The sequence below is a fragment of the Kitasatospora sp. Ki12 genome, from assembly GCF_054601375.1.
Genome location: NZ_BAAIHT010000001.1, coordinates 2,285,096 through 2,399,300, shown reverse-complemented (window position 1 = coordinate 2,399,300; position 114,205 = coordinate 2,285,096). Strand labels below are relative to the sequence as shown.

Below are 114,205 nucleotides of genomic sequence, written 5' to 3'. Positions count from 1 at the left end.
CAGGTCGGTGAGCCACTGCTCCCCCTCACCCACCACCGTCTCGGCCAACGAGCGCTTTGCGGCGAGGAGTTCGTCGATCCGCTCCTCCACGGTGCCGACGCAGACCAGGCGGCGGACCTGGACGTCCCGGCGCTGGCCGATCCGGAAGGCGCGGTCGGTGGCCTGTTCCTCGACCGCCGGGTTCCACCACCGGTCCAGGTGGATCACCTGGTTGGCGGCGGTCAGGTTGAGGCCGGTGCCGCCGGCCCGCAGCGAGAGCAGGAACACCCCCGGCCCGTCCGGGGATTGGAAGCGCTCGACCAGCTCCTCGCGCCGCGCCCGGGCCAGGCCGCCGTGCAGGTAGAGCACCTCCTCACCGAGCCGGCGCTCCAGGTACGGGCGGAGCATCGCGCCGAACTCGGCGTACTGGGTGAAGACCAGGGTCCGGTCACCCTCGGCCAGCGCCTCCTCCAGCAGCTCGGCCAGTCGGGCGACCTTGCCCGAGCGGTCGCCCAACGCCGAGCCGTCGTGCAGCAGTTGGGCCGGGTGGTTGCAGACCTGTTTGAGCTTGCCGATCGCCGCCAGCACCGTGCCGCGCCGCTCCACGCCCCGGATCCCCTCGACCCGCCGCAGCAGGTCGGCGACCACGGCCTGGTAGAGGCCCGCCTGTTCGGCGGTGAGGTTGCACCAGACGGTCATCTCCTGCTTGGCGGGCAGCTCGGCGGCCACCGCCGGGTCGGTCTTGAGCCGGCGGAGGACGAACGGGGCGGTGCGGCGCCTGAGTTCGGCGGTGCGCTCGGGGCTGCGGTGCAGTTCGACCGGGATCGCGTAGCGCTCCTTGAAGCGCTCGGCGGGGCCGAGCAGGCCTGGGTTGGCGAAGTCCAGGACGGCGTGCAGTTCGGAGAGCCGGTTCTCCACCGGGGTGCCGGTGAGCGCGATCCGGTGGCCGGTGACGGGCAGCGCGCGGATCGCCCTGGACTGCGCGGTGCCGGTGTTCTTGATGTGCTGGGCCTCGTCGGCGACCACCCGGCGCCAGCGGATCGCGCGCAGGGCGGCGAAGTCGCGCTGGACCAGCCCGTAGGTGGTGATGACGAGGTCCGCGGACCGTACGGCTTCGGCGAGCCGGTCGGCGTCCAGCCGGCCGGAGCCGTGGTGGACGTACCGCCGCAGGGCGGGGGCGAAGCGTTCGGCCTCGCGCTGCCAGTTGCCGACCAGGGACATCGGGCAGACCAGCAGGGTCGGGCCCGCCTCTCCCGCCTCCCCCTGCTCGGCCCGCTCGGCCCGCTCGACGGCCAGCAGGGCCAGGGTCTGGACGGTCTTGCCGAGGCCCATGTCGTCGGCCAGCACGGCACCGAGGCCGAGCCCGGACATCGTCCGCAGCCAGGCCAGCCCGCGCTCCTGGTACGGGCGCAGCACGGCCCGGAAGTCCGCCGGCAGCACCGGGGCGGGGGCGGCGTCGGCGGGGGCGGCGTCGGCGCGCCCGGCGAGCAGGTCGCCGAGCGGGCCGTCCGCCCGGACGGACGTGACGGGCAGCCCGGCGACGGTGGCCTGCGGGTCGAGGGCGAGCCGCAGCAGGTCGGCGGTGGCGAGCACGCCGTCGCGCCGGTCGGCGAGGAAGGCGAGCGCGGCGGCGATCTGGGCCGGGTCGGCCTCCAGCCAAGTGCCGCGCACCCGGACCAGGCCCTGCTTGGCGGCGGCCAGTTCGGCCAGCTCCCGCTCGGTGAGCGGGGTGCCGTCCGGGCCGAGCGCGGCCTGCCAGCGGAAGGCGACCACGGTGTCCCGGTCCACTTGGCTGCCGACCGCGAGCGTGCCGGGCGCGGGCGGGGTGGTGACGCGCAGGGCGAGCCCGAGCCGGGGGCGGCGGCGCCACCAGGCGGGCAGCAGGACGCCGAAGCCGCCCTCGGCGAGCGCGGGCGCGGCGGTGCGCAGGAAGTCCAGGGCGCCGGCCCGGTCGAGCGGCAGGGCGGACGGGCGGGAGTGGTGGCGCAGCCCGTCCAGGGCGGGCCAGCGGTGGGCGGCACGGGCGAGTTCGGCGACCAGGACGTCGTGGGGGTCGGCGGCCTGGCGGGCGAGGGCGGCGTGCGCGGCCCCACCCTCGTGCAGGTCGGCGGCGCGGATCAGCAGGGACGGCTCGGCCACGGCCTGGAGCAGGAACTCCAGCCGCCAGGCGTCGTCGGAGGGCCGGCCTTCGGGGTCGTCGGCGTCGGGGCCGAGCGGCTCGACCAGGCGGAAGCAGAGCCGCAGCGCGGGGTCGGTGGGCTCGGCCGCCGCGTACCAGGCGGCGATCCGGCGGCGCAGTTCGGCGAAGCCGTCCGCCGGGACCTCGCCGAGGAGGCCGTCGGGGGTGGTGAGGGCGTGCAGCCAGCGCTCGGCCACGGTCGCCCCGGGGGCGGCCCCACTCCCGGCCGGAGAAGCCGGAGATGCGGGAGGTGCGGGAGGTGCGAGCGGGGTGTCGGCCAGGGCGGCCCGGACCTCGGCGTCCGTCAGTGCGCCCAGCGCGGCGTCCAGCAGCTCCTCCCCGGTGCCGCCGCCGTGCGGCCACTCCCCCAGTAGGACGGGTGGGCAGCCCGCCGCCAGCGCGGCGGCCTCGCGGCGCCCGGCCGGGGTGGGGTCCGGCCGCCAGCGGGCCTGCGGGCGGCCGTCGGCCGACACCGGCCGCGGCAGTACCCGGCCGCGGCCGACCGTGCGCCAGGCGAGGTCGTGCACCCCGGTCAGCCAGCGCAGTGAGGGGCCGTGGACGACCTCGACGCGCCCGGTGCCGGGCAGGTCGGCGTCGGCGACGGCCCAGTGCGGGTCGAAGACCTCGCCGAGCAGCTGGGCGGCGGCACCCGCGTCGAAGAGCAGGGCCGGCACCCGCCAGGGGGTGAGCACCGCGCCGCCGCGCGGCGGGGTGACCGGCAGGTCGGGCGAGGGCGCGGGGACGGCTCCGACGGTGGGCAGCAGCAGGGTGGCCCAGCGCTCCGGGGCCTGCCCGGCGAGCCAGCCGAGGCCCGGGCCGATGCCGCCGAGCAGCGCGGCCAGCTCACCGGCCGGGCAGGCGTAGGGGTGGGCGCGCGGGGCGGGCCGGTCGGGCTGCGGCTCGGCGGTGCCGGGGTGGGCGCGGGCGTCCTCGGCCCAGAGCGCCAGCTGCCCGTCCGTCCGCCAGAGCGCGTGCAGGACGAACATCGGGGGCCTTCCGGGCGGGTGGGACCGTCCTTCGCAGCCTAACCGGGAGGGCTGACAGCGGCGGTCGGGCCGGGCATGCCGGACCGGAGCCGCCGGACCGATCGGACGAATCCGGAAGAAACGCCCGAAAGTCGTGGTTGAAAATTGAACGACAGCGACGTACGCTGGAGCCAAGAAGTTGAAGCCTAAACAAATGGCTTCGAACCCGAGGAGGAGCCATGGGCCTGTTCAACCGCACCAAGACCGCCGCCACCCCCGCCGTCGCCGTCGCGACCACCGCCGGCCCGGACCTGTCCCACCTGACCGGCGACTGGACGATCGACGCCACGCACAGCGAGATCGGCTTCTCGGTCCGCCACGCGATGGTCACCAACGTCAAGGGCCGCTTCACCGAGTACGACGGCAAGCTGCACCTGGACGGCGCCACGCCGCACAACTCCTCGGCCGACCTGGTGATCAAGGTCGCCAGCATCGACACCAACCAGGCCCAGCGCGACGAGCACCTGCGCACCGGCGACTTCTTCGCCGCCGACACCTTCCCGGAGATCCGCTTCCGCAGCACCTCCACCGAGCGGATCGACGACGACACCTACCGGATGACCGGCGAGCTCACCATCAAGGACACCACCCGCCCGGTGGTCCTGGACCTGGAGTACACCGGCAGCGCCACCGACGCCTACGGCGCCGACCGGATCGGCTTCGAGGGCCGGACGGTCGTGGACCGCACCGCCTTCGGCCTGACCTACAACGCGGCCCTGGAGACCGGCGGCGTGCTGATCGGCGAGAAGGTCAAGCTCAGCTTCGACATCTCCGCCGTCAAGGCCGCCTGACCCGGTCACCTCGCGCGGCGGGCCCGAGCCCGCCCCCACGAGCACCGCCCCTGCCCATCCCCCCTGGGCAGGGGCGGCCTCCTTTTCCGGGCGCCCCGGGCCGTCCTTCCTTCACCCGACGCGCCGGCGGTCCGTCCGCCCTCAGCGCGCCGGCAGCAGCGCCGCGTCCGCGTCCGGCAGCCAGCTGCCCGGCGGGCGGCGCAGCCAGCCCCCGGCCGCGCCCAGTGCGCCCGCCGCGTCGGCCAGCGCGCGCAGCCCCGGGTGGTGCTCGCCGGGCCGGTGCACCAGGCTGACCAGGCTCAGCGGCACCGGGTCCACCAGCGGCACGTTCACCGTCCCGGGGATCCTCGGCCCGCCGACCGTGGTCAGCATCGGATCGCCGTGCCGGGCGAGGTAGCGGGCGGTCTCGTCCACGCCCACCGGTGGGACGTACGGGTCGGCCGCGGTCAGGCCGTGCTCGCGCAGCAGCCGGGCGCCGAGGTCGGCCCACTCGGTGGTGGCCGGGTTGCCCGCGCAGATGTCGACGGGGTGTCCGGCCAGCTCGGCGAGGCGCAGCGCCGGGCGGCCCGCCAGCGGGTGGGTGTCCGCCATCATCACCGAGACCCGTTCCAACCGGACCGGCCGCTGGACGAGTCGGCCGCGCACCGGGGCGGGCAGTCCGGCGAACCGGCCGAAGGACGCGTCCAGCCGGTGGGCCAGCAGTTCGGCGGCGGCCGCCGCCAGGCCGCCGTGGAAGCGGGCCAGCAGCTCGCCTTCGGGCCAGGCCGCGCGGGCCCGTTCGAGGACCCGGTCGGCGGTGAGGTCCGGGCCGGTGACGTCGCTGTTGAGGTCCAGCAGCAGCGGACGGGCGGCGGCCCCGGCGCCGGCCTCGGCGAGGATCTCGTCGTGCAGGGCGAGGAGCCGGCGGACCCCGGGCAGCAGCCGCCGTCCGGCCGGGGTGAGCTCGACGCTGCGGGTGGTGCGGGTGAACAGCTCCGTGCCGAGCAGCCCCTCCAGGGTGCGGACGTCCCGGCTGAGCGCCTGCTGGGCGATGTGCAGCCGCTCGGCGGCCCGGCCGAAGTGCAGGGTCTCGGCGGTCGCGACAAAGCCGCGGAGCAAGCGGGGGTGCAGGTCACGGGGCATGGGCGGCAGATTAACAACACCGTGTTGTCAGTGCGGCGGAACAGGTGTTGGACGGCGGCCCGCGAGCGCGGCCAGGCTGTGGGGCATCCCCCTTCGTCCTGTTCAGGAGCCCGCTTGCCCCCGCGCGCCGTCCTCGCCTCCTACCGCCGCCTGTTCGCCGCCCCCGGCGCCGCCGCCTTCACCCTGGCCGGGCTGCTCGGCCGGCTCGCGCTGTCGATGACCGGCGTCTCGCTGGTGGTGCTGCTCTCCGAGCGGCGCGGCTCGTACGGGCTGGCCGGGACGGTCTCGGCGGCCGGCCTGGCCACCGGCGCGATCGGGATGCCGCTGATCGGACGGCTGGTGGACCGGTACGGGCAGTCGCGGGTGACGGTGCCGGCCGCGCTGTACAACGCCGTCCCGCTCACCGGCCTGCTGCTCTGCGTCCGGTTCGGCGCGCCGGACTGGACGCTGTACCTGTGCGCCGCGGCCGGCGCCGCCGCACCCAACCTCGGCGGCATGGCCCGGTCCCGCTGGGCGCACCTCTACCGGGACGACCCGGGCGCCCGCCACCTGGCCAACTCCTTCGAGCAGGCGCTGGACGAACTCTGCTTCATGGCCGGGCCGGTGCTCGCGATGCTGCTCTGCACCACGCTCGCCCCGGAGGCCGGCCTGGCCACCGCCACCGCCGTCGGCACCGCCGGCGCCCTGCTGTTCGCCGCCCAGCGGCGCACCGAACCGCCGCTGCCGCCCGCGCCCCCAGCTGCGGAGCGGCACGGGTCGCCGCTGCGGGTGCCCGGGCTGCGGGTACTGGTGCTGACCTTCCTGGCGACCGGCGTGGTCTTCGGTACGACCGAGATCACCACCGTGGCGTACGCCGACGCGCTCGGGCACAAGGCGGCGGCCGGGCTGCTGCTGGCCCTGTTCGCGGCCGGATCCTGCGTGGCCGGGCTGCTGTTCGGACTGCTGACGCCGCGCCGGGCACCGGGCACGCGGTTCCTGCTCGGCGCGTCGGCGATGGCCGGGGTGCTGCTGCTGCCGCTCGCTGCCGGACTGGGCGGGGCCGGGCTCGGGGTGCTCGGGGCGCTGCTGTTCGCGGCCGGCACCGCCACCGCGCCGACCATGGTGACCGGCATGACGCTCGTCCAGGAGCTCCTGCCGCAGCGGCAGTTCAACGAGGGGATGGCGATGGCGGTGTCCGGCATCGTGGTCGGCATCTCGGCCGGTGCGGCGCTCGCCGGGACGGTCGCCGAGCGCACCGCGCCCGGCACCGGCTACGCGCTGCCCGCCTCGGCGGCCGCGCTGGCGCTGCTGATGGCGCTGGCCGGACGGCGGCACCTGCGGACGGCCGGGCCGCGCGCCACGGCGGGTGCCGCGGCCGCCTCCGGTGCGGCGGAAAATGCCGAGCGGGTTGTCAGTGCCTCCGTCTAACGTCGAGTCATGGCAGAAATCACCTACGTCCGAGGCGATGCCACCGCGCCCCGCGGCAAGGGCGTGAAGGTGATCGCGCACGTCTGCAACGATCTCGGCGGCTGGGGCAAGGGCTTCGTGCTCGCGCTCTCCAGACGCTGGCCCGAGCCCGAGGCCGCGTACCGACGCTGGCACCGGGAGCGGGCGAAGAACGACTTCGGGCTCGGCGCCCTGCAGCTGGTGCAGGTCGAGCAGTACGTCTGGGTGGCCAACCTGGTCGGCCAGCGCGGCATCCGGACGGGTCGCTCCAGCGGGGTGCCGGTCCGGTACGAGGCGATCGACGCCGGGCTGGCCGCACTGGGCGGCCGGGCACTCGAACTCGGCGCCTCCGTCCACATGCCGCGGATCGGCTGCGGACTGGCGGGCGGGCGCTGGGAGAGGGTCGAGCCGCTGGTCACCGACCGGCTGACGGCACACGAGGTGCCGGTGACGGTCTACGACGTCGACTGACCCGCCCCGGCTCCCCGGCCACCACCGCGCCCGGAGCCAGCACCACTCGGCCTACCACCACTCGGCCCACCCGTGCCCGGGCCGCCCCTACTCGGACCCACCCTCCACCGACCCGACGACGCCGGCCGGCCCGGCCAGGCGTACACGTACTCGGGCAGCAGGAACCCGCCCGGGAAGACACCCTCCTGCGCCCGGACCCGCACAGCGCCCTCACGCTCGTAGAAGGCGATAGCCCGGGTGTTGTCGCGCAGCACCTCCAGGAAGAGCTCGGCCCCGGAGTGCTGCTCGGCGACGTGGGCGCGGGCCGCGGTCAGCAGCGCGCGGCCGATGCCGCCGCCGGTCAGGCCGGGGCGTACGTGCAGGTTGTCGATCAGCACCCGGCCGTCCGGCTGCGGGACGAGGTAGACGAAACCGGCCGTCCGCCCGTCCAGTTCGGCGACCAGCAGCTCGGGCGTGTTCCCCGGCTCGCCGTAGTCCGCGTCCAGGCGCAGCTCCCACAGCTCGCGCCGCTGGGCGGCCATCCCGTCACCGAGCCCCTCCTCCGGGACGATCCCCCGGTAGGTGGTGCGCCAGCTGAGCGCGTGCAGCTCGGCGATGGCCCCGGCATCCCGTACATCGCCGCGCCGGATCGTGACCTGCCCTGAACCGATCATGTGACCAGCCTCCCACAGAGATGGAGTTGAACATGTTCAACCGAAGCGTCTACAGTTCTGCCAGGATTTTGAACGTGTTCGAATCACGGGGGGTGGTGTTCGTGGCACCGGGCGTGGAGGGGGCATCCGGTGCCACGAACACCGACACCGGATGGAACCTCGTCTCCGGCTAGGCTCGTGGCGTGGACGACCTGGCAGCGACGAACCGAACGGACCGCGAGAACGGTACGGCCGAGGACCCGGCCGCACCCGGCACGGAGGGCGGGCCCATGCCCGGCGGCCGGGCGCAGCCGAAGACCGACAAGAGTGAGGCGACCCGGGCCCTGATCCTGGAGACGGCCATGCGGCTGTTCCAGGAACGAGGCTACGAGAAGACCACCATGCGCGCGATCGCCACCGAGGCGGGCGTCTCGGTGGGCAACGCCTACTACTACTTCTCGGCGAAGGAATTCCTGATCCAGGGGTTCTACGACCGGATGACCTACGACCACGCGGCCGACGCCAAACGCCGCATGGCCGGCACCCGGGACTTCTCGGAGCGGCTGCAGATCGCGCTGGAGTCCTGGCTCGACACCGCCGCGCCGTACCACGAGTTCGCCGCGCAGTTCTTCCGGACGGCCGCCGACCCGACCAGCTCGCTGAGCCCGTTCTCCAACGAGTCGCACCCGGCGCGGGCGACCGCCGTGGAGCTGTTCCGCGAGGTCCTGCAGGGCTCGGAGCTGGCGCCCAAGCTGGACGCCGAGCTGGTCGAGCTGCTGCCCGACGTGCTCTGGCTGCACCTGATGGTCGTGGTCCTCTACTGGGTCTTCGACCGGACCGAGGACACCGAGCGGACCCGGGAGTTCGTCCGCCGGTCCACCCCGATGGCGGCCCGGGTGATCAACCTGTCGCGCTACCGGGTGTTCCGGCCGATCGTCCGGGACGCCAAGGGCCTCATCCAGGACTTCATCCTGCCCACCATCGGCAAGACGGCGATCAAGTAGCGCCCGCCGACGACGAATCGGAGACGGGAGGCCGGCCCCTTCGCGGGGCCGGCCTCCCGTCGTGCCGGGCGGATGCGGGCGGCTCAGAACATGTCCGGGTTCCAGGCCTGCAGCGGCGTGCGCAGCAGCAGGTCGACAGCGGCCGCCGCCCCCGGGCGCAGCTCGGTGACCAGTGCGGCCGCGGCCAGCCTCGGGGCCGTCTCCGCGCCGAGGTAGAGCGAGCCCAACTCCGAGGCGCCGAGGGCGAGGTCGGCGTCGTCCGTGGTGCGGGTGCAGCGGCCGGTGCCGTCCGCGGCGACCTCCAGCGCCCAACGCCCGGACGCGAAGCCGAGCTTGTCGTCCACCTCCAGCACCACCCGGCCGGCGGTGCCGTACGTCCGGGCGCCGAACGCGGCCTCGACGTCCAGCACGCGCAGCCACATGAAGTCGGAGCTGTCCTCGTGCGGGGTGGCCGCGCGCCGGTCCTGGAGCAGCAGCGGCAGCGGGTCGTCCGGGGAGGCGTTGTCGATCGCGACCCGGGCCACCCAGTCGACGGACAGCAGGAAGCGCCAGAGCTCGACCGTGGTCGGCAGGTCGAGGGCGGTGAACTCCTCGACGGTGAGCGTGCAGTCGGGGTAGGCGCCGTCCCACTTGTCGTCGATCCGGTAGGCCACCAGACCGGTGACCGTGCCGTCGGCGTCCCGGTGGACGGCCGCGAAGGGCTCCTTGAAGTCGGAGCCCGGCATCCGGACCTCGCCGGTGGCGCGCTGCCACCACAGTTCGTCGCGGTCGATCGCGCCCGGCCGGGTGCGCCGCCAGCGCTCGTGCAGGCCGGGCCCCAGCTCGCGCACCTCGGCCATCGTCACGAAGTCGATCCGGCCGCCGGGCACGCCCGGCAGGCCCTCGCGCAGGCCCCGGGTGCGGCGCAGGTCGACGCGCCAGCCGGCGCCCCGGGTGGCCGGGCCGAAGCCGAACCGGCCGTAGATGTTGTACTCGGCGGCGATCAGGATGGCGACCGCCGTACCGCGCTCGGCGGCGGCCGCGAGGTCCTGGCGCATCATCGTGCTGAGCACGCCCCGGCGGCGGTGGGTGGCGCTGACCGTGACGTTGGTGACGGCGTCGGCCGTGATGACGGCCCCGCCGGGGACGGTCAGTTCGGCGTCGTAGCTGCGGAAGGTGGCGATCTGGCGGCCGCCGTCGAAGCCGGCCAGCATCCGGCCGGACTCCCACTGCCGACGGCGCACGTCCTCAGCGGAGCCCACGTGCGGGCGCAGGAAGCCGAGGGCCAGGGCGCGGTCCCAGGCCGCCACCTCGTCCTCGGTGACCGCCCGCACCACGAGCCCGTTCACGGTGTCGACGGACGTGTGATCGCTGCTGTTGCCCATGGGGCCACGGTACGGCGGCCCCCCGGCGGCGGCACCTGATTTATTCCGTGCCCGACCCGATGTGCTCGCCCGGCACCACCACCCAGTGGTTGGTGCGCAGGACCCGGTCCGCGAAGTCCACGTCCCGCTCGCCGAGCAGCCGGAAGCCGAGCGCCCGGCAGATCCCGTTGGACGGACCGTTGGTCACACCCGGGTTGGCGTGCACCTCGCCCCAGCGGCCGTCGGCGGCGGCGAGGTCCAGCACCCGGCGGACGGCCGCCTTGGCCAGGCCGCGGCCCTGGTACCCGGGCAGCACCATCCAGCCGATCTCGGAGACCCGCTCGCCGTCCTCCTCGTCGGACCAGAGGTTGACCGAGCCCGCGACCGCGCCGTCCTCGGTGCCGTCCGGGACGATCAGCTTGACCCAGAAGCGGTCCTCCGCCACCGCGGCGACGTCCTTGCGCAGCCTGGCCTCCACCAGCTCCCGGGGCAGCGGACCGCCCAGCTCGGTCATCATCACCGGGTCGCAGCGCATCCGCACGTACGCCTCGACATCCCCCACCCGCACATCCCGCAGCAGCACGACGCCTCCTCAGTTCCTCGGAACGGTCCGCGCGGCCACGCTAGCGCCGACCCCTGACAACCGGCCCCTGACAACCGGCCCCCGACAGTCGACCCCGACCGCCGCCCCCGGCAGCCGACCCCCGGCATCGGCGTGCGGGTGCCCTGCTGGCATCCTCGGTGCCGGTTCAGGTACGGACGATCTCCCGGGGGCACGATGGACGACGAATACCTGCGCAAGCTGAAGGAGTACGAGGGTCGGAGCGGCCTCGTGAAGGCGCTGGGCGCGCTGACCGTGCTCGGCTGGGCCTGGGCGGCCTGGCTGGTCCTCTCCCCGGTCGGCGGGGACTGCGGCTCGCCGGCCTTCTACGAACCGCTCGGCTTCCACCTGCGGGAGCTGTGCGACGCCCAGGTGATCGGCCGGATCGGCGGGGCGGTCGCGGTGGCCCTGCCGACGCTCCCGCTCGGCGCCGCCTGGGTCTGGACCGGCCTGGGCCTGCGCGCCCGCCGGGAGGAACTGGGCGCCCTGCTCGGCCGGTAGCCCGGGCGGCGCTGCCACTGGGGCCCGGCCCCGGCGGCCGTCCCCGGGTCAGGGCCGGGCGTAGAAGTCCGGGGTACCCATGATCCAGAGGCTGGCCTGCTTGATCGGCATGCCCGCGCGCGGGGCCTCGATCATCTGGTCGTCGCCGATGTAGAGCCCCACGTGGAAGATGTCCGCGGCGCGGCCGGTGTCCGTCCAGAACACCAGGTCCCCGGGGCGCAGCTGGCGGTAGCCGATCCGGGTGCTCTGCGCGTACTGGTCGGCGGCGAAGTGGTTGAGCTGCCGGCCGCCCTCGCGCCAGGCCATCATCGTCAGCCCCGAGCAGTCGTAGCCGGCCGGGCCCTCGCCGCCCCAGACGTAGGGCAGGCCGATCTTGGACTTGGCGAAGGCGACCGCGGCGGCCGCGCCCTCGGCGGACCACGGACGCTCGGCGGGTGGCACGGCGGGCGGGGCGGCGGCGGCCTTGGCGGCGGCCGCCGCGGCTTCGGCGGCCTCGGCCTCCCGCGCGGCCTGCTCGGCGGCGGCCCGGGCGGCGGCCTCGGCCTCGCGGGCGGCGATCGCCTCCAGGGCCTCGCGGCGCTCGCGCTCCAGCGCGACGGTGGTGTTCCGGGCCGCGGCCAGCTCGGTGAGCAGCTGCTCGCGGCGCCGGCCGACGGCCGCCAGCTCGCCCTGCTGGGCGGCCAGCCGCTGCTCCGCCCGCGCCCTGGCCGTGCCGACCTCGACGGCGGCCTTCTCGGCGGCCTCGGTGGCGGTCCGGGCGGCGGCGGAGGCGCTCCTGGCGGTGGCGGCCGTGGAGGTGGCGGCGTCCAGGATCTGCCGGGTGCGTTGGCTGACCACGCCGACCACGGCGGCGCGGTCGCCCGCCTCGCGCGGGCCGTGGGCGCCGAGCAGCGCGTTGAAGGCGGACAGTTCGGCGCCCGCGCCCTGCCGGTACGTCTCGGCGGCGAGCCGGGCCGCGTCCTCGGCCGCGGCCGACCGCTCGGCCTCGGCGGCGGCGGCCCGCTGCGCGGCGGCGCTCTCCTCGGCGCGGGCCCGGGTGAGGGCGAGCCGGGCGCCGTTGTAGGCCTCGACGGCCTGTTCGGCTCCGCGCCCGGCCCGGTCCAGCTCGGTCCGGGCGGCGGTGAGGGCGGTTTCCAGGGCGGCGGCCGAGGCGGCCTTGCCCTCGGCCGCGGCCCGGGCGCGGTCGATCTCCTCGGTGCTCGGGTAGGGCTCCTCGCCCCGGGCCGGCCCGACCACCGGGCCGCCGGTGGCCGGATCGCCGACCGTCGGTCCGCCGGACGCCTGATCACCCGCCGCCGGATCGCCGGCCACCGGTTCGCCGGTCGCCGGGGCCAACGGGGCGGCCTGGGCGGCGGGGAGCAGCCCGAGCAGGGCGGTGAGCGTCAACAGGAGGGTCGGCAGGAGCCTGCGCGCCACGCGACATCCCTTCGAACGGGTCCGGAGGGGACGGCGGCGGACGGTGCGCGGCGCACGGGCGGACGGCGGCCGGGCGACAGGGAATCCGACGAATCATCCCATCACGTGACAGAGCGGTCACATGACGCTCATGTTCTCAATTCCGGCGGCCTTCACACCCGGAAAAGCCTCCGCCGATCGAGTGACCATCGGATGATCTGACCAGGGCTCAACTCCAGGCGGACGCCCAGGGTATACGAACTACCGGCGGATCCGGCGGGTGTGCGTCCGCAGCCGGGGGTGTCGCTCGGGCCGGCGCTCCAGCCCGGTCGGGCCGACCGCGTAGGTCCGGCTCCGCCCGGCCCGGACCGCACGGCGACGCTGCTGCGCCCGGTGGGTGCGGACCGGACCCGCCGCACCTGCCCCGTACGCCTGGCCGTCCCCGGCCGGGGCCTTCGCCGTCGCCCCGGCGGCGGCCGCCGAGCGCCGGTCGGTCAGCCGGGCCTGGCGGCGGGCCAGCGCCCGGGCGGCGTGCGCGTCGAGGTGGGCGCTGGCCCGGGCCGCCATCCGCTCGGCCACCCGGTGGGCGGCGGGATGGCTGGCGGGCACCTTGTCGGGAGCGCCGGCGATCAGGTCGAAGAGCCAGGTGCGGGCCCGGTCCGCACGCCGGTGCAGCAGGCGCTCACGCCGCAGCGCACGCGCCCGGCGCCGGGGGCGCGTGGTGTACAGCCAGCGGGCCCAGGGGCTGCTCGGCCGGGCCAGCCGGATCGCGCCGATCCAGGACAGGCCGGGCACCATGATCCCGAGCAGGCCGGTCCACACCTTGCCCTTGAGCAGGGTGATCACCGAGGCCAGCGCGTTCACCGAGATCACCGTGATCACGCCCCACTTGGTGTCCTCCCCGGGCAGCGCGCCGAACGGCACGTACCCGATCAGCAGCAGGGCGGTGAACAGGATCCCGAAGATCACCGCGTCCACCGACTTGCGGCCCTGCTCGCTCCAATACACATCGTCCAGGTGCAGGATCAGCGCGAACTCGTCCAGCACCAGGCCGCAGCCGATGCCGAAGGCCAGCCCGAACCAGTCCATCCAGGGCTGCCCGCCGTAGGTGGCGAACACCCCGATGCCGCCGAGCAGCAGGAAGCCCAGACCGAACACCATGTGGTGGATGTGCAGGCCGCCGGGGGTCACGTTGCCGGGCCACCAGCGCACCTTCGCCCGGATCATCCGGACGCTGAACCGGATGAAGACGAAGGACGTGATGAAGCCGACCAGCAGCAGGAACAGCGGTTGCTTGTGCGCGTTGACGATGTGCTCGCGGTAGCCGTCCAGCAGTGTGGTCATGGGTCTTACCTTCGTTCCTGGTCCTGCGTCCTGCCTGCGGTGACATGGCCCGGGGCCCGACGGGGCCCCGACACCGGTCAACGCGCGGTCAGAACCCTCGGGTGCGCTTGGCCGCGCGGCGCGGCACCGCCGGGTAGAGCGACGGGAGCTCGGCGCCGACCGGCAGCTTCAGGAAGAGCCGGGCGATCTCCCCGCCCAGGTTCACCCCGACGGCCAGCGCCATCGCGATCGCCGCCGCCCGGAAGACCGACACCAGACCGGCGCTGGAGTGCCCCTGGGCGAAGGCGAGCATGCCGAGGTACAGCGCCGAACCCGGCATCAGCGGGCCGATCGCGGCGGTCACGTACGGCAGCGCCGAGTCGTTGCGGTAGCGGGCCATCAGCTGCCCGAAGAGGCCGACCAGGCCGGCCGCCACCCCGGTCGCCGCGATCGGGTTGACGCCCGCGTTGTAGACCAGCGCGCCGTAGCTGGCCCAGCCGATGCCGCTGTTGACCGTGACCAGCGCGAGCGTACGGCGGTCGGTCTGCAGCAGCGTCGCGAAGGCCAGGGTCAGCAGCATCGCGGCGACCATCTGGACCGGCGGGTAGTTGATGCCCACCAGGCTCTCGTCCGGCCTCAGCTTCGCCTCGAAGCCGACGCCCAGGTAGAGGATCACCATGACGCCTATCACGATGCCCGCGACCAGGTAGATCACTTCCAGCAGCCGGGCCGCGGCGGTGATGTAGAAGCCGGTCAGGCCGTCCTGCACGGCGGCCACCAGGGCGCGCCCGGGCAGCAGGGCGAACAGGCCACCGGTGATCACGACCGAACCGCGCAGGCCCCAGTCGTTGAAGGACAGGATGATCCCGGAGGCGGCCGCCGGCATCGCCGCCGCCACGAACTGGTAGAACTCCGGCAGCCGGCGCCGGGCCAGCGCGGACGCCAGCCGGTCGCCGAGGACGGCCGCCACGAAGGCGCTGGCGAAGACCAGCCAGGCCTTGTCGTCGATCCGCCCGCCGACCAGGAAGGTCGCCGCGCCGGCCAGCAGACCGGTGGTCAGGGCGAGGAACCAGGCCGGGTACGGGTGCCGGTTGCGGCGGATCAGGGCGAGCCGGCGGTAGGCGTCGTTGACCGTCACCTTCTCCGCGGTGATGTCCGCGACCAGCACGTACACCGCGTTCAGCCGGGTGTAGTCGGAGGTGCGTCGGCGCACCACCCGGTCGGCGGTGACCGGCGGCTCGACCAGCGACGGCTGGTGCGAGATGCCGATCAGGGTGAAGGTCACCTGCGGCTCGCAGCGGTCCAGCCGGTAGGCGTGGGCGATGCCGAGCATCGCCGCCTCGACGTCCTCGGCGGCCTCGCCGCTGGCCAGCAGCAGCTCGCCGATGCGCAGGGTCAGGTCGAGGATGCGGGGGACGTTGCGGGCCGCGGCGGCGGAGGGGTGCATCTCCCGGGCGGTCCGCTCGAAGGCCGGGCGCTCGGACATCGGGGTGCGCAGCAGCGTGCGCATCCGGTCCGGCCACGGCGCCTCGCCCGGGCCGCCGGCGGTCAGCTCGGGGATCGGGATGCCGGTGGGCGGGGTGTAGCCGGCCGCCCGCCACTCCTCGGGGGTGAGGGTGTCCTCGGCGACCGAGCGGCGGCGGGCCGGGCGGGCGTTCCCGGGGTGCGCGCCCTCGGGGCGGGTGTCCCCGGGTCCGGCGTCCTCCGGGCGGGCGTCCCGGGGACGCAGGTCGATGGTGAGCTCGGGGTGCGGCTCGACGGGCGCGACCGGCTCCGGCGCGACCGACTCCGGCGCGACGGGGTCGGGCTCGGGCGTCAGCAGGCCCCTGGTCTCCGGGACGGCCGGGGCGTACGGGACGACGGTGCTCGGCTCGACGGGCGGGGCGGGGTGACCGAGCAGGCCCTCGGTGGGCGGGGCGTCGGCGGGGTGCACCGGCGTCGGGGGTGTCTGCCGTGTCCCGCGGACCGCCCGGCCTCCCCTCGCCCGCTTGCCCGCACCCGGTCGGCCCCGCTTAGGCACTTCCGCTCCTCGCCGCCCCTGGTGGCCGTCGGCCACCGCTCGATCTCGGGTTACACCATGCCTGATCGAACAGCCGGACGCACATGTACGCGACGTCCCGGGCCGAGGGCGGCGGGCGCCTACCCGGCGCGGTGGCGGTCGGCGGTCGCCGCGCCGGACCGGCGGGCCCGGAGCAGTTCGACCGCCACCGGGACCACCGAGACCAGCACGATGCCGACCAGGATGGCCTCGATGTTGTCCCGGACGAACGGGATCTGCCCCAGGAAGTAGCCGAGCACGGTGACCCCGCCGCCCCACAGGACGCCGCCGACCAGGTTGAACACCACGAAGGAGCGGTAGTTCATCCTGCTCACCCCGGCGACGATCGGGGTGAAGGTGCGCACGATCGGCACGAAGCGGGCGAGCACGATCGCCTTGGGCCCGTGCCGGTCGAAGAAGGCGGCGGCCTTCTCGACGTTCTCCTGCTTGAAGACCCGGGAGTCTGGGCGCCGGAAGAGGCCCGGCCCGACCTTGCGGCCGAAGAGGTAGCCGACCTGGTCCCCCGCCACCGCGGCGGCCACGATCAGCGCGCAGACCAGCCAGAGCGGCTGGTGCAGGTAGGTGCCGCCGGCCACCAGCAGGCCGGTGGTGAACAGCAGCGAGTCGCCGGGCAGGAAGAAGCCGATCAGCAGACCGGACTCGGCGAAGACGATGGCCAGGATGCCGACCAGGCCGAAGGTGGAGATCAGGGTGGTCGGATCGAGCCAGGACGGGCCGAGGGCGAGGCTGGTCACGGTGCGGGCACTCCGGGAGGTCGGGTCTTGGCAATGAAATGGTAAAGCATTGACAAAGACTCGACCTTTCCCCGAATGGTTCCCGGACGGTGACGTGCGCGAACGCGAGCGCACCGGGACTGCGGACGCACCGGAACGGAGCTCACCGGGAACGCGCCCGGCCCCGGCGGGGGCCCGGGAGGGGCCGGCCCGCCGGGGCCGGAAGGGGTGGGAGCGGGAGGGTCAGAGGCCGTAGCGCTCGACGATCTCCTCGTGCCGCGCGAGGTCCGCGCCGGCCGCCTCGGCCAGGGCCGGCCAGGCGAGCGGGTGCGGCCAGTCACCGGTCAGCCGGTGCAGCAGCGCGTCGGCCTCGGCGGCCGAGGCGGTCGGCGGCACCCCGAAGGCCGCGTAGATCCCGGGCAGCGACTCGTCGTCGTCCGCCGGGTCGGTGATCCGGTAGTGGTCCCCGCTGTACGCCCAGACCGCGAACCCGGCCTCCTGCAGCCGCTCGCGCAGGGTGGCCCACGGTTCGTCGCCGGGCCAGCCGCCGTCGATCCAGTAGGTGGTGTACCCCGCCGGGTCGAGCAGGGTGAGCAGCTCGAACACCGGCCGCCAGCGCCGCCGCTCCTCCTCGGGGGCGTCCTCGGCCGGCGGCTGCTCCAGCAGCGCGGGGGCGAAGACCACCACGTCGCCGTGGTTGAGCGTCAGGTCGTCGCCGAGCACCGGCAGGATGCGGGCGGTGGCCGGGCCCGTCCGGACGGCCGGCAGGTCGGCCGTCGCGCCGTTGGTCCGGGTGGCCCGGACGGTGACCAGCTGCCACTCCTCCTCCACCGGACCCTCGGGCTCGTCGAACTCGATGCCGAGCAGGCCGCCGGCGGAGCGGACCGCGGCCCAGTCCCGGTTGGCGCTGGCCGCGGTCATCAGGTGCCAGAGGTCGCCCTCCTGGACCCGCCGGTGGCCCTCCTCCTCCGGGGCGTCGTCGTCGGAGGGCAGGGCGCGCTCCAGCAGCTCCTGGTAGAACCGCTGCGCGGCGGCGTGGTCGCCCAGTTCGGTGGCGGCGCGGGCGGCGAGGCGGCGGGTGTTGAGCACCGCGTCGTCCAGCGCGAGGATCGCCCCGCACTGCTCCAGCACCTCCGTCCAGCGGCTCTCGACGGCGGCCCAGCGGGCGCGTATCCAGTGGGCGTCGGCCGGGGCCGTGGCGGCGAGGCGGTCGGCGAGGCGGCGGACGCCCTCGGCGTCCCGGGCCTCGATCAGCATCTCGCCGAGCGTGGCGGTCAGCTCCCGGTCGCCCGGGTCGGCCTCCAGCCGCTGCCACAGCAGGTCGGCGCCGGCCCGGGCGTGGCCGAGGCCGCCCAGCACGGTGGCCAGGAGCACCGCCAGACCGGTGGCGCCGGCCGGCTCGCCCCGGTACCGGTCCAGCGCGACGGAGAGCAGGTCCGCGCCGGTCTCGAAGGGCACCTCGGCCTCGGCCAGGTACGCCGTCAGCTCGCCCGGCGGGACGGGCAGCTCGGGCTGCGGCAGCGCCTCGGCGGCCGCGCGCAGGGCGGCGACCTCCTCCGACACGCCGTCGGTGCGGCGCAGCCTGGTGAGCTTGCGCTCCCCGGTCGCGGCGAGCGTCAGCGCCACGGTGCGGGCGCCGCGGGCGAGGGCGAGCCGGCCCGCCGCCAGCAGCAGGTCCACGCACGGGCGGTGCGCGCCGACGCCGTCCAGGTAGCCGACCCAGCCGGCCAGTACGGCGCCCAGTTCGGCGTCGTTCTCCCAGGCTCCGGCCGCGACCAGCAGCTCGACGGTCTGCGTCCAGGCCGGCCGCAGGTCGGCGTGGGCCTCGGCCTCGGCGCGGTCGGGGAGCAGGGCGAGCGCCTCGTCCGTCCGGCCGAGCGCGGCGAGCGCGCGGGCCCGCAGCAGGGCGCCCCAGCGCTGGTCGCGCTCGTCCAGCTGACGGTCCTGGGCCTGCTCGGCCCGTTCGGCGGTGTCCAGCAGCTCCAGCACCTCCTCGTACCGGCCCAGCAGGTGCAGGGTGCCGGCCCTGGCCTGGTGGAAGCGGAGTGAGACCCGCTGGCCGGCCGCCCGCATCCGGTTGGCGGCGGTGTCCAGGTGGTCGAGCGCCTCGGCCGCGCGGCCGTCGTCCTCCAGGGCGTCGGAGTACTCGCGGGAGAGGCAGTCGTAGCAGGCCCGGCCGGGCTCGATCCGGTCGAGCGTCTCACCGACCACCTCGAGCCGCTCGGCCACGTACCCGGGCCCGTCGACCCGGGCGTGGCAGATGGCGAAGTCCTGCACCACGCAGACGGACTGCGGGCAGCCGGCGGTCTCCTCCCGGTGGGCGAAGTCCAGCAGGTCGATCACCTCGGGCATGACCGTCTCGCCCTGCTGGCGCTTGTTCAGCAGGTTCTGCATCCGCCAGTGGCGCAGGTAGACCTCGACCCAGGGCAGGTCGAGCGCGCGCGCGGCGGCGACCGCCTCGGGGTAGAGGGCGTCCAGCTGGTCGTTGTGGCCCTCGGTGGCGTGCTCGGGCAGCTCGACGATGGCGTCGGCCAGCCGGTGGTGGCCGGCCTCGGCCAACTGCCGGTGGGCGTCGCGCACCCAGGACCAGATGTCGGTGGTCATGCTTCTTCCCCCTGCGTCGTGCTGATGACTGGTCTACCGCGGGCCACTGACAAGCGGGTCGCCGACCAGTGGGTTACTGACGAGCAAGTCACTGACAAGCGAGTCACCGGAAAGCGAGCCACCGGCAAGCGAGTCACTGACAATCCGGCGGTCACGCTTCCCCCGACAGGGCGCCCGGGCTGTCCGGGACGTCCGGCAGGCCGGCCGGGACGGCCGCGGTCAGGGCGGAGACCGCGGTGCCGACGCCGGTCAGCGCCGCGGTGAGGTCGCCCTCGGCGGGGCCGGAGGAGGCCGCGGCCATGATCACCTTGAGCGAGCGGAGCAGCCCGGCCGCGGTGGCGCTGCCGGTGTGCCCGGTGCGGTAGGCGGCGAGCAGGTCCTGGACCGCCGGGCAGGCCAGGTTGAGGTAGAGCCGGGCCCTGACCTCGCCGTCGGTGCGGGCGGTGAAGGCCCGGGCCAGCCGCAGCGCGGCGGACGGGATCCGGGCGTCCGCCTGGTCGTCCTCGATCCGGGCCTTGAGCTCGGCCTCGCGGTCCGGCACCAGCACCAGCGGCAGGCCGGGCGGGTCGAAGCGGGCCGGGACGAGCTGCTCGCCGCGGTCGGCGAGGGCGCCGGCCAGCCAGGCCGCCTCGCCGTCGGGCAGCGGCCGCTCCGGGTCCCGGAACAGCTCGCGGTTGCCCTGCTCGCTGCCCAGTTCGACCAGCCGGCAGCCGCGCAGCTGGGCGTAGCGGCGCAGGAAGGGCAGGACGGCGTAGCGGTCGCCGCGCGCGATCGGCACCCGCATGGCCCGGTACAGCATCTCCTCGAAGCCGCCGCCGCTGCCGAGCGCGACGTGCACGGCTCCCCCGCCGGCGGCGCGCAGCGCCCCGGCGGTGAGGTCGCCCTGCGAGGTGGGCACCGGGACGTCGTCGGCGAGCAGGGTGAACAGCCGCTCGTCGCAGAGCGCGGCGCCGAGCAGGTCCTGGCCGTGCCGGGTGAGGATGCGTCGCCAGGCGGCGGGCCGCAGCCGGGCGGTCTCGTACAGGCCGTCCACGATGGCGTCGGTGAGGGCCTTCTGGAGGGCCCGGTAGTGCTCGTCGCGCTGGAGGTCCTCGCGGCTGGCGGTGGGGGTGAGCCGGCTGGACTCGACCACGCCGCCGATGAACCCGGCCCAGCCGGGCAGCAGGTCGCGGGCGTCGTCGGCGAGCAGCATGCCGCGCAGGTAGACGGCGAGGTCGCGGTTGTCGCTGCTGCCGTAGGTGCCGCCGTCCTGGACCCAGAGCAGGCCGATCGCGTCGGTGGCGTCGCCGGCCGGGTGGACCGGGAAGGCGGTGAGCGGCTCGAAGCGGCGGCCGAAGGCGGTGGCGAAGCGCATCCGGGCGGCGTGCTGGTCGCCCTCCACTCGCTGCCGCCAGGGCACCTCGACGGAGTTGACGGGCTGCTCGTCCTCGCCGACGTAGACCGGGATCGGCAGCAGCACGCAGTAGCGGCCGAGGACTTCGCGCAGGGTGTCCTCGTCGGCGAGGTGCGAGTGCTCGGCCTTGACCGCCAGTTCGACCACGGTGCCGGGGCGGGGCCGGGCGGGCACCGGCTCGACCCGGTACTGCTCGCCGCCGCGGCTGCGGTAGCGGTGGCCGAGCCCCGGTTCGCGGTGGGAGGTGGTGGTGACGGTGACCTCGTCGGCGATCGAGAAGGCCGACAGGAAGCCCAGCCCGAAGGCGCCGATCAGCTCCTGGTTCCCGGTGAGTTCGCGCAGCATCCGGGTGTAGCCGGTGCCGACGGTGGCGAGGTAGGAGTGGATCTCGGGTTCGGTGAGTCCGGCCCCGGTGTCCTCGATGGCGACGGTCCGCCGGGCGGCGTCGGCGCGCACCCGGATCAGCGGACGGTGCTCGCCCTCCGGGTCCTCCAGGAGCCGGCGGGTGTGCGAGTCGTGCGCGTTCTGGACGAGTTCGCGCAGGGCGACCAGCGGGGTGGAGTAGAGGTGGGTGGCGAGGACGTTCACCAGGCCGCCGAGGTCGACCTCGGTCGTCCGCAGCTCCTCGGCGGGGGTGGGCTGGGGCGGGGCACCTTCAGACATGGGTCCTCAGTGTGCCAGTGCGACAATCTGCCGACCATTTCTTTCTTCCCGACGGAATGACGGTCTCCGGTCAACCCCGAATTGACCGGGGCGCCACCATCGGAGGAATTGCCACCCATTCGGTGGAGTCCGTCCCCACCGCTGGTGAATGCTGAGCGGGCGACGTCAGGCAACGGCGCTCCGGAGCGGCCACTCCGACCGCGCCACCATTCGCACTTCAGTCCAGGGAGACCAGCGTGTCCCGTATCCGCGCAGCCGCAGCCGTCACCGCCCTCGGGGCGTTCCTCCTCGTCGGCCTCGGCGCCGCCACCGCGCACGCCGACAACGGCGCCGGCGCGATCGACCACTCCAACGGGAGCGTCGTGAGCAACGTCGGCTCCGGCAACATCATCGGCAACGTCCACGGAAACGTGGTCAACACCCAGCAGACGGCCACCGGTTCGGGCGCGAGCAACCAGAACAACGGCCTCGCCGTGACCGGCAACGGCGGGAACGTCGGCGCCCTGCAGGGCAACGGCAACGTCGACGCCCGGGTGTACTACCCGCACGTCCTGTACTAGGTCTCTCGCCGCGGCCACCGGGCCGGGTGCCCGTCCCGTCACCACGGGGCGGGCACCCGGCCCGCGCCGTACGCCCGGCTCCGCTCAGGAGACCCCGAGCACGGCCCGGCCGAGCCGGAGCAGGCAGTCCCCGAGGTCCGGCCGGGCGCTGTGCGGGCGGTTCCGCACCCCGTCGTTGACCAGCGCGAACAGCGCGTGCACCCGGATCCGGGCGGTCGCCGCGTCGTACTCCGGACGCACCTGCCGCAGCAGGACGACCCAGGTGCGCAGGAAGTCCCGCCGGAAGTCCACCGCGGCCCGGCGGTCCGGCGGGGCCAGCCGCTCCGTCTCGCTGAGCATCGCGCCCAGGTAGTCGCCGTTGCGCAGCGCGAAGCCGACGTAGGCGCCCAGCCCGGCCGCCAGCGCCGCCCCGGGCCCGTCGGCGGCCGCGATCGCGCCGTCCACCTCGTGCCACAGCCGCTCGCGGCTGCGCACCAGCGAGGCGGCGAGCAGGTGGGCCTTGCTGTCGAAGTGCCGGTACACGCTGGGGCCGGAGATGCCGACGGCGGCGCCGAGTTGGTCGGTGCTGACGTTGTCGAAGCCGCGCTGGTGGAACAGCCGGACGGCCGCCGCGAGCAGCTCCTCCCGGCGCGCCTGCGGCCGCGCCTCGGTCGGCGGCCCGGCCGGGGGTGCCGCCGCGGGCCCGGCCGCCGCCGCACCGTCCAGCGGGACCGCGAGAACGGCCGCGACCAGCTCGCGCAGCAGCGCCTCGGCCCGGCGCGGCTGCGGCGCGGCCGACTGGTAGGACAGCCCCGCGCAGACCGAGAGCGCCGACCAGCAGAGCAACTCGGCGTCGGGGGCGGCCAGTCCGGGACGCTCGGCCCGCAGCACGGCGGTCATCAGGGCGACGTCCGCGCGCAGTTCGCGGCGCAGCGCGGCCCGCCGGGCCGGCGGCAGCAGCCGGGCGTCGCGCTGCACCAGGGTGCCGAGCGGGCGGTGGCCGACCGCGACGGCGGCCAGGGCGGCACCGACCTCCCCGGTGGTGCCGGCCGCGCGCAGGGCGTCGGCGAGGGCGTCCAGGCCCAGGCGGACGGCGCGGTCGAGCAGTTCGGGCTTGCCGCGGAAGTGCCGGTAGAGCGCGGGCGCGGTGATGCCGACCCCGGCGGCGACCTCGGTCATCGAGACCTGGTGGTAGCCGCTGCGGTGGAAGCGGTCGGCGGCCACGGCGAGGATCTGGGCACGCCGCCCGGGCGGCCGTCGGACCACCATGACGCGTCTCCCTCCCGTCCGGCCGGGCACCCGCCCCGGTCACGTCCGGTCCTGTCCCGTCCGGTCCCGTCCAGGCCCGTCCAGGCCCGTCCAGGCCCGTCCAGGCCCGTCCAGGCTTCGACCGAAGGCTAGCAAGGATTCACTTGAGACTCCCGCCGGCCTCGTTCTCCGGGCCGGACGACGCTGGACAGCCGAAGCTACCCGGGATTAACTTGTGAGGCCATCACCTGGTACGTTCCGCCCCGCCGGCAGCTCCGGCCGGCACCGTCGAAGGGAGCGCCGCCGTGCGCCGCACCGTGTTCAACGAGGACCACGAGGCCTTCCGGGAGACCATCCGGGACTTCATCGCCAACGAGGTCGTCCCGGTCTACGAGAGCTGGGAGGCCGAGGGCCACCCGCCGCGCGACTTCTACCGGCAGCTGGGCGAACTCGGCGTCTACGGCATCGAGGTGCCCGAGGAGTACGGCGGCGCGGGCGAGAGCGGCTTCAAGTACCAGGCGGTGGTCGCCGAGGAGGTCGCCCGGGCGGGTGTGAGCTTCGGCTCCTCCGGCGTGCACACCGGCCTGGTGCTGCCGTACCTGCTGGAGTACGCGAACGAGGAACAGAAGCGGCGCTGGCTGCCCGGCTTCGTCTCCGGCGACATCATGACCGCGATCGCGATGACCGAGCCGGGCGCCGGCTCCGACCTGGCGGGCATCACCACCACCGCGCGGCTCTCCGAGGACGGCACCCACTATGTCCTGAACGGCGCCAAGACCTTCATCACCGGCGGCGTCCTGGCCGACCTCGTCCTGGTGGTCTGCCGCACCGCGCCGTACGACCCGGACAACCGCCGGGCCGGCCTCTCCATCCTGTGTGTGGACACCACCTCGCCCGGCTACACCGTCGGCCGCAAGCTGCAGAAGATCGGCCTGCGCACCTCGGACACCGCCGAGCTGGCGTTCAGCGACGTCCGGGTGCCGGTGGAGAACCTGCTCGGTGAGGAGGGCAGGGCCTTCTCCTACCTCACCCACAACCTGGTGCAGGAGCGGCTGGCGATCGCCGTCGGCGCGTACGCGGCGTCCGCGGCGGCGGTGCGGTTCGCGGTGCAGTACGTCAAGGACCGCAAGGTGTTCGGCAAGGCCGTCGCCGAGTTCCAGAACACCAAGTTCACCCTGGCCGACTGCGAGTCCCAGGTGGTGGCGCAGCAGTCCATGGTGGACCGCGCGCTGGAGCTGTACCAGAACGGCGAGCTGACCGTGGCCGACGCGGCCGCGGCGAAGCTGTTCTGCACCGAGTCCGCCTCCACCGTGATCGACAAGTGCCTTCAGCTGCACGGCGGTTACGGCTACATCCTGGAGTACCCGATCGCCCGGCTCTACACCGACAACCGGGTGTTCCGGATCTATGGCGGCACCAGCGAGGTCATGCGCAGCATCGTCGCCAAGTCGCTGGGCCTGTAGGGCCGTTCAGTCCGACGGCGCGTCGGGCCGCACCCCCATGGCGGCCCGCCGCGCCGTTGCCCGACGCGCCGTTGCCCGACGCGCCGGTCGCTCGGCGACGCTGCCGCCCAGCGCACCGCGGACCGCCGTGGGTTCAGTTGGGCGAGCTGTGCTCGGAACGCCAGGCCTGCCAGCCGGCCGTGGACGCCACCCGCGCCTCGTGCAGGGCCCGGTGGGCCATCGCGGTCGGCGGGGTCTCCCGGCTGCGCAGCCAGTCGCGGCAGGCCACGGCCAGCGCCGAGCACATCAGGACCGCGCCGGTCGCGCCGAGCACCGCGCCGATGCCGCCGAGCACCGCGCCGCCGACCAGCTGCGCGCGGTTGACCTGGAATCCGTCGAGGGGTCTCTCGTTGATCGCCATGCCTCCACGATGCGGGCAGTCGGCGGGGCCTGCACCTCGGACCGCCCGGCCGCTCCGGGTGCGGGACGCCGGGGCGTCCGCGACCCTGGGCAGACGGAGTGAGGAGGCGGCGCGATGCCCGATCTCGAACAGCTCGCCGTGGAGCACGCCGCTCTGGCGGCCGAGAGCCCGCACGGGCGCAGCGCCCATCTGGTGCTGCACGACGGCCTCCTACGGCAGACCGTGATCGCGCTGACCGCCGGGACGGCGCTGGACGAGCACAACCCGCCCACCGCGGGGAGCGTCCAGGTGCTGCGCGGCCGGGTGTCGCTGACCATCGCCGGCCGGCGGCTGGAACTGCCGGCCGGTCGACTGGAGCCCGTCCCGCAGGAGCGGCACGGGCTGCTGGCGCACGTCGACTCGGTGGTGCTGCTGACTGCCGTCACCACCTGACGCCCTGGCCAGGGCTGACGCCCGGGCCAGGGCGTCAGGCCGAACCCGGGTCGCTCAGCCGGAGTTCAACACGCTGCCGCTGACCAGCCGCAGTCCGCGCAGGAAGTCCGCCCCGCTGGGGGCGAGTTCGGGTGCGGCCAGCCACTGGGCGGCGTAACCGGCCAGCAGGGTCTGGTAGAAGGCGCCGCGGGCGAGCTCCTCCTCGGTCTCCACCACCTCGGGCAGCCCCTGGAACAGCGCGGCGAGCCCCAGCCGGCCTTCCTTCTGCGCCCCCGCGAAGGCCTGCGCCAGTTCGGGGGCGTGCGCGGCCTGCGCGAGCGCCTCGAACTGGGCCGCCCAGAGTCCGCGGTGCTCGACGAAGACGTCCCGGAGGCCGTCCCAGACGGCGGCGAAGCGCTCCTCCGGATCGTCCGACACCTGGTTGGCGGCGACCACGACCGCGCCCAGGGCCGTCCCCATATCGCCGATCGCCTCGATCATCGCCGCGTTGAGCAGCGCGTCCTTGGAGCCGAAGTGGTAGCCGATCGCGGCCAGGCTGACTCCGGAGGCGGTGGCGATGTCACGGGCGGTGGTGCGCCCGTAGCCCTTCTCGTACAGGCAGCGCTTGGCACCGGCCATCAGGTCTTCGCGGTTTCCCATGCCCTCGATCCTACGGAACGGCTGCACAAATGTCTTGCACGGATGTCTCGCACGATCGATTTAGACATACGTACTAGACAAGCGTCTGACACGTCCGTACTGTCTTCCCCATGACCGCAACCACCGGCCGCGCAGGCCGTCGCGAATGGATCGGCCTGGCCGTCCTCCTCCTCCCGACCCTCGTCCTCTCCATGGACATGGGCGTGCTCTTCTTCGCCGTCCCGTTCATCTCCACCACGCTGGCGCCCAGCGGCACCCAGCAGCTGTGGATCATGGACATGTACTCGTTCCTGCTGGCCGGACTGCTCATCACGATGGGTGCGCTCGGCGACCGGATCGGCCGCCGCCGGCTGCTGACGATCGGCGCCGCAGGCTTCATCGGCGCCTCGCTGCTGGCCGCCTGGTCGCACGACGCGAACCAGCTGATCGCGGCCCGCGCCCTGCTCGGCACCGCCGGGGCCACCGTGATGCCCTCGACCCTCGCGCTGATCCGCAACATGTTCCACGACCCCAAGCAGCGGCAGGTCGCCCTCGGCGCCTGGGGCGGCGTGCTCACCGCCGGTGCCACCCTCGGCCCGGTCGCCGGCGGCCTGCTGCTCGACCACTTCTGGTGGGGCTCGGCCTTCCTGCCCGCCGTCCCGGTGATGGCCCTGGTGCTGCTGGCCGCGCCCGCCCTGCTCCCCGAGTACCGCTCCCCCGCCCGCGTCGGCCGCTTCGACCTGCTCGGCGCCGCACTCTCGCTCACCGCGATCCTGCCGCTGGTCTACGGCGTCAAGACCGTCGCCGTCGAGGGCTGGAGCCCGCTGCCCGCGCTCGCCCTCGCGGCCGGTCTGCTGCTCGCCGCCGCCTTCGTGTGGCGCCAGCGCACCGCCGCGAACCCGCTGCTCGACCTCAGCCTGTTCCGGATCCGCACCTTCAGCGGTGCGATCAGCGTCAACACCATCGCGATGTTCGCGATGATGGGCTTCTCCCTCTTCACCTCGCAGTACCTCCAGCTGGTCAAGGGCATGAGCCCGCTGACCGCCTCGCTCTGGTCGCTGGTGCCGAGTGTGGGCGTCGGCGCGGCGGTCGGGATCAGCTCGGCGCTGGCCGGCAAGGTCCGCCCGGCAGTGCTGATGGGCGGCGGCTTCCTGATCGGTGCGGCGGGCTTCGCGATGATGACGCAGGTCGGCGCGCACTCCCCGCTGGCGCTCATCCTCACCGCGGCGGGCGTGCTCGCCGCCGGCACCGTCGGCACCATGACGATGACCGCCGAGATGGTCGTCTCCGCCGCCCCGGTCGAGCAGGCCGGCGCCGCCTCCGCCATCTCCGAGACCGCGGTCGAGCTCGGCAGCTCGCTCGGCATCGCCCTGCTCGGCGCGGCCGGCGCCGCGGTCTACCGCCACCAGCTGGACGGCGCCCTCCCGGCGGGCGTCGGCGGCGAGGCCGCCCGGACCGCCCAGGACACCCTCGGCGGCGCGGCCACCGTCGCCGCCCAGCTGCCCGGCCGGATCGGCGCCGACCTGCTGGAGACCGCCCGGACCGCCTTCACCGACGGCCTGCACGTCGCCGCCGGCGTCGGCGGGGTCCTCGCCCTCGGCGCCGCGCTGCTGGCCTACCGCCTGATGCGCCACCTCCCGGCCGCCGCCCCGGCCGAGGCCACCGAGCCCGAGCCCGCCACGGTCTGACCGACCCCGGCCCGATCCACAGGGCCCGATCCACCCGGCCCGATCCACGCGAGTCATCGAGAGCCCCCGCCCATCCCAGGGCGGGGGCTCTCCGCCGTCTTCAGGCAGCCGTGCGTCGGCCGGACGGCGGCCGGACCGCGGCCGGACCCGGCCTGGCCCCGGAAATCGGCCACGCCCGGGCGAACCGCCGTGCCAGGGTGGGGTCATGGGTGCTGATCGGACGCGGGTGCGCGGCAGTTACGACACGGTGGCGGAGGAGTACCTGGGGCGGATCGGCGGCGAGCTGGCGCACAAGGCGGTCGACCGGGCCCTGCTGGGGGTGGTCGTGGAGGAGGCCGCCGGCGGGGTGGTGGCCGACCTCGGCTGCGGCCCCGGGCACGTGGCGGGCTGGCTCGCCGGGCACGGGGCCGAGGTGGTGGGGGTGGACCTCTCGCCGCGGATGGTCGAACTGGCCCGGCGCGAGCAGCCGGAGGCCACCTTCCGCACCGGCGACCTGCTGGCGCTGCCCGCCGCCGACGGCGAGTTCGCGGCCGCCGTGGCGCTGTACTCGGTGATCCACCTGGAGCCGGACGAGCTGGCGCCGGCCTTCGCCGAGGTACGGCGGGTGCTGCGGCCCGGCGGGGTGCTGCTGGTCTCCTTCCACCTGGGCGACGAGGTGCGGCGGATGGAGGAGTGGTGGGGCCACCGGGTGGACGTCGACTTCCACTTCCTGGCGACCGACACCGTCGCCGGGCACCTCGCCGGGGCCGGGTTCACCGTCGAGGTGCGGATGGAGCGGGCGGGCCTGCCCGAGGAGGCCCCCACCCGCCGCGGCTACCTGCTGGCCCGGCGCGCGGGCTGACCGTCCACCCGCGCCCAGGGCCCCGCGGCCGCCCCCGATTCTCGCGATCCGCTCGAACGGCACCTGGTTTTTGGCCAGCGTTTCCCGGGCGGTGTATCCGTTCGCCGTGAGGGCCAGGCATACTGGCCAGCACGGGCGATAGCGCTCGCCATGACTCCTGACAAGAAGGGACCGGTGGCCAGGGATGCTGCGGAACGGTCTTGAGCCCTGGCACATCTTCGTGGTGCTGGCGGTCGTAATCCTGCTGTTCGGTTCGAAGAAGCTGCCGGAGATGGCCCGTGGCCTGGGCAAGTCGATGCGCATCCTGAAGGCCGAGACGAAGGCCATGCGCGAGGACGAGACCCCGGCGGACGCCGGCACGGCGCAGAGCACCGCCGCTCCCCAGCAGAGCGCGGACCGTCCGGCCGTCACGCCGACCAACGTGACCAAGGCCACCGAGACGGCGCGGCCCGAGACGACCGCCTGAGTCTCCCCCTTTCTCCGGAAAGCCCCTGGTGATCCCACCGGGGGCTTTCCGCTGTTCCGGGGTTCGCTCCACCGGAACCTCCGGCTGGCCGTCCGATCTGATCCGGTATCTCCTGGTACGCACCCACCGGAGGAACGGAGTCGCGGCATGCCGACCGACGAGCCCCGCGACGGACCGGCCGGCGACCGCGCCGTCGGACCGGTCGGCGAACAGGCCGACGGACGTCTCGACGGTCCGGCCGACGAACTGGCCGAGCTGCGGGCCCGGCTGGGTGCCGTCGAGGCCCAGGAGGCGCGGCTCGCCGAACAGTTGGCGGCCGCCCCGCCGGTCCGGCCGCCGCGGCACCGGGTGCGCTCCGCCTTCGCCGTCCTGCTGATCCTGCTGGCCTGCGTGCTGACCCCGCTGAGCGCCCTGGCCCTCTGGGCGAGGTCCGAGATCAGCGACACCGACCGCTACCTCGCCACGATGGCCCCGCTCGCCCGGGACCCGCGGATCAAGGCGGCCGTCAGCGCCCGGGTGACCGACGAGATCATGAAGCGGATCTCCGTCGACTCGCTGCTCGACGGCGTCGCCCCGGACGACCGCCCCAAGCTCGGCGCCCTGCTGAACGGCATCGGCCAGGCCCTGGACAACGGGCTCGCCGGCTTCGTCCGCACCGAGGTCGAGCGGGTGGTGGACAGCGACGCCTTCGTCACCCTCTGGACCGACGTCAACCGGGACGCGCACGCCGCCGTCGAGAAGCTGGTGACCGGGCAGGGAGGCGGCGCGGTCGAGGTCCACGACGACACCGTGGTGCTCGACCTCGCCCCGGTGATCGCCCGGGTGAAATCCTCCCTGGCGGACCGGCTCCCGTTCGTCGAGCACCTCCCGGAGATCCACACCGCGTACCCGCTGGTGCGCTCCGACGCCGTCCCCAAGGTCCGCACCGCACTGCGCGTCCTGGACCTGGCCGGTTTCTGGGTCCCGGTGCTGGCCGGGGCGTGCGCGCTCGGCGGGGTGCTGCTCGCGGTGCGGCGGCGCCGGGCGGTGGTGGCGGCCGCGCTGGGCATGGCGGGCGGGGCGCTGCTGCTGGGCATCGGGCTGAGCGCGTTCCGGGCGCTCTACCTGGACCGGCTCCCCGCCGACCTGGACCAGGCGGCCGCCCAGGCGGTGTACGACACGCTGGTGCGGTACCTGCGCTCGGCCGTCCGGGTCGTGGTCACGCTCGGCCTGCTGGTGGCGCTCGGCGCCTGGATCGGCGGCGGCGGTCGGGGGGCGCGCACCGTCCGGGGCGGCTGGCGCGCCGGGCTGGGCGCGGTCCGGCGGGTGGCCGCCCGGGCCGGGCTGCGGCTCGGGCCGGTCGGCCGGTTCGTCCACCGGTGGAAGGCCGCGCTGGGCTGGACGGCGGTCGCGGGCGCGGCCCTGGCCTTCGTGCTGTGGAGCCACCCGACGGTGCTGGTGACGCTCTGTCTGGCGTTGGCGCTGGTCGGCGTGCTGGCCGTGCTGGAGCTGCTGGACGAGCCCGGGCGGCCGGCCCGGTCCGGCTGAGGGACGGTCCGGCTGAGGGACGGTCCGGCTGAGGGACGGTCCGGCTGAGCGGCGGGGCGGCGGCGCCCGGCTCCGGTCCGGTTCGTCCGGGCGGCGCAGTCCGACGGGCGTCCGGGGCGGGCCCGGCCGAGGCTGGGCGGGATGTCCGAGAATCCGCCGCCGCCCGCCGACCTGAGGGCCTGGTGCTGGCTGCTGGGAGCGTTCGCGCTGCTGATGGTCGCGTACTTCACGCTGCCGCTGGGGTGGTTCGGCGACCGGCGGCCGCTCCTGAGCTGGTCGGCCTTCGTGGGAGCGCTGGTCGCGCTGAGCTGGCTGATGCTGGCCAAGATCGTCGGGGTGCTGCGGGGGACGGCGAAGCGGCCGGTGGTCTGGCTGGTGTTCCTGATCGCCCTGGCGATGACCATCTTCGCCGCGACCTACTACGCGCTGGGCGCCCACAAGCCGGAGTTCGCCGGGCTGGAGACGCGGCTGGACGCGCTGTACTTCACGGTCGTGACGATGGCGACGGTCGGGTACGGGGACATCACCCCGACCGGGCAGGCGGCACGGCTCGTGGTGGTCCTGCAGATCGGGTACAACTTCGTGTTCCTCGCGGCGGCCGCCGGGACGGCCTCCCAGGCGGTCCGCAGCACCGTGGCGCAGCGCGTCCGGCACCGGGACTGAACCCTCGCCCGGCCCCCGGCGTCATCCACAGCCTGTGGACGACGACGCCGTCGGCCAGCGACGGCGGGTGCCGACGGCGGCCGTCGTGGCCCGCGCCGGCGCCTCAGCCGTCGTGTCAGTCGTCCTGGAGGTCGGCGGCGGTGTGCAGGGTGGAGAACAGCGCCGAGAGGCGGGCGTTCCAGTTGGCGTTGGTCAGCGGATCGATGGCGTGCTTCTTCGCCATGTCGCGGACCACCTTCTGGGCCCCCTTGAGGTCCTGCGCGGCGGCGTCCGGATCGCCCCCGTTGAGCTGTGCGGCGGCGGTGTCGAGGATCTTCAGCAGCTCCAGCTGCTTGTCCCGGTCCTTGCCGACCTGGGCCTGGGCCACCGCCTGGCGGAAGGACTGGAGCTGCAGCGCGGCCGGCTGGTTGCGCGGGACGGCCTGGGTCGGCGCGGCGGTGGTCGGGGCGGGCGCCGGGGTGGTGGGGGCGGCGGAGGCGGGGGGCCGGGTGGGCGTCGCGGCCGGGGTGGTGGGCGCGGTGGCCGCGGTGGGCTTCGCGGCGGCGTTGCCGGCCGGCTCGTCGAAGGCGGTCAGGGCCAGGGCGGTGACGCCGGCCAGGCCCGCCACGCCCAGCGCGCCGAGCACCAGCGGCTTGCGGCGGCGGCCGGCGCGGGCCGGGGCGGCCGGGGTGGGGCCGGGGGCCGGTGGGCCGACCGGGACCGGCGCCATCACCGAGGTGGCGGCTGCCGGGAGCTGCGGCGGGAGGAGGGTGGTGTGCTGCTGGTTCGGCGGAACGGACACCGGCGGGAGCAGCTGGGTGGCGGCCCCGGTGGGCGCGCCGGTCGCCGCCATCGCGTTGGGAGCGTTGGTCGCGAGCAGCTCGGCGGTCGGATCGCCGACGACCAGGCCCGGCACGGTGGCCAGCAGTTCGGCCCGGGCGGCGGAGGCGTCGGCCGGGCGGCCGGCCGGGTCCTTGGCGAGCAGGCGCAGCGCCGCCGCGTCCAGCGCGGGCGGCAGGCCGGGACGCCGCGCGGACGGCGGCAGCGGCTGCTCGCTGACGTGCTTGAAGGCGATCGCCACCGGGGTCTCCGCGGTGAACGGGGTCGCGCCGGTGAGCATCTCGGTCAGTACGCAGCCGACCGCGTACAGGTCGGTCCGGCCGTCCAGCGCGGAGGCGGTGGCCTGCTCGGGCGAGAGGTAGGCGGCCGTGCCGAGCACGCTCGCGGTCTGGGTCAGGTTGCTGGAGGAGCCGGCCCTGGCGATGCCGAAGTCGACGACCTTCACCCCGCCGTCGTCGGTGATCATGATGTTTCCGGGCTTGATGTCCCGGTGCACCAGCCCGGCCGCGTGCGCGACCGCCAGCGCCTCGCAGACCGCCGCCGCGATGCCGACCGCGCGTTCCACCGGCAGGTTCGGCTGCTGGGCCAGCACGGCGGCCAGCGAACGGCCGTTGATCAGCTCCATGACGATGAACGGGGTGCCCTGGTCCACGCCCGAGTCGAAGACCATGGCGATCCTCGGGTGCACCAGCATGGCCGCGTGCTGGGCCTCCCGGCTGAAGCGCTCGGCGAAGCGGGGGTCGTCGGCGAGGCCGCCGTTGAGGACCTTCACCGCCACCTGACGACCCAGGACCCGGTCCACGCCGCGCCAGACGGTGGCCATGCCGCCGACGCCGAGCATCTCGACGAGTTCGTAACGCCCGTTCAGCGCCCGTCCGATCACCTGGAGCTCCCCTCACGTGCCGTGCCCGGGGTCCCGGGCCGCCTCGTGCACCCGTGCACGATAGCCGTACGGCCGTGCGCCCCGGCCGGGGGCGGAGGGTGGCGGTCGGGGGACCGGGCAGCGGTCCCCCGGCCGCCGGCGCGGGGGTGCGGCCCGCCCTGACTGCGGGAGGGCGGGCCGCACGTTTCCGGGCCGGCCGGGCCGGCGGCGCTTCCGGGGTGGCGCCTGCCGGTCCGGCCGGGGCCGGCCGGGTGGACGGCCGGCACGGGGGAGCCGACCGGCCACCCGGGGTCTTCGGGTGGTACTGCTGCCGCACCTTCCCGCGATACCGCGGGTGGTGCGGGTACTACCGGTGGTGCGGGTGGTGCTGTTCCGGGTGGGCGGTGAGCCCGGGGGGAGTCGCTCGCCGCCCACCCGGAGTCCTGGGGGTCACCTCACGGATGACTGTTCGTTCCCGGAGCGGTCGGGTTTGCTCGGCCGGACCTCCGGCACGGTGGGCGCCGCGGGCAGGGTCGGCACCGTCGTTCCGGTCTTGCCGGGCCGGGTGCCGCTGCCGCCGATGTCCTCGCCGCCGCCGTTGCCGCCGCCGCTCTTGCCGCCGTCGGTGTTCCCCTTGCCGGACCCGGTGCCGGAAGAGGTGCCGGACGTGGCGCCGGTGTGGGCGGGGTCGCGCGGCTTGGCGGTGGTGCCCTGGTGGTCGTCGTCCGCCTCGCCGATGGCCTCGGCGCAGTAGTCCGCCACCCGGTCCGCGCCCTCGGCCGCCGTCACCAGCGGGCCGTAGAGCGGTTCGGTGACCAGTCGGCCCGGGCGCTCGCCCTTGGCCGTACGGTCGGCGAAGCCGCGGCAGAGGCCGAGCAACGCGGGCGGGACGGTCGAGCGGTCGCCGCGACCCTCGGCCGACGGGGTGCCGGGGGTCGCGGTGCCGGTCGGGGGAGCCGTCCGCGGACCGGTGGAGGCACCGTCGGACGGCCGGGCGGAGCCGGACGCCGGGGCGAACGGGACGCCGGCCGCGGCCGAGCCGTGGCCCGGCGCGCCCGGCGAGGTGCCGATGGCGCCGCCCTGGGCCGCGAGCGGGCGCTCGGGCTCGGAGGGGCCGCCGCCCAGCGACGACAGGTTCCCGGTGCCGGCCGCGACCGCGACCCCGCACAGCGCGGTGGCTCCGAGCACGGCGGCAGCGGCCTTCGTGCTGAAGGCCCTGGCCAGCGCGGCGGTTGCCATCGATCGTCTCCGGATTGGGGTCACTACGGGGTCGGGCGTGAGACTCGCCTCCCGGAACGCGGCCAGGGCGGCCTCCTCCCCGGCCAGTTCGCCGGCCGTCGCGGGAGCGGCGGCCGCGGCGAGCACCCGGGCGAGCTGCCCGGGACCACCGTCCGGTCCGGTGAGCGAGGCGTCCTGCCCGGCCGACGGGGCGGCCACGGCACCGCCGAGCAGCTGCTCGGCGGCATCACGGTCGATCCGACGGGATCGGTTGGTGCTCATCTCATGTCCTTCAGCGTCGCGGCCCGGTGTTCTGTCACACCCTGCGGAGAACTTTTTTTCGCGGGTTTCCCCGCGGGTTGCCCGGAGGCCTTGCCCGCGCTCCCTCCGGCGGCGGTCGGACCGCTCGCAGCCCCGGCCGGTGCGCTGCCCGGTGCACCGCCCGTCGCGCCGTTCCGGGGTCCGCCCGAAGCGTCGGCCGGACGCGCGGCCGGGATCCCGACGCCCGCGGCGAAGGGCTGCTCCAGCAGCTTGGCCAGCCGCCGCAGCCCCCGGTGGGCGGCCATCCGGACGCTGCCGGCCCGCTTGCCCAGCACCTGGGCGGCGCTCTCCGCGTCCAGCTCCATGACCACCCGCAGCAGCACCGCCTCGGCCTGGTCGCGCGGCAGTCTGGAGATCAGTGCCAGCGCGTCGGCGGTGCCGACCGTGGTCAGCGCGGCGCGGGCGGTGTCGTCCCCGGCCGCCAGTTCGACGAGGTACTCGAAGGGCAGGTCCGCGACCGGACGGCGGCGGCGGGACCGCAGGTGGTCCAGCGCCCGGTGGCGGGCGATGGTGGCGGCCCAGCCGCGGAAGCCGTCCCCGTCGCCGGAGAAGCCGCGCAGGTCGCGGGCGATCTGCAACCAGGTCTCCGAGGCGATGTCCTCTGCGTCCTGCATGTCCTCCGGCCGGCCGCCGACCAGCACCCGCAGGTACCGCAGCAGGCCCGGCTGGACGGTCCGGAACAGCAGCCGGAACGCCTCCTCGTCCCCGCCCTGCGCGGCGAGCACCGCCTCGCTCAGATCGGCGGGAGCGGCGGCCGGCCCCGGTGGTGGGCCGGTGGTCGGTACTGGTCCGGACCGGCCGACGTGGCTGCCGGTGCCCGCTCCGGGGCGCTCTGCACTCTGCACCCGCCACATGATGCGCCATTCGGGGGACCAGGTCGGATCCGGCCGAAGGGACCGGCCCACCCGGGGCCAAGGTCCCGCGCATTGCTGTCGTTCGCCCGCAGCCCCGAGCGGCCTGCCCCGCCTACGTTGTCCGTAGACGAATCAGTCGGGGCCGCCGCCGCGCGCCCGGAGACCGGGGCGGCACCGGCCCGCCCGGCCGCCCGACCGCGCACCTCGCCGTCGGCCCCACGCCCCCGCCGACCCCGCCCGCACCACCGAGCCGACCGTGCCGACGTGCCGGGCTGCGCCGCGGCCACCGGCGGGCCACCGAGAACGCGCCCGACCCCACCGGGCGGCACGACCGACGAGGACCAGCGATGACGACCGCCCACGAGCTCCACGCCAGGGGGCTGCGCGAACACCTCGCCCCCGCGCTGCGCGCCCTGGGCCTCACCGGGTGGCGCCGGACCTTCAGCCTGCCGGACGACACCCACTGGGTGCTGGTCGGCCTGGTCGAGCGCCCGGCCGCCGACCGGGTGCCGTTCACCTTCGGCCTCAGCCTGGTCCGCCGCACCGACTGGGCCGTCGCCGGGCTGCCCGGCCACCGGCCCGACCCGCGGGTCCGCCACGACGTCGAGATCTGGCGGGCCCGGATCGGCGAGGTGCTGCCGGTCGGCGAGGACGTCTGGTGGGAGGTGCTGCCCGGGCGGCGCTGGCAGCTCCCGCTGGACGACGCCGTCGCCGCCGTCCGCCACTACGGCCTGCCGGAGCTGCGGCGCCGGGCCGAGTCCGACCGTGCGCCCACCGGCGAGACCTACCTCTCCCCCGCCGAGCTGGCGGACGTCAACGCCGCGCTGCTGACCGCCGCGGTGGCCCGGGTGCAGCGCGCCGAGCTGGCCGACAAGGCGCTGGAGCTGACCGGCGCCTGGACCCGGGGCGACGCCGTCGCCCGGATCGTCCTGGTCGGGGTCGCGGACGGCTTCCTGTCCGCCGGCGACGAGCGCTTCGGCACCGTCCGCTGCCTCGACACCCTGGGACGTGCACTGTGGACCTTCCCCGACGGGGACTAGGGAATTCGCAGGTCGGAGGCGGTGTCACGGTGCGCACCATGACAACTGTCACGCGGATCCCGCAACGGACGGCACTGCTCTGACGGAGGGTCGGACGGAAAGACTGGAGGCACGACGCGGGCAGCAGCCCGCGGCCACCAGCCGGGGAGGAACCCACCGTGAGCCAGACCGTCAGCGCCGCCGCCGTCACCGCCACCGTCGCCGCGCCCGTCACCGCGCCCGTCACCGTTCCCGCGCCGGCCGCCGCCGACGGCGCCGCGCACGCCGAGGCCCCCAACCCGCTGGTCTCCGGCCTCCGCCCGCTCGCCCTCGACGTGGCCGCCCCGCTGGCCGGCTACTACCTGCTGCACTCGGCCTGCGGTCTGAGCGAGTTCGCCGCACTGGCCTGGTCCAGCGCCTTCCCGGCCGCCCGGACCGTCCTCGGCCTGCTGCGCGAGCGCCGGCTCAACCTGTGGGCCGCGCTGATGCTGACCGTCAACCTGGCAGGCCTGGCGCTGACCTTCGTCACCGGCGACGCCCGGATGATGATCGCCAAGGACGGCGGCCTGAGCGGCACCGTGGCCCTCGCGATCCTGGTCTCCGCGCTGATCGGCCGGCCGGTGATGAGCCCGATGCTGATGCCCTTCCTCACCAAGGGCAAGCGGGACCGCGCCGCCGCCTGGGAGCGGCTGGCCGGGGGCCTGGCGGCCGGGTCGCGCTCCTTCCGCCGCCACGAGCGGGTGTTCTCGGGCATCTGGGGCACCGCGCTGCTGACCGAGTGCGCGGCCCGGGTGGTCGGCGCCTTCACCCTGCCGGTGTCGACCATGGCCTGGCTGTCCACCGTGTTCCTGATCGCCGCGATCGTGGCCGGCTCGGTGCTCGGCCACATCGCCGCCGACCCGATGGAGAAGCTGGTCACCGTCGAGGCCGGGGCCCCGACCGCCGCCTGAGCACCGCCCGGCCGCACCGCCCCGCACCACCCCGCACCACCCGCGCACCGCCCCGCACCACCCCGGATGAGCCCGGACGGCATCTGAACGCCCGGTTCCCGGCACTCGAACGGCCAGGAACCATACGGATCTCCCGGGAGTCCTTACATAACGAGGGGGTAACGGGACCCCCGACGAGGAAACGGGGAGCCCCATGAACGGGACCACGGACGCGCCGACCACCACCGAGGACCGCACCCTCGTCTGGGACGGCTGCCTGAACGTCCGCGACCTGGGCGGGCTGCCCACCGCCTCCGGCCGGCTCACCGCCCGCGGCGCGATAGTCCGGGCGGACAACCTGGACCGCCTCACCGCCGAGGGCTGGGACGCCCTCCTCGACCACGGTGTCCGCACCGTGGTCGACCTGCGCGACGTCGAGGAGTACAAGCCGCTCCTCCCGCTCCCCGACGGCATCGACCTGATCCGGGTCCCGCTGGACGAACTCGCCGGCCCGGCCTGGTGGGAGGCCCACGGCCGACTGGACGGCACCCCGCTCGCGCTCCGCCCGTACCTGGACCACTGCCCGCACGCCGCCGCCGCGCTGATCGCCGCGATCGCCGGCGCCCGCCCCGGCGGCGTGGTCGTGCACTGCGGCGCCGGCCGTGACCGCACCGGCCTCGCCGCCCTGCTGCTGGTCGCCCTGGCCGGGGTCGACCGGGCCGCGATCGCCGAGGACTACCTGCTGAGCGGCCCCAACGTCCGCCCGCTGTACGGAATGCTGGGCCTGCCGGACCCGTACCGCCGGATCGACGCGGTGCTCGCCGAGGCCGGGACCACCGCCGAGGCCGCCCTTGCGACCGCGCTCGACGGGCTCGACCCGGCCGGCTACCTGCTCGCGGCGGGCGTCACCCCCGACCTGATCGCCGCCGTCCGCGGCCGGCTGCTGCCCGCCGGGTAGGGCGGCCCTCCCGGCGGGGACGGAACACCCCCTCCGACTCCCCACGACAATCGTCAACCGATGGTTGACGGCCCTCGGGTCGACAACCTACGGTTGACGCATGGAGAATCCCGTTGTTCCCAACACCACTCCGCTGCGCCTCGACGACCTGATCGCCGCGATCAAGAAGGTCCACCCCGACGCGCTCGACCAGCTCTCCGACGCGGTCATTGCCGCCGACCACCTCGGAGACCTCGCCGACCACCTGATCGGCCACTTCGTCGACCAGGCCCGCCGCTCCGGCGCCTCCTGGACCGACATCGGCCGCAGCATGGGCGTCAGCAAGCAGGCCGCCCAGAAGCGCTTCGTCCCCAAGGACCCGGCCACCCCGAACGACCTCGACCCCAGCCAGGGTTTCAGCCGGTTCACCCCGCGCGCCCGGAAGGTCATGGTGGCCTCCCAGGAGGAGGCCCGGAAGGCCGGCAACGCCGAGATCACCACCGAGCACCTGCTGCTCGGCCTGCTCGCCCAGCCCGGGGGCATCGGGGTGAAGGCACTCGCCGCCCAGGGCGTCGCCCCGGAGGCCCTGCGCGCGGCGGCCACCGCCGTACTGCCGGACTCCGTCGACGAGCTGCCCGCGCTGATCCCGTACGACGCCCGGTGCAAGAAGGTGGTGGAGCTGACCTTCCGCGAGGCGCTCAAGCTCGGGCACAACTACGTCGGCACCGAGCACATCCTGCTCGCCCTGCTGGAGCAGGAGAACGGCCAGGGCATCCTCACCGGCCTGAAGGTGGACAAGGCCGAGGCGGAGACCTTCGTCTCGGAGGCCATCGCCGCCATCATCGCCGCCCGGAACGCCGAGTCCGAGCAGCAGGGTTGAGGACCCGACGCCGCGCTCCGGGCGGAACCACCGTCCGGGGCGCGGCACTCGTCGCTGAGGCGCGTCTGACAGGCGCGCCCTAAAAGCCGGAGATGTGGGTGGTGACGATCCGCACCCGGCCGTCCTCGGCCGCCTCCAGCGCCGCCCGCAGCCGGGCCGAACGGGCCGGGCCGAGGAGTTCGAGCGCCTCCTCGACGGGCGCCCAGCGGTGGTCGTCGAGCTCACCGGCCGGGACGGTCACGGGGGTGCCGTCCGGGACGGTGCCGAAGTCGAACATCAGGTGCTCGGCGGGGTGGTCGAGTTCGCCCGAGGGGTGGGTCCAGGAGATGGCCAGCAGCGCACCGGTCTCCCGGACGATGCCGGTCTCCTCCTCCAACTCCCGCTTCGCGCACTCGACCGGGCCCTCACCGAGGTCGATCGTGCCGCCGGGGAACTGCCAGTGCTCGCGGTACCCGGCCTTCACGATCAGGATCCGGCCGGACTCGTCCCGCAGCAGGCCGCCCGCCGCCGCGTAGATCCGGGGCAGCGAGGCCAGCCATTCCTCGCGGGGCTTCAAGGGCTCAGCCGTCATGGTGCTCCTCCTGGGTCGGGTGGGTGCGACGGGCCCACTCTGCCACCGCGATCCACGCCGGACCGATGAGTCGGTGCCGCCGCGACGGTCCAACCCGCATGGAGAGCACCGCGAACACCACCGCGAACACCACCAACGGGGCCACCCCGCGAAGCCTTTCGGGCGCGCCCGTCCTGAGCTGCGACCTGGGCGCACTGACCGCGCCCGACCTGACCGTCGTCGACGCGCTCGCCCGGCTGCGGCTCGCCGCCGCCCGGCACGGGGTGGGCGTGGTCCTGCTGAACGCGAGCGGCCCGCTGCGCGAACTGCTCGCGTTCAGCGGGCTCGCGGCACTGCTGCCGGGCCCACCCGAACCGCCCGAACTCCTCGAACTCGCCGAACTCCCCGAAGTCGCCGAACCTCCACGCCTACTCGGGCTGCCCGGCGTCCAGCCGGGGCGGCAGGCCGAACAGCGGGAAGAGCACATCGGTGTCGAGGAAGTTGGTGAACCCGGTGATCCGGCCCGCTGACACCTCCGGCACGATCAGCGCCCACGGCTCGTGCCCGCCCTCCGGGCTCGGCCGGTACTGGGCGAAGGCCGGCCCGCCGTTGGCCGTCACCGGGAGCAGCCGCGAGCCGCGGCAGCCGTGGCCCGGGCCCAGCATCCAGGCCCGGATCTCCTCCTGCCCCTGCAGCCACATCGAGAACGGCGGCATGTTGAGGGTGACGTCCTCGTGCAGCAGCGCGGCGAGGCCGTCCATGTCGTACGCCTCGAAGGCGCGGACGTAGCGGTCCAGCAGCGCGCGGTGGTCCTCGTCCAGGGCGGGGGCCGGCCGGGCGGCCGACGCGTCCGCGGCCAGCACCGCGCGGGCCCGCTGCAGCGCGCTGTTGACCGAGGCCACCGTGACGCCGAGGAGTTCGGCGGCCTCGGCGGCCTTCCAGCCGAGCACCTCGCGCAGGATCAGCACCGCCCGCTGCCGGGGCGCGAGCCGCTGGAGCACGGCGACGAAGGCGAGTTTCACCGACTCGCGCTGGGCAGCCACCTCGGCCGGGTCCCCCGTCTCGGGCAGCACCCGGCCGTCCGGGGCGGGGCCGATCCACGTGACCTCGGGCAGTTGGGTGCCGTGCGCCGTGGCCACCGTGACCGGACCTGCCAGGTCCATCGGACGGGCCCGGCCGTTGCGGCCGTTCAGCGCGTCCAGGCAGACGTTGGTGGCGATCCGGTACAGCCAGGAGCGCAGCGCGGACCGGCCCTCGAAGCCCCGGTGTCCGCGCCAGGCGCGGACCATCGTCTCCTGCACCGCGTCCTCGGCCTCGAAGACCGAGCCGAGCATCCGGTAGCAGTAGCCGGTGAGTTCGGTCCGGTACCGCTCCAGCTGGAGCTCGACCGGCTCCTCCGTGATCGCGTCGGTCATGGTGCGCCCCCGTCGTTCCGCCGTGCCCTGTCCTGCGTCGTGCTGTCCTGCGCCGTCCTGTCCTGCGCAGGCCTGCACTGTCCCGGCCTGCGCCGGCCCGTCCTGCGCTGCCGGACGGGACGAACCTAGCGCAGGGCACCGACAACCGCCCGCCCGCGGGACGTCACCGCTGCCCGTACACCTGACCGGAGCCGAAGCCGGTGGTCACCAGCTTCCACAGGGTGGGGAACTCCTCGCCCGAGATGCCGGTCGGGTTGAGCCCGACGACCACGGTGCGGGAGAGGTCGCGGGTGGCGAACACCCCGCTGCTGTAGCCGGGGCGGGCGCCGTTCTTGCCCCAGACCTCGGTGCCGTTCGGCAGGACGGTGCGCAGCAGGCCGGCGGTGCTGTAGCAGGCGTGGCCGGCGGTCGGGCCGATCTCGCAGTTCTTGTTGTGGCTGTTCGGCAGGTCCGGGACGGTGAACACCTCGGCCTGCTGGGCGGGCGGCAGCAGCCGGCCGCGGTAGAGCGCGTCGAAGAAGCGCTCCAGGTCGGCGGCGGAGGAGATCATGCCGCCCTCGGCCCACGGGTACGGGCTCTGCTCGGTGACGTCCACCCGGTCGGTGCTGCCGTCGGCGGCGCGGACGTCCACGTAGCCGGAGGCGTGCGGGCCGCGGATGGTCAGGTCGTCGGCGTCCGGGACGTAGGTGGTGTGCAGGCCGAGCGGGCCGGTGATGCGCTTGCGCACCTGGTCGGTGAAGGTGTCGCCGCTGACCTTCTCGATCACCATCGCGGCGACGAAGTAGTTGTTGCCGTTGTACTGCTGGGCGGTGCCGGGCGCGAAGTTCATCGGCTGGGTGAGCATGTCGGCGACGACCTGCTCGGGGCTGAAGTACTGCGTCCGGTGCGCGGCGAACCACGCCGTGCTGCCGTCCCCGGCGGTCATCCCGCCGCCCCCGGGCAGACCGCTGGTGTGATTGAGCAACTGGCGTACGGTGACCGGCGGGTAGCCGGCCGGCAGCAGCCCGGGCAGGTAGTGCTGGACGGTGCCGTCCAGGTCGGCCCGGCCCTCGGCGACGAGCTGGAGCATCACCGTCGACGTGAACACCTTGGAGATGCTGCCGATCCGGAACCGGGCGTTCGCCGGGACGTCCTCGCCCGAGGTGCCGCGCCACCGCGCACCCGGGCCGCCGACCCGGACCAGCGCACCGGTGACGTCGGCGGGCAGGGCGTCGAGCGTCTTCGCGAGCGCCTCCCGGTCCAGCGGCCCGGGCCGGACCGCCGCGCCGGCCGGGGAGGCCGACACGGCCGGGGAAGCGTCGGCGGCCAGGGCCGGGGCCGCGGCACCGACCGTGACGGCGGCGAGCAGCGCACCGGCCGCCACGAGGGTGGACCAACGGCTGGTGCGCGTACGGGTGTTCATGCGACTTCTCTCCAACGACGGATCGGCGACGGCCCGGCGACGGCTCGGACGGGAGAGAGTCTTCGGGAGGACGACCGGCCGCGGCATCCGGGAAGTCCCCCGCGGCGCCCCGGAGAACGCCCCGAGAGCGACCCTGATCATGCGTCAGGGGCGGGCCCCGTCGGTCCGGTGCCCGCCCCCGGCGCGACCGCGCGCAGGACGCGGCTCAGTGGGCGGAGTGCTTCTCCGCGCCGCGGTGCCGGTGGCCCTTGAGCTCGGCGTGCATCGCCGGAGCGGCGGGCGCGGAGGCGGTCGGCGCGTCGCGTCCGCCGTGCCGGAACGCCTCGCCGCCGTACCCGGCGCCGGAGGAGGACGTCGCGCCGGTGCGCACCTTCGGCGCGATCCGGCTGGGCGGGCTCGCCATGCCGCGGCGTTCCAGCAGTTCCTGGGTGCCCTGACGGAGCTGGGCGGTGCTGCCCGGTGTTCGCTTGGTCATCGTCGGCCTCCCTTCGGCGGTCACCGACCGGACGACTGTCGGCCGGAGGGGCCGCACGAACGTTATGTCCGGATTTTATCCGGGTTGGACTCCCCTGCCACCGGGGAGAGCGGGTGCCGGCGTCCACCTCGGCCCGTACCGCCCGCTTCGGCCCGTGACCGTCCGCCCCGGTCCGTGACCGCCCTCAGCCCATGACCTCGTGGACGAAGCACCAGCGCCAGTCCTCCCCCGGCTCGTACGAGCGGATCACCGGGTGCGAGGAGTTGTGGAAGTGCGCGGTCGCGTGCCGCTGCGGCGAGAAGTCGCAGCATCCGACGTGGCCGCAGTCCAGGCAGATCCGCAGGTGCACCCAGTCCCGACGGCCCTGCGCGAGGCAGTCGGCGCAACCGTCGGCGGGCGGGCGGGGCTCGATGTCCTGAGGGGCCAGAGCGAGGTCTTCGCAGGCACTCATGAGTGCAGGCTATGCCGCCCCGGGCCGTCCCGCCCGCTCACGCCGGGCTGCCCGGAGCCCCTCCGGCGGCTCTCCCGGCGGTTCGTTCCGCAGCCCATCCGCAGCCCATCCGCAGCTCGTCCGCGGCTCAGGAGACCCCGGACGCCTCGGACGCCGCCCCCGGGGCCGTCCAACTCGCGAGCAGAGCCAGCTTCTGCGCCGTCGGCGAGCCCACCGGGGCGGTGTAGACGACCAGCAGCTGGTCCGGCGAGCCGTTGACGCCGAGGGTCTCGTAGCCGAAGTCGAGGTCGCCGACCAGCGGGTGCCGGACCAGCTTGACGCCGTGGGTCTTCTCCCGGACGCAGTGGTCCGCCCAGAGCCGGCGGAACTCCTCGCTGCGCACCGACAGTTCGCCCACCAGGGTGCTCAGCGCCGGGTCCTCCGGGTGCAGCCCGGCGTCCCGCCGCAGGTAGGAGACGGTCTCCGCGGCGACGGCGTCCCACTGCCGGTAGTGGTCCCGGGCCGCCGGGTCGAGGAAGGCGTGCCGGGCCTGGTTGGGCGGGCCGTCCGGGCCGCCGGCCCCGCCGCCGGCCGCTGATCCCCCACCCGTACGCGTGGAGAAACCGTTCACCGCGTCGCCCAGCGCGTTCCAGGCCAGGACGTCCATCCGGCGTCCCAGCACGAAGGCCGGCACCCCGGTCATCAGGTCCAGCAGCAGCCGCGTCCCCGGCCGGACCTGCTGCCGAGCCCGGCCCCGGCCGGTGGTCCCGGCGGCCGGGGCCCTGGACGGACGCACCAGCGAGCGCAGGTGCGCCGCCTCCACCGCGTCCAGCCGCAGCACCCGGGCCACCGCGTCCAGCACCGCGTCCGAGGCGCTGCCGCCCCGGCCCTGCTCCAGCCGGACGTAGTAGTCCACGCTGACGCCCGCGAGCTGCGCCACCTCCTCCCGGCGCAGGCCCTGCACCCGGCGGCGGCCGTGCGAGGGCAGGCCCACCTCCTCCGGCAGGATCCGGGCCCGGCGCGAGCGGAGGAAGTCCCCCAGGGTGTTCTCCATGCCCGGCAGGTTAACCGGGGCCGGGCGGACCGAGGGTGGTACTGCCGTTCCCAGGAAAGGCCGTCCCGGGAAAGGCGTTCCCAGGACGGGCGTTCCGGGGAAAAGCACAGCCCTGGGTCGGTCGTCGCGGCCCGCGCAGAGTGGTCGACGTCAGCCCGACCACCCACCGCAACCCGGAGCACCCGATGAGCCTCGCCTCCCTCGCCACCCGCACCGCCGTCGTCACCGGAGCCGCCAGCGGCATGGGCGCCGCCACCGCCCGGGCCCTCGCCGCCCAGGGCACCCGGGTCGCCCTGCTCGCCCGCCGCACCGAGCGGCTGGACGCGCTCGCCGCCGAGATCGCCGCCGCGGGCGGCCGGGCGCTCGCCGTCACCACCGACATCACCGACCAGGCCTCCGTGGACGCCGCCGCCGAGGCCGTCCACGACGCGTACGGGCCGGTCGACCTGGTGGTCAACAACGCCGGGGTGATGTTCCCCAACCCGCTCGCCGACGGCCGGATCGACCAGTGGACCCGCATGGTCGACACCAACCTCACCGGCGCCCTGCGGATCGTCCGCGCCTTCACCGCCGACCTCACCGCGGCCGCCGCCGAGGGCCGCACCGCCGACCTGGTCAACGTCTCCTCGATCGCCTCGCACGTGGTCTTCCCCGACTACGCCGTGTACGGCGCCACCAAGGCCGCGCTCACCCAGCTGTCCGCCGCCCTGCGCAGCGAGCTCGGCCCGCGCGACGTCCGGGTCAGCGCGATCGAGCCCGGCCTGACCGGCACCGAGCTCAGCGGGCACGTCGACAACCCGGTGCTCCGCGAGCAGCTCGGCGACATGTTCGCCGCCATCCCGGCCCTCACCGCCGAGGACGTCGCCGACCTCGTCGCCTACACCGTCAGCCGCCCCCGGCACGTCAACCTGCGCCACCTGGTCATCCTGCCGACCCGGCAGGCGTAGGGCCCGGGGGCGCTGAGGCCCGGCGTCCCGGCTCCGCGTCCGGGGGCGGCATGGGAGCATGCCATCCGTGGCGATCGTGACGGGGAGTACGAACGGCGACACCGTCGGGGGCGACCCGGGCGGTGTGCCCGCGCGACGGAACGGCGGCGCGGGGGCGCCGGACAACGGGGTGGGGATGGCGGACAACGGCCCGGCGGGCAGTAGCGGTACGAACGGCGGCTCTGCGGGCAGCAGGGTGGCGGAGACCGGCAGCAGCACCAGCGGTAGCACCGGCATACCCGGGCAGGCCGGCCTCGGCCGGTTCCGGGCCCGCCCGCTGCCCGCCACCGGGCGGCTCCGGCAGCCCGTCGCACTGATCCGGCTGCTCGGCGGCCTGTTCGCCATCGCGCTCACCCTGCTGCTCGCCGACTACGCCCGCGCCACCACCGGCGGCATCGCCGCCGACGTCGCCGAGGCCGCCGGCCTGGTGCCGCGGCCGCTGGCGAGCCTGGCCGGCGGCCTGACCACCGCCGCGGTCCTGCTGCTGCCGGTGGGCCTCGCCGTCCGCCGCCTGCTCGGCCCCGACCGGCGGCGCGCCCTCCAACAGGTGTCCGACGGGCTGCTCGCCGCCGTCCTCGCGTACGGCGCCACCCTCGGCGTGGACCTGTGGGGCGACGGCCTCGCCCCGCACTCGCTGATCACCGCACTCACCCAGCCGCTGCCCGGCGACGTCCTCGGACGCACCGAACCGGTCTACGGCTACCTCGCCCCGGTCCTCGCCTTCATGACCGCCTCCGGCAGCCGCGAACGCCGGCTGCCCTGGACCGTCCTCGCCCTCTCCGGCCTCGCCGGACTCGCCGGCGGCTTCGCCACCCCCACCGCCCTGCTGCTCGGCCTGCTGATCGGCTGGACCGGCGCCCACGGCACCCTGTACGCGGTCGGCACCCCCGACCCCTGCCCGCGCGCCGGCGAGATCCTGCGCGCCCTGCGCGACAGCGGCCTGCGCCCGGTCGACGCCCACCCGGCCGGGCCCGACCGCTACCTGGTCCGGCAGGCCGACGGCCTGCCCGAACTCGACGTCCAGCTCCTCGACCGGCAGGCCGTCACCGCCGCCGCCGTCCAGCGGGCCTGGCGCCGGCTGCGCCTGCGCACCGCCCCCGACCCGCGCGTCCTGCGCTCCCCGCACACCGGGCTGGAGCACGAGGCCCTGGTCACGTACGCGGCCCTGGCCGCCGGTGTCCGTACCCGCGCCATCGCCGCCACCGTCGGCCTCGGCCACGACACCGCCCTCATCGCGTACGAGCGGCTGCCGGGCCGCACCCTGGACCAGCTCGCCGACGAGGAGATCACCGACGAGCTGCTCACCGGCGTCTGGGGCCAGCTCGCGCTCCTCCAGCGCCGCGAGATCGCCCACCGCGCCCTCGTCCCCTCCTCCCTCCTGGTGGACGACTCGGGCGCGGTCCACCTGGTCGACTTCGCCGACGGCGACATCGCCGCCACCGAACTCGTGCTGCGCTGCGACATCGCCCAGCTCCTCACCACCCTCGCGCTGCGCACCGGCGCCGCCCGCTCCGTCCGCACCGCCACGGCCGTCCTCGGCCCCGACCCGGTGGGTGCCGCCCTCCCGCTCCTCCAGCCCATCGCCCTCACCCACACCACCCGTCGCGCCCTCAAGCTCCACGCGAAAACGGCCCCCCGCCCCGCCACGGCCGACCCGGCGGCCGCCACCGTCCCCGCGCCCCGCACCGACACCGTCCCCGCGCCCGGCACCAGCACCCGCGAACGCCCCCGGTCCGGGAGCACCGCCGAACCCCCCACCGCCCCCGTCGGCCTCCTGGAGGAGATCCGGGCCGAGGTGCTGCGGGCGCGGCCGCAGGTGGTGGGGCGGCCGGTGCGGCTGGAGCGGTTGCGGCCGCGGACGCTGCTGGCCGTCGTGGGCGGGGTGGTGGCCGGGTGGCTGCTGATCCCGCAGCTGTTCGCGGCGGAGGACAACCCGGTCTCCGCCCTGGCGGACGCCGACCCCTGGTGGCTGCTGCTGGCGCTGTTCGCGGCGGCGACGAGCCACGTGACGGCCGCGATGGGGTTCGTCGGCTTCGTGCCGGAGCGGCTGGACTTCCGCAACGCGGTGCTGGCGCAGGTGGCCGGGGCGTTCGTGAAGCTGGTGTCGCCCGGCGGGGTCGGCGGCGTGGCGCTGAACACCCGGCTGTTGCAGCGGGCCGGGATCCCGACGGCGCAGGCGCTGTCCAGCGTGGGCGTGGGGACGCTGATCGGGCTGGTGCTGCACCTGCTGCAGCTGGGGGCGTTCGTCTACCTGCTGGACCTGCAGCCGGGCGGCTCCGAGCTGGACGCGCTGCCCGCGGTGGTGGGCGGGCTGGCGGGGGCGGCGGCGCTGCTGGCGGTGGTCTCGGCGATCCCGGTGGCGCGGCGGTGGCTGGCGGCGCGGCTGCGGCCGTTGACGACCGAGGTGCTGCCGCGGCTGCTGGACCTGCTGCGCAGTCCGACCCGGCTGGCGGTCGGGGTGACCGGGCAGCTGCTGGTGTCGATCTGCCTGATCTCGTGCCTGTACTGCTGTGCCCGGGCGATCGGCCGGGAGCCGTCCTTCGCCTCGGTGGCGGTGGTGTTCCTGGTGGGCAACGCGGCGGGCAGCGCGGCGCCGACCCCGGGCGGGGCCGGCGCGGTGGACGGGGCGCTGATCGCGCTGCTGCAGCAGACCGCGTCGATGGAGAAGGGCGGGGCGCTGGCGGCGGTGGCGCTGTACCGGCTGCTGACGCTGATCCTGCCGGTGCTGCCGGGCTGGGCGGCGATGGCCTGGCTGCAGCGCCGCCGGGCGCTCTAGGAACCGGCCCACGGCACGGCGGGCGGCTGGCTACTCCCGGTACTCGTCCTCGTCCAGCTGGACCACCCGGGCCTGTTCCGCCGCGTCCGCGACGTCGGTGGCCGGGTCGGCGCCGAGGGCCCGGCGTTCGGCGACCTCGTCGTACTCGTCGGACTGGGGCGTCTCCTCGCCCGACTCCCCGGACTCGACGGCTTCGGCGGCCTCGTCGATCAGGTAGTCCTCGTGATCCTGCGGCATGGCATCCGTCCTCACTCTTGTTCGGAGGCTCCCACGGGCCCGGTTGGCGGTACTCGCAGTATCCGCCGCGCGGCGCCCGGACGCGACGTGCCGAGCCCGCCCGGGCGTGTTGCCGGGGGCCCCGCTCCGACCGGCCGAGCCCCTTGATTGACCCACGGAACCCGCTCCCGAATGGCCCCTGAGAGGGGTGCACCGCGCCCCTAGGGTCGAAGTCATGACGACGACGAACGAGATCACCGAAGCCCCCGCCCGTCTCGACTACGCCCGCACCGTCCCGAAGGTGTTCCGCGCGATGATCGCCCTGGACGCGGCCGCCCGCGAGGGCGTGGACCCGTCGCTGGTCGAGCTCGTGCAGATGCGCACCTCCCAGCTGAACGGCTGCGCGTACTGCCTGGACATGCACACCAAGGACGCCCGCAAGGCCGGCGAGACCGACGAGCGGATCTACCTGCTGCCGGTCTGGCAGGAGGCCCCGGCCGGGGTGTACAGCGCGCGGGAGCGGGCCGCCCTGGCGCTCGCGGAGGAGATCGCCCGGATCGGCGGCGGGGTCTCGGACGCGGTGTACGCCCGGGCCGCCGTCCACTTCGAGGAGACCGAGCTGGCGCAGCTGATCTCGGTCTGCTTCACCATCAACGCCTGGAACCGGATCAACGTGGCCACCCGCAAGTCCCCCGGCACCGTCTGACCGGAACGTCGGCCCGGCCACCGGGGGTACGATCGGTGCCGTACGAAAGGGCTAACCCACACCCACCCGGTGGCCCCGAAGCCCGAACGAACGACGGGGAACGCATGTCCGGCTCGCACTACTTCACCGGTGCACCCGAGGTCGCCAGCGACCGCCGGCCGATCACGGTCTCCCTGCCGGACCTCACCCTGGAACTGACCACCGACACCGGGGTGTTCTCCCGGGAGCGGCTCGATCCGGGCACCCGGATCCTGCTGGAGCACGCCCCGCCGCCGCGGGTGCGCGGCCCGATCCTGGACGTCGGCTGCGGCTACGGCCCGATCGCGCTGACCTGGGCGAGCCGGCGCAAGCGGCTCCCGGTCTGGGCGGTGGACGTCAACGAGCGCGCCCTGGAGCTGGTGCGGCTGAACGCCGAGGCGCTGCGGCTGGGCAACGTCCAGGCCGCGCTGCCCGACGACGTCCCGGCGGACCTCCGGTTCGCGACGATCTACTCCAACCCGCCGATCCGGATCGGCAAGGCGGCGCTGCGCCGGCTGCTGACGCACTGGCTCGGCCGGCTGACCCCGGACGGCTCGGCGTTCCTCGTGGTGCAGAAGCACCTGGGCTCGGACTCGCTGCAGAAGTGGCTGAACGACCAGGGCTACCCGACGACCCGGGTCGCCTCGGTCAACGGGTTCCGGATTCTGGAAGCGCGGCCCCGCCCCGAGACGGGCGAGGGCTCGGAGAATGGACGAGGTACGACGTCGTGAAGCAGCTGCGCGGGACCGAACTGAAGCGTCTGCACCGCTCCTGGCGGCGCAGCAACGAGTTCCGGCTCGCGATGATCCTGGAGAACCTGCAGTCGCCGTTCAACGTCGGCTCGGTGGTCCGGACCGGTGCGGCGATGGGCGCCGAGAAGCTGTACCTGGCCGGGGACACCCCGTCGGTGCGCTCCTCGGGCGCGCAGAAGGCCGCGATGGGCACCGACAAGTACCTGAAGGTTGAGCACTTCCCGACCATCGCCGAGGCGGTGGCGGCGGCGAAGGCGGACGGCTTCAAGGTGGTCGGCCTGGAGCTGGCGGACGAGGCGGTGCCGATGTTCGCGGCCGCGCTGACCCCGGCGGTGGCCTTCGTGCTCGGGCACGAGGACCGCGGGATCACGCCGGATGCGCTGGCGCTCTGCGACCAGGTGGTGTTCGTGCCGCAGCTGGGCCGGGTCGGCTCGCTGAACGTGTCGGCGGCCGCGACGGTGGCCTGCTACGAGGCGCGCCGCCAGGGGTACGCGATCAGCGGCACCCCGGACGGCGCCCTGGCCGACGACCTGGCCGGGGATCTCGGCGACGACCTCGGGGGCGACGAGGACTGACGAGGGTCGATCACAGGAGGGGTGTGCCGAAAGGCCCACCCCTCCCGCCGTTTCCGCCCGGAAACCCCGCGCATCTCTGCCGAACGGCAGATGTGCGGACGGCCCCCGCCCGGAAGCATTCCGGTCGTGACCGAACTCCGGATCCTCGACCTGACCAAGGAGTACCGCGGCGGCAAGCGCGCGGTGGACTCCTTCTCGCTGACGCTGCGGCCCGGCGTGCTCGGCCTGCTCGGTGCCAACGGCGCCGGCAAGTCGAGCCTGATGCGCGTCCTGGCCACGGTCACCCGGCCCACCTCCGGCCGGGTGCTGTGGGAGGGCGTCGACACCGCCCGTGACCCCGGGCCGCTGCGCCGTGCCGTCGGCTACCTCCCGCAGGACTTCGGCGTCTACCCGCAGCTCACGGCGCGCGAGTTCCTCGACTACCTGGCCGCCGCCAAGGGGATGCGGCGGCGCTCCGCGAAGGCCCGGATCGACGAACTGCTCGACCTGGTCAACCTGTCGGGCGCGGCCGGGCAGCGGCTCGGGGCGATGTCCGGCGGGATGCGCCAGCGGGTCGGCATCGCCCAGGCGCTGCTCAACGACCCGGCGCTGCTGATCGTCGACGAGCCGACGGTCGGGCTGGACCCGGAGGAGCGGCTGCGCTTCGGCAGCCTGCTGAGCGGGCTCGGCGCCGACCGGATCGTGGTGCTGTCCACCCACATCGTCCCGGACGTGGCCGCCACCGCCGACCGGATCGCCGTCATGGGGCACGGCCGGCTGCTGCACCACGGCACCCCGGAGGAGCTGCTGCGGCACGCCGAGGGCTCGGTCTGGGAGCTGACCGTCGGGGCCGACCGGCTCCCCGCGCTGCGCTCGCGGTTCCTGCTCGGCGGCACCACCCGCACCCCGCAGGGGGTCCGGGCCCGAGTGCTGTCCCGGGCCCGGCCCGCACCGGAGGCCCGGCCCGTCCCGCCCCGGCTGGACGACGCGTACCTGCTGCTCACCGCCGCGCCGGCGGCGGCCGAGGAGGTGGCGGCATGGTGACGCGCATCGGGGCGCTCGCCCTGGCCGACTTCCGGGAGCGCCGGCGGCGGCCCGGCTACCTGGTCGTGCTGCTCGGCACGCTCGCCCTCGGGCTGCTGGCCGCGCCGATCGGCGAATCCCGCTGGCAGGTCTTCCAGGTGACGGACCTGCACGGCCGCTACACCAGCGGCTACGTGGGGACGGTGACGGCGCTCGGCGGCGCGGTCTGGCTCTCGCTGGCCGGCTTCGGCGTCGCGCGCGGGGCGATCCCCCGGGACGAGCGGAGCGGCGTCGGCCAGGTGCTCGCCGCCACCCCGATGAGCCGGATCGCCTACCTGGCGGGCAAGTTCGGCAGCAACCTGCTGCTGTTCGGCTCGATGCTGCTCGCCCTGGCCGGCACGGCGCTCGCGGTGCAGCTGCTCAAGGGCGACTCGGGCCACGTGGACGCGGTGCGGCTGCTGCTGCCGTACGTCCTGATCACCCTGCCGCTGCTGGCGGTGGTGGCCGGGTGCGCGGTGCTCTTCGACACCCTGCCCGGGCTGCGCGGCGGGCTGGGGGCCACCGTCTGGTTCGCGGTCTGGCTGGTCCTCGTCCTGGGGGCGCAGACGAGCGACGGCCTGGACGTGCTGGGCATGCGCCGGATCACCGCGTCGATCCGGGAGGTGCTCGCGGCGGGCGGCCGGCCCACGGACGGCGTGGAGTTCGGGGTCGGGCTGACGGCGGACGACCGGGTGCTCGGCACCTTCGACTGGCCCGGTCTCGGGCCGGGCGAGGCGGGCGGTCCGGCCGCGACGGGGGCGCTGCTGACGGCCGTCGCGGTCGGGCTCGCCCTGCTCGGGGCGCTGTGGTTCCGGCGCTTCGACGGGGCGTCCACGCGCCCGGGTACGACGAGGCTCCGCCCTGGTACGACAAGGCTCCGCCCGGGCGGAACGGGGGTACGCCCGGGCGGACGGACCGAAGGGGCCGACCGGGAGGAGGCCGGGGCGGGCGCGGCACCGGAGAGCGGCCCCGCCGCCTTCGCCGCGGCCCCGGCCCGGCTGACCTCGGCCCAGGCGACCTCGGCCCGGCTGGCCCCGGCCCACCGGGGCGGCACGGTGCTCGCCGCGCTCGCCGGTGAGCTACGGATCCTGGTCCAGGGGTGGTGGTTGTGGTGGGCCGGGGCCGCGGCGATCTCGGCGGTGGCACTGAGCGTGGCACCGGCCGGGCCGAGCCACGCGGTACTGCCGTTCGCGATGCTCTGGCCGATGCTGCTCTGGTCCCGGATGGGCCACCGGGCGGGCGGCGGCAGCATCGAGGAGCTGCTCGGCGCCTGCCCCTCCCCGCTCCGCCGCGGGCTGGCCGCGCTGCTCGCCGGGATCGTCCCGGCACTGGCGGTGGTGGCCGGGTCCGTGGTCCGGCTGCTCGGCGCCGGGGAGCACCGGGCCGCCGCGGGCGCCCTGGCCGGGGCCCTGCTGATCCCCGCCCTGGCCCTGCTCTGCGGCACCGTCACCCGCGGGCCCCGGCTGTTCCAGACCCTCTACCCGCTGCTCTGGTACGGGATGATCAACCACGTCGGCGGCCTGGACTTCCTCGGTGTCACCGGGCAGCGCGCCCCGGCCCCGGCAGCGGTCGCCGGCCTCGCCGCCGCCCTGGCCCTGGCCTCGCTCGCCCTGGGGGCGATACGCCACGCCACCCGCTGAGCCGGCAGGCCGAGCGGCCGCCGTGGTCGGCGCCGCCCGGCCACCCGGTGCCGACCACCCGTCACCGGCCAGGGCCGGCCTCAGCCCGGCTTCCCGGCCATCGGCAACATCGTCGGCAAGCTCGGCCCCGCCCCCACCGACACCGACGGACCGTCGCGCGCCGGCCGTCCTCGCCCACCTCGGCGAGTAGCCGGCGACGGGCCCCCGAGCCCCCCGCCCCGGAGCACAAAGCTGCCGGTCAACCGGCAGATCGGGCCCGGCCGGAGCCCGGAGCCCCGGAGTACGATGGCCCGGTCCCGGAGGCGCCGAAGGTACGAGAGCGCGCGGGCCCGACCCTTGCCGAAGCCGAAGCGATCCTCTCGGCGCGAGGGCGGGCAGGGCCGCGCGCACCCCGGGACCGTCAACCGCACCACAGCACCAGGCAAGGCCCAGAACGACGGCCCTCGTGCTGCGCAGGCAGGGCGGGGGGCCGTTCCACGCCCCGATGCCCGTCTGTGAGGACGCACCCATGACCCCTGCCCTGTCCACCACGAGCCCGGCCACCGGCGGACGCCCGACCGGGATCGCCGACTCCTCCGACCACGTCCGCTCCTCCGACTCCTCCCGTCCCTCCCGTCCCTCCGGCGCCGAATTCACCGAACTCTCCACCTACAGCCGCCTGTTGGACCTGCTGGCGACGACTCCCGCCGCCTACCGGACGATCTGCCACGTGCCGGAGGGGAACACCGCCCTCGCCAGCGAACTGCGCGGCCACCCGCTGGAGCAGGCCGCCAAGTCCATCGTGATCCGGGCCAAACGCACCAAGCAGGACGGCGGCGGCCGGTACGCGCTCGCCGTGGTGCCGGGTGACCGCCGGGTCGACCTCGACGCCGTCGGCCGGGCCCTCGGGTCCAACCGGGTCGGCTTCGCCGACCGCACCACCGCCGAGCGGCTGAGCGGCTGCGTGAGCGGCTCGATCATCCCGTTCTCATTCCACCCCGATCTCGAACTCCTCGTCGACCACGACCTGTTGGCGCATAGCCATCTCTATTTCAACGCGGCGAGACTCGATCGCTCCATCGAGCTGTGCACGGCCGTCTACCGGACGCTGGCACAGCCGCAGGTGCTCGCCATCGCCACCTAGCCCTCCCCTCCGCCCTCTCCCCTTCTCCTCCGCCCCGGCCCGGGAACCGCCCTGGGCCGGGGCACGGCCCAGCCCCGCCGGGTCGTCATTCCGCTGCCGCCGAAACCGGATTCCGCGACCGTGGGCGACCTGGTAGGAAGTGGATCATCATGAACGACAACGATGTAGTAAGACTGGAACAGGTCACCCGCACCTACGGGACCGGCCAGAACACCGTCACCGCCCTCGCCGGAGTCACCCTCGGATTCGCCCGCGGCAGCTTCACCGCCGTCATGGGCCCGTCCGGCTCGGGCAAGAGCACCCTGCTCCAGTGCGCCGCCGGACTCGACCGCCCGGACTCCGGCACCGTCGTCGTCAACGGCGTCGACCTCGGCGGGCTCGACGAGAACGCCCTGACCGAACTGCGCCGCGAGCGCCTGGGCTTCGTCTTCCAGGCCTTCAACCTGCTCGGCGCCCTGACCGCCGAGCAGAACGTCGGCCTGCCGCTGCGTCTGGCCGGCCGCAGGCCCGACCCCGCGCGGGTCCGGGAGGCCCTGGCCCAGGTGGGCCTCGGCGAGCGGACCGGCCACCTGCCCTCCCAGCTGTCCGGCGGCCAGCAGCAGCGGGTGGCGATCGCCCGGGCCCTGATCGCCGCCCCCGAGGTGCTCTTCGCCGACGAGCCCACCGGCGCCCTGGACAGTTCCAGCAGCCGCGAGGTGCTCACCCTGCTCCGCTCCCTCGTCGACCGGCAGGGCCAGAGCACCATCATGGTCACCCACGACCCGGTCGCCGCCTCCTACGCCGACACCGTGCTCTTCCTCGCCGACGGCCGGGTCGTCGACCGACTGGCCGACCCGGACCCGCAGACCGTCGCCGCCCGGATGACCGCCCTGGAGGCCGCCCGCGACGAAGCCGCTCGCGAAGAAGCCGTCGGCGAAGAAGGCCCCGACCGGGTCGTGGGTGACCCCAGATGACCGTCTACCGTCTGCTCCTCCCGATCGCCGCCGCCTCGATGCGCCGCCGCTGGCCGGCCTTCGTCGGCTCCTTCGTCGCCCTCGCCCTCGGCGTCGCGGTGATGTCCGCCGCCGGGGTGCTGCTCAACACCACGATGGGCGAGGACTCACTGCCCGGTGCGCCCTCGCTGCACAAGCTGGTGAGCTTCATGGCCGCCATGGCCGGGTTCGTCTCGGTCTTCGTGGTCTCCTCGACCTTCGCCTTCGCCGTCGCCCAGCGCCGCCAGGAGACGGCGATGCTGCGCGCGGTCGGCGCGACCCCGCGTCAGGTCCGGGCGCTGGTCCTCGGCGAGGCCCTGGTGGTGGCGCTGGTCGCCGCCGTGGCGGGCTGCGTGATCGGCCTGGCCGTCGCCCCGGCGATCGCCGCCTGGCTGGTCGACCGGGGCGCCGCGCCGGCCGGCTTCCACTCCGAGCCTGCCGTGGTGCCGCTGCTGCTCGCCGCCTCGGGCGGCCTCCTCGTCTCCCTGCTCGGCGCCTACGCGGCCTCCCGCCGGGCCGGCCGGGTGCGTCCGGTGGAGGCGCTCGACGAGGTCGCGGTCGACAGGAAGGTGATGCCGGTCTCCCGCTGGGTGGCGGCGGTGCTGTTCCTCGGCGTCTTCGGCTACACCCTGTCGACCTTCATCTCGATGCCCGCCTCGATGATGGCCGACCCGCAGTCCCGCGATCCGGAGACCACCCCGCAGTGGGCCCTGCTCTTCGATGTGATGGCGGTGCTCGCCGTCGGGCTGATCGCCCCGGTGCTGGTGCCCCCATTGGTGCGCCTGTTCACCTCGGTCGTCCCGCTGCTGCCCGGCGCGGCCGGGCTGATCGCCCGGCAGAACGCCCTCGCCGCGATCCGCCGCACCGTCTCCACCGCGACGCCGGTCTTCCTGGTGATCGGCCTGGCCGGCTCGGTGGTCGGCGGCACGGCGGTCTTCAGCGACGCGATGGCCGCCCAGGGCCGCGCCGCCCTGAAGGCCGGCTACGTGGTCGAACCGTCCGACGGCCGTGCCGTGCCCGCCGACGCCCTCCGGAGCCTCGCCGCCCTGCCGGGCGCCCGGCTGACCACCGCGTCGACCGTACGCTTCGACGGCCTGGCGACCCCCGACCAGCAGCCCGCACCCGGCCGCCCCACCGACCTGCCGATCCCGGAGGACGGCCTCGCCGTCGACGGCGACCTGCGCGAGGCCTGGAACCTGACCGCCGACTCCGGCTCGCTCGCGGACCTGCACGGCAGGACGGTCGCGGTCTCCACCGACCTGGCCCGGGTCTTCGGCTGGCACGTCGGCGACACCCTGACCGCCCGCCTGCCGGACGGCACCCGGGAACCGCTGCGCCTGGTCGCCCAGGTCGGCCACCTGCTGCCGCACCTCCCGGAGATCGTCGTCCCCCGCGAGGCGCTCCCCGGCCCGAGCACCGTCTCGATCGCCTACCTGTCCACCGGCGCGGACCCCGCGCAGGTCACGGCCGCCCTGAACGGCACCACGGCCCGCGCCACCACGGGCACCGCCTGGATCGGCGCGCGCAACGACCGGTCCACCGACAACGGCTGGATCGCGATGCTGGCGATCCTCGGCCCGGCCCTGCTCTACGCGCTGCTCGCGATCGTCAACACGATGATGATGTCCACCGGAGACCGCCTGCGGGACTTCGCCACCCTCCGCCTCACCGGCGGCACCCGCCGCCAGGTCCTCCGCGTGGTCGCCGTCGAAACCCTGCTGGTCGTCGCCACCGCGGCCGCCCTCGGACTGCTCGTCACCCTGGTCACCCAGTACGCGACGGTCCTACTGATCGAGAACCGCATCCTCGACGCCACCCGCTCGGCGGCCCTCGACCTGCCCTGGACCACCCTCGCCGGCACCACCGCGATCTGCCTGCTCCTCGCCCTCCTCTCCAGCCTCCTCCCCGCCCGCCTCGCCCTCCGCACCCGCCCCCTCGACCTCGCCACCACCCGCCCCTGACCCCACCACCCCACCCGGCCCCGCTCCCCCACCCGGCAGCGGGGCCGGCCTCGTCTCCCCCAGCCGAAAACACCAAAAAGCCCAGGTCAGAAACAATCTGACCTGGGCTTTCAAACTGAGCCGCCTGCGGGATTCGAACCCGCGACCTACGCATTACGAGTGCGTTGCTCTGGCCAACTGAGCTAAGGCGGCACCGTTGTCACCTGTGGTGGCAACGCGGGTTAGTTTACACAGGTTCGACGGTGATCCGTACTCGGATACCCGGGGGGTGGGTCAGGCGGAGGAGACGGCGAGCTTGGCGGCGAAGCCGGCGAAGAGGACGGCTACGCCGCTGGTGAGGGTGGCGGAGAGGCGCTTGCGGCGGCGGAAGGCGGTGGCGAGGGTGGTGCCCGCGAAGATCAGCAGGGAGAGGTAGAGCAGGCTGAAGGTCTGCAGGACGCCGCCGAGGAGGGCGAAGGACAGGGCGGGCTGCCCGTAGGACGGGTCGACGAACTGGGTGAAGAAGGAGAGCAGGAAGAGGATGGCCTTGGGGTTGAGGAGGCTGATCACCAGGGCGCGGCGGAAGGGGTTCTCGGCGGACTCGGGGGCCTCGTCGGTGGCGGGGTCCGCTGCCTGGCGTTCGAGCCAGAGCTGGCGGGCGGCGCGGAGCATGCCGTAGCCGATCCAGAGCAGGTAGGCGGCGCCGCCGAACTTGACCACGGCGAAGACGGCGGGGTTGGCCTTCAGCAGGGAGGCGGCGCCGAGCGAGGTGAGGCTGATCAGGGTGAAGTCCCCGACGAAGACGCCGGCGGCGGCCCGGTAGCCGGTCCGGATGCCCTTGCGGGCCGCGACGGAGAGTACGTACAGGGAGTTGGGGCCGGGCAGCAGGACGATGACGAGGGCGCCGAGGACGTAGGTCGCCAGGTCGTTGACTCCGAGCACGATGCGCTCCGGTGCGGGGAAGGGGGCAGGGGGCGCTCATCGTAACGTCGTACAGATGGTCGATTGAAGCGAAAGCCACCGGCCCGCCCGCCCGGCCCTCGCGCTACCGGTCGCAGCGCTTGCCCTGCTCCGGGGCCTCCCCCGTCAGCAGGTAGTGGTTCACCGCGCCGTCCACGCAGGCGCTGTGCCGGCCGTACGCGGTGTGGCCGTCCCCGTCGAAGGTGAGCAGCCGGCCGGACTCCAGCTGTCCGGCCAGGGACCGGGCCCAGGCGTACGGGGTGGCCGGGTCACGGGTGGTGCCGACCACGACGATCGGGGCGGCGCCGGCCGCCCGGACGGTGTGTGCCGCCCCGGTGGCCCGCACCGGCCAGTAGGCGCAGGTCAGCGCCATCCAGGCCATGTCGCGCCCGAAGTGCGGCGAGACCCGCTCGAAGTCCGGCACCGCCCGCTGGACGTCCTCCGGCCCGTGGAAGGGGGCGGGCAGGTCGAGGCAGTTCACCGCCGTGTTGGCGAACATCAGGTTGGGGTACGTGCCGTCCGCCTCGCGCCCGTAGTAGGCGTCGGAGAGCTTCAGCAGTCCGGTGCCGTCGCCGGCCTTGGCGTCGGAGAGCGCGGTGCGCAGCTTGGGCCAGAGGAAGTCGGCGTACATGGCCTCGATGACGCCGGTGGTCGCCTGGGACTCGGTGAGCCGGCGCCCGTTGTCGCCGGTGGGCAGCGAGGCGGTCTGGACGGCCGCGAACAGGGCGGTGAGCTGCTCGCCGACCTGCTGCTCGGTCCGGCCGAGCGGGCAGTCCTCGCGCTTGGCGCAGTCCTTGGCGAAGGCGGCCCAGGCGGTCTCGAAGCCGCCGGCCTGGGTGCGGTTGCCGGTGACCGAGTCGAGCGCCGGGTCCATCGCGCCGTCCAGCACCAGTCGGCCGACCCGGTTCGGGAAGAGCCCGGCGTAGGTGGCGCCGAGGAAGGTGCCGTAGGACTTGCCGACGAAGTTCAGCCGCTCGTCGCCCAGCAGGGCGCGCAGCACGTCCATGTCGCGGGCGGCCTCGACGGTGCTGAGGTGGCCGAGCGCGGCCCCGGCCTGCTTCCGGCAGCCCTCGGCGAACTCCTTGTCGGCGGCGATCAGCGCGTCGATCCCGCGCTGGTCGCCGGGGGTCAGGTCGACGGCGGTGTAGGCGTCCATCCGGTCGCCGCTCAGGCAGGTGACCGGGTTGCTGCGGCCGACCCCGCGCGGGTCCAGGCCGACCAGGTCGTACTGGGCGCGCACCCCGCGGTCGTACGTCCGGGCGGCGGACTCCAGGTACTCGATCGCCGAGCCGCCGGGACCGCCCGGGTTGAGCAGCAGCGAGCCGAGCCGCGGCTCGTGGGAGCCGGCACCGGCACCGGCGCTGGCCACATCGGTCGCGGCGGATTCGGCGGAACCGGCGGGCTCCGCAGCCGCGCGGGCAGCCGCCAGCGTGACGTCGCCGTCGCCCGGGTGGTCGTAGTCCAGCGGCACCCGGAACGTCGTGCACTCGAACCCCCCGTCGCACGGCTGCCAGGCCGGCCGCTGCGCGTAGTACGGCGCGAGCGCGGCCGGGACGGCGGCGGGCAGCGGCTCCAGCGGGGTGACCCCCGGTGCGGCGGCCGCGGCCACGGGCGCGGCGGTGCCGGCCGAATCGGACGAGGCCGCCCCCGGCTCGCCGGACGGGCCCGCACCGCACCCGCCCGCCAGCAGCCCGACGACCAGTGCCGCGGCGGACACCCGCACCGCGGCGGCCGGCACCCGCACCCGTCCGAAGGTCCTCATCCGGTTGCTCTCCTCGAAGGTCGGAAGGAACGAAGACAGGAAGACAGAAGGAAGAGGAAGCGGCGGGAACGCCGCTGCCCGGTACCCGCACCTCGGGGCACCGGGCAGCGTAGCGCCCGCTCGGCCGGCGCTCAGGACGCCTTGGCCAGCGCCTCGGCCAGGAACTGCGCCGCCTGCCGGACCAGCCGCAGCCGCTCCCGGTCGGGGGTGAAGTCCTGCACGTTGTCCGAGATCCGCACCTCGGCCTTGGCCGCCGGGCCCGGGCCCGCCTTCAGCGAGGCCTGGAGCTTGCGGGCCGCGTCCAGCCCGGCGGCGTCGGCCTTGGCGGCGGCCAGCAGCAGCTTGGCCGCGCTCCCGGTCGGGGCCTCGGCGCCGGTCTGGGTGAGCGCGGCGGCGTCGTACCGGCCGGAGACCGCCGCGGCCGCGCCGTACAGGTCGGGGCGGGCCAGCCCGGCGGCGGCCGCGCACGGCGCGCCGCCGTCGACGCCGAGGGTGCCCCAGGAGGCCGGGCCCGGCGGCAGGGTGCGGAAGGAGGCCGCGATGGTGGTGCGCAGCGTCGCGTCGTCGGCGACGGCGGCCGGGGCGGCGGCGACCAGCTCGCAGGGGTGCGCGGTGCCGTTCGGCGCCTCGGGGGCGACCAGGATGAACGGACGGGTCTTGCCGCTCTGCAGCGCCGAGCCGATGCCCTCGAAGACGTCCGGGACCTCGGCGTCGGCGGTCTTGCTCGGCGCGGCCGCGTGCATCACCACGACCGGGAAGCGCGTGTTGGGCTCCTTGGCGTACTGCGGGGGGAGCCAGACCCTGACGTTGCGCGGGCGCCCGTCGGGGCCCAGCACGGCGGACTGCAGCAGCTCGCCGCCGCCCGGGCGGCCGACGCTGTCGAAGCGGCTCACCACGGCGGGGGGCGTGGTGGCGGCAGCGGCGGCCGGCTCGGCGGCCACCGGCGGCGCCGCCTGCTGACGGGCCGCCGCGCCGGCCGCAGGCCCCCCGGCCGCCCCGCCGCCCGGACCCGCCGTGTCCACGGCCGGCTCCGCCCGCTCCGGCCGCTGGTCGCCGTGGCCGAGACCGCCGAAGGCCCCGAGGGCGGTGAGCAGCGTCAACCCGCTGACGCACACCCCGCAGACCATCGCCCCGGCCGCCCGCAGCAGCATCGGCCACCGGTCCCCGGCCAGCTCGTAGGTCTCGGCGGCACGCAGGTCGCGCCAGCGCTGGAGGGCACCGCGGGCCAGCCAGATCCCGCCGAGGGCGGCGGCCAGTAGGGGGATGACGAGGAGCGAACGAACCATGCGACGCACCGCCTCGGAGAGAGGGCCGGCGCCGGACCGGACCCGGCGCGTACGGGAGGCGACCGGCCCGGCACCGGGCGCAGTCGGCCCCCAGCGTGCACAACCGGCGGACCGTCACACGCGGGTGTGCCCGGCGCGTATCGCTCGTTCACTCGAAGGTGGGACAGCGCACCGGCTCCGGGAGGCGTACGGCCGTCGGCCGGTGGAGCGCGTCCGGCGCCGGGGGAGGTGACGGACGAGTGACGGACGAGGTGGGGTCGTCAGATCACCCGAAGGCCCGCCGCGCGCCTCGACGCGGCACCCGCCCCCGGAGGCCTGCTCAGCCCGCGCGCAGCGCCACCGCCATCGCCTCGACCGCGAGCAGCGGGTCCACGTTGCGGTCGAGCGCCCGGCGGCAGGCCAGCACCGCCTCGATCCGGCGCAGCGTGCCCTCCGCGGGACCGGCCTGGGCGACCCGGTTCAGTGCCTGCCGCTGGTCCTCGTTGGCGAGCGCGCCGGTGGAGCCGAGCTGGATCGCGAGCACGTCCCGGTAGAAGCCGAGCAGGTCGAGCAGGGCGACGCCGAGGGTCTCCCGGCGGGTGCGGGTGGCGCGGCTCTTCTGCCGCTTCTCCAGCTCCTTGACCGCCCCGGCCATGCCGCGCGGCGCCTTGCTGCCCTCGGCGGCGCCGTAGGCGGCCTTGAGGTCGTCGGTCTCCTTGGCGTCCTGGGTCTCGGCGAGCGCCTCGGCGTCGGCCTTGGCGGTGTCGACCAGGCGCTGGGCGGCGGCCAGGCAGCCGCCGATGTCGCCGACCTCCAGCGGGATCCGCAGCACCTCCGTCCGGCGGGTGCGGGCCTGCTCGTCGACGGCGAGGCGGCGCGAGCGTTCGATGTCGCCCTGTCCGGCGAGCGCGGCGAGCCGGGCCGTCTCCGGGTCGACGCCGTCGCGGCGGACCAGGGTGTCGGCGACCGCCTCGGCGGCGGGGGTACGCAGCACCAGCAGCCGGCAGCGGGAGCGGATGGTCGGCAGCACGTCCTGGACGGAGGGGGCGCAGAGCAGCCAGACGGTGCGCGGGGAGGGCTCCTCCACGCCCTTGAGCAGCGCGTTCGCGGCGGCCTCGGTGAGCCGGTGGGCGGCGTCCACCAGGATCACCGACCAGCGGCCGCCGGTCGGGTAGCTGGAGGCGCGCAGCACCAGTTCGCGCATGTCGCCGACGCCGATGGACAGGCCGTCCGTGCGGACGTACTTCACGTCGGCGTGGCTGCCGGCCAGCACGGTGTGGCAGCCGTCGCAGAACCCGCAGCCGGGCGTGCCGCCGAGCGCGAGATCGGGGCTGGTGCACTGGAGGGCGGCGGCGAAGGAACGCGCGGCGGTGACCTGACCGGCACCGGGCGGGCCGGTGAACAGCCAGGCGTGCGTCATCAGGGAGGCGTTCGTGCCCTCGGCCGGCGCGGCCCCGCGACCGGCCTCGACCGCCGCCCCGGCCGCCCGGGCCGCGGCGGTCAGCTGCTCGACCACCCGCTCCTGGCCCACCAGGTCGTCCCAGACGGCCACTGCTGCTCCCAAGCTCCGTACGGCAGCGCCCGAGGCGCCTCTTCCCCGCCGTCGAGCATACGTCTCCGCCCCGACACCCACTGCTCCGTCCGGGCCACGGCGGACGGGGAGTGGAACGGCGGGGCGTACGGCGGAGCGGCGGGGCGTACGGCAAGAGGTGGGCAGCGGAGCCGTCGAGCCCCCGGGAACGCGGCGGCGCCGCCGGGGACCCGCCCCGACGGCGCCGCGAGACCGTGTCAGGTCAGCTCCGGCGGCCCCAGCGACGGCCCTTGCCCTTGCCGTCGTCCTTGCCGTCGTCCCTGCCGTCGCCCTCGCCCTGAGCGGCGTCGCCGCCGTGGCGCGGGTCGGTGCCGCTCCGCGGGCCGCCGTGCTCCCAGCGCGACCACTCGTCGTGCGACCCGAGCAGGGTGTCGGTGAGGCTCGGCAGATCGTCCATCGGCGTCTCCTCGGCCCACTCCGGCCGGGGCCGCTCGGCGCCCGACGGCTGCTGGGCCGCCGGCTGCGCCGCCGGGGCCTGCGGCGGCATCGGCGCCTGCGGCCGGCCCTGGCCCTGGCCCTGGCCCTGCGGCCGGGGCTGCGCGGCCGGCGCCCCACCGACCACCGGCAGCTCCCGCGTGCTGTCCACCGGGCGACCCGGCTCGACCCGCGGCAGCACCTCGGTCCGGTCGGCCTCCGCCGGGACCTTCGGCAGCACGGCCGTCGCGTCCACCGCCGAGGCGGGGACCACCGGCAGCTTGGCGGTCGCGTCGACCGCCCCGGCGGCTCCGGCCGCTTTGCGGGCCTCCGCGGCCTCCGCCGCCCGGACCGCGGCCTGCCGGTCCCGCAGCGACAGCTCGCGCGTCCGCTCGTCCCCGACCCCGTCCTCGAACCCGCCCGCGGAGCCCCGCGGCGCGTCCTGGACGACCGAGTCCCGCGGCGCGTCCTGGACCGGCGCGTCCTGAACCGACGGGCTCTGCCCCGGGGCGCCGCCCTTCGGCGTCTCCCGGACCACCCGAAGTTCCGTGGTCACGTCCCCGGCCACCGGACCCGCCGGCGGACCAGCCGGCGGACCAGCCGCCGACCCGGCCACCGGACCGGCAGGCCGCCCGGCCGCCCGGTCCTCCGCCGTCTCGGCGGCCGCGGCCGCGGCGGCGAGCGCGGCGGCCTGCGTCAGCCGGGCCTCCTCGGCCCGCTGGAGCGCCTCCTCCGCCCGGCGGCGCTGCTCCTCGCGGGCGAGCTCCCGCTGCCGCTGCAGCTCCGCCTGGGCGGCCGCCTCGTCGGCGATCCGCTGGCGTTCGGCGGCCTCGGCGGCCAGCCGCGCCTCCTCGGCGGCGCGCAGCTTGGCCTCCTCCTCGGCGCGGCGCGCGGCCGCTTCCTCGGCCCGGCGGCGGGCTTCCTCCTCGGCCTTGCGGCGGGCCTCGGCGGCGGCCCGCTCGGCCTCCTCCTTGGCCAGCCGCTCCTTCTCCGCCTGCTCGGCGCGCAGCTGGGCCAGCACTTCCTGCCGCTTGCGCTCGGCGGCCTCCTCCTCGGCCTTCTTGCGGGCCTCCTCGGCGGCGCGGCGCTCGGCCTCCTCGCGGGCGAGGCGCTCCTGCTCGGCGCGGGCGGCCTTCTCCTGCTCGGAGAGCGGCAGCTCGCGGTCGAGCCGGTGCCGGATGGCGGTGGTGACGAAGCCGGGGGCCTGGCTGCCGTCGACGACCAGGTAGCGCGCCGGGTCGGCGGCCGCGAGGGCGAGGAAGCCGGCCCGGACCCGCTGGTGGAACTCGGTCGGCTCGGACTCCAGCCGGTCCAGAGCCTCGGTGAAGCGCTCCCGGGCCCGGGTCGGGTCGACGTCCAGGACGACGGTCAGGTCGGGCAGCAGCCCGCCGGTGGCCCAGCGGGAGATCCGGGCGACCTCGGTCGCGGCCAGGTCGCGCCCGGCGCCCTGGTAGGCGATGGAGGAGTCCATGTACCGGTCGGTGATCACCACGGCGCCACGGGCGAGGGCCGGCCGGATGACGTTCTCGACGTGCTCGGCCCGGTCGGCGGCGTAGATCAGCGCTTCGGCGCGGTGCGACAGGCCGGTGTTGCCGACGTCCAGGACGAGGCCGCGCAGCCGCTGGCCGACCGGGCTGCCGCCGGGCTCGCGGGTGAGCACGACCTCGTGCCCCTTGCCGCGGATCCACTCGGCGAGCGCCTGGGCCTGGGTGGACTTGCCGGCGCCGTCGCCGCCCTCCAGGGCGATGAAGAAGCCGGTGCCCGCGCCCCGGTGCGGGACGGGGCCGGCGGCGCCGCGCACCGCGTCCACCAGGTCCCGGCCGAACGGCACGGTGCCGCGCCGGTCGTCGGTGCGCAGCAGCACGACGGCGGCCAGCACCAGCGTGAGCAGCCCAGCGGTGGCGACGGCCAGGGCGGCGCCGCCGTGGATGAAGGTGAAGGAGCCGGGCTCGACGGTGCCGTAGTCGACGTCCCCGTAGGCGGCGGCGATCAGCGGGACGGCGATCAGCGCGGCGGCGACCACGGTCCGCAGCACCGCGTACAGGTGCTCGGTGACCTTCGGCAGCCGGGCCTCCTCGACCTCCTGGGCGAGCAGGGTGCGGCCGGCCGAGACGACGATCCCGGCGGCCAGGGCGGCCAGCACGGTGAGCAGCAGGACGAGCACGAAGTCCAGCACCAGCCCGGCCAGGATCAGCGCGACGCCCTGGGTGAGCAGGGCCAGCGCGAGCAGCCGGCGGCGGGAGAGCGAGGGCAGGACGGCCCGGGTGAGCCGGGCGCCGAGGGCGGGCGCGCCGGCGGCGGCGAGCACCACCAGGCCGTAGCCGATCGGTCCGGCCCGGTGCTCTGCGGCGGTCAGCAGTGCGAGCGCGGCGACGCCCGCCATCGAGGCGAAGCCGGCCGCGACGGCGAAGGTGAAGTACGGGGCGCCGCCGGTGCGGCCCTTGCTCAGCGCGGGACCGGGGACGGCGTCGGTCGGGGCCCGCAGGCCCCGCAGCGGGGAGACCGGGGCGACGGAGACCGGGCCGCCGGGCAGCTGCTGGAGGTAGCCGCGGGTCGCGGCGGCGGCGAACAGCCCGGCCGCACCGAGGGCGGCGAAGGTCAGCTGGTGGGCCCGGAGCCAGTCCGAGCCGGCCGCCGCGCCGATGTTGTTGAGCAGGGTGAAGCCGACCAGACCGACGGCCGCCAGCGGCACGGTGACCCACTCGGCGAAGCGGTCGATGACCCGGACGGTCTCCAGGTTGGCGGCGGCGGGCCGCTGCTCGGCGGCCGGCGCGTACGGGTCGGCCGGCGGCAGCAGGCCGGGTACGGCGGCGGCCTTGGCGGTCTCCCGGACCCGCTCGGCGGCACCGGCGACGAACACGGTGGCGAGCAGGACGTAGGTGGCGGCCCCGGAGGGCTTGGAGCCGGAGCCCAGCCAGACGCTCCACCAGGGGGCGAGGCCGATCAGCAGGACGCGCAGCGCGTCCGCGCCGACCAGTGTCCAGCGCCGGTCGAGCGTGCCCGCGACCAGCCGGTGCACCGGACCGAGCAGCGCCACGCCGACCAGGCCGGTGGCGGCCACCCGGACGGCGAGGACCGCGGCGAGGGCGAAGGCGAGGCTGCGCGGCAGGTCACCGAACTGGTGGCCCTGGGCGGCGGCGATCACGGTGAGCGCGAGCAGCACCAGCAGGCCGAGCCGGTCGGCGGTGCCGCCGATCAGCTGGGTGGTCCACAGACGCCGGTAGGCCCGGGTCCGCAGCAGCGCCCGGGCCCGCTCCACCGGAGTCCCGGCGGGCGCGACCTCGGGCAGGTCTGGCGTTGCGGCCCTGGCGGCCGGGGCGGCGCTGGGGGCCGGGGCGGCGCTGGGGGTGGGCTGCTCCTCGCTCGTCATACGGTCAGCGTAGCGGTCGGGGCTTGGCCGGATTGTGGCGAACGGGCTTCCGGATCCCGCTCATCACCGGGTTGTGACGTTCCCCGCACACATCCCCACGCGAAGCCCGGCCCGCATCCCCGCGCCGAGCCGGCCACCCTCACCCGGACGCACCGCGGGCCCGCGCCCCCGGGTGGGGGTGCGGGCCCGCTGCCGCCGTCGGAGGATCAGCCTTCGTCGGTGGCCGTGGTCTTGCTCGCGGCGGTCTTCTTGGCCGCCGTCTTCTTCGCCGCCGCCGTCTTGGTGGTGGTGGTCTTCTTGGCGGCGGTCTTCTTCGCGGCCGCCGTCTTCGTGGTGGTGGTCTTCTTGGCCGCCGTCTTCTTCGCCGGGGCCTTCTTCGCCACCTTCTTCACCGGCCCGCGGGCCCGCTTCTCGGCGAGCAGCTCGTAGCCGCGCTCCGGCGTGATGGTCTCGACCTCGTCGTCCTTGCGGAGCGTGGCGTTGGTCTCGCCGTCGGTCACGTACGGGCCGAAGCGGCCGTCCTTGACCACCACCGGGCGCTCGCTGACCGGGTCGTTGCCCAGCTCCTTGAGCGGCGGGGCGGCGGCGGCCCGGCCGCGCTGCTTGGGCTGGGCGTAGATCGCCAGCGCCTCGTCGAGGGTGATCGTGAAGAGCTGGTCCTCGCTGGTGAGCGAGCGGGAGTCGGTGCCGCGCTTGAGGTACGGGCCGTAGCGGCCGTTCTGCGCGGTGATCTCGGCGCCCTCGGCGTCGGTGCCGACCACGCGCGGCAGCGAGAGCAGCCGCAGCGCGTCCTCCAGGGTGACGGTGTCCAGCGACATCGTCTTGAACAGCGAGGCGGTGCGCGGCTTGACCGCGTTCTTGCCGGTCTTGGGCGTGCCCTCGGGCAGGATCTCGGTCACGTACGGGCCGTAGCGGCCGTCCTTGGCGACCAGCATGTTGCCGCTGACCGGGTCCGGGCCGAGCTCGAAGTCGCCGCTGGGCTTGGCCAGCAGCTCCTCGGCCAGCTCGATGGTGAGCTCGTCCGGCGGCAGCTCGTCCGGGATGTCGGCGCGCTGGCCGGGCTCGCCCTCGACGGTGGAGGCGCGCTCGACGTACGGACCGTAGCGGCCGACCCGCAGGGTGAGGTCGTCGCTGATCCGGAACGAGCTGATCTCCCGGGCGTCGATCGCGCCGAGGTCGGTGACCAGTTCCTTCAGGCCGCCCAGGTGGTCGCCGTCGCCGTTGCCGGCCTCGGCGGCCGCGCCGGCCGGGCCCTCGCCCTCGCCGAAGTAGAAGCGCTTGAGCCACGGCACGGACTGCGCCTCACCGGCGGCGATCCGGTCGAGGTCGTCCTCCATCCGCGCGGTGAAGTCGTAGTCGACCAGTCGGCCGAAGTGCTTCTCCAGCAGGTTGACCACGGCGAAGGAGAGGAAGGACGGGACGAGCGCCGTCCCCTTCTTGAACACGTACCGGCGCTGGATGATCGTGTCGATGATCGACGCGTAGGTGGAGGGGCGGCCGATCTCCCGGTCCTCCAGCTCCTTGACCAGCGAGGCCTCGGTGTAGCGGGCCGGCGGCTTGGTCGCGTGGCCCTCCGGGGTGATCCGCTCGGCGCCCAGCGGGTCGCCCTGGGCGACCTGCGGCAGCCGGCGCTCGCGGTCGTCGAGCTCGGCGTTCGGGTCGTCGGCGCCCTCGACGTAGGCCTTGAGGAAGCCGTGGAAGGTGATGATCTTGCCGGAGGCGGAGAACTCGACGTCCCGGCCGTCGGCGGAGGTGCCGGCCACCCGGACGGTGACGGACTGGCCGACCGCGTCCTTCATCTGGGAGGCGACGGTGCGCATCCAGATCAGCTCGTACAGCCGGAAGTCGTCGCCGGTCAGGCCGGTCTCGGCGGGGGTGCGGAAGCGGTCGCCGGAGGGGCGGACGGCCTCGTGCGCCTCCTGCGCGTTCTTGACCTTGCTGGCGTAGGTGCGCGGGGCGTCCGGCAGGTAGTCGGCGCCGTACAGCTGGGTGACCTGGGCGCGGGCGGCGGAGACCGCGGTGTCCGACAGCGTGGTGGAGTCGGTACGCATATAGGTGATGAAGCCGTTCTCGTACAGCTTCTGGGCCACCTGCATGGTCCGCTTGGCGCCGAAGCCCAGCTTGCGGCTGGCCTCCTGCTGGAGCGTGGTGGTGCGGAACGGCGCGTACGGCGAGCGGCGGTAGGGCTTGGACTCGACGCTGCGGACGCTGAACGCGGTCTGCTCCAGGGCGGCGGCCAGCTGCCGGGCGGCCTGCTCGTCCAGGTGCAGGGTGTTGGCGCTGCCGGCCTTCAGCCGCCCGTCGGAGCCGAAGTCACGGCCGCTGGCGATCCGCTTGCCGTCGACGGCGGCGAGCCGGGCGCCGAAGGTCTCCGGGTTGGCGGCGTCGGCCGCGGTGCGACCGGTGCCGAAGGTGCCGACCAGGTCCCAGTACGAGGCAGTGCGGAAGGCGATCCGCTCGCGCTCGCGCTCGACCACCAGCCGGGTGGCGACGGACTGCACGCGGCCCGCCGACAGCTTCGGCATGACCTTCTTCCACAGCACCGGCGAGACCTCGAAGCCGTAGAGGCGGTCGAGGATGCGGCGGGTCTCCTGGGCGTCGACCAGGCGCTGGTTGAGCTCGCGCGGGTTGGCCACGGCCTCCTGGATCGCCGACTTGGTGATCTCGTGGAACACCATCCGGTGCACCGGCACCTTGGGCTTGAGCACCTGCTGCAGGTGCCACGCGATGGCCTCGCCCTCGCGGTCCTCATCGGTGGCGAGGAAGAGCTCGTCGGACTCCGCGAGCAGCGACTTCAACTTGCTGACCTGGGACTTCTTGTCCGCGTTGACCACGTAGATGGGCGCGAAGTCGTGATCGACGTCCACTCCGAGGCGGCGCACCTCGCCGGTGTACTTGTCCGGCACCTCGGCCGCGGTGCTCGGGAGGTCGCGGATGTGCCCGACGCTCGCCTCGACGATGTAGCCGGGGCCCAGGTAGCCCTTGATCGTCTTCGCCTTGGCCGGCGACTCGACAATGACGAGTCGCTGTCCGTGCGCGGTCTCGCTGCTCGGGGACACCTTCGCTCTTCTCTCCCGGTCCTTATGTGGCTGGTCGGCGCTGGCAGCACGGGCTGCGCTCCGCCCGACCCCTCCACCGTCCCGGGGTCGCCGCTGCACGACACCCCACCAGCGGAGTGTGACCGTACCCCGGCCACCCTTGTCAAACGGAAGGATCCCGCTTTTTCACTTGCCGGGCTCACCGACGCCACTCGAACGGTAACCCGATGACGGAGGTTCGCGCCCCGTGGAGGGGGGCCTTGAGCGGCCTTCGGCAGGTTCCGGAGGATGGAATGACGGATTTCAAGATCTGTCAACGGAAAATCGCCGGACGGACGGGATCCCGCCGAATCGCGACCCGAACCCAGCCGGATCCCGTTCGGTTCCCAGTCGGACCACGGCCCGACCACGGCCGGAGCACGGCCCGGCCCGGGACGGGCTGCCCGACGGGCGGACCGCTCAGCCGCCGACTGCGGCCAGGAGCCCGGCGCCCGCCGCCAGACAGGCCACCCCGAGGGCGCTCCACAGCAGGTCGGCGACGGCCACCCGGCTGATCTCGCCGGGCGCCAGCACCACCCGGCCGGGGTCCCGCGGGTCGTAGCAGATCCGTACGGACGCCCCGGGGGCGAAGCGGTCCGGACGGCGCAGCGGGGTGTGGCCGCGCGGACGGGCCAGCACCAGCCCGGCGATCCCGCACCCACCCGGGCCACCGGGTCCGCCGGGTCCTCCGACCGAGGGCGGCACCGAGAAGGAGAGCAGCGGCGCGCTGTCCAGCTGACCGTGCCCGTTCTCCTCGGCGAGCACGGTGGCCACCGCCGGCATCCCCCGACGGCGCACCCGGAGGCGAAGGCGCACTTCGGCGGCGCACCAGAGCAGCAGCACGCCACCGAAGAGGGCGAGCACCAGCCCGCCGACCGTCGCGGTCGTCGTGTCCACCCCTGCCCCCGGCTCCCCAGCTCTGTCCACAGCCTGTGGACAGAGCCTCACAGCGGAGGGCCAACGGGGGGCAGCCGTTCGGCAGCCACCGGACGAACCAGGGGATACGGGCGGGTGAACCGGCACCGGTACGGCACCGGCACGGCACGGCACGGCGGCCGGAACGGCAGTCGGCGCGGGGCGGTCCGGCAGGGTTCGGGGACCCGCGCGTCAGCGGACCGGGTCGATGAACCCCTGCTCGGTCAGCAGCCGCAACGACTCCGGCACCCGGTCCCGCAGAACCACCCGGTCCTCGCCGAGCAGCTGCGCGATGGCGTCCACGATCTCGCCCGCCGACAGCGTCCCGTCGCAGACGCCGACGAAGCCGGCGCCCACCGTGTCCACCTTGGTGGCCCGCCGCATGCCGCGGTTGTGACGAAGGATCACGTGCTCCGGGTCCTCCGCGCCGGGCGCGCCCACCTGCTCCTGGACCACCTCGTCGGCCAGCACGTACCGGGCCGCGAGCAGGCCAGCGTCGTCGTGCGAGCGGAGGAAGTCCTGCCGGCCGAACCAGGCCTCGATGTGCGGGCCGAGCGGCTGCTCCACCGGGTGCGGCCACTCCTCGACCCGGACGGTCGGACGCGCGGCGCCGCTCGCCCGCAGGGTGATCCACCCCATGCCGATGCCCTCGACCCGGCCCGCCTCGAAGGCGTCCAGCCACTCGCCGTAACGGGCCTGGTAGTCGCCGCCGGGGCCGCGGTGGTCGCCGCCGTCGCGCAGCCACAACTCGGCGTACTGGGCCACGTCCTGGACCTCGCGCTGGACGACCCAGGCGTCCAGGCCGGTGCCCGCGACCCAGCCGGCCAGCCGCTCGTGCCAGTCCTCGCCCTTGACGTGCTGCCAGTTGGCGAGCAACTGGCAGTAGCCGCCGGGCTCCAGGTGGTCGGCGGCCGAGCGGACCAGGCTGCGGCACAGGTCGTCACCGGCCATGCCGCCGTCGCGGTAGGTGAACCGGCCGGCCGGCGAGATCACGAACGGCGGGTTGGAGACGATCAGGTCGAACTTCCGCTCCCCGACCGGCTCGAAGAGGCTGCCGGAGAGCACCTCGGTCCGGTCGAAACCGGACAGCGCCAGGGTCAGCTCGGTGAAGCGCAGCGCGCGCGGGTTGAGGTCGGTGGCGGTGACGGTGCCGGCGTGCCGGGCCGCGTGCAGCGCCTGCACGCCGGAGCCCGCGCCGAGGTCCAGCGCGGCCCGGACCGGGCGGCGCACGGTGATGTTGGCCAGCGTGGTGGAGGCGCCGCCGACGCCCAGTACCAGGTCCTTGCGGCTCACCCCCTGCGCCGTCTCGCCGGAGCCGATGCCGCCCGCGCCGCCCACCGCACAGCCCAGGTCGGAGACCACCCAGGCGTCCGAACTGGGCATCCCGGCCACCTCGTTGGCGTACGGCCGGACGTCGACCGTGGCGCGCACCAGGTCCCCGTCGGGGCGCAGCCAGCCGTCCGCCAGGCAGTCCTCCACCGGCAGTGCGGCCGCGGCCGCCTGGTACGGCACCGGCTGCTGCAGCAGGAACAGCCGCACGAGCGTCTCCAGCGGGCTGCCGCCGCGGGTCGCGCGCAGGGCCGGCACCGCCTCGCTGCGGGCCAGCGCCGAATAGCCGGAGGGCCCGAGCAGGTCCAGGCACCCGTCAGCGGTGAACGAGGCGGCGAACAGCGCCTCGCGCAGCTTGGCGAGGCGGGTCGGGTCGAGAACGGGGCTACTGATCACCCCGCCATTGTCCCCCGCCGCACCCCCGCCGCCCGCCTCCGGGCCGGGCGGCCCCGCGCCTCACCGCGGTCACCGGCCGGGTTCGCCGACCGGGCGGCTCCCGGCGGGAGCCCGTTCCGGCCCGCGCGCCCCCACCAGGCCTCCGCACGCCCGGTCGCACGCCCGGCGACCTGACCGACGACCTGACCGACGACCCGACCGCGCCGGCAGACGGCGGACGGCGGACGGCGGACGGCTGGACGGCTGGACGGCTGGACGGCTGGACGGCTGGACGGCTGGAAACCGACGCACGGCAGCCGGTGCCGCCGCTGCGGGCGACACCGGCTGCTCCTGTACTCCGCCCCCGCGCCGTGCGGGGGCTCCGTTCCGCGTCCCGCCCGGTCAGCTCGCGGTGGGAGCCGGGGTGGTGGCCGGAGTGCCGGCCGGGGCGGCCGGGGTGGTGGCGCCGGCGGCGGGGCTCGCGCTGTCGGTCGCGCCGGGCGCGGGGGCCGAGCCGGGGGCGGCCGGAGTGGTGGCACCGGCTGCCGGAGTGCCACTCGCACCCGGGGCCGGGGCACCGCTCGCGCCGGCGGGTGCCGGAGTGCCGCTCGCGCCCCCGCTCGGGGCGGTGGTCGCCGACGGCTTGCAGCCCTCCTGCTTGGCCATCGCGGCGCCGAGTTCGCCACGCTGCAGCTTGCTCTGCGCCTGGGTGGAGAGCGAGGCCAGCTGCTGCACCTGGTCGGCGACGCTGCGCAGCCCGTCGGCGAACTTCGCCTGGTCGTTGTTGGGCAGCGCGTCCAGCTTCTTCTGGACCTCCAGGTAGCCGTCGGCCGCCTTCTTCAGCTCGTCGACGGTGTCCTTCTGCAGCGTCGCGCCGTCCTTCACCTTGGGCGCTCCGGCCCCGTCGACGGCGGCCGCGATGTCCTGGTTGGTCTTGGCCAGCCGTCCGATGTCGGTGGAGAGCCGCTTCTGCAGGTCGGCCGGGGCCTCGCCGGTCTTCACCTGGCCGGTGTCGGCGAGCGCGGTCTGGGCCTGGGCGATCGGGTCCTTGGCGGCGCCGCAGACGCTCGAGGCCCAGGATTCCAGCTGCTTGCTGTTGTCGTCGCCGCCGCAGCCGACGGCGCCGAACGCCAGCAGCACACCGAGGGCGGGTACGGCCAGCAGTCGCTTGTTCACCGGGAGGAGCCTTTCGGTTTCGGTCGTCATCGGTCGTCGAACCTACACGGCCGGTATCGGCGCCCCGGTTCCCGGTTCCCGCCTCCGACGCTCCCGCCCCCGGTCCGCCGTCCGCACCCGCCCCGGTCGCGGCTCAGGCCCGCTCGACCCGGATCGGATCGCCCGGCCGGACGGTGCGCAGCACCACCGCGTCCCCGTCCAGCACGCCCAAGACGTTGCAGGGCGAGGCCAGCCTGCACTCGCCGTCACGCGAGATCGGCGTCGGTCCGTACGGCAGCGCGAGGCTGTCGCCGTCGGTCCAGAAGGCGACCGTGCCGGGCTCCACGACCTGACGGGCGTCGTCCTCGCGCGGCACGCTGACGGGCGTGCCGAAGTAGACCTCCTCGCCCCAGGTGCTCGCCGACGAAGCGATCGGCAGCTCGGCCCAGAGCGCCTCGGCGGTGGGTGTGGCCGTGAGCGTGGCGGTGACCTGACCGGCCGGCCACAGGATGCGGATCCGCATGGACTTCCTCTTCCGCGACGAGGTCCGATCAGCGATCGGACCCGGTCGTGCCGGAAGCAGCGAACCGCCATCCTCAACAGTTTGTCAATGCATGACCGTGCACCGGACGGTCCGAGCGCGCGGCAGGGCAGCCTCGGCCGCGGCGCGGACCGGGCGTCGCGATCCAGATGGGCCCGCGACTCAGACCCGGGGCGCGGCTCAGACCCTGACTCAGACCGCGACGGAGGGGACCGAAACCGGCCAGCTCATCCGGATCAGGCCACCGTCCGTGCCGTTGGTGACCTCTAGGTCCTCGACCAGACCGGTGATCACGGCGAGGCCGAGGGTGTCCTCGTCGGGCTCGCCGCTCTCGGCGGCGCCGGAGGCCGGGACGGCGGCGGGGCCGGCCTCGTCCTCGACCTCGATGAGGAAACGCTTCTCCTGGTCGGTCAACGCGACCCGGACCGTGCCGCCGATGCCGCCCCGCTGGTGCAGGCCGACCGCGCGGGAACACGCCTCACCGACCGCGAGCCGTACCTCGTCGAGCACCGACTCGTCGACCCCGGCCCGTCTCGCGACGGCCGCGGCGACCAACCGGGCCGTCCGCACGTGCTCGGGAAGCGCACTGAATCGAAGTTCGACGGTTGCCATCTCTCCCCCTCGGGGTGCTCCGACCGGGGCCGGACGTACGGCCCCTACGGGCCGGCGGAACCGGCCCAGAGGCGACCGGGAAGCACCGGGCCCACACGGGCCCGGGCACCCGGACGCGAAGAACGGGCGGGGCCGGCCACGAGGGCCGGCCCGGCCGCGTCAGTCGGTCGCGTTGACCGCGTCGTCCACCGAGGTGTGGATCGGGAAGACCTTGGTCAGGCCGGTGATGCGGAAGATCTTCAGGATGCGCTCCTGGTTGCAGACGAGGCGCAGCGAGCCCTCGTGGGCGCGCACCCGCTTCAGACCGCCCACCAGCACACCCAGGCCGGTCGAGTCGAGGAAGTCGACGCCTTCCATGTCCACGACGAGGTGGTACTTGCCGTCGTTGACGAGCTCGACCAGCTGCTCCCGCAGCTTCGGGGCGGTGTACACATCGATCTCGCCGCCAACCTCGACGACCGTGCGATCGCCGACTGAACGGGTCGACAGGGACAGGTCCACGGAACCTCCAGCACCTTGCCTTGCTACGTCATGTGCGATCCTCGGCCGGACGGCCGCCACCGCATGGTCGCGAGCCCGGGCGCGCCCAGCCAACGCGTGGCAAGCCTCAGCGCTGCGACCCACGGCCGTACGGCCGTCACGGCCACATTCAACCACCTGTGACCATGCCCGCACGATGGCTTACGACGATTCTCCGTCACGCCGGTGACACACTGGGTCCTCATGCCGCCCCGACACAGCCCGCCCGAGGCACTGCTCGCGACCCTGACCGACGGCCGGGGGCGGTCCGACCGGCTCACCCATACGGAGCACCTTCCCGCCCGACCTGCACGTTATTCACCGTGGCCGGAGTCGATCCGTCCGGAGATCGTGGCCGCGGCGCTCGCGGTCGGGGTGGAACAGCCCTGGGCGCACCAGGCAGAAGCGATGAACCTGGCGAAAAGCGGTCAGACTGTGGTGATCGCCACAGGCACCGCCTCGGGCAAGTCGCTGGGCTACCTGGCGCCGGTGCTCAGCGACCTGCTGGACGGCACGGAGGCCCGCAACGGCCGCGGCGCCACCGCGCTCTACCTGGCCCCGACCAAGGCCCTCGCGGCCGACCAGCGCCGCCGGGCCGCCGAACTCGCCCCGCCGAGGGTCCGCGCCGCCCTGTACGACGGCGACACCCCGCCCGAGGAGCGCGAGTGGGTCCGCCAGTACGCCTCCTACGTGCTCACCAACCCGGACATGCTGCACCGGGGCATCCTGCCCGGCCACGCCCGCTGGTCCTCCTTCCTCAAGGCGCTGCGCTACGTGGTCGTCGACGAGTGCCACAGCTACCGGGGCGTGTTCGGCTCGCACGTCGCCCAGGTACTGCGCCGGCTGCGCCGGATCTGCGCCCGGTACGGCTCCTCACCCGCCTTCCTGCTCGCCTCCGCCACCACCGCCGACCCGGCCGCGACCGCCGAGCGACTGACCGGCCTGCCCTCGGTGGCCGTCACCGAGGACGCCTCGCCCCGCGGGCCGATGGTCTTCGGCCTCTGGGAACCGCCGCTGACCGAGAACGTCGGCGAGCACGGCGCGCCCGTCCGCCGCACCGCCACCGCCGAGGCGGCGCACCTGCTCACCGACCTGGTCGAGCGGGAGGTCCGGACCGTCGTCTTCGTCCGCTCCCGCCGTGCGGCCGAACTCGTCGCCCTCCAGACCCAGGACCAGCTCGGCCGGCCGCTCGCCGAGCGGGTGGCCGCCTACCGCGGCGGCTACCTGGCCGACGAGCGCCGGGCCCTGGAACGCGCCCTGCACAGCGGCCGGCTGCTCGGCCTCGCCTCCACCTCCGCCCTCGAACTCGGCATCGACGTCTCGGGCCTCGACGCCGTCCTGATGGCCGGTTATCCGGGCACCCGGGCCTCGCTCTGGCAGCAGGCGGGCCGGGCCGGCCGCGAGGCCCAGGGCGCGCTGGCCGTCCTGATCGCCCGGGACGACCCGCTGGACACCTACCTGGTGCACCACCCGGAGGCGCTGTTCGCGGCGCCCGTCGAGGCCACCGTGCTCGACCCCGACAACCCCCACGTGCTCGCCCCTCACCTGTGCGCGGCCGCCGCCGAACTGCCGCTCACCGACGCCGACCTGGAGCTGTTCGGACCCTCCACCGCACCGCTGCTGCCGGTCCTGGAGCGACGCGGCCTGCTGCGCCGGCGCGGCGACGCCTGGTACTGGACCCGCCGCGAGCGCGCGGCCGACGCCGTGGACCTGCGCGGCAGCGGCGGCAACCCGGTCCAGATCGTCGAGGCCGACACCGGCCGGCTGCTCGGGACGGTGGACGCCGCGGCCGCGCACACCACCGTCCACACCGGTGCCGTCCACCTCCACCAGGGCCGCACCTACCTGGTCCGGGACTTCGACCTGGAGAACGCGGTCGCCCTGGTCGAACCGGCCGAGCCGCCCTACACCACGGCCGCCCGTGACATCACCTCCGTCTCCGTCCTGGGCACCGACACCACCGTCGACTGGGGCGAGGGCCGGCTCTGCTTCGGCTCGGTGGAGGTGGTCAACCAGGTGGTCGGCTACCTCCGGAAGCGGATCTCCACCGGGGAGATCATGGGCGAGACCAAGCTCGACCTGCCGCCCCGCACCCTGCGCACCCGAGCGGTCTGGTGGACCGTCACCGAGGACCAGCTGCTCGACGCGGACATCCCGCCCGACCAGCTGCCCGGCGCCGCCCACGCCGCCGAGCACGCCTCGATCGGCCTGCTGCCGCTGTTCGCCACCTGCGACCGGTGGGACATCGGCGGCGTCTCCGTCCCGCTGCACCCGGACACCGGGCTGCCGACCGTGTTCGTCTACGACGGCCACCCGGGCGGGGCCGGCTTCGCCGAACGCGGCTTCCGCCGGGCGGTCGAGTGGCTGACGGCCACCCGCGCGGCGATCGCCTCCTGCGAGTGCGAGCGCGGCTGCCCGTCCTGCGTCCAGTCGCCCAAGTGCGGCAACGGGAACGACCCGCTGGACAAGGCGGCTGCCGTCCGGCTCCTGGACGTCCTGCTTGCCGGAGCGCCGGGGGGCGGCGGCGCGGCCGGGCCTGAGGCCGGGGCCGACGCCGATCTTGAGGCCGGCGCCGACGCCGCGGCCGGTCCCGAGGAGACCGGGGTGGCGGAGACCGGGGCGAGCCCGGGCGGTGTGGCGGGCCCCGACGGTGAGGCGTCGGCCGGGTCATGAGGCCGCCGCCCCGCCGCCCGGGATGCCGCCGAGGCCGTCCTCGGCAGCGGTGACCGGGGCCCGTACCGGCCCGGCCCGGGACCTCGCCCGGGCCGGGCCGACCGGCAGCCGCAGCGGGAGCCCGCTGACGCCGACCTCGGCCACCACCTCGACCTCGTCCGCCGACCGGTCCACCGTGCAGGACACCAGGCCGGCGCCCTGTGCCGCGGCGATCCCCGCAGCCCGGGCGCAACCGCCGTCCGGGTCCAGCAGCAGCCGGTCGGCCGCCGCGAGGGCCGCGAGGTCGGCGGCCGACTCGGCCCGGTGACGGGCGGCGACCACCGAACCGACCGCGAGCGTCGCGGCGAACACCGCGGTGCCCAGCATCGCCAGGGCGAGCAGCCAGACCGTCGCCGAGCCGGCGTCCGACCCCCGTCCGCCCAGCGCGGCCGCCCGTCCCGTACGGACCCGGGCCACCCGCCGCACGGCCGCCCACGGCCCTGCCCGGCCGGACGGGGTGATCAGGACCGCCCGGACGCCTCGACCGGCCATGGACCCCCACCTCCTTCCGCGACGCCCGCCAGAACGTCCTCCCGAGCCGCCACGGCCGCCGCGCCGACCCGTACCGCGACGAGGCCGCCGAGCCTGCCCGGCGCCGCACACGGTGCGTCCACGTCCACCCGCACCGTGTCGGCCGCCAGGGCCACCCGGACCCGAGCGCCTGGCGGGGCCGCGGCACGGGCGAGGTCGACGGCGTCCGCCTCCCCACGCGCGGCCGCCCTGGCGCCGACCCGGGCGGCGTCCACGCAGCGGATCTGCGCCGCCGCCGCGAGCACGCCCCAGATCAGTACCGCCGCGAGCAGGACGAGCGCCGGCAGGACCACGGCCGTCTCCGCCGTGACGAAGCCGCCGTCACCGCGCCGCCCCGACCACCAGGGCCGCCAGGGCCAGGGGTGCCGGACCCGCGCCCGGCAGGGGCCCGTCCCCGGACCCCTGCCGTCCGCCCGCCGGACGGTCCGGGGGAACCGCGCCCCGCAGGCGGGGGTTCGAGGACGGGCGCTACGTCGCATGGAGCGCTCGTTGGAGCATGTCGGTCAGCGCGCCGGTGATGGCCTCGCTGGTCACCACCTTGTACAGCGCGCCGGCGAGGGCGCACGCGCCCAAGGTCCCGACCGCGTACTCGGCCGTCGTCATCCCGGCATCCGACCGGCCCCGGTGACGGGCCGCCCCGCGCACCCGGCGGGCCGCCCAACGGCTCCTCCGCCGCCAGGCCCCGAGCAGCCGCCGGAGCGGGCGTCCGTGGTCGGGCCTGATCGCGATCACTGCGGTCATGGTTCTCTCCCTGCCTCTCGATGTCTGCTTGTCGCTCGATGTGTCTCTCGATGTGTCGCTCGATGTCCGCCTGTCCGCCTCCCGGTCACATCGCCCGGGCGAAGCCGCTGGTGAGCCCGATGACCACCGGCACCACGCCGATCAGGACGAAGGCCGGGAGGAAGCAGAGGCCCAGCGGCGCGGTGGCGAGCACCGCGGCCCGGCGGACCCTGACGTGGGCCGCGCGGGCGGCCGCCGTCCGCTGCCCCTGGGCCAGCTCGGTCAGCGGCCCGGCGACCGGGGCCCCGCCGAGGCTCGCGCGCGCCATGCAGCGCGCCAGCGGTGCCAGTGCCGGGTGCCGCTCGCCCAGTCGGCTCCAGCACAGCTCCGGCGGTGCACCGAGGGCCAGTTCGGCCCCGAGCGCCGCCAGCCGGGGGCCCATCGGCGCGTCCACGCTCCGGCCGACCGCGACCACCGCCTCAGAAGGCAGCGCCGCCGCGCCGAGGCAGGCCGCCAACAGCTCGGCGCTCAGGGGGAGTTGCCTGGTCAGCAGCTCCTCCGCCCAGGCCGCCCGGCGATCCGCCGGCGATCGGGCCTCGGCCGACCAGCGGTGGACGCCCACCGCCGCCAGCGCCCCGACGACCAGCCCGGTACCGCCGCCGAGCAGCAGGGCCACCGCGAGCCCGGCGACGACCGCCGTGGCCAGCTGCCGCCGATGCCCGCTGCCGGGGCCCGCCCGCCCCGCCCGCCGTCGGCCGTCCGCCCGGGCCCCGGCGACGGCCCACCGGCGCCTCGCCCGGCCGCGGAGCACCACCCGTAGCCGCAGCGCGGCGACCGCCAAGGCCGGGAGGCCGACCACCGCCCACACGACGCTCCGCATCACCCGGCCCCCGCTCCGGCGCCGAGGGCCCGGCCCCGCGCTCGCACCCGCGACGGCCCGCGGCTCCCTCCGCCCGCCCGGAGAGCGGACGGGGTGCCGCCGGGCGCTCGACGGGGCTCGCCACGCCGTCGAGGGGCCTCCAGGGCACCCCGGGCCGCCGACCGGACGATGCGCGCCGTCCAGAACACCCCCAGGCCTTCCAGGGCCACCCCCGCCGCGAGGCAACCCAGCCCGGCGGGCGTGTGCAGCAGGACGGCCAGCGGACGGGCGCCGAGCGCGGCACCGAGGAGCAGCCCGGCGCCCGGCAGCGCGGCCAGGACGACGATCGTCGTCCGCGGCCCGGCCAGCTCCCCGGCGATCTCCTCCGCCAGTGCCCGCTCTCCGCGCAGCGCCTCCGCGACCCGGTCCAGCGCGGCGGCCAGCCCCGCCCCACTGTCGGCGGCGACCCGCCAGCAGGCCGCGATGGCCGCGGCCCCGCTCCCGCCCGGCAGTTCGGCCAGCAGGTGGAACGCGGCGGGCACGTCCCCGCCGTAGCGGCCAGCCGCGAGCCGCGCCACCGGCTCCTCGCCGAGCCGGCGCAGCCCGTCCGGGTCGGCGGCGAGCCGCGTCGTCACCAGGTGCAGCGCCTGCTCCGGCAGCGCCCCGCCGCGCAACTCCCCGGCCAGCCCGGCGCAGAGCTCGATCACCGCGGCGGAGCGCCGCCCGGCCTCCGCGGCCAGACGCCGCCGCAACCGCCATCGGCGCAGCGGCAGGACGGCCAGGGCCGCCGCGAACACCGGGACCGGGGAGGCGGTGGCCTGCCCGGCGGCCAACCCCACCGGCAGGGCCAGCAGTTCGGGCGACAGCGCCGACCGCAGCCGGCCCCTGACCGGCCGGGCCCGCTCCGGGCCCAGCCCTCGCACCGCAGGCCCCCGCACGGAAGGGCCACCGCCCGCGAGCACCAGCCGGGAGCGACGCCCGCCCGGCAGCTGCTCCTGCAGCGCACGCCACCCGGCGACGGCCACCAGGCACAGCAGCACCGCCCAGCAGAGTGTGAACTGACTCTGCGTCATGTCGTCGACCTCCATTCCCATTCCGTCACCGCTCCTTCCTGCCCCACGTCCCGAGCAGTGCGAGCGCACCCGTGGCGCAGCCGCCGAGCAGCAGCACGAAGGCGAGCTCCACGGCCCGCACCGTCGCCCCCGCCGACAGGGCCGCCACCGCCGTCACGACGGCCCCACGGGACCGGGCGCGAGCCCCGCGCCGAGCACCACGCCACGTGCCGCCAGCAGCCCCACCAGCCGCTCCCAGCCCGCTCCGTGAACGACGCCGCCGCTCGCCGGGAAGGCCACCGCGGGGGTGGTCACGGCCAGCCCGTCGCCGTCCCCGGACAGCGTGTGGATCTCCGCCACCCGGCGGCGGCCCGAGCCCGGATCCCGGACCAGGTGCACCACCACCTCGAGCGCGGCCCTCAGTTGGCTGTGCAGTGCCGGCCGGTCGAGCCCGGCGAGCGAGCCCAGGGCCTCCAGCCGGACCGGCACGTCGGCCGCCGTGTTGGCGTGGACCGTGCCGCAGCCGCCCTCGTGCCCGGTGTTCAGCGCGGCCAGCAGGTCCGACACCTCGGCCCCGCGCACCTCGCCGATCACCAGCCGGTCCGGGCGCATCCGCAGCGCCTGCCGGACGAGGTCCCGGAGGGTGAACTCGCCCAGCCCCTCCTGATTGGGCGGGCGGCTCTGCAGCCGCACCACGTGCGGATGGGCGGGCCGCAGCTCGGCGGAGTCCTCGGCGACCACGATCCGCTCCGCCGACCCGGCCAGCCCGAGCAGCGCCGCGAGCAGCGTGGTCTTGCCCGAGCCCGTCCCGCCGGAGACGAGCAGCGAGAGCCTGGCCCGGACGATGCCGGCCAGCAGGTCGGCGCCCTCCGGCGGCAGCGCCCCGCCCGCCACCAGCTCGTCGAGCGTGAACGGCCGGGGCCGGCAGACCCGCAGGGAGATGTGCGTGCAGCCGGCCGCGATCGGCGGCAGCACGGCGTGCAGCCTGGTGCCGTCCGGCAGCCGGGCGTCCACCCAGGGGCGGGCGTCGTCCAGCCGTCGCCCGGCGGCGGTGGCCAGCCGGTGGGCCAGCCTCCGCACCGCCTCGGCATCGGCGAAGCGGACCCCGGTGGCCCGGTGCAGGCCGCCGCCACGGTCGACCCACACCTCCTCCGGACCGTTCACCAGGACGTCCGTGACGTCGGGCGCCGCCAGCAGCCGGTCCAGCGGGCCCGCACCCACCAGTTCGGCGCGCAGCGAGCGCACGGTGTCCAGGACCTCGTCCCCGCCGAGCGGCGGGCGGGTGGCCCGCAGCGCGGCCGCGACCGAACCCGCCGTCGGATCCGCCCCCGACTCGGCCAGCCGCAGCCGGACCGCGTCCACCAGGGCCGCCGCCCGCTGCTCGCGGGCCGTCCGGCCGTACGGGCAGGGCCCGTGCCCGGCCTCCGGCGACCCGCCCGGCGGCGGCACGCTCCGGAGCGGCCGGTGCTCCCGCGCACCGGCGCCCGGGTTGGGCACCCCTCCGCGAGGGATCGTTCTGCGCAGACGGACCATCAGTACACACCTCCTCCGACCGCCGACACCGGCGGCAGCACTTCGTTCAGGAAGGTCGCGCTGAAGCGCGCCAAAGGGCCGCTCTCCCGGCTCCCGGGCGGGACGCCCTTCTCGACGTCCTGGGCCAGGCCCGGCTCCGGCTCCAGCTCCCCCGCGAGCGGCAACCGCAGCCCGCGGGCGATCCGGTGGGCCGGGAGCCCGCCGGCCCGTACCGGCCGCACCACGGCCCGGACGTCGTCGAGCCGCATCCGGGCCGCCGCCGCGACCCGGTCGGCGGCGGCCACCGCGCGCAGCTCGGCCGGCACCACCAGCAGCGCCAGGTCGGACTGTTCCAGCGCCTGCCCGGCGGCCGCGTCGAGGTGGCGGGGCACGTCGACCACCACCAGCCCGCCGCGCCGCCGCGAGGCGGCCAGCACGCTGCGCATGGCCTCCGGCGGCACCGTCAGGGTGTCGCCGCGGTCCCAGGACAGACAGGCCAGCGCGGAGAGCCCCTTGAGCGCCGGCAGCGCCCGGGCCAGCTCGGCGCCGCTGACCCGCCCGCGCGAACCGGCCAGATCGGGCCAGCGCAGCCCGCGGACCGTCTCGCCGCCGAGCAGGACGTCGAGGCCGCCGCCCAGCGGATCGCCGTCGATGAGCATGGTCCGGCGGCCGGACCGGGCGGAGCTGACCGCGAGGGCGCAGGCCAGCGTCGAGGCACCGGCCCCGCCCCGGCCGCCGAGCACCGCGACGGTGACCGCCGGGGGCCCGCCGCCCTCGGCCGCGTCGGCGATCCGGTCGAGCAGCCAGGCCTCGGCGTCGGGCAGGAAGAGCACGTGCTCGGCCCCGAGCCGGACGGCTCTGACCCACACGCCGGGGTCGTCCAGGTCCAGCCCGAGCAGCAGCACCCCGCCGCGCCGGCCCAACTCGGAGCAGCGGGCGGCCTGGTCGTCCCCGACCAGGACCAGCGGGGCCTCGCTCCACAGCTCCCGCGTCGGCGGCGCGCCCCGGACCAGCCGCGGCTCGGTGCCCGCCGCCGCGCAGAGCCGCAGCAGGTGCTCGGCCAGGCCCTCGTCCTCGGTGACGACGAGCGGCCCGAGGGCCCCGGGGCCCTCGGCGGTGACGTGGTCGGCGATCGGCGTCGACATGGTGGTCTCCCCTCCGCGCCGCGGGCCACCGGCGGTGGCCGACGGCGCACGTCGGACGGTTGCGGCGGACGGCCGCCGGACCGACCTCGGGAGAGGAAGGGATGAGGCCCTGCCCGGCGACCGCCGCCGACCATCACGGTGGGGGGAGATCAGGATTCCGTCATCCAGGTTGCGATTGCCTGTGGATAACTCGTGGGCTGTGGATGAAAACGTTCACCCGGGCGGGGGGCTAATCGACGAAGAATTGACGAAAGGCGTCACAGAGATGAACCCGCATCCCGCCGTAGCGTGATCGGCCGATCTCCCGACGGCCCCCCGATCGTCTTCCGGCGCCTTCTCCGGCCCTCTTCGGAGCGGCCTCGCGCCGTCGATCGGAACCAGCCGTTCACTCCTCGCCGACTTCGAGCGAACAGCGACACAGAGTGACGAAAGGTGGTCGATGGACCGAGGTGTCGACACCCCCCGTAGACCGCCGGGACGACACGCGCCCATTGCGCGGCAGCGGCCTTCAAGCCCTGAAAATGGCCCCGGACGTGCGACGACCCCCGCCGGGGGGGAGAGCGGGGGTCGTCTATCCACAGCCCGACTCGGGGGGGAGGAGCCGGACCGGGTTAGCACGGTCGCGAACGATCCGTGACTTCCATGGTGTACCCGAGCGGCCAGAAACACAAACCCGCACGCCCACGAGTACGCCGAATGGCGGGGTGTTTTGTGGCTCCCTCTATCCTCGGTTCCCGTGGACACCACCGAGAACGCCGACGACCGCGCCGACGAGTCCCAGGGCGACACCACCGGGCCCGAAGAGCTCGGCCCGGCCGCCCGCCCCCGGTCGGGCGGGCTGCGCACGGCGGCCTTCTTCGACCTCGACAAGACCATCATCGCCAAATCGAGCGCGCTGGCCTTCAGTCGCCCCTTCTACCAGGGCGGCCTGATCAACCGTCGGGCCGTACTGCGCAGTGCGTACGCCCAGTTCGTCTTCCTGGTCGGCGGCGCGGACCACGACCAGATGGAGAAGATGCGCGAGTACCTCTCCGCGCTGACCCGGGGCTGGAACGTCCAGCAGGTCCGCGAGATCGTCGCCGAGACCCTGCACAACCTGATCGACCCGATCATCTACGACGAGGCCGCCTCGCTGATCGAGCAGCACCACGCGGCCGGCCGGGACGTGGTGATCGTCAGCAGCTCCGGCTCCGAGGTGGTCGAGCCGATCGGCGCCCTGCTGGGCGCGGACCATGTGATCGCCACCCGGCTGAAGGTCGAGGACGGCTGCTACACGGGCGAGATCGAGTACTACGCCTACGCCGAGAACAAGGCCGCCGCCATCCGGGAGTTGGCCGCGACCGAGGGCTACGACCTGGCCGCCTCCTACGCCTACAGCGACTCCTCGACCGACCTGCCGCTGCTGGAGGCGGTCGGCCACCCGTCGGCCGTCAACCCCGACCGCGCGCTGCGGAAGGAGGCGCAGGCCCGGGAGTGGCCGGTGCTGGTCTTCGACAAGCCGGTGGAACTGCGGCGGCGACTGCCGGAGTTCTCCGCCCCGAGCGGCTCGGTGCTGACGGCGGTGGCGGTCGGGACGGCCCTCGTGACCGCAGGGGTGATCTGGTACCTGGCCCGCCGGCGGCGGCCGCTCGCCTGAGGTCCCGCGCCGAGCCCGCTCCGGACAAGCCGAGCCTGCTCCGGACGAGCCGAGCCCGTTCTGGACAAAAGGGGCAATCGGCACAGACTTCTCGTTTCGGGTTCCCCTTTCGCCCGAAACGCGATACAAATGAAGCACGGCCCGCGAGACCCGGTCAGGACCGAAGAGGTCAAACCGACAACGCAGTTCAGGCCCCACGGACCGCGTGTACAGATAGCCGAGCACCCACATGCAGCCGACCCGCTGTCGGGCCGCCGGACCAGACGAACGGGCAGGATCCCCGTCTGATCGGCACTTCCGGTGCATGCATGGTCACCCGGTATCTGCACCAGCGGCGGCACCCAGCAGGATCAGGTGCCGCCGCATCTTCGTGTCCACGGTCCCTCCGCGAAGCCCCCCGCGCGAGGCCCCGCCGGTCAGGCCATCCCGCGCTGCATCGCCTCGCAGACCGCCGTGCTCTCCCGTACGCCGAGCCGCAGCGCGGCGCCGCAGTGCGCGATCCAGGCCCCCATCCCCTCGGGCGTGCCCGCCAGGTAGCCCGCGAGCGCCCGGCGGTAGGTGCCGGTGCCGAGCTCCGCGAAGCCGACCTCGGCCGGGCAGATCGCCTTCGGGTCGAGGCCCTCGGCGATCAGCACGATCCGCTGGGCGGCCCGCGCGATCACCCCGTTGTACGCGCCGAAGGGCCGCAGCGCGAGCAGTTCGCCGTGCACCACCGATGCCACCACGAGGGCCGGCGTGCCCACGCCCTGCCCCTCCGCGCGCGCCACCAGCAGCCGGGAGAGCTGGTCGAGCCGGGCCGCGACCTCCTCCGCGCCCGGGGCGGGCGGCAGCTCGGGCAGCGGCCCGTCCACGGCCTCGACCCGGACGCTCTCCACCGGCTCCAGCTCCAGCGGGAACAGCGCCTCGGCGCCCTCCCCCGCCCGGCGCGGGCGCCCGGCGGCCGGGTCGCCGTCGCCGACCGCGAGCAGGTGCAGCCGGGCCAGCACCTGGAGCGGCGAGTGCCGCCAGATGCTGAGCAGCTGGCCGGCCTCGGCGGCGATCCGCAGGGCCGCGCCGACCGTGCGGGCCTCGGCGTCCGCGCTGAAGTCGGTGCGGCGGCGGACCTCCTCCAGCGGCCAGTCGGCCCCGGCCAGGGCGGCCGAGGCGCGGGCGCCGCGCAGGGCGGACTCGGAGGTGACCTCGGCCGCGCGGCGGCGCATCACCCGGTGGCCGTAGAGCCGGTCGACGGCCTTGCGCACCTCGGCCACCGCGTCGGGCACCCCGGGGAGCTGGGCCAGCGGGGCGAGGGGATCTGTTCCAGTGCTCACCTACCCGAGAGTAATGAACCGGCCGCCTCTCCCGGAACAGCAACCCCGCATCACCCGTTAGAGGCAATCCTCACTTCCCTCCCCCGGCGAGGCCCGAACCGCGGCTAGCATGGCCACTATCGGAGACGATAACTATTTCCAACTAGGGGCGCCCCCACCGCGCGGCCCCTGGGCAGGCGGCCCCGGAGCGAGGGGCCCGAGCGAGAGCCGGAGTCCCCAGATGAAGATCGCCTTCGTCGGCAAGGGCGGCAGCGGGAAGACCACGCTGTCCGCACTGTTCATCCGCCACCTGGCCGCCACCGGCTGGCCGGTCATCGCCGTGGACGCCGACATCAACCAACACCTGGGCCCGGCCCTCGGCCTGACGGACTCCCAGGCGGCCGACCTGCCCTCGCTCGGCGCGCACCTGCCGGAGATCAAGGAGTACCTGCGCGGCGGCAACCCGCTGATCCGCTCGGCCGAGGAGATGATCAAGACCACGCCGCCCGGCCGCGGCTCCCGGCTGCTGCGGATCGTCGAGGAGAACCCGGTCTACGCCTCCTGTGCCCGTCCGATCGCACTGGACGAGGGCTCGGTCCGGCTGCTGGCGACCGGCGCGTTCACCGAGGAGGACCTCGGGGTGGCCTGCTACCACTCCAAGGTCGGCGCGGTCGAGCTGCTGCTCAACCACCTGCTGGACGGCCGCGACGAGTACCTGGTCACCGACATGACGGCCGGCTCGGACTCCTTCGCCTCCGGCCTGTTCACCCGCTTCGACCTGACCTTCCTGGTGGCCGAGCCGACCCGCAAGGGCGTCTCCGTCTACCGCCAGTACCGGGACTACGCCCGCGACTTCGGCGTGCAGCTGCGGGTGGTCGGCAACAAGGTGCAGGGGCCGGACGACCTGGCGTTCCTGCGCCGCGAGGTCGGCGACGACCTGCTCACCACCTTCGGACACTCGGACTGGGTGCGCCGCCTGGAGCAGGGCGCCGAACCGCCGCTGAAGGCCCTGGAGCCGGCAAACCGGGCCGTGCTGGAACAGCTGCGGGCCGAGGCCGACGCGGCCTACGGGCGGCGCGACGCGCACCGCTACACCGAGCAGGCCGTGCTCTTCCACCGCCGCAACGCGGAGAGTTGGGCGAACGCCAAGGTCGGCATCGACCTGGCCACCCAGGTGGACGAGGGCTTCGTCCTGGGCGAGCTCGCCGACGGCGGCGAGCGGCCGGCCCCGGCGGGCGCCCACGCCTGACCCGCCCGCCACCGCGCCCGAACGGGCCGCGGCCTCCCGTCACCCCGGGGAGGCCGCGGCCCGTTCGCCGTGTCCGGCGCCGCCGGCAGCAGGTCCGCTTCGGTTCGAACACCACCCATTGGGGTGAATCAGGGGGTTTTCCGCTTCCCTCCCGTAACAACGCTGTGCAAAGCTTTCATTACCCTCGGTTTACCGAGTCTTGATGGTCCGTCCCGGACGGCCCTCGGCGAGACGTCCCGCACCTCGCCCGGGCCGCCGGCGGGCCCGATGGTCCACGCCGGCCGGTGACACCCGCACTCCCCGCCGTGCCCACGCCATCCCGCCACACCGTCGCGACCCACGACAGCCGATCCGCCCGGAGCCCCACCCCGGACCCACCGCCGGACCTGACTGCGTTCGTTCCCCCGGACAGACGGGAAGACCATGACCCTCGACATCTCCAGTGCCCCCATCGCCTCCGACACCACCGACCACGCACCGCCGGGCCCCGGCGCCCGGATCCGCTGGGCGCAGGACCTCTCCGCCTCGCTGGTGGTCTTCCTGATCGCCGTGCCGTTCTCACTCGGCATCGCGCTGGCCACCGGCGCCCCGCTCACCGCCGGCCTGGCCGCCGCGGCCGTGGGCGGCATCGTGGTCGGGCTGTTCGGCGGCACCTCGCTCATGGTCAGCGGCCCCTCGGCGGCGCTGACCGTGATCACCGCCGGACTGATCACCCAGTACGGCTGGCAGGCCACCTGCACCATCACCCTCGCCGCCGGACTGCTGCAACTCCTGCTCGGCGTACGCCGGGTGGCCCGGACGGCGCTCGCCGTCTCGCCCGCGATCGTGCACGGCATGCTGGCCGGGGTCGGCCTCACCATCGCCATCGCGCAGCTGCACGTCGTGCTCGGCGGGTCGCCGCAGAGCTCCGCGGTCGCCAACCTCCTCGCGCTGCCAGGGCAGTTGGCCGGTCCACACCCACCCGCGCTGCTGGCCGGCGCGGTGACCGTCGCCGTCCTGCTCGGCTGGCCCCGGCTCGGCCGACTCCCTGGCCGCGCGGGCCGGTTGGGGGCTCGGCTGGCCAAGGTGCCGGGCCCGCTGGCCGCCATCGCCCTGGCCACCGCCCTGGCGCTCGCCCTCGGCCTGCGGCTCGCCCACATCGAACTGCCCGCCTGGCAGCCGCACGCCTTCGCGCCGGCCCTGCCGCACGGTCCGGTGCCCGGGCTGATCTCCGCCGTCCTCACCGTCACCGCCGTGGCCGGCGTGGAGTCGCTGCTGTCCGCCGTGGCGATCGACCGGATGTCCCGCCGCACCGGGGACCTGGACCGCGAGCTGCGCGGCCAGGGACTCGCCAACCTGCTGAGCGGCCTGGTCGGCGGACTGCCGATCGCCGGCGGCGCGGTGCGCAGCACCGCCAACGTGCAGGCCGGCGCGCGGACCAGGTGGGCCTCGGTGCTGCACGGCGTCTGGGTGCTGGCCGCCGCGCTGGCGCTGACCGGCGGACTGCGCCGGATCCCGCTGGCCGCGCTCGCCGCGCTGGTCCTGGTGGTCGGGCTGCAGATGGTGAGCTTCGCGCACATCCGCAACGTGCACCGGCACCGCGAGTTCCCGGTCTACCTCACCACCGTGATCGCCGTGGTGGCCGCCGGGGTGCTGTGGGGCGTCGCGATCGGGGCCGCCACCGCCGTCCTGCTCGCGCTCTACCGGCTGACCCGCGCCCACATGGACGTCGAGACCGGGCCCGACGGCTCGGTCACCGTCCAGACGCACGGCCCGCTCACCTTCACCGCCGTCCCCCGGCTCAGCCGGGCGTTGGCGGGCATCCCGGCCGGGGCGGAGGTCACCGTGGTCCACGACGGCTCCTTCCTGGACCACGCCGCGTACGAGACGCTGCACAGCTGGCGCGCCGGGCACCAGGACGCGGGCGGCCGGGTCTCGATGGTGACGCGACGGCAGGACGACGAGGTGCTCGACCCCGACGGCACGGTGCGCGCGGGCAGTTCACCGGGGCCGCACCGCTGCCGGGCCTGGACGCCGTGGGTCGGCCACCACTGCATCGAGCAGCAGGAGGACCCGCACGGCCGGCTGCTGGACGGGGTCCGGGTGTTCCAGCTGCACACCGCGCCGCTGATCAGGCCCGAACTCGCCCGGCTGGCCCGGGAGGGGCAGACGCCCTCGCAGCTCTTCCTGACCTGCGCGGACTCGCGGATGGTCACCAGCATGATCACCAACAGCGGGCCGGGCGACCTGTTCACCGTCCGCAACGTGGGCAACCTGGTGCCGGCCCCCTTCGAGCCCGGCGCGGCCGACGACTCGGTGGCCGCCGCGGTGCAGTACGCGGTCGAGGTGCTGGAGGTGCGCTCGATCACGGTCTGCGGCCACTCCGGCTGCGGGGCGATGAAGGCCCTGCTGGACGGCGTGCACGAGCTCCCCGGTCCGCCCACGCCGCTGGCCCGCTGGCTGCGCAACGGGCGCGGTTCGCTGGACCGGCTCCGCCGGGTGCCCGCCGAGTTCGCCACCCGGCCGGTGGTGGACGCGGTGGAGCAGCTCTGCATCACCAACGTCGTTCAGCAGTTGGACCAGCTGATGGCGAATCCGGCGGTGGAGCGCCGGGTCGAGGAAGGCACCCTGCGGCTGGTCGGGATGTACTTCGACTTCGCGACCGCGCAGGCCTACGTGCTGGACCGCGCCGCGGGGACCTTCAGCCCGGTGGAAGCCCGCACCGAAGCCCGCACCGGCGCCCGTTCCGAAGCCCGCACCGGCGCCCACGCCGAGGTCCGCACCGCCGGGGTACCGGCCGAACGGGTGAATGAGGACGGCCGGGTTCCCCCCGGCGGCGGTGAGGAGGACCCCCGACTGGCCGCCTGAGAGCCGGGTCCGTGTCCCCGCCGGGCGGGCCGGGGCACGGGCCCACCAGCCCACGTACGGTTTTCCGCTCCCCTCCGGCGGAACGTACGGGTCGCCGTCCGATTGTCGATCAAAGGTCTACACCAATTCTCGGGAGCCTCTTGTCAACTGGCCCGTTCGCCTGGTGAGCTGTGCGCTGGGACACACGGGACTATCCCCACGCACGGGATCGTCCCCGATCATGACTCGATGAGGAGTGCGTGTGAGCAACGAGAGCCTGGCCAACCTGCTCAAGGAGGAGCGACGATTCGCCCCGCCGGCAGAGCTCGCCGCAGCCGCCAACGTCACGGCGGCCGCGTACGCGCAGGCCTCCGAGGACCGCCTGGGCTTCTGGGCCGAGCAGGCCCGTCGCCTCGACTGGGCCGTCGAGCCGACCGAGACGCTCGACTGGTCCAACCCGCCCTTCGCCAAGTGGTTCGCCGACGGCAAGCTCAACGTGGCGTACAACTGCGTCGACCGCCACGTCGAGAACGGCCTCGGCGACCGCGTCGCCATCCACTTCGAGGGCGAGCCCGGCGACAGCCGCTCGATCACCTACGCCCAGCTCAAGGACGAGGTCTCGCAGGCCGCCAACGCGCTGCTGGAGCTCGGCGTCCGCAAGGGCGACCGCGTGGCGGTGTACCTGCCGATGATCGCCGAGGCGGTCGTCGCGATCCTCGCCTGCGCCCGGATCGGCGCCACCCACTCGGTGGTCTTCGGCGGCTTCTCCGCCGACGCCGTCGCCTCCCGCATCCAGGACGCGCAGGCCAAGCTGGTCATCACGGCCGACGGCGGCTACCGCCGCGGCAAGCCGTCCGCGCTCAAGCCGGCCATCGACGAGGCGCTCACCAAGGTCGAGGGCGTCGAGCACGTCCTGGTCATCCGCCGCACCGGGCAGGAGGTCTCCTGGACCGAGGGCCGCGACGTCTGGTGGCACGACATCACCGCCCGTCAGTCCACCGAGCACGCCCCCGAGGCGCACGAGGCCGAGCACCCGCTGTTCATCCTCTACACCTCGGGCACCACCGGTAAGCCCAAGGGCATCCTGCACACCTCGGGCGGCTACCTCACCCAGGCCAGCTACACCCACCACGCGGTCTTCGACCTCAAGCCGGAGACCGACGTCTACTGGTGCACCGCCGACATCGGCTGGGTCACCGGCCACTCGTACATCGTCTACGGTCCGCTCGCCAACGGCGCCACCCAGGTCATCTACGAGGGCACCCCGGACACCCCGCACCAGGGCCGGTTCTGGGAGATCGTGCAGAAGTACGGCGTGACCATCCTCTACACCGCGCCGACCGCGATCCGCACCTTCATGAAGTGGGGCGACGACATCCCCGCGAAGTTCGACCTGTCCTCGCTGCGGGTGCTGGGCAGCGTCGGCGAGCCGATCAACCCCGAGGCGTGGATCTGGTACCGCGAGCACATCGGCGCCGGCAAGGCCCCGATCGTGGACACCTGGTGGCAGACCGAGACCGGCGCCATGATGATCAGCCCGCTGCCGGGCGTCACCGAGACCAAGCCGGGTTCGGCCCAGCGCGCCCTGCCGGGCATCTCGGCCACCGTGGTGGACGACGAGGCCAACGAGGTGCCCAACGGCTCCGGCGGCTACCTGGTGCTCACCGAGCCGTGGCCGTCCATGCTCCGCACCATCTGGGGCGACGACCAGCGCTACATCGACACCTACTGGTCGCGCTTCGAGGGCCGCTACTTCGCCGGTGACGGCGCCAAGAAGGACGAGGACGGCGACATCTGGCTGCTCGGCCGGGTGGACGACGTCATGCTCGTCTCCGGCCACAACATCTCCACCACCGAGGTCGAGTCGGCTCTGGTCGGCCACCCGTCCGTGGCCGAGTCCGCGGTGGTCGGTGCCACCGACGCCACCACCGGGCAGGCCATCGTCGCCTTCGTGATCCTGCGCGGCGGCGCCACCGAGAGCCCGGAGCTGGTCGAGGAGCTGCGGGCGCACGTCGGCCGCACGCTCGGCCCGATCGCCAAGCCGAAGCAGATCAAGGTGGTCGGCGAACTGCCGAAGACCCGCTCCGGAAAGATCATGCGCCGGCTGCTGCGCGACATCGCCGAGGGCCGTGAGGTCGGTGACACCACCACCCTCGCCGACAGCTCGGTGATGAGCCAGATCCAGACCCAGCTGACGGCCGCGGACAACGGCAACGGCTGAGCGGACTGAGCCCGCAGCCGTGCCCCGGACGGTGGTCACCGTCCGGGGCACGGCTGTCGGGTCGTCACGAGGTGGCCACGGGGCCGGTGTCACGCCCTCGCGGCGTCATGCTCGGTGTCACGCCCTCGCGGCGTCACGCCCTCGCGGTGTCACTCCCCCTCGGTGCCGACGACGGCGCCCTGGTGGCGCCGGGCACCCGGCACTGAGCGACCAGAGCGCGCAGGGTCCCGTAGGCGTTCTGGACGAAGCCCCGGCTGCGCAGCGACCGCGCTCCGGCCATCACCGCCAGCCCCACCTGGGCCTGCGGGCTGAACCCGACGAAGGTGCCGAACCCCCGGGTGGACCCGGTGTGGAACATGACCTCCTCGTCCTCGCCGAAGGCGCCGCCGAGGCCGTCCCCGCACGCGCGCCCGGGCCCGTGCCCGTCCCCGCTTCCGACCCCGGCCCCGACCCCGGGCCCGATCCCGTTCGCGCCCTCCGCCGCACCCAGCAGGCGCTGGTTCCAGCCCAGGCAGAGTCGGGTGCCGCCGCCCCGGCGCCGCCCGATCAGCGGGCGGCGGACGTCGCCGAGCGCCGTCCGCAGCGCCGTCGCGTCGGCCCGCTCGGGGAGCGGGACGGCGTCCAGCGACAGGTGTGCCTGCAGGTAGCGGAGCATGTCGTCGGCGGTGGAGCGCAGGGCGGCCGCGCCCGGCAGGGCGGGCAGCCCGCAGGACGGCACCCGGCGGCCGCGCCGGTACCCGCCGGCGTCCTCCCGGCCGGGGCCGCAGGAGGTGTCCACCAGGCCGAGCGGGCCGCAGACCCGGGCGGCCAGCAGGTCGTCGTAGCGCTGCCCGGCCGCGTTGGCCAGCAGCAGTCCGAGCAGTCCGCAGCCGAGGTTGGAGTAGCGCACCTGGGTGCCCGGGGTGCCCCGCACCGGGGTCCGCGGCAGCGCCCTGAGCAGGTGCGCCGGACCGAAGGTGGCGTACGGGCGGGTGAACCACCGGGGGGCCGCCGCCGGGAGCAGCCCGACCGGCAGCCGGGGCAGGCCCGAGGTGTGGGTGGCCAGGTGGAGCAGGGTGATCGGCCGCTCGTGCGGGTAGCCGGGCCGGGCGTTCGCCGGGAGGTAACGGTCGATCGGGTCGTCGTAGCGGACGTCGCCGCGGGCGGCCATCTCGGCGAGCAGCAGTCCGGTGAAGGTCTTGGTGACGGAACCGAGTTCGAACCGGGTGTCGGCCCGGACCGGCTGTTCGCTGGACCGGTCGGTGGTGCCCCGGCAGGCCACCGCCCGTTCCTCGCCCCGGATCACCGCGACGGCGACGCCACCGCCCGGGCCCGCCGCGCGGAACAGCGGCCGGAGCAGGCGGTTCAGGTCGGCGGGGATGCGGTCGGGGCCGTCGGTGGTGTCGCCGGTGGCGTCGTCGGCGGGGTCGTCGTCGGCGGATTCACCGGCGGGATCGGACGATGGCCGGTCGACGGGGTCGGCGGATAACAGGGGCGGGCCGGGAATGATCGCGTCGACGGGAACGGTCGTGGGCATGGGGGTGCCTCCAGCGGGCGGGTCGTGAGAAGGGGAAACCGGGGAACCGGGAAGCCACCGGGGTGCGCGCCGGATCCGGATCGGTCGGTGCCTGGGACCGACGATAGGAACGCGTTCACCCGAGTGCATGCGGCTGAGGCCATTCGGGTGCCGGGTCGGTGCTCCTCCGGGGTGCAGAACCCTCCCAGAGGGCTTAAGTCCTTTAACAGGACAATCCGGATGTCACCCAATCGTCCCGCTAGACTGTTAACGACGCATCAAGGTCCCCTGCCGGGGATCCGGGCGTCACAGGGCGCGCCGGGAAGTCTGGTCGGCAACTGCACCACCCGTGCATCCGTTGCCGCTCCCAGCCCCTCAGGAGGTCCCCCGTGACCGACCAGCCGCCCGTCCACGAGCCGACGACCCGCCGCCGGCAGTTCCTCGGCCGGCTGTCACTGCCCGAGCGCACCTTCATCACCGACGCCCTGCGTACCGAGACGGTCGGCGGCGTGCTGCTGCTGGGCGCCGCCGTCATCGCACTGATCTGGGCCAACGCCTGGCCGCACGCGTACGAGAGCATGCTCGACTACACCGTCGGGCCCTCCGCCCCACTGCACCTCGACCTCTCCCTGGCCACCTGGGCCAAGGACGGGCTGCTGACGATCTTCTTCTTCGTCGCCGGGATCGAGCTCAAGCGCGAGTTCGTGGCGGGCGAGCTGCGCACCCCGAGCGCGGCGGTACTGCCCGTCATCGCCGCCGTCTGCGGGGTGGCGCTGCCCGCGATCCTGTACGCCGTGGTCAACTCCGGCAGCGGCGGACACCCCGGCGGCTGGGCCATCCCGACCGCCACCGACATCGCCTTCGCCCTGGGCGTGCTGGCCGTGGTCGGCAGCCACCTGCCCTCGGCGCTGCGTGCCTTCCTGCTCACCCTGGCCGTCGTCGACGACCTGATAGCGATCCTGATCATCGCGGTCTTCTACAGCTCCGGCATCAAGTTCTGGGCGCTCGGGCTGGCCTTCGCCGGGCTGGTGCTGTTCTGGTTCCTGCACCGGCGCGGAGTGCACGGCTGGTACCTGTTCGTGCCGCTGGCCCTGGTGACCTGGGCGCTGATGCACGAGAGCGGCGTCCACGCCACGGTCGCGGGCGTCGCCATGGGCCTGATGCTGCGCTGCCACCGGGAAGGCGACGAGCAGCACTCCCCCGGCGAGCACATCGAGCACCTGGTCCGCCCGCTGTCGGCCGGTCTGGCCGTCCCGGTGTTCGCGCTGTTCTCGGCCGGGGTGACGATCTCCGGCCCGGCGCTGCGCGAGGTGTTCACCCAGGCCGCGCCGATCGGCATCGTGGTCGGCCTGCTGGTCGGCAAGTCGGTGGGCATCTTCGGCGGCACCTGGCTGATGGCCCGGTTCACCCGGGCCGAGCTGAACCCGCGGCTCAAGTGGGCCGACATGGTCGCCGTCTCGGTGCTCGCGGGCATCGGCTTCACCGTCTCGCTGCTCATCAGCGAGCTCGCCTTCCCGGACGACCCGACGCTCGCCGCCCGCGCCAAGACGGCCGTCCTGGTCGGCTCGCTGCTCTGCGCGACGGTCGCCACCCTGCTGCTGAAGCTGCGCAACCGGCACTACCGGGCGCTGTGCGAGGAGGAGGACCGGGATCTGGACGGGGACGGTGTCCCGGACGTCTACCAGCAGGACGACCCGGCCTGGCGGGCCCGGGTCGGTGAGCCGGCCCGGTCGCTGTCCGAGGAGGCCCCCGGCGGCTCCGGCGCTTCGGGGACCCCCGGGGACTCCGCGCCGGGCCGCTGACGGGCCATCCGGCCGGACGGTCGGTGGGACGGACGGACAGACCGTCGGCCGGACGGACGGTCGGACGGAGGCCGCCCCCTGGGGACCGGGAACCTCGCGGGCCCGCTGCCGGCCCGGCCCTCGGCCAAGCGCCGTCCAGGGGCCCGTCGATGGGCCTGTCGAGGGACCTCCCCCGGAGCCCGTCCAGGGGCCCCTCCAGGAGCCCCTGGAGGGGCCTGACCGGGGACCCGCTCGGGGGCGCGGAAGCCGCGAGGCGCCGGGACACGTCCCTCCGGCGGGGCCCCGGAGTGGTGTGCGACTGACCGGTAGGGGCATGATTCTGAGCTGTCGACAACCCACTGACGCCTCCGGAACCCCCACCGGCTCCCGGAACCGCGGAACCGCGGTGGCGTCACGCCGCACAGCCGCAGAGGAGAACAGCTGATGCCCGCAGGAGCCGCAGACCCGTCCAGCAACGGCCGGGCGCCCTACGAGGGCGAGCGTTCGGTGGGGCAGCTGTTCGCGGCGGCCACCGCCGACCTGTCCGCGCTGGTCCACGACGAGATCGCGCTCGCCAAGGCCGAGATCCGGGCGGACGTCAAGCGCGGTGTCTCCGGCGGCGTCTCGCTGCTGGTCGCCGGCGTGGTGGCGCTGTTCTCGATCCCGATGCTGAGCGCCGCCGCGGCCTTCGGCATCCACGCGCTGGGCCTGTCGCTGGGCTGGTCCTTCCTCATCGTGGCCGGCGCCTATCTGGTGCTCGCGGTGCTGCTCGGGGTGCTGGCGTACCGCTCGTTCAAGAAGATCGAGCCGCCGCACCGCACCATCGAGGGCGCCCAGAAGACCGCCGACGTGCTGAAGAACGCCCGGCCGCGCCCGGCCACCAAGGAGGAGATCGACCGGGCTCTGGGCCGCATCCAGTAGGTCTGCCGGCGGACTCGTCAACGGACCTCGTCAACGGACCTCGTCAACGGACTCCTCGGCGGCCCCGTCAACGGAGGCGTCAACGGCCCGCGCGCGGCCCCGTCAACGGACCGTGAGCGGAGGCCTCCCGTCCGGGCGGCCGCTTCCCGTCCGTGGACCCGCCGACAGTGAGTGCCGGGCACGTGTCCCGTGCGCGGATGTGACACGCTCTCGGTATGCCGCTTGACCAGAAGCCCGTGCCCGCGCAGCCGTCCGCCGCCTCCGGCCCCGACTCCGACCCCGACACCGGCACCGGCGTCCGTCCCGAGGGCCTCGGCCCTGCCCCCGAGCGGGAGCCCGCCGAGGCGGCCTCCGGCGCCGCTCCGGCGGCGGCCGGGGCCGAGGCGTGGGACATCCGGCAGAGCGGCCCGTGGACGCACCGCGACCTCGCGGCCAACGGCGCCCGCTTCCACATCGCCGAGCTGGGCTCGGGCCCGCTGGTGCTGCTGGTGCACGGCTGGCCCGAGTACTGGTGGGCCTGGCGGCACCAGCTGACGGCGCTCGCCGAGGCCGGCTACCGGGCGGTGGCGCTGGACCTGCGGGGCGTCGGCGGCAGCGACCGCACCCCGCGCGGGTACGACCCGGGCAACCTCGCCCTGGACATCACCGGGGTGATCCGCTCGCTCGGCGAGCGCCGGGCGCACCTGGTCGGGCACGCCTCCGGCGGCACCCTGGCCTGGGTCGCGGCGGTGATGCGCCCTTCCGTCATCCAGAGCCTGACCGTGGTGTCGGCCGCGCACCCGCGGGACCTGCGCCGGGCGCTGCTCACCGACCGCCGGCAGTTCGCCGCCTTCGAGCACGTGCTGGGCTTCCAGCGGCCGTGGATACCGGAACGCCAGCTGGTGGCCGACGACGCCGCGCTGGTCGGCCGCTACCTGACCTCCTGGACCGGCCCGAACGGCCTGGACGAGGCCGCGGTGCACGCGTACCGGCAGGCGATCCGGATCCCCAGCACCGCGCACTGCTCGATCGAGCCGTACCGCTGGCTGATGCGGTCGATGGCCCGGCCGGACGGCATCCAGTTCGCCCGGCGCATGAAGAAGCCGATCACCGCGCCGACCCTGCACGTCCAGGGCGCGGCGGACCCGGTGCTGCTGTCGCACACCGCGCTCGGCGGTGGCGAGTACGTGGCGGCGCCGTACCGCTGGCGGCTGCTGCCGGGGGTGGGCCACTTCCCGCACGAGGAGGCCCCGGAGGAGTTCACCGCGGAGCTGCTGGACTGGGTGGGGCACCACAAGGAGTGAGGCCGGGGGCCCGGCGAAGGAGCCGGCGGAGGGGCCATCGCGAATTCCGGAAGGGCCTTCGGTCCCAACTCCCTTGATGTTGCGCTCATATGACAAACGCATAGGCCAATTTCGGCACACCCGGGGTGGTTACCCCCACCGGCCCAGGGGCATCCATTTCGGTATGAGTTGGATGCCCGATCGCGGCGCCGCCCCGCGCGGCCGACGCCAGAACAGTCCCCAGCGCTCCGCCCACCGCCCCGACCGGGCGGACGACCTCGGCTTCGACGGCCTCGACCGCCGCCAGCCCGTGGAGCGGCGGCAGCTCGGCATCCCGCGCATCCTCGGCCGGCGCGCCCGCTGGGTGGGCGCACGACTGCGGCGCGAGACCTGAGGCCCCGCGCCGCGTAGTCCGGCGGTCCCGCGTAGTCCGGCGGTCCGGCGTAGTCCGGCGGTCCGGCGCGGTCCGTACGGGCCACCGCCCGTACGAGCCGCCGCCCGCAGCGCCGCACCGCTCAGTTGGTGATCGGCGCCAGCGCGGTGAACCAGAGCAGGACGAAGGTCGCCACCGACATGATCGGCACCAGCACCTTGGTCTCGACGCTGTTGCCGCTGCGCTTGATCAGCACGACCTCGTAGCGCTCCTTGTGCGGCCAGAGCAGCGGCGCGCCCTTCTTGGTCAGGCAGTCGCCCAGCAGGTGCGCCAGCGTGCCCAGCCCCACCGCGTACGGCAGCCAGCCGGGCGAGTTGGGCATCCAGGTGTTCATCCCGAAGGTGCCGAGCGCGGACAGCCCGATGACGGTGATCCAGGTCTGCGGACCGTCGCCCGGCGGGCAGAGCCGCAGCGCCCGGATCGCCAGCGCCAGCAGGAAGAAGGTCAGCGCCAGCGTGAAGTTGCGCCCCAGGTAGGTGACGCCGGCCCAGGTGCCGCCGCCCATGAGCGCGACGAACAGCAGCGAGTGGGTGGCGTGCCGGTGGCCGCCGGAGGCCCAGGCCACCACCCGGCAGAGCGCCTTGGAGACCGGGCCCAGGAAGTTGGCGATCGAGCCGTCGTGGTGGTCGAGGTCCGGCAGCAGGGCCGCGCCCGCGCACAGCACCGTGCCCATCAGTATGTCCGCCGGATGCAGCGTGGTGTGCAGCAGCAGCGGGGGCAGGAAGGGGGCCGACGCCGCGTACAGCATCGCCCCGCTCACCGCGTGCGAATGACCCATCATCGGACTGCCACGACCTCCCGTCGGGCCCACTCCGGGACGGCGCCCGCTTGAGCCGAACGGGTGAGCGCGGCCGAGGCTACCAGCGCGGGATGACGGGGCGGCGGATATCGGACGGCCCGGCCCGGCGCGCCCCGTTCGGAGCCTGTCGGGCCGGGCCGAGACCGGAGCCGGGGCCGCGGCGGGCCGAGACCGGATCCGGGCCCGGCACGGTCAGAGCGCGCAGCCCTGGGTGTCCACCCGGGCGGTCGCGGCGCCGCCCTGCTGGGCGTCCTCGCGCACCTCCGCCGCGGTCAGCACGTAACCGGTGTCGGCGCTGTCCAGCGACTTGGCGAACACCACGCCGTACACCTGGCCGTCCGGGGTGAGCAGCGGGCCGCCGCTGTTGCCCTGCCGGACCACCGAGCGCACCGAGTAGACGTCGCGCACCACCTGGCCGCGGTGGTAGATGTCCGGACCGTTGGCCTGGATCCGGCCGCGGATGCGGGCCGGCTGGACGTTGAAGGCGCCGTTCTCCGGGAAGCCGGCCACGATCGCGCTGTCGTTGGTCTTCGCCTCGCCCGCGAAGGTCAGCGCGGGGGCGTTCAGCTTGGGCACGTCCAGGACCGCGATGTCGCGCTGCCAGTCGTAGCGGACCACCGTCGCGTCGTACAGCTGGCCGACGCCGCCGATCTGCACGGTGGGCTCGTTGACCCCGCCGACCACGTGGGCGTTGGTCATCACCCGGTGCGGGGCGAAGACGAAGCCGCTGCCCTCCAGGGTCTTGCCGCAGGAGGTCGCGGTGCCGACCACCTTGACCAGGCTCTGCTTGGCCCGGGCCACCGCCGGACTGGCGGCCAGCGCCGGGTCGGGGGTGTCCACCTGGGTGATCGGCTCGTGCTCGAAGGGGTTGAAGACCTGCGGGAAGCCGTTGCGGGCGAGCACCTTGGAGAAGTCCGAGAACCAGTTCGGCGCGTCCGAGGGCAGCGCGTTCTGCACCCCGCCGAGGATCGCCGAGGAACGGACCTGCTTGGAGACCGTCGGCAGCGAGGCCCCGGCCAGTGCCGAGCCGATCAGCCAGGCCACCAGCAGCATCGAGACCACGTTCACCACCGCGCCGCCGGCCGCGTCCAGCACCCGGGCCGGGCGGCGGTCGATGTGGCCGCGCAGCTTCCAGCCGAAGTGCGCGGTGATCGCCTGGCCGATCGCGGCGAAGACGATCACCACCACCACGGCCACCACCGAGGCCGTGGTGCCGGGGCTCAGGTGGTCGAGCAGCAGCGGCAGCAGCTCGACGGCCAGCAGACCGCCGCCGAGGAAGCCGACCAGCGACAGCACCCCGACCACGAAGCCCTGCCGGTAGCCCGACACGGCGAATCCCACGGCAGCGGCGATCAGCAGCACATCCAGGACGTTCACTCCGACACCCTCCCACGCCCCGGCGACCGGGCGGGCCGACGGCCGGTCACGAGGCTCCGGCGTCGCCGCCCGGCAGGGCGCGGGAGTGTTCGAGGTCGCCCTGGACCAGCGCCAGCGCGTCGTCCGAGAGGTCGACGATCCGGGACGGGTCCCAGGGCAGCTCCAGCCCGCTGTGGTGCAGCACCCGGTCGATCACCCCGGCGGTGAAGCCCCAGACCAGCCGCCCGGCGACCGCGAAGGCCGGACCGACGTGCCCGGACGGGTGGCGCAGCCGCACCCGGTTCGCCGGGTCGGCCAGGTCGGAGATCGGCACCCGGAACACCGCGCCGGTCTCGCCCCGGTCCACCGGGCGCACCGGCGACTCCTCGCGCCACCAGCCGAGCACCGGGGTCACCACGAAGCGGCTCACCGGGATGTACAGCCGCGGCAGCTCGGCGAACACCTGCACCCCGGCCGGGTCCAGACCGGTCTCCTCCCAGGCCTCGCGCAGCGCCGCCGCGATCGGGCCCGGGCCGTCCGGGTCGCCGTCCTCCGGGTCCAGCGCGCCGCCCGGGAAGGACGGCTGGCCGGCGTGCGAGCGCAGCGACCGGGCCCGCTCGATCAGCAGCAGGTCGGGCCCCTCCGGGCCCTCGCCGAACAGCATCAGCACGGCCGCCGCCCGGCCGCCGTCGCCCGGCGGCAGGAACCGGCTCAGCTGCTCCGGCAGCACCCGCTCGGCCGCCTCCCGGACCGGCTCCAGCCAGCCGGGCAGGTCGTCCCGCTCGATCCCGCGCACGGTCATTCCGCCACCGCCGAGTCCGCCACCGCCAGGTCCGACACCGCCGGGTCCGCCACCGCGAGGTCCGCGACCTGCCCGTGGTGGGCCACGGCGTCCGCGCGGGCCGCCGCCTCGCCGGGGAAGTCCGCCGGGGGCCGCAGCCGCTGACCGGGCTGGCCGCCCATCTCGTACTTGAGCAGCTTGCGCGCCTTCTCCGGGTCGGTCACGCCCTCGCCGTACGCGGGGCAGAGCGGCGCGATCGGGCAGGCTCCGCAGGCGGGCTTCTGGGAGTGGCAGATCCGGCGGCCGTGGAAGACCACGCGGTGCGAGAGCATCGTCCACTCCGACTTCGGGAAGATCTCGGCGACGGCCGCCTCGACCTTCACCGGGTCCTCCTCGGCGGTCCAGCCGAACCGCCGGGCCAGGCGGCCGAAGTGGGTGTCGACGGTGATCCCCGGCACCCCGAAGGCGTTGCCCAGCACGACGTTGGCGGTCTTGCGGCCGACGCCCGGCAGGGTCACCAGGTCGGCCAGGCGGCCGGGGACCTCGCCGCCGAACTCGTCGCGCAGCGCGATCGAGAGGCCGATCAGGGACTTCGCCTTGTTCCGGAAGAACCCGGTCGGGCGGATGATCTCCTCCAGCTCCTCCGGGTTCGCCGCCGCCATGTCCTCCGGCGTCGGGTACGCCGCGAACAGCGCGGGGGTGGTCTGGTTCACCCGCAGGTCGGTGGTCTGCGCCGACAGCACGGTGGCCACCAGCAGTTGGAAGGGGTTCTCGAAGTCCAGCTCCGGATGCGCGTACGGGTACAGCTCCGCCAGCTCGCGGTTGATCCTCCGGGCCCGCCGCACCATCGCCAGGTGCGACTCGGGCTTCCTCGGCTTCACCGCGGGCTTCGCGGCGGACTTCACGGCGGACTTCACGGCGGACTTCACCGCCGACTTCCCCGCCGAGTTCCCCGCGGGCTCCACCGCCGCCTTCTTCACCACCGGTTCGGCCTTCGGCGCCGCCGCTTTCCGGACCTTGCTCTCTGCCATGCACGAAGGCTACGCCGACCGGCCCACCGCTCGGGCGTGATCAAGCGGAAGCGGGCTTGGCCAGGGCGTGTTGTCTAATGAAGTCTTCGCGTGGCAGTTGCCTGACAGGGGGAGTGCTGATGATCAGGGTCCTGTTGGCCGAGGACATGAGCATGGTGCGCAGCGCGCTGATGGCGCTCCTCGCGTACGAGGACGACCTGGAGGTCGTCGCCGACGTGGACCGCGGGGACCTGGTGGTGCCGACCGCGCTGGAGGTGCGGCCGGACGTCGCGGTGCTGGACATCGACATGCCCGGGCTGGACGGGCTGCAGGCGGCGGCCGAACTGCACGAGAAGCTCCCGGAGTGCGGGACGCTGGTGCTCACCGGGCTGGCCAGGCCCGCGTACCTGCGCAGTGCGCTCTCCGCCCACGTGCTGGGCTTCCTCGGGAAGGACGCACCAGCCGAGGAACTGGCCGCGGCGATCAGGAAGGTGGCCGCCGGGGAGCGCGCCGTCGACCCGGAACTGGCCCTGGCCGCGCTGGGCGCGCGCGAGAACCCGCTGACGCCCAGGGAACTGGACACCCTGCGGCTCGCGGCGGAGGGCGACTCCGTCAGCGAGATCGCCGCCCGGCTCTTCATCTCGGCGGGCACCGCCCGCAACCACCTGGCCGCCGCGGTGTCCAAGACCGGGGGGCGCAGCCGGGTGGACGCGATTCGGATCGCCGAGGAGATGGGCTGGCTGTCGACCGGGCCCCGGCTCGGCTGACGCCGGGCGGCGGCGCGTCCGCCGTTCAGCGGGCTCCGGCGGGACGCCGCCAGTGGCCGGTGAGGTCGCGGTAGAGGCCGGAGCGCGCCAGCAGTTCCTCGTGGCTGCCCGCGACGGCGTCGGTGCCGTCCATCACCAGGACCCGGTCGGCCCGCAGCGCCGAGCTCATCCGGTGGGCGACGACCAGCAGGGACCCGGGGCGGCGGAGGAACGCCTCCTCGGCCCGGGCCTCGGCGGCCGGGTCCAGGTGGCAGGTCGCCTCGTCCAGGACGACCAGGCCGGCCGGGGACAGGTAGGCGCGGGCCAGCGCGATCTGCTGGCGTTCACCGGCCGAGAGCGCGTCCGGCGCGATCCGCGCCCGGTAGCCGCCGAGTCGTTCGACCAGCCGTTCCAGGCCGATCGCGGCCACCGCCCGGTCCACCTCCTCGGGCCCGGCGTCGGGGGCGAGGTAGCGCAGGTTCTCGTCCAGGGTGCCGGTGAAGACGTAGGCCTCCTGGGGGATCAGGACGCGGTGGCGGGCGAGTTCGACCGGGTCGGCCGGCAGCGGGCGCCCGCCGAGGCGCACCTCGCCGCCGGTCGGGCGGAGCAGTCCGGCGATCAGACCGGCCAGGGTCGACTTCCCGATCCCGCTGGGACCGACCACCACCAGGTGCTCCCCCGGGCCGATCGTCAGGTCGAGGTCGCGGACCACCGGCTCGGCGCCGGGGCCGTAGGCGAAGCTGACCCCGCTCAGCTCGACCCCGTACGGGCCGGGCGCGCGCGGCGCGGGTCCGGCCGCCCGGGCGGCGGGCTCGGGCGGGGTGGACTCCATGATCCGCCGCAGGGTGACGGCCAGCCGTACGCCGCTGCCGCCCAGGCCCTGGACCAGGGTCTGCAGAGCGGGCTGGAGCCCCTGCATGACGTAGGTGACGGAGCCGAGCAGCGCGCCGGCCGTCACACCGTGGCCGGTCAGCCAGGAGGCCGTGGACAGCAGCAGGACCAGGGGGAGCCAGCCGCCGACGGCCAGCACCAGGGTCCGGTTGGCGGTCAGCCGGGCGACCCGGCGCGCCGCCAGGGCCTGCCGCTCGACCGCCGCCGAGAGCCGGTCACCGGTCCACCGCTCGGCTCCGGCGGCGGTCACGTCGCGCAGGCCGCCGATGACGGCGCCCGCCTCGGCGGCGAGCCGCTCGTCGGCGAGCAGCAGCTCCCGCTGGGCGCCGGTCGTACCGCGGAGCATCAGTGCCAGCAGGCCCGCGGCGGCCAGCAGCGGCGGCAGGACCACGACCAGGACCAGCGGCTCCAGGAAGCACATGCCCAGCAGGGCGCCTCCGACGCTGAAGACGAACCGGCGGACGACCATGGTCATCCCGGCGTACGCCTCGCGGACGATCTCCACCTGCTGGGTCAGCCGGGCCACGCCTGCGGTGTCGGGCCGGCCGGGGGCCGTCCGCGCCGAGCGCAGTCCGCCGGTGACGACCCGGCGGACCAGGTCGTCCCGCAGCGGCTCCACCAGGGCCGCCAGCCGCGGGTAGACCTGGCGGGTCGCCCAGGCGCCGACGAAGACGGCGACGCCGAGCAGGGCCAGGTGGACCATGCCGACCCCCGGACGGCCGGCCCCGAAGCCGGAGTCCACCGAGCCGGCCACCAGACGGCCGGCGGCGAATCCGGGCAGCGCCTCGACCGCCGACCACAGCGCCAACTGGGCGACCACGCGCGGGCGTCGGCGCAGCGGGGCGAGGAGTTCGGTCCGGAGGGAGACCCCGGGTGTCCGGTTCACGCGCCCACCTCGGCGGGGCTGGTGCGGGCGGCGGGTCCGCCTCCGGTGGCGGCTCCGCGCTCGTCGGCGGGTCCGTCCCCGGTGGCGGGCCCGTCGTCGCCGGCTGGGCGGTCCTCGTCGGCGGACCTGTCCTCGTCGGCGGACCTGTCCTCGTCGGCGGGCTGGTCGGGGCGGAAGACGGCCCGGTACTCGGGCAGGGCCCAGAGCTCCTCGTGCGGGCCTACCCGGCGGATGCCGCCACCGTCCAGCCAGGCCACCAGGTCGCACCGGGCCGCGGTGGAGGCCCGGTGGGCGACGATCAGCCGGGTGCGGTCGGCCAGTTCGGTGGTGAGCGCGGTGCTCACCTTGAACTCGGTCACGGTGTCCAGGCTGGAGGTCGCGTCGTCGAGCACGAGGACCCGGCCCCGGTGCGCGAACGCCCTTGCCAGCCCGAGTCGTTGGGCCTCGCCCCCGGACATCGGCACCTCTCGCGGGTCGGTGCGGTAGCCCTCCGGCAGACGCTCCACGAAGGCGTCGATGCAGGCCGCCGCCGCGGCCCGGGAGAGCCTGGGCCGGTCCGCCTCCGCCACGTCGTCGAGGGCGATGGCCTCGCCGAGCGTGCGGCCCAGCAGGGCCGGGCGTTCGAAGGCGTACCCGACCGCGCCGCGCAGCTCCTCGTGCGACAGCTCGGGCAGCGGCACCCCGTCGAGCAGGACGGTTCCGCCGTGCGGGTCCGTCAGTCTGCCCGCCACCGCGGCGAGCAGGGACTTGCCGGTTCCGGAGCGGCCCACGATCGCGAGCGAGGTCCCGCCCGGCACGGTGAGGTCGAGGCCGTCCAGCAGGGTCTGTCCGCCCACCCGGACGGTCACCCCGCGCAGTTCGAGCCGGCCGGGGCCGGCCGGGAGCGCCCCGGTGCCGTACGCCGCGGCGGGCTCCGCGAGCACCTCCCGGATGCGTCCGCCGCCGGCCCTGGCGCGGGCGAGCCGGCCGAGGTACATCGCGGTCATGCCGAGGCCGGCGCCCAGGCCCGCGTACCGGGAGGCCGCCAGCATCTCGCCCGGGGTGACCCGGCCGGCGGCCAGCCCGAAGCCGGCCACCGACAGCACGGCGACCTCCAACAGCGGTACCAGCAGCGCGTTCTGGGCCGCGACCTTGGTCTGCGCCCGCCAGAAGCCGTGGCCCAGACCGCTCAGTTCGGGGAGCGGGCGCAGCACGCGCTCCGCCTCCCGGTCGGTGGTGCCCGCCGCCGCGATGGTCCGCATGCCGCCCAGGGCCTCGACGAAGCCGGCCGCGACGGCGCCCTGGACCTTCTGGTAGCGGGCGATCAGGGCGGACATGTCCTGGGCGTACGAGCGCAGGAAGAAGACCAGGGCGGGCATGCCGACCAGGAAGGTCAGGGCCAGCCAGGGGTCGATCAGCCAGAGCGCGACCACGCTGGTGAGGGTCGGCAGGACGGAGAGCGCCGCCCAGACGGCGGCCTCCGCGGCGGCGCCCGCGTCGGCGGCGCCGCCGATCAGCCGGGCGGTGAGGTCGCCGGGGTCGAAGCGGGCGGTGGCCCGGCCGCCGAGGGTGAGCAGGTGGGCCAGCTGGGCCCGGCGCAGCCAGGCCGTGCCGGCGGCGGAGCTCCGGCCCGCGGCGAGGTCGGACAGCACCTCGCAGACGATGAACACGACGATCACCGCCGTGCAGGTGGTGATCCGGCCGTCGTCCGTCCGGCCGGCCATCGCGCTGTCCACGGCGGAGCCGACCACCGCGGGCAGCAGCACCTGGGCCAGCACGCTGCCGAGGGCCGCGAGCACCAGGACGAGGGCCCAGCCGCCGGTGCGGCGTACCACGCTCAGCAACAGCCGGTCGGCGGCGCGGCCGATCACGGGCTCGGCGTGGCCGGCCGGCGGCGCGGCGCGGCCGGCCGCCGCCGGGGAGTCGGTCGTCACTCTGCCCCTCCGGATCGTCGCGATGGACTGTGGGTGCCGCGGTCGCGGCGGTCGTACGGTCGCAGCGGTCGCAGCGGTCGTGCGGGTGGAGCCGTCGTACGGGTGGAGCAGTGAAGCGCGCCGGCCTCCCGGTCCTGGGCGGGATCCCGCCCAGGACCGGGAGGCCTAACCGACTAGTGGTTCAGTCGGCGTCAGTTGCACCACAGCCAGCTGGAGTTCGAGCAGTCGGTGCTCTTGCCGCTGTCCATCGGGGCCATCTCCTCGGCCTCGGGAAGCTCCATCGCCTGAAGGTCAAGCAGCGCCATGGTCCTGTCCTCTCTCTCGTGTGTCGTGCGGTGTCAGTGAAGCCGTGCGGGGGTGTGCCGACCCGACCCGGAGGTCAGGGTCAGTTGCACCACAGCCAGCTGGAGTTCGAGCAGTCGGTGCTCTGACCGCTACCCATCGGGGCCAGCTCCTCGGCCTCGGCCGGAAGCTCCATCGTCTGCAGGTCGAGCAGCGCCATGGTCCTGTCCTCTCTGGTGTGTCGTGCGGTGTCAGTGAAGCCGTGCGGGGGTGTGCCGACCCGACCCGGAGGTCAGGGTCAGTTGCACCACAGCCAGCTGGAGTTCGAGCAGTCGGTGCTCTGACCGCTACCCATCGGGGCCAGCTCCTCGGCCTCGGCGGGCAGCTCCATCGTCTGCAGGTCGAGCAGCGCCATGGTTCTCTTCCTTTCGCTGGATATCGGTTTCGCCCTGGCGGGCACCCTTCCGGGACCGGAAGGGCAGTCTGTGGGGGCGCACGGGCGGGTACCGGTTCGGGCGGCGCGCGCCCGTGCGCCGGTCTGGGTGGCCGGTGGCTCAGGAGGTCCGGGCCGGCCCGAGGAACGGCAGGTGGACCGGGGTGTCGCCGAGCGCCGAGCCGAGGGCGAGCAGCACGCCCGCGGAGCCGGTGGCGAGGTCCATCGACAGCCGGAGCAACTGCTCGCCGGGGTAGGCGAGTTGTCCCTGGTAGGCGAGCGCGTGCAGGGACAGCGCCCTGATCTGCGCCGCCACGTCCGGGTCCTCGGACGGCCGCGGGAGTCGGGACGTCTCGACGAGGTGCTGCAGGATGCCGGCCCGGCCGTTGAACAGGCCGGACAGGACGTAGTGCTCGGACTGCGAGGAGATCCGCACGCCGTCGGCGGCGACGCGGAGCCGCTCGTCCTCGCGGTGCGCGAGGTAACGCTCCAGGACGATCCCCAGGCCCGCGCTGCCGGTCGCGAGGTACGGCATCGAGCGCCAGCCCTCGTTGACGTGGACCGCGCCGTCGGCCCGGGTCAGGCAGCGGCGCACGTCCTGGTGCAGGGCGGTGGCGGCCAGGTCCAGGTAGGCCTGGTCGCGGGTCTGTTCGTACAGCCGGACGAACATCAGGGCGGGGCCGGCGGAGCCGCGCATCAGCCCGGCGTGCGGATGGCGTCCGCCGCTGGTCTCGGGCACGGACTCGGCGCCGCCGAGCTGCCCGGCCACCAGGTCGGCGGCCCGGAGGGCGGCCTCCCGCAGCGTGGACTCGCCGGTGGCGTCGGCGAAGTGCGCGAAGTTGAGGGCGAGACCGGACAGTCCGCTCTGCAGGTCGGTGCCCAGGCGCTCCCAGCCCTCGGCGAGGCAGAGCTCCAGGACCTTCAGCGCGTCGGCGCGGTGGCCGAGCCGGTCGAGCGTGTGGGCGACGCCGTGCAGGCCGTCGTAGAAGCCCAGCCGGGCCCGCGCGTCCTTGCGCAGGGCGCGGTCCAGCAGCCACTGCTCGTGCTCCGGGAAGCGGCCGACGCCGGTGGCGTCCAGCGCGTACAGCACTCCGGCGGCGCCGTGGGCGAGGTTGAGCCCGCCGGTGCTGAACTGCTCGACGTCGCCGGGGAACAGCCGGTCGTCGCGGTCCGGGGTGGCGCTCGCCAGGATGGCGCCGGCCAGCGAGTCGCGGGTGGCGGTCCAGGCGGACCGGTCCGGCGTCGGCAGGGGCAGGACGGCCGGGTCGAAGACCGTCGCCGGGGTGCCGGTGGACGGCCGTGCGGGCCGGCCGGATCCGTCGGCCGGGCCGAGGATGTCGCGCACCGCGGCGTCGAGGAACTCGCGCGGCACCGGGAACCGCTGGGCGATCTCGTCCGCCAGGTGCCGGGCCTTGCCCAGGCTCTGCCGGAGCATCGCGGTCAGCGGCATGAACATCGCGAGCCTGATGCAGCCCAGGGCGTAGTGGTCGACGGCGAAGCCGGTCCGGTCGCGCGGCGCCGCGTAGGCGGGATTGCCGAGCGCGGGCTTGGTCTCCGCCTCCACCGGGGCCGCGACCTCGTAGTCGATCAGCGCGACGCCGCCGTCCGGACGGACCATGACGTTGAAGGGGTGCAGGTCGCCGAAGACGACGCCGCGCCCGTGCACCGCGTCGACCGCCTCCTCGACGGCCCGGCAGATCCCGAGCGCCCAGTCGGTGTACTCGGCGATCTCGGCCGGGTCCGTCCGGGAGCCGTTGTACGGGTAGCGGCGGCCGAAGAACTTGTTCAACGGCTGGCCGTCCAGGAACTCCTCGACCAGGAAGTGGTGGTCGCCGACCACGAAGTAGTCGATCACCTTGGGCACGACGCTCAGCCCGGCGAGCCGTTCGAGGATGTCCCGCTCGTGCCGGAGCCGCTCGACCGCGTCCTTCCCGTCGTTGGTCAGGCCCGCGTAGGCCCGCGCCTCCTTGAGCACGATCTGCGCGCCGGTGCGGGTGTCCGTGCCGGTGTAGAGGCCACCGCCGTTGGAGAAGTGCAGCGCCTTCTCGATCCGGTACGGCAGGTCCTCGACGGTCTCCCGCTTCCGGGCCGCCAGCTGGGGGGCCAGGAAGTCCGGCAGCTCCACCCACTCGGGGACGTGGAAGACCGGCTCGCGCAGGTCCGGCACCAGGGTGCCGTCGGGCGCCTCGACGGCCTGGACGAGCGCGCCCTGCTCGGAGAGCGTGTGCCGCTCGGCGAAGCCGCCGTACCGCACGTAGAGCGGGCCGTCGTTCCAGCGCAGGTCGCTCAGGATGTACGGGCCGGCCTCACCGCCGATGCGCCCGTCCAGCGCGTCCAGCACGGACTTCAGCTGCGCCTCGTCGCGCGGGTAGACGGTGACGAGCTTTCCGCTGGCGCCCCGGTGCGCGTACTTCATGTTCCGGGTCTGCAGGATGTGCCGGCCGGCGAGGTGCTTGAAGGGGATGCGCTCGGCGTAGCAGTGTTCCGCCACCGCGTCGAGGATCCGGTCGGCGTTCTGCTGCCGACCGGAGGTGTGGATCTTCCAGCCCTGCTTCGGCAGCGGCTCGCCGCCCTCGGGGCGGAAGACCACCCAGTCGCCGTGCGGGATCCTGCTCCAGCCCTCGGGCACCGGCCGGCCGGTGAGGGCGAAGTCGAGGCCCTCCTCCTTCAGCCCGGTGGGCGAGTCGAAGAAAGTCGGATCGGCCATACAGTACACGTCGTAATGCTTGGACATTCGCCACCCCCGTGACTTCTCCGAAAAACGTCGAATGGATCCGAATGACTCGGAAGGAATCGGCGGAAAACATCGGCCGGGAAAATCGGCCGCGCCGACGGAACCACGGACGGCGGCACGGGGAGAGTCGGTCGACCCGTTTCCCGCCGGCCCGTGTTTGATTACTTCGAACAAGGTCGATCCTTGCACCCGAACGGGACTTTGGCCACGCCGTACTCCATGGAACGGCCCATGCGATTCGCATGGACTGCTCCATGGATTGCCCATCCCGGGCCGCTCCGGGCCCTTCCCCGGCGGCCGGACGGCCCGGCCGGACGGGTCCGGCCGTTACGCCGGTGAGCGGATTTGGCTAGGCTGGCCGCCGATAAGGGGCAGGGCGGCGCACGAGGAGGGGATTCCCGTTTTCTCGCGGACTGCGGATTCCAGCGATCCGGAACAGACCCATTCCGTTTCCGACCCGGACCCCGCGGTCCGGCTCGACGGGGTGACCAAGGTGTACGGGCAGGGGGCGGGGGCCGTGCACGCCCTGCGCGGGGTGTCGATGGAGTTCCGGCGCGGCGGGTTCACCGCGGTGATGGGACCGTCCGGGTCCGGGAAGAGCACCTTCCTGCACTGCGCCGCCGGGCTCGACCGGCCGACCACCGGACAGGTCCGGCTGGCCGGCCAGGACCTGGCGGCGCTGACCCCGAACGAGCTGACGGTCCTGCGGCGCCAACGGATCGGCTTCGTCTTCCAGGCCTTCAACCTGCTGCCGTCGCTGACGGTCGAACAGAACATCACCCTGCCGCTGCGGCTGGCCGGGCGCCGGGCGGACAAGGCCTGGCTGGCGGAGATCGTCGAACGGACCGGTCTGGGCGAGCGGGTGCGGCACCTGCCCACCCAGCTGTCCGGCGGCCAGCAGCAGCGGGTGGCGATCGCCCGGGCCCTGGTGACCCGGCCCGAGGTGGTCTTCGCCGACGAACCCACCGGCGCGCTGGACAGCACCACCGGGACGGAGGTCCTGCGGCTGCTGCGGCACGTGGTGGACGGGATGGGCCAGACCGTGATCATGGTGACCCACGACCCGGTCGCCGCCTCCTACGCGGACCAGGTCTACTTCCTCGCCGACGGCGCCTTCGCCGAGGTCCTGGACGGGCCCACGCCCGAACGGGTCGCCGAACGGATGACCCTCCTCGGAAGGCGCTGACGACATGCTCCTGCTGGCCTGGCAGACGGTGCGCGCCCGGAAGGCGGGCTTCGCCGGCGCCTTCACCGCGCTCGCCTTCGCCCTCGTCCTGACCGCCGCCTGCGGTGTCCTGCTGGAGTCGGCCCTGCGCACGGACCAGCCCACCGAGCGCTACGCCGCGGCCCCGGTCGTGGTCGGCGACTCGACCAGGATCCCCGACGCCGGACCGCTGGTCGCCAAGCTGGCCGAGCTCCCCGGCGTCACGGCCGCCGTCCCGGAGGTCTCCTTCCCGGCGGCCGTGATCACCCCGGACGGGAAGGTGCTGTCCGGCCCACAGGGCGGCCCCTCGCTCGGGCACTCCTGGACGAGCGCCGTCCTGGCCCCGTTCCGGCTGACCTCCGGCCGCGCTCCGGCCGGGCCCGACGAGGTGGTCCTGGACGCCGCCACGGCCGCCCGCGCCGGAGTCCCGGCCGGCGGCACCGTACGACTGGCCACCACCTCGGCGCCCCGCAGCTACACCGTGGCCGGACTCGCCTCGCCGCCGTGGGAGCTGTCCCGCCAGAGCGCGCTCTTCTTCAGCCCCGAGCAGGCCGCCCGGCTCGCCGGGACGACGACCGGCGCGAACGCGATCGGCATCACCGCCGCGGAGGGGACCGACCCCCGGGCGCTGGCCCAGCAGGCCGGTCAGGCGGTGGCCGCGGCCCGGCCGCAGAACGACGACGACTCGTCCGGGCCCCGGGCGCGCACCGGCGACGAGCGCGGCGAGCTGGAGTTCTACGCCGCTCCCGGGCCCGGGGACGGCCTGTCCTCGCTCGCCGGGACGATGGGCGTGCTGTCGCTGTTCGTCTCGGTCTTCGTGGTGGCCGGGGCGCTCGCGCTCTCCGTCCAGCAGCGGATGCGCGAGATGGCGCTGCTGCGGGCGGTCGGCGCCACCACCGGCCAGGTGCGCCGGATGATCGCGCTCGAGACGCTGGTGCTGACCCTCGCGGCCGCAGTCGTCGGCGTCCCGCTCGGGATCGGCCTGGCCGCGCTGCTGCGGGGCGAACTGGTCGACCGCGGGGTGGTCAGCTCGGATGTGCCGCTGCACGTCGGGCCGACCGCCCCGCTGATCGTCCTCGGCGGCGTCCTCGTCACCGCGCAGCTGGCCGTCTGGGCCGCCGCGCGCCGGGCCTCCCGGGTCGAACCCACCCAGGCACTGCGCGACTCCTCGGCGCCGCCGCCCGGCATCGGCCGGCTGCGCACCGGGCTCGGGCTCGCGACGCTCGCCGTGTGCGGCGCGGTGCTGGCCGGCTCGACGGACGACCGCGGCGGCGCCGGCACCGCCGAGGGCATGGTGCTGGTGCTGCTGCTCGGGGTCGCGCTGATCGGTCCGCTGATCGGCCGGGTCGCCAGCGCGACGATCGGCGGGCCGGTGGGCCGGCTCTTCCCGGTCGCCGGGTTCCTCGCCTCCGCCGCCCTGCGGGCCCAGCCGCGCCGCTTCGCCGCCGCCGTCACCCCGCTGGTGCTGGCGGTGGCCTTCACCGGCACCGTGCTGTTCGTCCCGGTCGTCAAGGCGCAGGCCAACGTGGCCGAGGACGGCCGACGGCTGCTGGCCGACCATGTGGTCCAGGCGGGCGGCATCGGCCTGCCGGCGGAATTCACGGACGCCGTACGGAAGTTGCCCGGCGTCGGGGCGGCCGGCGGCCTGGTGTCCGGCTTCGTCATGGTGTCCGGCGGCTCCGCGGACACCGCCGGCAGCCACGGGGTGGACGCCCGGATCGTGGACCCTCAGGGGCTGGAGCAGCTGGTCGACCCCGGGGTGACGGCCGGCTCGCTGGACCGGCTGCGCGGCGAGACCATCGCACTGGGGCAGCAGACCGCCTCCCGCCTCAAGGCCGGCGTCGGCGCCACGGTCCGGATCCGGTGGGAGGACGGCAGCGACAGCACCGCCTCGGTCGTCGCCGTCTACGACCGGGACGCGCGGTTCGCCGGCGCGCTGCTGCCCGCCGGCTTCGCCGCCGCCCACACGCCGGACCCGCTCGCCCCGACCGTGCTGGTCCGCACCGCCCCCGGAGCCGACCCCCGGCAGGTGGGCCGGGAGCTCCAGGGCCTCACGTCGGCCTACCCGATGGCCAGGATCAGCGACCGGGCCGACTACGACGCGGCGCGCCGGCACCAGCAGGAGGCGGCCTCCGCGGTCGGCCGGCTGCTGCTCGGCATGATCAGCCTGTTCACCGCGATCGCCGTCGTCAACACCCTGGTGATGGCCACCACCGAGCGGCTGCGCGAGTTCGCCCTGCTGCGGCTGGTGGGCACCACGCCCGCCCAGGTGCTGCGGATGATGGCCTGGGAGGGCGGGATCACCGTCGCCGTGGCGCTCGCCCTCGGCGCGGCGGTCACCGCGGCCGTCCTGGTGCCGGTCAGCCTCGCGCTCACCGGGACGGCCTGGCCGTCGCTGCCGGGGAGTTGGGAGGCCGCGGTGCTGGGCGGGGCGGCGCTGCTGGGGGTGGGCACCGTCCTGCTGACCACCCGGCTGGCGCTGCGGCGGGAACCGGTCGAGGCGATGGGAACGCGCGAGTAGGCCGTACGCCCCCGGGGCGTCGGGGCGTCGTCAGGCCGCGCTGGAGGCCCTCGCGGCTCCGGCCTCCCGGGCCGCGCGGATCGTCGTCCTCGGCGCGGACGAGGCC

At 75.0% G+C, this 114,205-nt stretch carries 97 protein-coding genes and 1 tRNA gene (2 of these 98 cut by a window edge); 40 read left to right on the top strand and 58 right to left on the bottom strand.

Features of this window, described 5'->3' with window-relative positions:
• A protein-coding gene (locus tag ACYP53_RS10475) for a DEAD/DEAH box helicase (protein WP_459647245.1) crosses the window boundary here: on the bottom strand, positions 1-3,144 show its 5' portion. It extends 69 nt beyond the left edge of the window; the window shows 3,144 of its 3,213 coding nt (coding positions 1-3,144); it begins with the start codon at positions 3,142-3,144; its stop codon lies off the left edge, out of view.
• 218 nt (positions 3,145-3,362) lie between these two features.
• Here ACYP53_RS10475 and ACYP53_RS10470 point away from each other — a divergent pair, with 218 nt between their 5' ends.
• A complete protein-coding gene (locus ACYP53_RS10470; protein ID WP_189915873.1) occupies positions 3,363-3,974 on the top strand; it encodes a YceI family protein in 612 nt (203 codons plus the stop codon).
• A gap of 141 nt (positions 3,975-4,115) precedes the next feature.
• Here ACYP53_RS10470 and ACYP53_RS10465 read toward each other — a convergent pair whose 3' ends face one another.
• Positions 4,116-5,096 (bottom strand): LysR family transcriptional regulator, encoded by a 981-nt coding sequence (locus ACYP53_RS10465; RefSeq protein ID WP_189912945.1) that lies wholly within the window; start codon positions 5,094-5,096, stop codon positions 4,116-4,118.
• Between the two features lie 114 nt (positions 5,097-5,210).
• On the opposite strand from ACYP53_RS10465, the gene ACYP53_RS10460 reads away from it, so the two are divergent.
• Positions 5,211-6,503 carry an MFS transporter gene (locus ACYP53_RS10460; RefSeq protein WP_459647244.1) on the top strand — a complete coding sequence of 431 codons (1,293 nt, stop codon included), beginning with the start codon at positions 5,211-5,213 and terminating at the stop codon, positions 6,501-6,503.
• A 9-nt stretch (positions 6,504-6,512) separates the two neighbouring features.
• The gene (locus ACYP53_RS10455; RefSeq protein ID WP_189912946.1) at positions 6,513-6,992 is read left to right on the top strand and encodes a macro domain-containing protein; all 480 of its coding nucleotides are present in this window, start codon (positions 6,513-6,515) and stop codon (positions 6,990-6,992) included.
• Here the strand turns inward: ACYP53_RS10455 and ACYP53_RS10450 are convergent.
• Positions 6,977-7,645 (bottom strand): N-acetyltransferase family protein, encoded by a 669-nt coding sequence (locus tag ACYP53_RS10450; protein WP_459647243.1) that lies wholly within the window; start codon positions 7,643-7,645, stop codon positions 6,977-6,979. The genes ACYP53_RS10455 and ACYP53_RS10450 overlap by 16 nt on opposite strands.
• A gap of 182 nt (positions 7,646-7,827) precedes the next feature.
• Between ACYP53_RS10450 and ACYP53_RS10445 the strand changes: the two genes are divergently transcribed.
• Positions 7,828-8,628: a TetR family transcriptional regulator gene (locus tag ACYP53_RS10445; RefSeq protein WP_459647242.1), complete on the top strand. Its 801-nt coding sequence runs from the start codon at positions 7,828-7,830 to the stop codon at positions 8,626-8,628.
• A gap of 83 nt (positions 8,629-8,711) precedes the next feature.
• On the opposite strand, the gene ACYP53_RS10440 is transcribed toward ACYP53_RS10445, so the two are convergent.
• A complete protein-coding gene (locus ACYP53_RS10440; protein WP_189912948.1) occupies positions 8,712-9,992 on the bottom strand; it encodes a GNAT family N-acetyltransferase in 1,281 nt (426 codons plus the stop codon).
• A 40-nt stretch (positions 9,993-10,032) separates the two neighbouring features.
• Complete coding sequence (locus ACYP53_RS10435; RefSeq protein ID WP_189912949.1) at positions 10,033-10,554, bottom strand: GNAT family N-acetyltransferase; 522 nt, start codon at positions 10,552-10,554, stop codon at positions 10,033-10,035.
• 195 nt (positions 10,555-10,749) lie between these two features.
• Between ACYP53_RS10435 and ACYP53_RS10430 the strand changes: the two genes are divergently transcribed.
• Positions 10,750-11,073, top strand: a complete 324-nt coding sequence (locus tag ACYP53_RS10430) for a hypothetical protein (RefSeq protein WP_459647241.1) — start codon at positions 10,750-10,752, stop codon at positions 11,071-11,073.
• Between the two features lie 48 nt (positions 11,074-11,121).
• Here the strand turns inward: ACYP53_RS10430 and ACYP53_RS10425 are convergent, their stop codons facing one another.
• The 6 genes from ACYP53_RS10425 to ACYP53_RS10400 form a co-directional block, all read right to left on the bottom strand.
• Complete coding sequence (locus tag ACYP53_RS10425) at positions 11,122-12,489, bottom strand: C40 family peptidase (RefSeq protein WP_189912951.1); 1,368 nt, start codon at positions 12,487-12,489, stop codon at positions 11,122-11,124.
• A 240-nt stretch (positions 12,490-12,729) separates the two neighbouring features.
• Positions 12,730-13,812 carry a hypothetical protein gene (locus ACYP53_RS10420; protein ID WP_189912952.1) on the bottom strand — a complete coding sequence of 361 codons (1,083 nt, stop codon included), beginning with the start codon at positions 13,810-13,812 and terminating at the stop codon, positions 12,730-12,732.
• An 88-nt stretch (positions 13,813-13,900) separates the two neighbouring features.
• The gene (locus ACYP53_RS10415) at positions 13,901-15,724 is read right to left on the bottom strand and encodes a threonine/serine exporter family protein (RefSeq protein ID WP_459647240.1); all 1,824 of its coding nucleotides are present in this window, start codon (positions 15,722-15,724) and stop codon (positions 13,901-13,903) included.
• 206 nt (positions 15,725-15,930) lie between these two features.
• The gene (locus ACYP53_RS10410; RefSeq protein WP_189912953.1) at positions 15,931-16,584 is read right to left on the bottom strand and encodes a DedA family protein; all 654 of its coding nucleotides are present in this window, start codon (positions 16,582-16,584) and stop codon (positions 15,931-15,933) included.
• Positions 16,585-16,806: 222 nt separating this feature from the next.
• Positions 16,807-19,167 (bottom strand): hypothetical protein, encoded by a 2,361-nt coding sequence (locus tag ACYP53_RS10405; protein WP_459647239.1) that lies wholly within the window; start codon positions 19,165-19,167, stop codon positions 16,807-16,809.
• 151 nt (positions 19,168-19,318) lie between these two features.
• A complete protein-coding gene (locus ACYP53_RS10400) occupies positions 19,319-21,223 on the bottom strand; it encodes an ATP-binding protein (RefSeq protein ID WP_459647238.1) in 1,905 nt (634 codons plus the stop codon).
• Between the two features lie 236 nt (positions 21,224-21,459).
• Here ACYP53_RS10400 and ACYP53_RS10395 point away from each other — a divergent pair, with 236 nt between their 5' ends.
• Entirely contained in the window at positions 21,460-21,783 is a 324-nt protein-coding gene (locus tag ACYP53_RS10395) for a hypothetical protein (protein ID WP_189912956.1), read from the top strand.
• Between the two features lie 84 nt (positions 21,784-21,867).
• Here the strand turns inward: ACYP53_RS10395 and ACYP53_RS10390 are convergent, their stop codons facing one another.
• Complete coding sequence (locus ACYP53_RS10390) at positions 21,868-23,031, bottom strand: TetR/AcrR family transcriptional regulator (RefSeq protein WP_459647237.1); 1,164 nt, start codon at positions 23,029-23,031, stop codon at positions 21,868-21,870.
• 284 nt (positions 23,032-23,315) lie between these two features.
• On the opposite strand from ACYP53_RS10390, the gene ACYP53_RS10385 reads away from it, so the two are divergent.
• Positions 23,316-24,473 carry an acyl-CoA dehydrogenase family protein gene (locus ACYP53_RS10385; RefSeq protein WP_189912958.1) on the top strand — a complete coding sequence of 386 codons (1,158 nt, stop codon included), beginning with the start codon at positions 23,316-23,318 and terminating at the stop codon, positions 24,471-24,473.
• A gap of 133 nt (positions 24,474-24,606) precedes the next feature.
• Here the strand turns inward: ACYP53_RS10385 and ACYP53_RS10380 are convergent, their stop codons facing one another.
• Positions 24,607-24,873 carry a hypothetical protein gene (locus ACYP53_RS10380; protein ID WP_189912959.1) on the bottom strand — a complete coding sequence of 89 codons (267 nt, stop codon included), beginning with the start codon at positions 24,871-24,873 and terminating at the stop codon, positions 24,607-24,609.
• Positions 24,874-24,987: 114 nt separating this feature from the next.
• Here ACYP53_RS10380 and ACYP53_RS10375 point away from each other — a divergent pair, with 114 nt between their 5' ends.
• Positions 24,988-25,305, top strand: coding sequence for a cupin domain-containing protein (locus tag ACYP53_RS10375; RefSeq protein ID WP_189912960.1), 318 nt, complete (start codon positions 24,988-24,990; stop codon positions 25,303-25,305).
• Between the two features lie 54 nt (positions 25,306-25,359).
• Here ACYP53_RS10375 and ACYP53_RS10370 read toward each other — a convergent pair whose 3' ends face one another.
• Positions 25,360-25,944 (bottom strand): TetR/AcrR family transcriptional regulator, encoded by a 585-nt coding sequence (locus ACYP53_RS10370; protein ID WP_189912961.1) that lies wholly within the window; start codon positions 25,942-25,944, stop codon positions 25,360-25,362.
• A gap of 110 nt (positions 25,945-26,054) precedes the next feature.
• On the opposite strand from ACYP53_RS10370, the gene ACYP53_RS10365 reads away from it, so the two are divergent.
• From ACYP53_RS10365 to ACYP53_RS10345, 5 genes are all read left to right on the top strand, one after another.
• Positions 26,055-27,611 carry an MFS transporter gene (locus ACYP53_RS10365; protein WP_189912962.1) on the top strand — a complete coding sequence of 519 codons (1,557 nt, stop codon included), beginning with the start codon at positions 26,055-26,057 and terminating at the stop codon, positions 27,609-27,611.
• Between the two features lie 205 nt (positions 27,612-27,816).
• On the top strand, positions 27,817-28,452 hold the full coding sequence (locus ACYP53_RS10360; RefSeq protein WP_459647236.1) for a class I SAM-dependent methyltransferase: 636 nt from the start codon (positions 27,817-27,819) through the stop codon (positions 28,450-28,452).
• Positions 28,453-28,636: 184 nt separating this feature from the next.
• Positions 28,637-28,918, top strand: coding sequence for a Sec-independent protein translocase subunit TatA (gene tatA / locus ACYP53_RS10355; protein WP_189912964.1), 282 nt, complete (start codon positions 28,637-28,639; stop codon positions 28,916-28,918).
• A 147-nt stretch (positions 28,919-29,065) separates the two neighbouring features.
• On the top strand, positions 29,066-30,445 hold the full coding sequence (locus ACYP53_RS10350; RefSeq protein ID WP_459647235.1) for a hypothetical protein: 1,380 nt from the start codon (positions 29,066-29,068) through the stop codon (positions 30,443-30,445).
• Between the two features lie 141 nt (positions 30,446-30,586).
• Positions 30,587-31,108, top strand: a complete 522-nt coding sequence (locus ACYP53_RS10345; protein WP_189912965.1) for a potassium channel family protein — start codon at positions 30,587-30,589, stop codon at positions 31,106-31,108.
• A gap of 115 nt (positions 31,109-31,223) precedes the next feature.
• On the opposite strand, the gene ACYP53_RS10340 is transcribed toward ACYP53_RS10345, so the two are convergent.
• From ACYP53_RS10340 to ACYP53_RS10330, 3 genes are all read right to left on the bottom strand, one after another.
• Positions 31,224-32,810: a protein kinase domain-containing protein gene (locus ACYP53_RS10340; RefSeq protein WP_459647234.1), complete on the bottom strand. Its 1,587-nt coding sequence runs from the start codon at positions 32,808-32,810 to the stop codon at positions 31,224-31,226.
• Positions 32,811-33,239: 429 nt separating this feature from the next.
• A complete protein-coding gene (locus ACYP53_RS10335; RefSeq protein ID WP_459647233.1) occupies positions 33,240-34,289 on the bottom strand; it encodes a hypothetical protein in 1,050 nt (349 codons plus the stop codon).
• Entirely contained in the window at positions 34,286-35,173 is an 888-nt protein-coding gene (locus ACYP53_RS10330) for an RNA polymerase sigma factor (protein WP_373313657.1), read from the bottom strand. Before ACYP53_RS10330 ends, ACYP53_RS10335 begins: the two co-directional genes overlap by 4 nt.
• 356 nt (positions 35,174-35,529) lie before the next feature.
• Here ACYP53_RS10330 and ACYP53_RS10325 point away from each other — a divergent pair, with 356 nt between their 5' ends.
• From ACYP53_RS10325 to ACYP53_RS10310, 4 genes are all read left to right on the top strand, one after another.
• Positions 35,530-36,222: a hypothetical protein gene (locus ACYP53_RS10325; RefSeq protein WP_459647232.1), complete on the top strand. Its 693-nt coding sequence runs from the start codon at positions 35,530-35,532 to the stop codon at positions 36,220-36,222.
• Between the two features lie 158 nt (positions 36,223-36,380).
• Complete coding sequence (locus ACYP53_RS10320; protein ID WP_459647231.1) at positions 36,381-37,151, top strand: VC0807 family protein; 771 nt, start codon at positions 36,381-36,383, stop codon at positions 37,149-37,151.
• A 193-nt stretch (positions 37,152-37,344) separates the two neighbouring features.
• Positions 37,345-38,088: a tyrosine-protein phosphatase gene (locus tag ACYP53_RS10315; RefSeq protein ID WP_459647230.1), complete on the top strand. Its 744-nt coding sequence runs from the start codon at positions 37,345-37,347 to the stop codon at positions 38,086-38,088.
• A gap of 100 nt (positions 38,089-38,188) precedes the next feature.
• On the top strand, positions 38,189-38,947 hold the full coding sequence (locus ACYP53_RS10310) for a Clp protease N-terminal domain-containing protein (RefSeq protein ID WP_459647229.1): 759 nt from the start codon (positions 38,189-38,191) through the stop codon (positions 38,945-38,947).
• A 79-nt stretch (positions 38,948-39,026) separates the two neighbouring features.
• Here the strand turns inward: ACYP53_RS10310 and ACYP53_RS10305 are convergent, their stop codons facing one another.
• Positions 39,027-39,518, bottom strand: coding sequence for an NUDIX domain-containing protein (locus ACYP53_RS10305; RefSeq protein WP_459647228.1), 492 nt, complete (start codon positions 39,516-39,518; stop codon positions 39,027-39,029).
• A 98-nt stretch (positions 39,519-39,616) separates the two neighbouring features.
• Here ACYP53_RS10305 and ACYP53_RS10300 point away from each other — a divergent pair, with 98 nt between their 5' ends.
• Positions 39,617-40,027 carry a hypothetical protein gene (locus ACYP53_RS10300; RefSeq protein WP_459647227.1) on the top strand — a complete coding sequence of 137 codons (411 nt, stop codon included), beginning with the start codon at positions 39,617-39,619 and terminating at the stop codon, positions 40,025-40,027.
• On the opposite strand, the gene ACYP53_RS10295 is transcribed toward ACYP53_RS10300, so the two are convergent.
• From ACYP53_RS10295 to ACYP53_RS10275, 5 genes are all read right to left on the bottom strand, one after another.
• A complete protein-coding gene (locus tag ACYP53_RS10295) occupies positions 39,926-40,912 on the bottom strand; it encodes a sigma-70 family RNA polymerase sigma factor (RefSeq protein ID WP_459647226.1) in 987 nt (328 codons plus the stop codon). The two genes, ACYP53_RS10300 and ACYP53_RS10295, sit on opposite strands and share 102 nt — an antisense overlap.
• Positions 40,913-41,075: 163 nt before the next feature.
• Positions 41,076-42,314, bottom strand: coding sequence for a serine hydrolase domain-containing protein (locus ACYP53_RS10290; protein WP_459647225.1), 1,239 nt, complete (start codon positions 42,312-42,314; stop codon positions 41,076-41,078).
• A gap of 205 nt (positions 42,315-42,519) precedes the next feature.
• Positions 42,520-42,789: a hypothetical protein gene (locus ACYP53_RS10285; RefSeq protein ID WP_189912976.1), complete on the bottom strand. Its 270-nt coding sequence runs from the start codon at positions 42,787-42,789 to the stop codon at positions 42,520-42,522.
• Between the two features lie 184 nt (positions 42,790-42,973).
• The gene (locus ACYP53_RS10280; RefSeq protein ID WP_189912977.1) at positions 42,974-43,240 is read right to left on the bottom strand and encodes a UBP-type zinc finger domain-containing protein; all 267 of its coding nucleotides are present in this window, start codon (positions 43,238-43,240) and stop codon (positions 42,974-42,976) included.
• 127 nt (positions 43,241-43,367) lie between these two features.
• The gene (locus ACYP53_RS10275) at positions 43,368-44,273 is read right to left on the bottom strand and encodes a helix-turn-helix transcriptional regulator (RefSeq protein ID WP_459647224.1); all 906 of its coding nucleotides are present in this window, start codon (positions 44,271-44,273) and stop codon (positions 43,368-43,370) included.
• Between the two features lie 185 nt (positions 44,274-44,458).
• On the opposite strand from ACYP53_RS10275, the gene ACYP53_RS10270 reads away from it, so the two are divergent.
• Together ACYP53_RS10270 and ACYP53_RS10265 are read left to right on the top strand one after the other, a co-directional pair.
• Entirely contained in the window at positions 44,459-45,220 is a 762-nt protein-coding gene (locus ACYP53_RS10270) for an SDR family oxidoreductase (RefSeq protein WP_189912979.1), read from the top strand.
• Between the two features lie 67 nt (positions 45,221-45,287).
• On the top strand, positions 45,288-48,035 hold the full coding sequence (locus ACYP53_RS10265) for a lysylphosphatidylglycerol synthase transmembrane domain-containing protein (RefSeq protein WP_459647223.1): 2,748 nt from the start codon (positions 45,288-45,290) through the stop codon (positions 48,033-48,035).
• Positions 48,036-48,065: 30 nt separating this feature from the next.
• On the opposite strand, the gene ACYP53_RS10260 is transcribed toward ACYP53_RS10265, so the two are convergent.
• A complete protein-coding gene (locus ACYP53_RS10260; protein ID WP_189912981.1) occupies positions 48,066-48,272 on the bottom strand; it encodes a hypothetical protein in 207 nt (68 codons plus the stop codon).
• 214 nt (positions 48,273-48,486) lie between these two features.
• Between ACYP53_RS10260 and ACYP53_RS10255 the strand changes: the two genes are divergently transcribed.
• The 8 genes from ACYP53_RS10255 to ACYP53_RS10220 all read left to right on the top strand — a co-directional run bounded on the left by ACYP53_RS10255 (position 48,487) and on the right by ACYP53_RS10220 (position 57,038).
• Positions 48,487-48,957, top strand: a complete 471-nt coding sequence (locus ACYP53_RS10255) for a carboxymuconolactone decarboxylase family protein (RefSeq protein ID WP_459647222.1) — start codon at positions 48,487-48,489, stop codon at positions 48,955-48,957.
• A 104-nt stretch (positions 48,958-49,061) separates the two neighbouring features.
• A complete protein-coding gene (locus tag ACYP53_RS10250) occupies positions 49,062-49,706 on the top strand; it encodes a class I SAM-dependent methyltransferase (RefSeq protein ID WP_189912983.1) in 645 nt (214 codons plus the stop codon).
• Complete coding sequence (locus ACYP53_RS10245; protein WP_189912984.1) at positions 49,703-50,302, top strand: TrmH family RNA methyltransferase; 600 nt, start codon at positions 49,703-49,705, stop codon at positions 50,300-50,302. The genes ACYP53_RS10250 and ACYP53_RS10245 overlap by 4 nt, the downstream gene beginning before the upstream one ends.
• Before the next feature lie 126 nt (positions 50,303-50,428).
• Entirely contained in the window at positions 50,429-51,325 is an 897-nt protein-coding gene (locus ACYP53_RS10240) for an ABC transporter ATP-binding protein (RefSeq protein WP_373313658.1), read from the top strand.
• Positions 51,319-52,983 carry a hypothetical protein gene (locus tag ACYP53_RS10235; RefSeq protein WP_459647221.1) on the top strand — a complete coding sequence of 555 codons (1,665 nt, stop codon included), beginning with the start codon at positions 51,319-51,321 and terminating at the stop codon, positions 52,981-52,983. Before ACYP53_RS10240 ends, ACYP53_RS10235 begins: the two co-directional genes overlap by 7 nt.
• Before the next feature lie 508 nt (positions 52,984-53,491).
• Complete coding sequence (locus ACYP53_RS10230) at positions 53,492-54,106, top strand: YbaK/EbsC family protein (RefSeq protein ID WP_459647220.1); 615 nt, start codon at positions 53,492-53,494, stop codon at positions 54,104-54,106.
• Between the two features lie 149 nt (positions 54,107-54,255).
• Positions 54,256-55,059 (top strand): ABC transporter ATP-binding protein, encoded by an 804-nt coding sequence (locus ACYP53_RS10225; protein ID WP_459647219.1) that lies wholly within the window; start codon positions 54,256-54,258, stop codon positions 55,057-55,059.
• Positions 55,056-57,038: an FtsX-like permease family protein gene (locus ACYP53_RS10220; protein WP_459647218.1), complete on the top strand. Its 1,983-nt coding sequence runs from the start codon at positions 55,056-55,058 to the stop codon at positions 57,036-57,038. Before ACYP53_RS10225 ends, ACYP53_RS10220 begins: the two co-directional genes overlap by 4 nt.
• A 118-nt stretch (positions 57,039-57,156) precedes the next feature.
• Here the strand turns inward: ACYP53_RS10220 and ACYP53_RS10215 are convergent.
• From ACYP53_RS10215 to bldG, 13 genes are all read right to left on the bottom strand, one after another.
• Positions 57,157-57,230 (bottom strand) — tRNA-Thr (locus tag ACYP53_RS10215).
• A gap of 81 nt (positions 57,231-57,311) precedes the next feature.
• Positions 57,312-57,959 (bottom strand): leucine efflux protein LeuE, encoded by a 648-nt coding sequence (gene leuE / locus ACYP53_RS10210; RefSeq protein ID WP_459647217.1) that lies wholly within the window; start codon positions 57,957-57,959, stop codon positions 57,312-57,314.
• A 103-nt stretch (positions 57,960-58,062) separates the two neighbouring features.
• Positions 58,063-59,739 carry an alpha/beta hydrolase gene (locus ACYP53_RS10205; protein WP_189913001.1) on the bottom strand — a complete coding sequence of 559 codons (1,677 nt, stop codon included), beginning with the start codon at positions 59,737-59,739 and terminating at the stop codon, positions 58,063-58,065.
• A 131-nt stretch (positions 59,740-59,870) separates the two neighbouring features.
• A complete protein-coding gene (locus ACYP53_RS10200; RefSeq protein ID WP_459647216.1) occupies positions 59,871-61,025 on the bottom strand; it encodes an alpha/beta hydrolase in 1,155 nt (384 codons plus the stop codon).
• A gap of 319 nt (positions 61,026-61,344) precedes the next feature.
• The gene (locus tag ACYP53_RS10195) at positions 61,345-62,556 is read right to left on the bottom strand and encodes a DNA polymerase III subunit delta' (protein WP_459647215.1); all 1,212 of its coding nucleotides are present in this window, start codon (positions 62,554-62,556) and stop codon (positions 61,345-61,347) included.
• 241 nt (positions 62,557-62,797) lie between these two features.
• A complete protein-coding gene (gene tmk / locus ACYP53_RS10190; protein ID WP_459647214.1) occupies positions 62,798-66,379 on the bottom strand; it encodes a dTMP kinase in 3,582 nt (1,193 codons plus the stop codon).
• Positions 66,380-66,585: 206 nt separating this feature from the next.
• Positions 66,586-69,438: a type I DNA topoisomerase gene (topA, locus tag ACYP53_RS10185; protein WP_459647213.1), complete on the bottom strand. Its 2,853-nt coding sequence runs from the start codon at positions 69,436-69,438 to the stop codon at positions 66,586-66,588.
• A 438-nt stretch (positions 69,439-69,876) separates the two neighbouring features.
• Positions 69,877-70,353 (bottom strand): DUF3592 domain-containing protein, encoded by a 477-nt coding sequence (locus tag ACYP53_RS10180; protein WP_459647212.1) that lies wholly within the window; start codon positions 70,351-70,353, stop codon positions 69,877-69,879.
• Between the two features lie 210 nt (positions 70,354-70,563).
• Positions 70,564-72,096, bottom strand: coding sequence for a DUF7059 domain-containing protein (locus tag ACYP53_RS10175; protein ID WP_189913006.1), 1,533 nt, complete (start codon positions 72,094-72,096; stop codon positions 70,564-70,566).
• A gap of 381 nt (positions 72,097-72,477) precedes the next feature.
• The gene (locus ACYP53_RS10170) at positions 72,478-73,251 is read right to left on the bottom strand and encodes a small secreted protein (protein WP_189913007.1); all 774 of its coding nucleotides are present in this window, start codon (positions 73,249-73,251) and stop codon (positions 72,478-72,480) included.
• Between the two features lie 133 nt (positions 73,252-73,384).
• The gene (locus ACYP53_RS10165; protein WP_459647211.1) at positions 73,385-73,753 is read right to left on the bottom strand and encodes a cyclophilin-like fold protein; all 369 of its coding nucleotides are present in this window, start codon (positions 73,751-73,753) and stop codon (positions 73,385-73,387) included.
• Between the two features lie 210 nt (positions 73,754-73,963).
• Entirely contained in the window at positions 73,964-74,383 is a 420-nt protein-coding gene (locus ACYP53_RS10160) for an ATP-binding protein (protein ID WP_189913009.1), read from the bottom strand.
• A gap of 159 nt (positions 74,384-74,542) precedes the next feature.
• The gene (gene bldG, locus ACYP53_RS10155; protein ID WP_049659132.1) at positions 74,543-74,884 is read right to left on the bottom strand and encodes an anti-sigma factor antagonist BldG; all 342 of its coding nucleotides are present in this window, start codon (positions 74,882-74,884) and stop codon (positions 74,543-74,545) included.
• A gap of 222 nt (positions 74,885-75,106) precedes the next feature.
• On the opposite strand from bldG, the gene ACYP53_RS10150 reads away from it, so the two are divergent.
• Positions 75,107-77,575 (top strand): DEAD/DEAH box helicase, encoded by a 2,469-nt coding sequence (locus ACYP53_RS10150; RefSeq protein ID WP_459647210.1) that lies wholly within the window; start codon positions 75,107-75,109, stop codon positions 77,573-77,575.
• On the opposite strand, the gene ACYP53_RS10145 is transcribed toward ACYP53_RS10150, so the two are convergent.
• The 8 genes from ACYP53_RS10145 to ssd all read right to left on the bottom strand — a co-directional run bounded on the left by ACYP53_RS10145 (position 77,570) and on the right by ssd (position 83,433).
• Positions 77,570-78,106, bottom strand: a complete 537-nt coding sequence (locus tag ACYP53_RS10145; protein ID WP_459647209.1) for an Rv3654c family TadE-like protein — start codon at positions 78,104-78,106, stop codon at positions 77,570-77,572. The two genes, ACYP53_RS10150 and ACYP53_RS10145, sit on opposite strands and share 6 nt — an antisense overlap.
• Entirely contained in the window at positions 78,076-78,624 is a 549-nt protein-coding gene (locus ACYP53_RS10140) for a TadE family type IV pilus minor pilin (RefSeq protein ID WP_459647208.1), read from the bottom strand. Before ACYP53_RS10140 ends, ACYP53_RS10145 begins: the two co-directional genes overlap by 31 nt.
• Positions 78,614-78,886 carry a DUF4244 domain-containing protein gene (locus tag ACYP53_RS10135; RefSeq protein ID WP_189913012.1) on the bottom strand — a complete coding sequence of 91 codons (273 nt, stop codon included), beginning with the start codon at positions 78,884-78,886 and terminating at the stop codon, positions 78,614-78,616. Before ACYP53_RS10135 ends, ACYP53_RS10140 begins: the two co-directional genes overlap by 11 nt.
• Positions 78,887-78,971: 85 nt before the next feature.
• Positions 78,972-79,745, bottom strand: a complete 774-nt coding sequence (locus tag ACYP53_RS10130) for a type II secretion system F family protein (protein ID WP_459647207.1) — start codon at positions 79,743-79,745, stop codon at positions 78,972-78,974.
• Complete coding sequence (locus tag ACYP53_RS10125) at positions 79,745-80,797, bottom strand: type II secretion system F family protein (RefSeq protein ID WP_459647206.1); 1,053 nt, start codon at positions 80,795-80,797, stop codon at positions 79,745-79,747. The genes ACYP53_RS10130 and ACYP53_RS10125 overlap by 1 nt, the downstream gene beginning before the upstream one ends.
• Before the next feature lie 25 nt (positions 80,798-80,822).
• The gene (locus ACYP53_RS10120; RefSeq protein ID WP_459647205.1) at positions 80,823-80,954 is read right to left on the bottom strand and encodes a hypothetical protein; all 132 of its coding nucleotides are present in this window, start codon (positions 80,952-80,954) and stop codon (positions 80,823-80,825) included.
• The gene (locus tag ACYP53_RS10115; RefSeq protein ID WP_459647964.1) at positions 80,951-82,141 is read right to left on the bottom strand and encodes a TadA family conjugal transfer-associated ATPase; all 1,191 of its coding nucleotides are present in this window, start codon (positions 82,139-82,141) and stop codon (positions 80,951-80,953) included. Before ACYP53_RS10115 ends, ACYP53_RS10120 begins: the two co-directional genes overlap by 4 nt.
• Positions 82,142-82,308: 167 nt before the next feature.
• Positions 82,309-83,433, bottom strand: coding sequence for a septum site-determining protein Ssd (ssd, locus tag ACYP53_RS10110; protein WP_189913016.1), 1,125 nt, complete (start codon positions 83,431-83,433; stop codon positions 82,309-82,311).
• An 838-nt stretch (positions 83,434-84,271) separates the two neighbouring features.
• Here ssd and ACYP53_RS10105 point away from each other — a divergent pair.
• Positions 84,272-85,069: an HAD family hydrolase gene (locus ACYP53_RS10105; protein ID WP_189913514.1), complete on the top strand. Its 798-nt coding sequence runs from the start codon at positions 84,272-84,274 to the stop codon at positions 85,067-85,069.
• 416 nt (positions 85,070-85,485) lie between these two features.
• Here ACYP53_RS10105 and ACYP53_RS10100 read toward each other — a convergent pair whose 3' ends face one another.
• Complete coding sequence (locus tag ACYP53_RS10100) at positions 85,486-86,376, bottom strand: Fic family protein (RefSeq protein ID WP_459647204.1); 891 nt, start codon at positions 86,374-86,376, stop codon at positions 85,486-85,488.
• Between the two features lie 220 nt (positions 86,377-86,596).
• Here ACYP53_RS10100 and ACYP53_RS10095 point away from each other — a divergent pair, with 220 nt between their 5' ends.
• From ACYP53_RS10095 to acs, 3 genes are all read left to right on the top strand, one after another.
• Positions 86,597-87,604, top strand: a complete 1,008-nt coding sequence (locus ACYP53_RS10095) for an ATP-binding protein (protein ID WP_459647203.1) — start codon at positions 86,597-86,599, stop codon at positions 87,602-87,604.
• Between the two features lie 423 nt (positions 87,605-88,027).
• The gene (locus ACYP53_RS10090; protein WP_459647202.1) at positions 88,028-90,451 is read left to right on the top strand and encodes a SulP family inorganic anion transporter; all 2,424 of its coding nucleotides are present in this window, start codon (positions 88,028-88,030) and stop codon (positions 90,449-90,451) included.
• A 241-nt stretch (positions 90,452-90,692) separates the two neighbouring features.
• The gene (gene acs / locus ACYP53_RS10085) at positions 90,693-92,651 is read left to right on the top strand and encodes an acetate--CoA ligase (protein WP_189913020.1); all 1,959 of its coding nucleotides are present in this window, start codon (positions 90,693-90,695) and stop codon (positions 92,649-92,651) included.
• 133 nt (positions 92,652-92,784) lie between these two features.
• On the opposite strand, the gene ACYP53_RS10080 is transcribed toward acs, so the two are convergent.
• The gene (locus ACYP53_RS10080) at positions 92,785-94,167 is read right to left on the bottom strand and encodes a serine hydrolase domain-containing protein (RefSeq protein ID WP_459647201.1); all 1,383 of its coding nucleotides are present in this window, start codon (positions 94,165-94,167) and stop codon (positions 92,785-92,787) included.
• A 368-nt stretch (positions 94,168-94,535) separates the two neighbouring features.
• Here ACYP53_RS10080 and nhaA point away from each other — a divergent pair, with 368 nt between their 5' ends.
• From nhaA to ACYP53_RS10060, 4 genes are all read left to right on the top strand, one after another.
• The gene (nhaA, locus tag ACYP53_RS10075) at positions 94,536-95,948 is read left to right on the top strand and encodes a Na+/H+ antiporter NhaA (RefSeq protein WP_189913022.1); all 1,413 of its coding nucleotides are present in this window, start codon (positions 94,536-94,538) and stop codon (positions 95,946-95,948) included.
• Between the two features lie 423 nt (positions 95,949-96,371).
• Entirely contained in the window at positions 96,372-96,848 is a 477-nt protein-coding gene (locus ACYP53_RS10070; RefSeq protein WP_189913023.1) for a phage holin family protein, read from the top strand.
• Between the two features lie 215 nt (positions 96,849-97,063).
• Positions 97,064-98,131 (top strand): alpha/beta fold hydrolase, encoded by a 1,068-nt coding sequence (locus tag ACYP53_RS10065; protein ID WP_459647200.1) that lies wholly within the window; start codon positions 97,064-97,066, stop codon positions 98,129-98,131.
• A gap of 172 nt (positions 98,132-98,303) precedes the next feature.
• Positions 98,304-98,504, top strand: coding sequence for a hypothetical protein (locus tag ACYP53_RS10060; protein WP_189913024.1), 201 nt, complete (start codon positions 98,304-98,306; stop codon positions 98,502-98,504).
• A 121-nt stretch (positions 98,505-98,625) separates the two neighbouring features.
• Here the strand turns inward: ACYP53_RS10060 and ACYP53_RS10055 are convergent, their stop codons facing one another.
• The 4 genes from ACYP53_RS10055 to nth all read right to left on the bottom strand — a co-directional run bounded on the left by ACYP53_RS10055 (position 98,626) and on the right by nth (position 102,510).
• Positions 98,626-99,324 (bottom strand): metal-dependent hydrolase, encoded by a 699-nt coding sequence (locus tag ACYP53_RS10055; protein WP_189913025.1) that lies wholly within the window; start codon positions 99,322-99,324, stop codon positions 98,626-98,628.
• Between the two features lie 210 nt (positions 99,325-99,534).
• Positions 99,535-100,719: a MarP family serine protease gene (locus ACYP53_RS10050; protein ID WP_189913026.1), complete on the bottom strand. Its 1,185-nt coding sequence runs from the start codon at positions 100,717-100,719 to the stop codon at positions 99,535-99,537.
• A 46-nt stretch (positions 100,720-100,765) separates the two neighbouring features.
• A complete protein-coding gene (locus tag ACYP53_RS10045) occupies positions 100,766-101,500 on the bottom strand; it encodes an NUDIX hydrolase (RefSeq protein ID WP_189913027.1) in 735 nt (244 codons plus the stop codon).
• Positions 101,497-102,510: an endonuclease III gene (gene nth / locus ACYP53_RS10040; RefSeq protein WP_459647199.1), complete on the bottom strand. Its 1,014-nt coding sequence runs from the start codon at positions 102,508-102,510 to the stop codon at positions 101,497-101,499. Before nth ends, ACYP53_RS10045 begins: the two co-directional genes overlap by 4 nt.
• Before the next feature lie 119 nt (positions 102,511-102,629).
• Here nth and ACYP53_RS10035 point away from each other — a divergent pair, with 119 nt between their 5' ends.
• Complete coding sequence (locus ACYP53_RS10035) at positions 102,630-103,256, top strand: response regulator transcription factor (protein ID WP_189913029.1); 627 nt, start codon at positions 102,630-102,632, stop codon at positions 103,254-103,256.
• Positions 103,257-103,281: 25 nt separating this feature from the next.
• On the opposite strand, the gene ACYP53_RS10030 is transcribed toward ACYP53_RS10035, so the two are convergent.
• The 6 genes from ACYP53_RS10030 to lanKC form a co-directional block, all read right to left on the bottom strand.
• Positions 103,282-105,012, bottom strand: a complete 1,731-nt coding sequence (locus ACYP53_RS10030) for an ATP-binding cassette domain-containing protein (protein ID WP_459647198.1) — start codon at positions 105,010-105,012, stop codon at positions 103,282-103,284.
• On the bottom strand, positions 105,009-106,925 hold the full coding sequence (locus tag ACYP53_RS10025) for an ABC transporter ATP-binding protein (RefSeq protein ID WP_459647197.1): 1,917 nt from the start codon (positions 106,923-106,925) through the stop codon (positions 105,009-105,011). Before ACYP53_RS10025 ends, ACYP53_RS10030 begins: the two co-directional genes overlap by 4 nt.
• Before the next feature lie 191 nt (positions 106,926-107,116).
• Positions 107,117-107,230 (bottom strand): SapB/AmfS family lanthipeptide, encoded by a 114-nt coding sequence (locus ACYP53_RS10020; RefSeq protein ID WP_360253584.1) that lies wholly within the window; start codon positions 107,228-107,230, stop codon positions 107,117-107,119.
• Positions 107,231-107,310: 80 nt separating this feature from the next.
• On the bottom strand, positions 107,311-107,427 hold the full coding sequence (locus ACYP53_RS10015) for a SapB/AmfS family lanthipeptide (RefSeq protein ID WP_189913033.1): 117 nt from the start codon (positions 107,425-107,427) through the stop codon (positions 107,311-107,313).
• A gap of 78 nt (positions 107,428-107,505) precedes the next feature.
• Positions 107,506-107,622: a SapB/AmfS family lanthipeptide gene (locus ACYP53_RS10010; protein WP_189913033.1), complete on the bottom strand. Its 117-nt coding sequence runs from the start codon at positions 107,620-107,622 to the stop codon at positions 107,506-107,508.
• 139 nt (positions 107,623-107,761) lie between these two features.
• Positions 107,762-110,347, bottom strand: a complete 2,586-nt coding sequence (gene lanKC / locus ACYP53_RS10005; RefSeq protein WP_229928182.1) for a class III lanthionine synthetase LanKC — start codon at positions 110,345-110,347, stop codon at positions 107,762-107,764.
• A gap of 511 nt (positions 110,348-110,858) precedes the next feature.
• Here lanKC and ACYP53_RS10000 point away from each other — a divergent pair.
• Together ACYP53_RS10000 and ACYP53_RS09995 are read left to right on the top strand one after the other, a co-directional pair.
• Positions 110,859-111,560 (top strand): ABC transporter ATP-binding protein, encoded by a 702-nt coding sequence (locus tag ACYP53_RS10000; protein ID WP_229928183.1) that lies wholly within the window; start codon positions 110,859-110,861, stop codon positions 111,558-111,560.
• A 4-nt stretch (positions 111,561-111,564) separates the two neighbouring features.
• Positions 111,565-114,099: an ABC transporter permease gene (locus tag ACYP53_RS09995; protein ID WP_459647196.1), complete on the top strand. Its 2,535-nt coding sequence runs from the start codon at positions 111,565-111,567 to the stop codon at positions 114,097-114,099.
• Positions 114,100-114,129: 30 nt separating this feature from the next.
• Here ACYP53_RS09995 and ACYP53_RS09990 read toward each other — a convergent pair whose 3' ends face one another.
• A protein-coding gene (locus ACYP53_RS09990; RefSeq protein WP_459647195.1) for a sensor histidine kinase crosses the window boundary here: on the bottom strand, positions 114,130-114,205 show its final stretch. It continues 1,088 nt past the right edge of the window; 76 of the gene's 1,164 nt are visible here — the last part of the coding sequence; its start codon lies beyond the right edge, outside the window; the stop codon is at positions 114,130-114,132.

Bases quoted from the DNA above. Each gene is read 5' to 3' on its own strand.
- ACYP53_RS10470 (WP_189915873.1), top strand. From the start codon at position 3,363: ATGGGCCTGTTCAACCGCACCAAGACCGCCGCCACCCCCGCCGTCGCC.
- ACYP53_RS10465 (WP_189912945.1), bottom strand. From the start codon at position 5,096: ATGCCCCGTGACCTGCACCCCCGCTTGCTCCGCGGCTTTGTCGCGACC.
- ACYP53_RS10455 (WP_189912946.1), top strand. From the start codon at position 6,513: ATGGCAGAAATCACCTACGTCCGAGGCGATGCCACCGCGCCCCGCGGC.
- ACYP53_RS10450 (WP_459647243.1), bottom strand. From the start codon at position 7,645: ATGATCGGTTCAGGGCAGGTCACGATCCGGCGCGGCGATGTACGGGAT.
- ACYP53_RS10440 (WP_189912948.1), bottom strand. From the start codon at position 9,992: ATGGGCAACAGCAGCGATCACACGTCCGTCGACACCGTGAACGGGCTC.
- ACYP53_RS10430 (WP_459647241.1), top strand. From the start codon at position 10,750: ATGGACGACGAATACCTGCGCAAGCTGAAGGAGTACGAGGGTCGGAGC.
- ACYP53_RS10420 (WP_189912952.1), bottom strand. From the start codon at position 13,812: ATGACCACACTGCTGGACGGCTACCGCGAGCACATCGTCAACGCGCAC.
- ACYP53_RS10405 (WP_459647239.1), bottom strand. From the start codon at position 19,167: ATGACCACCGACATCTGGTCCTGGGTGCGCGACGCCCACCGGCAGTTG.
- ACYP53_RS10400 (WP_459647238.1), bottom strand. From the start codon at position 21,223: ATGTCTGAAGGTGCCCCGCCCCAGCCCACCCCCGCCGAGGAGCTGCGG.
- ACYP53_RS10390 (WP_459647237.1), bottom strand. From the start codon at position 23,031: ATGGTGGTCCGACGGCCGCCCGGGCGGCGTGCCCAGATCCTCGCCGTG.
- ACYP53_RS10380 (WP_189912959.1), bottom strand. From the start codon at position 24,873: ATGGCGATCAACGAGAGACCCCTCGACGGATTCCAGGTCAACCGCGCG.
- ACYP53_RS10375 (WP_189912960.1), top strand. From the start codon at position 24,988: ATGCCCGATCTCGAACAGCTCGCCGTGGAGCACGCCGCTCTGGCGGCC.
- ACYP53_RS10370 (WP_189912961.1), bottom strand. From the start codon at position 25,944: ATGGGAAACCGCGAAGACCTGATGGCCGGTGCCAAGCGCTGCCTGTAC.
- ACYP53_RS10365 (WP_189912962.1), top strand. From the start codon at position 26,055: ATGACCGCAACCACCGGCCGCGCAGGCCGTCGCGAATGGATCGGCCTG.
- ACYP53_RS10360 (WP_459647236.1), top strand. From the start codon at position 27,817: ATGGGTGCTGATCGGACGCGGGTGCGCGGCAGTTACGACACGGTGGCG.
- tatA (WP_189912964.1), top strand. From the start codon at position 28,637: ATGCTGCGGAACGGTCTTGAGCCCTGGCACATCTTCGTGGTGCTGGCG.
- ACYP53_RS10350 (WP_459647235.1), top strand. From the start codon at position 29,066: ATGCCGACCGACGAGCCCCGCGACGGACCGGCCGGCGACCGCGCCGTC.
- ACYP53_RS10345 (WP_189912965.1), top strand. From the start codon at position 30,587: ATGTCCGAGAATCCGCCGCCGCCCGCCGACCTGAGGGCCTGGTGCTGG.
- ACYP53_RS10335 (WP_459647233.1), bottom strand. From the start codon at position 34,289: ATGAGCACCAACCGATCCCGTCGGATCGACCGTGATGCCGCCGAGCAG.
- ACYP53_RS10325 (WP_459647232.1), top strand. From the start codon at position 35,530: ATGACGACCGCCCACGAGCTCCACGCCAGGGGGCTGCGCGAACACCTC.
- ACYP53_RS10315 (WP_459647230.1), top strand. From the start codon at position 37,345: ATGAACGGGACCACGGACGCGCCGACCACCACCGAGGACCGCACCCTC.
- ACYP53_RS10310 (WP_459647229.1), top strand. From the start codon at position 38,189: ATGGAGAATCCCGTTGTTCCCAACACCACTCCGCTGCGCCTCGACGAC.
- ACYP53_RS10305 (WP_459647228.1), bottom strand. From the start codon at position 39,518: ATGACGGCTGAGCCCTTGAAGCCCCGCGAGGAATGGCTGGCCTCGCTG.
- ACYP53_RS10300 (WP_459647227.1), top strand. From the start codon at position 39,617: ATGGAGAGCACCGCGAACACCACCGCGAACACCACCAACGGGGCCACC.
- ACYP53_RS10295 (WP_459647226.1), bottom strand. From the start codon at position 40,912: ATGACCGACGCGATCACGGAGGAGCCGGTCGAGCTCCAGCTGGAGCGG.
- ACYP53_RS10290 (WP_459647225.1), bottom strand. From the start codon at position 42,314: ATGAACACCCGTACGCGCACCAGCCGTTGGTCCACCCTCGTGGCGGCC.
- ACYP53_RS10285 (WP_189912976.1), bottom strand. From the start codon at position 42,789: ATGACCAAGCGAACACCGGGCAGCACCGCCCAGCTCCGTCAGGGCACC.
- ACYP53_RS10280 (WP_189912977.1), bottom strand. From the start codon at position 43,240: ATGAGTGCCTGCGAAGACCTCGCTCTGGCCCCTCAGGACATCGAGCCC.
- ACYP53_RS10275 (WP_459647224.1), bottom strand. From the start codon at position 44,273: ATGGAGAACACCCTGGGGGACTTCCTCCGCTCGCGCCGGGCCCGGATC.
- ACYP53_RS10270 (WP_189912979.1), top strand. From the start codon at position 44,459: ATGAGCCTCGCCTCCCTCGCCACCCGCACCGCCGTCGTCACCGGAGCC.
- ACYP53_RS10260 (WP_189912981.1), bottom strand. From the start codon at position 48,272: ATGCCGCAGGATCACGAGGACTACCTGATCGACGAGGCCGCCGAAGCC.
- ACYP53_RS10255 (WP_459647222.1), top strand. From the start codon at position 48,487: ATGACGACGACGAACGAGATCACCGAAGCCCCCGCCCGTCTCGACTAC.
- ACYP53_RS10250 (WP_189912983.1), top strand. From the start codon at position 49,062: ATGTCCGGCTCGCACTACTTCACCGGTGCACCCGAGGTCGCCAGCGAC.
- ACYP53_RS10235 (WP_459647221.1), top strand. From the start codon at position 51,319: ATGGTGACGCGCATCGGGGCGCTCGCCCTGGCCGACTTCCGGGAGCGC.
- ACYP53_RS10230 (WP_459647220.1), top strand. From the start codon at position 53,492: ATGACCCCTGCCCTGTCCACCACGAGCCCGGCCACCGGCGGACGCCCG.
- ACYP53_RS10225 (WP_459647219.1), top strand. From the start codon at position 54,256: ATGAACGACAACGATGTAGTAAGACTGGAACAGGTCACCCGCACCTAC.
- ACYP53_RS10220 (WP_459647218.1), top strand. From the start codon at position 55,056: ATGACCGTCTACCGTCTGCTCCTCCCGATCGCCGCCGCCTCGATGCGC.
- ACYP53_RS10205 (WP_189913001.1), bottom strand. From the start codon at position 59,739: ATGAGGACCTTCGGACGGGTGCGGGTGCCGGCCGCCGCGGTGCGGGTG.
- ACYP53_RS10200 (WP_459647216.1), bottom strand. From the start codon at position 61,025: ATGGTTCGTTCGCTCCTCGTCATCCCCCTACTGGCCGCCGCCCTCGGC.
- tmk (WP_459647214.1), bottom strand. From the start codon at position 66,379: ATGACGAGCGAGGAGCAGCCCACCCCCAGCGCCGCCCCGGCCCCCAGC.
- ACYP53_RS10165 (WP_459647211.1), bottom strand. From the start codon at position 73,753: ATGCGGATCCGCATCCTGTGGCCGGCCGGTCAGGTCACCGCCACGCTC.
- ACYP53_RS10160 (WP_189913009.1), bottom strand. From the start codon at position 74,383: ATGGCAACCGTCGAACTTCGATTCAGTGCGCTTCCCGAGCACGTGCGG.
- ACYP53_RS10150 (WP_459647210.1), top strand. From the start codon at position 75,107: ATGCCGCCCCGACACAGCCCGCCCGAGGCACTGCTCGCGACCCTGACC.
- ACYP53_RS10145 (WP_459647209.1), bottom strand. From the start codon at position 78,106: ATGGCCGGTCGAGGCGTCCGGGCGGTCCTGATCACCCCGTCCGGCCGG.
- ACYP53_RS10140 (WP_459647208.1), bottom strand. From the start codon at position 78,624: ATGCGACGTAGCGCCCGTCCTCGAACCCCCGCCTGCGGGGCGCGGTTC.
- ACYP53_RS10135 (WP_189913012.1), bottom strand. From the start codon at position 78,886: ATGACCGCAGTGATCGCGATCAGGCCCGACCACGGACGCCCGCTCCGG.
- ACYP53_RS10130 (WP_459647207.1), bottom strand. From the start codon at position 79,745: ATGCGGAGCGTCGTGTGGGCGGTGGTCGGCCTCCCGGCCTTGGCGGTC.
- ACYP53_RS10125 (WP_459647206.1), bottom strand. From the start codon at position 80,797: ATGACGCAGAGTCAGTTCACACTCTGCTGGGCGGTGCTGCTGTGCCTG.
- ssd (WP_189913016.1), bottom strand. From the start codon at position 83,433: ATGTCGACGCCGATCGCCGACCACGTCACCGCCGAGGGCCCCGGGGCC.
- ACYP53_RS10095 (WP_459647203.1), top strand. From the start codon at position 86,597: ATGAAGATCGCCTTCGTCGGCAAGGGCGGCAGCGGGAAGACCACGCTG.
- ACYP53_RS10090 (WP_459647202.1), top strand. From the start codon at position 88,028: ATGACCCTCGACATCTCCAGTGCCCCCATCGCCTCCGACACCACCGAC.
- ACYP53_RS10080 (WP_459647201.1), bottom strand. From the start codon at position 94,167: ATGCCCACGACCGTTCCCGTCGACGCGATCATTCCCGGCCCGCCCCTG.
- ACYP53_RS10070 (WP_189913023.1), top strand. From the start codon at position 96,372: ATGCCCGCAGGAGCCGCAGACCCGTCCAGCAACGGCCGGGCGCCCTAC.
- ACYP53_RS10065 (WP_459647200.1), top strand. From the start codon at position 97,064: ATGCCGCTTGACCAGAAGCCCGTGCCCGCGCAGCCGTCCGCCGCCTCC.
- ACYP53_RS10060 (WP_189913024.1), top strand. From the start codon at position 98,304: ATGCCCGATCGCGGCGCCGCCCCGCGCGGCCGACGCCAGAACAGTCCC.
- ACYP53_RS10055 (WP_189913025.1), bottom strand. From the start codon at position 99,324: ATGATGGGTCATTCGCACGCGGTGAGCGGGGCGATGCTGTACGCGGCG.
- ACYP53_RS10045 (WP_189913027.1), bottom strand. From the start codon at position 101,500: ATGACCGTGCGCGGGATCGAGCGGGACGACCTGCCCGGCTGGCTGGAG.
- nth (WP_459647199.1), bottom strand. From the start codon at position 102,510: ATGGCAGAGAGCAAGGTCCGGAAAGCGGCGGCGCCGAAGGCCGAACCG.
- ACYP53_RS10035 (WP_189913029.1), top strand. From the start codon at position 102,630: ATGATCAGGGTCCTGTTGGCCGAGGACATGAGCATGGTGCGCAGCGCG.
- ACYP53_RS10020 (WP_360253584.1), bottom strand. From the start codon at position 107,230: ATGGCGCTGCTTGACCTTCAGGCGATGGAGCTTCCCGAGGCCGAGGAG.
- ACYP53_RS10015 (WP_189913033.1), bottom strand. From the start codon at position 107,427: ATGGCGCTGCTCGACCTGCAGACGATGGAGCTTCCGGCCGAGGCCGAG.
- ACYP53_RS10010 (WP_189913033.1), bottom strand. From the start codon at position 107,622: ATGGCGCTGCTCGACCTGCAGACGATGGAGCTGCCCGCCGAGGCCGAG.
- lanKC (WP_229928182.1), bottom strand. From the start codon at position 110,347: ATGGCCGATCCGACTTTCTTCGACTCGCCCACCGGGCTGAAGGAGGAG.
- ACYP53_RS09995 (WP_459647196.1), top strand. From the start codon at position 111,565: ATGCTCCTGCTGGCCTGGCAGACGGTGCGCGCCCGGAAGGCGGGCTTC.